The 112,897-nt window shown below is 73.8% G+C and carries 103 protein-coding genes and 4 pseudogenes (1 of these 107 only partly in view); 51 read left to right on the top strand and 56 right to left on the bottom strand.

Features of this window, described 5'->3' with window-relative positions; all coding sequences use genetic code 11:
• From SMD11_RS28090 to glpK, 3 genes are all read left to right on the top strand, one after another.
• A protein-coding gene (locus SMD11_RS28090) for a TIM-barrel domain-containing protein (protein WP_087929106.1) crosses the window boundary here: on the top strand, window positions 1-1,003 show its 3' portion. Its footprint begins 1,379 nt before the window's first position; the window shows 1,003 of its 2,382 coding nt (coding positions 1,380-2,382); the start codon falls outside the window, past its left edge; it ends in the stop codon at window positions 1,001-1,003.
• Between the two features lie 69 nt (window positions 1,004-1,072).
• On the top strand, window positions 1,073-1,861 hold the full coding sequence (locus SMD11_RS28085) for a M15 family metallopeptidase (RefSeq protein ID WP_087929105.1): 789 nt from the start codon (window positions 1,073-1,075) through the stop codon (window positions 1,859-1,861).
• Window positions 1,862-1,955: 94 nt separating this feature from the next.
• Window positions 1,956-3,458: a glycerol kinase GlpK gene (gene glpK, locus SMD11_RS28080; RefSeq protein ID WP_087929104.1), complete on the top strand. Its 1,503-nt coding sequence runs from the start codon at window positions 1,956-1,958 to the stop codon at window positions 3,456-3,458.
• Window positions 3,459-3,549: 91 nt separating this feature from the next.
• On the opposite strand, the gene SMD11_RS28075 is transcribed toward glpK, so the two are convergent.
• The 4 genes from SMD11_RS28075 to SMD11_RS28060 all read right to left on the bottom strand — a co-directional run bounded on the left by SMD11_RS28075 (window position 3,550) and on the right by SMD11_RS28060 (window position 7,748).
• Window positions 3,550-4,152 carry a GTP-binding protein gene (locus SMD11_RS28075; RefSeq protein ID WP_234366189.1) on the bottom strand — a complete coding sequence of 201 codons (603 nt, stop codon included), beginning with the start codon at window positions 4,150-4,152 and terminating at the stop codon, window positions 3,550-3,552.
• A gap of 160 nt (window positions 4,153-4,312) precedes the next feature.
• The gene (locus SMD11_RS28070) at window positions 4,313-4,789 is read right to left on the bottom strand and encodes a DUF742 domain-containing protein (RefSeq protein ID WP_087930771.1); all 477 of its coding nucleotides are present in this window, start codon (window positions 4,787-4,789) and stop codon (window positions 4,313-4,315) included.
• Between the two features lie 8 nt (window positions 4,790-4,797).
• Window positions 4,798-5,265 carry a roadblock/LC7 domain-containing protein gene (locus SMD11_RS28065; protein WP_087929102.1) on the bottom strand — a complete coding sequence of 156 codons (468 nt, stop codon included), beginning with the start codon at window positions 5,263-5,265 and terminating at the stop codon, window positions 4,798-4,800.
• The gene (locus tag SMD11_RS28060) at window positions 5,262-7,748 is read right to left on the bottom strand and encodes a nitrate- and nitrite sensing domain-containing protein (RefSeq protein WP_087929101.1); all 2,487 of its coding nucleotides are present in this window, start codon (window positions 7,746-7,748) and stop codon (window positions 5,262-5,264) included. The genes SMD11_RS28065 and SMD11_RS28060 overlap by 4 nt, the downstream gene beginning before the upstream one ends.
• 239 nt (window positions 7,749-7,987) lie before the next feature.
• Here SMD11_RS28060 and SMD11_RS28055 point away from each other — a divergent pair, with 239 nt between their 5' ends.
• From SMD11_RS28055 to SMD11_RS28045, 3 genes are all read left to right on the top strand, one after another.
• The gene (locus SMD11_RS28055) at window positions 7,988-8,353 is read left to right on the top strand and encodes a hypothetical protein (protein WP_087929100.1); all 366 of its coding nucleotides are present in this window, start codon (window positions 7,988-7,990) and stop codon (window positions 8,351-8,353) included.
• 77 nt (window positions 8,354-8,430) lie between these two features.
• Entirely contained in the window at window positions 8,431-9,576 is a 1,146-nt protein-coding gene (locus SMD11_RS28050; protein ID WP_087929099.1) for an L-histidine N(alpha)-methyltransferase, read from the top strand.
• A 15-nt stretch (window positions 9,577-9,591) separates the two neighbouring features.
• Window positions 9,592-10,248: a hypothetical protein gene (locus tag SMD11_RS28045; protein WP_087929098.1), complete on the top strand. Its 657-nt coding sequence runs from the start codon at window positions 9,592-9,594 to the stop codon at window positions 10,246-10,248.
• Window positions 10,249-10,289: 41 nt separating this feature from the next.
• On the opposite strand, the gene SMD11_RS28040 is transcribed toward SMD11_RS28045, so the two are convergent.
• The 6 genes from SMD11_RS28040 to SMD11_RS28015 form a co-directional block, all read right to left on the bottom strand.
• On the bottom strand, window positions 10,290-14,987 hold the full coding sequence (locus tag SMD11_RS28040; RefSeq protein WP_087929097.1) for a hypothetical protein: 4,698 nt from the start codon (window positions 14,985-14,987) through the stop codon (window positions 10,290-10,292).
• A gap of 31 nt (window positions 14,988-15,018) precedes the next feature.
• Window positions 15,019-15,942 (bottom strand): hypothetical protein, encoded by a 924-nt coding sequence (locus SMD11_RS28035; protein WP_087929096.1) that lies wholly within the window; start codon window positions 15,940-15,942, stop codon window positions 15,019-15,021.
• A gap of 219 nt (window positions 15,943-16,161) precedes the next feature.
• Entirely contained in the window at window positions 16,162-17,685 is a 1,524-nt protein-coding gene (locus SMD11_RS28030) for a hypothetical protein (RefSeq protein WP_087929095.1), read from the bottom strand.
• A 66-nt stretch (window positions 17,686-17,751) separates the two neighbouring features.
• The gene (gene pcp / locus SMD11_RS28025; protein WP_087929094.1) at window positions 17,752-18,396 is read right to left on the bottom strand and encodes a pyroglutamyl-peptidase I; all 645 of its coding nucleotides are present in this window, start codon (window positions 18,394-18,396) and stop codon (window positions 17,752-17,754) included.
• Window positions 18,397-18,426: 30 nt separating this feature from the next.
• The gene (locus SMD11_RS28020; RefSeq protein WP_087929093.1) at window positions 18,427-19,395 is read right to left on the bottom strand and encodes a DUF979 domain-containing protein; all 969 of its coding nucleotides are present in this window, start codon (window positions 19,393-19,395) and stop codon (window positions 18,427-18,429) included.
• The gene (locus tag SMD11_RS28015; RefSeq protein WP_087929092.1) at window positions 19,392-20,084 is read right to left on the bottom strand and encodes a DUF969 domain-containing protein; all 693 of its coding nucleotides are present in this window, start codon (window positions 20,082-20,084) and stop codon (window positions 19,392-19,394) included. The genes SMD11_RS28020 and SMD11_RS28015 overlap by 4 nt, the downstream gene beginning before the upstream one ends.
• A gap of 214 nt (window positions 20,085-20,298) precedes the next feature.
• Between SMD11_RS28015 and SMD11_RS28010 the strand changes: the two genes are divergently transcribed.
• From SMD11_RS28010 to SMD11_RS27995, 4 genes are read left to right on the top strand one after another with little or no spacing between them, the layout of a single operon-like run.
• On the top strand, window positions 20,299-20,943 hold the full coding sequence (locus SMD11_RS28010; RefSeq protein ID WP_087929091.1) for a GntR family transcriptional regulator: 645 nt from the start codon (window positions 20,299-20,301) through the stop codon (window positions 20,941-20,943).
• On the top strand, window positions 20,940-21,794 hold the full coding sequence (locus tag SMD11_RS28005) for a LamB/YcsF family protein (RefSeq protein WP_087929090.1): 855 nt from the start codon (window positions 20,940-20,942) through the stop codon (window positions 21,792-21,794). The genes SMD11_RS28010 and SMD11_RS28005 overlap by 4 nt, the downstream gene beginning before the upstream one ends.
• Entirely contained in the window at window positions 21,791-22,423 is a 633-nt protein-coding gene (locus tag SMD11_RS28000; RefSeq protein ID WP_234366188.1) for a 5-oxoprolinase subunit B family protein, read from the top strand. Before SMD11_RS28005 ends, SMD11_RS28000 begins: the two co-directional genes overlap by 4 nt.
• Complete coding sequence (locus SMD11_RS27995) at window positions 22,420-23,283, top strand: biotin-dependent carboxyltransferase family protein (RefSeq protein WP_087929088.1); 864 nt, start codon at window positions 22,420-22,422, stop codon at window positions 23,281-23,283. The genes SMD11_RS28000 and SMD11_RS27995 overlap by 4 nt, the downstream gene beginning before the upstream one ends.
• 45 nt (window positions 23,284-23,328) lie before the next feature.
• Here SMD11_RS27995 and SMD11_RS35565 read toward each other — a convergent pair whose 3' ends face one another.
• On the bottom strand, window positions 23,329-23,484 hold the full coding sequence (locus SMD11_RS35565) for a hypothetical protein (protein ID WP_159395365.1): 156 nt from the start codon (window positions 23,482-23,484) through the stop codon (window positions 23,329-23,331).
• Window positions 23,485-23,704: 220 nt separating this feature from the next.
• Between SMD11_RS35565 and SMD11_RS27990 the strand changes: the two genes are divergently transcribed.
• The 6 genes from SMD11_RS27990 to SMD11_RS27960 all read left to right on the top strand — a co-directional run bounded on the left by SMD11_RS27990 (window position 23,705) and on the right by SMD11_RS27960 (window position 33,065).
• A complete protein-coding gene (locus SMD11_RS27990; RefSeq protein ID WP_087929087.1) occupies window positions 23,705-24,136 on the top strand; it encodes an SPW repeat protein in 432 nt (143 codons plus the stop codon).
• A 310-nt stretch (window positions 24,137-24,446) separates the two neighbouring features.
• The gene (gene mdlC / locus SMD11_RS27985) at window positions 24,447-26,069 is read left to right on the top strand and encodes a benzoylformate decarboxylase (RefSeq protein WP_087929086.1); all 1,623 of its coding nucleotides are present in this window, start codon (window positions 24,447-24,449) and stop codon (window positions 26,067-26,069) included.
• A 109-nt stretch (window positions 26,070-26,178) separates the two neighbouring features.
• A complete protein-coding gene (locus tag SMD11_RS27980) occupies window positions 26,179-27,582 on the top strand; it encodes an FAD-binding oxidoreductase (RefSeq protein ID WP_087929085.1) in 1,404 nt (467 codons plus the stop codon).
• A complete protein-coding gene (locus SMD11_RS27975) occupies window positions 27,579-29,012 on the top strand; it encodes a cytochrome P450 (protein WP_087929084.1) in 1,434 nt (477 codons plus the stop codon). The genes SMD11_RS27980 and SMD11_RS27975 overlap by 4 nt, the downstream gene beginning before the upstream one ends.
• Window positions 29,013-29,511: 499 nt before the next feature.
• Window positions 29,512-30,906, top strand: coding sequence for a hypothetical protein (locus SMD11_RS27965; protein WP_159395364.1), 1,395 nt, complete (start codon window positions 29,512-29,514; stop codon window positions 30,904-30,906).
• Between the two features lie 44 nt (window positions 30,907-30,950).
• Window positions 30,951-33,065 (top strand): peroxidase family protein, encoded by a 2,115-nt coding sequence (locus SMD11_RS27960; RefSeq protein ID WP_267896868.1) that lies wholly within the window; start codon window positions 30,951-30,953, stop codon window positions 33,063-33,065.
• Here SMD11_RS27960 and SMD11_RS27950 read toward each other — a convergent pair.
• Window positions 33,055-33,405, bottom strand: coding sequence for a hypothetical protein (locus tag SMD11_RS27950; protein WP_087929080.1), 351 nt, complete (start codon window positions 33,403-33,405; stop codon window positions 33,055-33,057). The two genes, SMD11_RS27960 and SMD11_RS27950, sit on opposite strands and share 11 nt — an antisense overlap.
• A 191-nt stretch (window positions 33,406-33,596) precedes the next feature.
• Between SMD11_RS27950 and SMD11_RS27945 the strand changes: the two genes are divergently transcribed.
• The 6 genes from SMD11_RS27945 to SMD11_RS27920 all read left to right on the top strand — a co-directional run bounded on the left by SMD11_RS27945 (window position 33,597) and on the right by SMD11_RS27920 (window position 41,964).
• Complete coding sequence (locus tag SMD11_RS27945; RefSeq protein WP_087929079.1) at window positions 33,597-34,274, top strand: response regulator transcription factor; 678 nt, start codon at window positions 33,597-33,599, stop codon at window positions 34,272-34,274.
• A gap of 2 nt (window positions 34,275-34,276) precedes the next feature.
• On the top strand, window positions 34,277-35,647 hold the full coding sequence (locus SMD11_RS27940) for a sensor histidine kinase (RefSeq protein WP_234366187.1): 1,371 nt from the start codon (window positions 34,277-34,279) through the stop codon (window positions 35,645-35,647).
• A 263-nt stretch (window positions 35,648-35,910) separates the two neighbouring features.
• Entirely contained in the window at window positions 35,911-37,212 is a 1,302-nt protein-coding gene (locus SMD11_RS27935) for an FtsW/RodA/SpoVE family cell cycle protein (RefSeq protein ID WP_087930769.1), read from the top strand.
• Between the two features lie 159 nt (window positions 37,213-37,371).
• The gene (locus tag SMD11_RS27930) at window positions 37,372-38,562 is read left to right on the top strand and encodes a cytochrome P450 (protein ID WP_087929078.1); all 1,191 of its coding nucleotides are present in this window, start codon (window positions 37,372-37,374) and stop codon (window positions 38,560-38,562) included.
• Between the two features lie 109 nt (window positions 38,563-38,671).
• Window positions 38,672-40,339 carry a carboxylesterase/lipase family protein gene (locus SMD11_RS27925; protein WP_087929077.1) on the top strand — a complete coding sequence of 556 codons (1,668 nt, stop codon included), beginning with the start codon at window positions 38,672-38,674 and terminating at the stop codon, window positions 40,337-40,339.
• Between the two features lie 56 nt (window positions 40,340-40,395).
• Window positions 40,396-41,964: an ATP-dependent DNA ligase gene (locus tag SMD11_RS27920; protein WP_087929076.1), complete on the top strand. Its 1,569-nt coding sequence runs from the start codon at window positions 40,396-40,398 to the stop codon at window positions 41,962-41,964.
• A 23-nt stretch (window positions 41,965-41,987) separates the two neighbouring features.
• Here the strand turns inward: SMD11_RS27920 and SMD11_RS27915 are convergent, their stop codons facing one another.
• From SMD11_RS27915 to SMD11_RS27900, 4 genes and pseudogenes are all read right to left on the bottom strand, one after another.
• Window positions 41,988-43,988 (bottom strand): glycoside hydrolase, encoded by a 2,001-nt coding sequence (locus tag SMD11_RS27915; RefSeq protein ID WP_087929075.1) that lies wholly within the window; start codon window positions 43,986-43,988, stop codon window positions 41,988-41,990.
• A 103-nt stretch (window positions 43,989-44,091) separates the two neighbouring features.
• On the bottom strand, window positions 44,092-44,613 hold the full coding sequence (locus SMD11_RS36570; RefSeq protein ID WP_234366476.1) for a glycosyltransferase: 522 nt from the start codon (window positions 44,611-44,613) through the stop codon (window positions 44,092-44,094).
• A 122-nt stretch (window positions 44,614-44,735) separates the two neighbouring features.
• A pseudogene (locus SMD11_RS36565) lies at window positions 44,736-45,125 on the bottom strand (glycosyltransferase); the annotation flags it as partial.
• 206 nt (window positions 45,126-45,331) lie between these two features.
• Complete coding sequence (locus tag SMD11_RS27900) at window positions 45,332-45,745, bottom strand: ankyrin repeat domain-containing protein (RefSeq protein WP_087929072.1); 414 nt, start codon at window positions 45,743-45,745, stop codon at window positions 45,332-45,334.
• A 415-nt stretch (window positions 45,746-46,160) separates the two neighbouring features.
• Between SMD11_RS27900 and SMD11_RS27895 the strand changes: the two genes are divergently transcribed.
• A complete protein-coding gene (locus SMD11_RS27895; protein ID WP_087929071.1) occupies window positions 46,161-46,355 on the top strand; it encodes a hypothetical protein in 195 nt (64 codons plus the stop codon).
• A 52-nt stretch (window positions 46,356-46,407) separates the two neighbouring features.
• A complete protein-coding gene (locus SMD11_RS27890) occupies window positions 46,408-48,072 on the top strand; it encodes a hypothetical protein (protein WP_199843968.1) in 1,665 nt (554 codons plus the stop codon).
• On the opposite strand, the gene SMD11_RS27885 is transcribed toward SMD11_RS27890, so the two are convergent.
• Window positions 48,060-49,568 (bottom strand): PLP-dependent aminotransferase family protein, encoded by a 1,509-nt coding sequence (locus SMD11_RS27885; RefSeq protein WP_087929070.1) that lies wholly within the window; start codon window positions 49,566-49,568, stop codon window positions 48,060-48,062. The genes SMD11_RS27890 and SMD11_RS27885 overlap by 13 nt on opposite strands.
• 252 nt (window positions 49,569-49,820) lie before the next feature.
• Between SMD11_RS27885 and SMD11_RS27880 the strand changes: the two genes are divergently transcribed.
• Together SMD11_RS27880 and SMD11_RS27875 are read left to right on the top strand one after the other, a co-directional pair.
• The gene (locus SMD11_RS27880; protein WP_234366186.1) at window positions 49,821-50,531 is read left to right on the top strand and encodes a YczE/YyaS/YitT family protein; all 711 of its coding nucleotides are present in this window, start codon (window positions 49,821-49,823) and stop codon (window positions 50,529-50,531) included.
• Window positions 50,532-50,788: 257 nt separating this feature from the next.
• Window positions 50,789-51,163, top strand: coding sequence for an RNA polymerase-binding protein RbpA (locus SMD11_RS27875; protein ID WP_087929069.1), 375 nt, complete (start codon window positions 50,789-50,791; stop codon window positions 51,161-51,163).
• A 237-nt stretch (window positions 51,164-51,400) separates the two neighbouring features.
• On the opposite strand, the gene fxsA is transcribed toward SMD11_RS27875, so the two are convergent.
• The 5 genes from fxsA to SMD11_RS27850 all read right to left on the bottom strand — a co-directional run bounded on the left by fxsA (window position 51,401) and on the right by SMD11_RS27850 (window position 57,257).
• Window positions 51,401-51,976: an FxsA family membrane protein gene (gene fxsA / locus SMD11_RS27870; protein ID WP_087929068.1), complete on the bottom strand. Its 576-nt coding sequence runs from the start codon at window positions 51,974-51,976 to the stop codon at window positions 51,401-51,403.
• A 70-nt stretch (window positions 51,977-52,046) separates the two neighbouring features.
• A complete protein-coding gene (locus tag SMD11_RS27865; protein WP_087929067.1) occupies window positions 52,047-52,808 on the bottom strand; it encodes a polyprenol monophosphomannose synthase in 762 nt (253 codons plus the stop codon).
• Window positions 52,805-54,559 carry an apolipoprotein N-acyltransferase gene (gene lnt / locus SMD11_RS27860; protein ID WP_087929066.1) on the bottom strand — a complete coding sequence of 585 codons (1,755 nt, stop codon included), beginning with the start codon at window positions 54,557-54,559 and terminating at the stop codon, window positions 52,805-52,807. The genes SMD11_RS27865 and lnt overlap by 4 nt, the downstream gene beginning before the upstream one ends.
• 501 nt (window positions 54,560-55,060) lie before the next feature.
• Complete coding sequence (locus tag SMD11_RS27855) at window positions 55,061-56,722, bottom strand: amidohydrolase (RefSeq protein ID WP_087929065.1); 1,662 nt, start codon at window positions 56,720-56,722, stop codon at window positions 55,061-55,063.
• A gap of 91 nt (window positions 56,723-56,813) precedes the next feature.
• Window positions 56,814-57,257 (bottom strand): Lrp/AsnC family transcriptional regulator, encoded by a 444-nt coding sequence (locus SMD11_RS27850; protein ID WP_087929064.1) that lies wholly within the window; start codon window positions 57,255-57,257, stop codon window positions 56,814-56,816.
• A 196-nt stretch (window positions 57,258-57,453) separates the two neighbouring features.
• On the opposite strand from SMD11_RS27850, the gene SMD11_RS27845 reads away from it, so the two are divergent.
• Window positions 57,454-57,825 (top strand): hypothetical protein, encoded by a 372-nt coding sequence (locus SMD11_RS27845; protein ID WP_087929063.1) that lies wholly within the window; start codon window positions 57,454-57,456, stop codon window positions 57,823-57,825.
• A gap of 65 nt (window positions 57,826-57,890) precedes the next feature.
• Window positions 57,891-58,073, top strand: coding sequence for a hypothetical protein (locus SMD11_RS35555; RefSeq protein WP_159395362.1), 183 nt, complete (start codon window positions 57,891-57,893; stop codon window positions 58,071-58,073).
• Window positions 58,074-58,221: 148 nt separating this feature from the next.
• Here the strand turns inward: SMD11_RS35555 and SMD11_RS27840 are convergent, their stop codons facing one another.
• Complete coding sequence (locus SMD11_RS27840; protein ID WP_087929062.1) at window positions 58,222-59,394, bottom strand: acyl-CoA dehydrogenase family protein; 1,173 nt, start codon at window positions 59,392-59,394, stop codon at window positions 58,222-58,224.
• 358 nt (window positions 59,395-59,752) lie between these two features.
• Between SMD11_RS27840 and SMD11_RS27835 the strand changes: the two genes are divergently transcribed.
• A complete protein-coding gene (locus SMD11_RS27835) occupies window positions 59,753-61,054 on the top strand; it encodes a glycoside hydrolase family 18 protein (protein WP_199843967.1) in 1,302 nt (433 codons plus the stop codon).
• A 116-nt stretch (window positions 61,055-61,170) separates the two neighbouring features.
• Here the strand turns inward: SMD11_RS27835 and SMD11_RS27830 are convergent, their stop codons facing one another.
• Both SMD11_RS27830 and SMD11_RS27825 read right to left on the bottom strand, forming a co-directional pair.
• Complete coding sequence (locus SMD11_RS27830) at window positions 61,171-61,854, bottom strand: esterase/lipase family protein (RefSeq protein ID WP_087929061.1); 684 nt, start codon at window positions 61,852-61,854, stop codon at window positions 61,171-61,173.
• Window positions 61,855-61,968: 114 nt separating this feature from the next.
• Window positions 61,969-62,613 carry a TetR/AcrR family transcriptional regulator gene (locus SMD11_RS27825; RefSeq protein ID WP_087929060.1) on the bottom strand — a complete coding sequence of 215 codons (645 nt, stop codon included), beginning with the start codon at window positions 62,611-62,613 and terminating at the stop codon, window positions 61,969-61,971.
• An 80-nt stretch (window positions 62,614-62,693) separates the two neighbouring features.
• On the opposite strand from SMD11_RS27825, the gene SMD11_RS27820 reads away from it, so the two are divergent.
• The 5 genes and pseudogenes from SMD11_RS27820 to SMD11_RS27805 all read left to right on the top strand — a co-directional run bounded on the left by SMD11_RS27820 (window position 62,694) and on the right by SMD11_RS27805 (window position 66,739).
• The gene (locus SMD11_RS27820; RefSeq protein WP_087929059.1) at window positions 62,694-63,308 is read left to right on the top strand and encodes a DUF6230 family protein; all 615 of its coding nucleotides are present in this window, start codon (window positions 62,694-62,696) and stop codon (window positions 63,306-63,308) included.
• Entirely contained in the window at window positions 63,299-64,273 is a 975-nt protein-coding gene (locus SMD11_RS27815) for a DUF6114 domain-containing protein (protein WP_087929058.1), read from the top strand. Before SMD11_RS27820 ends, SMD11_RS27815 begins: the two co-directional genes overlap by 10 nt.
• Window positions 64,274-64,361: 88 nt before the next feature.
• Window positions 64,362-64,988, top strand: a pseudogene (gene dhaL / locus SMD11_RS36560) (dihydroxyacetone kinase subunit DhaL); the annotation flags it as partial.
• 30 nt (window positions 64,989-65,018) lie between these two features.
• Window positions 65,019-65,468 (top strand): PTS-dependent dihydroxyacetone kinase phosphotransferase subunit DhaM, encoded by a 450-nt coding sequence (locus SMD11_RS36555; protein ID WP_234366475.1) that lies wholly within the window; start codon window positions 65,019-65,021, stop codon window positions 65,466-65,468.
• Window positions 65,469-65,581: 113 nt separating this feature from the next.
• Window positions 65,582-66,739 carry a PP2C family protein-serine/threonine phosphatase gene (locus SMD11_RS27805; protein ID WP_159395361.1) on the top strand — a complete coding sequence of 386 codons (1,158 nt, stop codon included), beginning with the start codon at window positions 65,582-65,584 and terminating at the stop codon, window positions 66,737-66,739.
• Between the two features lie 31 nt (window positions 66,740-66,770).
• On the opposite strand, the gene SMD11_RS27800 is transcribed toward SMD11_RS27805, so the two are convergent.
• On the bottom strand, window positions 66,771-67,511 hold the full coding sequence (locus SMD11_RS27800) for a PIG-L deacetylase family protein (protein WP_087929055.1): 741 nt from the start codon (window positions 67,509-67,511) through the stop codon (window positions 66,771-66,773).
• A 196-nt stretch (window positions 67,512-67,707) separates the two neighbouring features.
• Here SMD11_RS27800 and SMD11_RS27795 point away from each other — a divergent pair, with 196 nt between their 5' ends.
• Genes SMD11_RS27795 through SMD11_RS27785 form a run of 3 tightly spaced genes read left to right on the top strand, consistent with a single transcriptional unit; the run spans window position 67,708 to window position 70,670 of the window.
• Entirely contained in the window at window positions 67,708-68,769 is a 1,062-nt protein-coding gene (locus tag SMD11_RS27795) for an ABC transporter substrate-binding protein (protein ID WP_087929054.1), read from the top strand.
• Complete coding sequence (locus SMD11_RS27790) at window positions 68,770-69,834, top strand: FecCD family ABC transporter permease (RefSeq protein WP_087929053.1); 1,065 nt, start codon at window positions 68,770-68,772, stop codon at window positions 69,832-69,834.
• Between the two features lie 2 nt (window positions 69,835-69,836).
• Complete coding sequence (locus SMD11_RS27785; RefSeq protein ID WP_087929052.1) at window positions 69,837-70,670, top strand: ABC transporter ATP-binding protein; 834 nt, start codon at window positions 69,837-69,839, stop codon at window positions 70,668-70,670.
• 97 nt (window positions 70,671-70,767) lie between these two features.
• On the opposite strand, the gene SMD11_RS27780 is transcribed toward SMD11_RS27785, so the two are convergent.
• Window positions 70,768-71,787, bottom strand: coding sequence for an L-tyrosine/L-tryptophan isonitrile synthase family protein (locus tag SMD11_RS27780; RefSeq protein WP_087929051.1), 1,020 nt, complete (start codon window positions 71,785-71,787; stop codon window positions 70,768-70,770).
• Window positions 71,788-71,794: 7 nt separating this feature from the next.
• Complete coding sequence (locus SMD11_RS27775; protein ID WP_087929050.1) at window positions 71,795-73,030, bottom strand: cytochrome P450 family protein; 1,236 nt, start codon at window positions 73,028-73,030, stop codon at window positions 71,795-71,797.
• A gap of 263 nt (window positions 73,031-73,293) precedes the next feature.
• Between SMD11_RS27775 and SMD11_RS27770 the strand changes: the two genes are divergently transcribed.
• The 3 genes from SMD11_RS27770 to SMD11_RS27760 all read left to right on the top strand — a co-directional run bounded on the left by SMD11_RS27770 (window position 73,294) and on the right by SMD11_RS27760 (window position 76,804).
• Window positions 73,294-73,575 carry a hypothetical protein gene (locus SMD11_RS27770; protein WP_087929049.1) on the top strand — a complete coding sequence of 94 codons (282 nt, stop codon included), beginning with the start codon at window positions 73,294-73,296 and terminating at the stop codon, window positions 73,573-73,575.
• Window positions 73,572-76,127, top strand: a complete 2,556-nt coding sequence (locus SMD11_RS27765; protein WP_234366185.1) for a heavy metal translocating P-type ATPase — start codon at window positions 73,572-73,574, stop codon at window positions 76,125-76,127. Before SMD11_RS27770 ends, SMD11_RS27765 begins: the two co-directional genes overlap by 4 nt.
• 116 nt (window positions 76,128-76,243) lie before the next feature.
• On the top strand, window positions 76,244-76,804 hold the full coding sequence (locus SMD11_RS27760; RefSeq protein WP_234366184.1) for a copper chaperone PCu(A)C: 561 nt from the start codon (window positions 76,244-76,246) through the stop codon (window positions 76,802-76,804).
• A gap of 110 nt (window positions 76,805-76,914) precedes the next feature.
• Here SMD11_RS27760 and SMD11_RS27755 read toward each other — a convergent pair whose 3' ends face one another.
• Window positions 76,915-77,514: a sigma-70 family RNA polymerase sigma factor gene (locus tag SMD11_RS27755; protein WP_087929048.1), complete on the bottom strand. Its 600-nt coding sequence runs from the start codon at window positions 77,512-77,514 to the stop codon at window positions 76,915-76,917.
• Window positions 77,507-77,629 (bottom strand): hypothetical protein, encoded by a 123-nt coding sequence (locus SMD11_RS36895; RefSeq protein WP_267896867.1) that lies wholly within the window; start codon window positions 77,627-77,629, stop codon window positions 77,507-77,509. The genes SMD11_RS27755 and SMD11_RS36895 overlap by 8 nt, the downstream gene beginning before the upstream one ends.
• On the opposite strand from SMD11_RS36895, the gene SMD11_RS36550 reads away from it, so the two are divergent.
• Window positions 77,624-77,794 (top strand): zf-HC2 domain-containing protein, encoded by a 171-nt coding sequence (locus SMD11_RS36550; RefSeq protein WP_234366183.1) that lies wholly within the window; start codon window positions 77,624-77,626, stop codon window positions 77,792-77,794. The genes SMD11_RS36895 and SMD11_RS36550 overlap by 6 nt on opposite strands.
• A gap of 193 nt (window positions 77,795-77,987) precedes the next feature.
• Here SMD11_RS36550 and SMD11_RS27745 read toward each other — a convergent pair whose 3' ends face one another.
• On the bottom strand, window positions 77,988-78,782 hold the full coding sequence (locus SMD11_RS27745; RefSeq protein WP_087929047.1) for a hypothetical protein: 795 nt from the start codon (window positions 78,780-78,782) through the stop codon (window positions 77,988-77,990).
• A 348-nt stretch (window positions 78,783-79,130) separates the two neighbouring features.
• A complete protein-coding gene (locus SMD11_RS27740) occupies window positions 79,131-79,529 on the bottom strand; it encodes a holin (protein ID WP_087929046.1) in 399 nt (132 codons plus the stop codon).
• Window positions 79,530-79,690: 161 nt separating this feature from the next.
• Between SMD11_RS27740 and SMD11_RS27735 the strand changes: the two genes are divergently transcribed.
• The 3 genes from SMD11_RS27735 (at window position 79,691) to SMD11_RS27725 (ending at window position 83,253) form a co-directional block, all read left to right on the top strand.
• Window positions 79,691-80,995, top strand: a complete 1,305-nt coding sequence (locus SMD11_RS27735; protein WP_087929045.1) for a helix-turn-helix domain-containing protein — start codon at window positions 79,691-79,693, stop codon at window positions 80,993-80,995.
• 64 nt (window positions 80,996-81,059) lie between these two features.
• Window positions 81,060-82,583: an aldehyde dehydrogenase family protein gene (locus SMD11_RS27730; protein ID WP_087929044.1), complete on the top strand. Its 1,524-nt coding sequence runs from the start codon at window positions 81,060-81,062 to the stop codon at window positions 82,581-82,583.
• Window positions 82,584-82,836: 253 nt separating this feature from the next.
• Entirely contained in the window at window positions 82,837-83,253 is a 417-nt protein-coding gene (locus SMD11_RS27725; protein WP_087929043.1) for a hypothetical protein, read from the top strand.
• Between the two features lie 31 nt (window positions 83,254-83,284).
• Here SMD11_RS27725 and SMD11_RS27720 read toward each other — a convergent pair whose 3' ends face one another.
• The 17 genes from SMD11_RS27720 to SMD11_RS27645 form a co-directional block, all read right to left on the bottom strand.
• Window positions 83,285-84,649 (bottom strand): tyrosine-type recombinase/integrase, encoded by a 1,365-nt coding sequence (locus SMD11_RS27720; protein WP_234366182.1) that lies wholly within the window; start codon window positions 84,647-84,649, stop codon window positions 83,285-83,287.
• On the bottom strand, window positions 84,640-84,855 hold the full coding sequence (locus tag SMD11_RS27715) for a helix-turn-helix transcriptional regulator (RefSeq protein ID WP_267896865.1): 216 nt from the start codon (window positions 84,853-84,855) through the stop codon (window positions 84,640-84,642). Before SMD11_RS27715 ends, SMD11_RS27720 begins: the two co-directional genes overlap by 10 nt.
• Window positions 84,830-86,872, bottom strand: a complete 2,043-nt coding sequence (locus SMD11_RS27710) for an ATP-binding protein (RefSeq protein ID WP_199843966.1) — start codon at window positions 86,870-86,872, stop codon at window positions 84,830-84,832. Before SMD11_RS27710 ends, SMD11_RS27715 begins: the two co-directional genes overlap by 26 nt.
• Window positions 86,869-87,786, bottom strand: coding sequence for a bifunctional DNA primase/polymerase (locus tag SMD11_RS27705; RefSeq protein ID WP_087929042.1), 918 nt, complete (start codon window positions 87,784-87,786; stop codon window positions 86,869-86,871). Before SMD11_RS27705 ends, SMD11_RS27710 begins: the two co-directional genes overlap by 4 nt.
• A gap of 156 nt (window positions 87,787-87,942) precedes the next feature.
• Window positions 87,943-90,006 carry a plasmid transfer protein TraB gene (gene traB / locus SMD11_RS27700; protein ID WP_234366181.1) on the bottom strand — a complete coding sequence of 688 codons (2,064 nt, stop codon included), beginning with the start codon at window positions 90,004-90,006 and terminating at the stop codon, window positions 87,943-87,945.
• Between the two features lie 31 nt (window positions 90,007-90,037).
• A complete protein-coding gene (gene traA / locus SMD11_RS27695; RefSeq protein WP_087929041.1) occupies window positions 90,038-90,619 on the bottom strand; it encodes a plasmid transfer protein TraA in 582 nt (193 codons plus the stop codon).
• Complete coding sequence (locus SMD11_RS27690; RefSeq protein WP_159395360.1) at window positions 90,616-91,140, bottom strand: hypothetical protein; 525 nt, start codon at window positions 91,138-91,140, stop codon at window positions 90,616-90,618. The genes traA and SMD11_RS27690 overlap by 4 nt, the downstream gene beginning before the upstream one ends.
• Entirely contained in the window at window positions 91,140-91,799 is a 660-nt protein-coding gene (locus tag SMD11_RS27685) for a GGDEF domain-containing protein (protein ID WP_087929039.1), read from the bottom strand. Before SMD11_RS27685 ends, SMD11_RS27690 begins: the two co-directional genes overlap by 1 nt.
• The gene (locus SMD11_RS27680) at window positions 91,796-92,746 is read right to left on the bottom strand and encodes a DUF2637 domain-containing protein (protein WP_087929038.1); all 951 of its coding nucleotides are present in this window, start codon (window positions 92,744-92,746) and stop codon (window positions 91,796-91,798) included. The genes SMD11_RS27685 and SMD11_RS27680 overlap by 4 nt, the downstream gene beginning before the upstream one ends.
• The gene (locus tag SMD11_RS27675) at window positions 92,743-92,988 is read right to left on the bottom strand and encodes a hypothetical protein (RefSeq protein WP_087929037.1); all 246 of its coding nucleotides are present in this window, start codon (window positions 92,986-92,988) and stop codon (window positions 92,743-92,745) included. Before SMD11_RS27675 ends, SMD11_RS27680 begins: the two co-directional genes overlap by 4 nt.
• A 104-nt stretch (window positions 92,989-93,092) precedes the next feature.
• Complete coding sequence (locus SMD11_RS27670) at window positions 93,093-93,302, bottom strand: hypothetical protein (RefSeq protein ID WP_087929036.1); 210 nt, start codon at window positions 93,300-93,302, stop codon at window positions 93,093-93,095.
• A gap of 5 nt (window positions 93,303-93,307) precedes the next feature.
• Entirely contained in the window at window positions 93,308-94,423 is a 1,116-nt protein-coding gene (locus SMD11_RS27665; RefSeq protein WP_087929035.1) for a hypothetical protein, read from the bottom strand.
• Complete coding sequence (locus SMD11_RS36890) at window positions 94,420-94,545, bottom strand: hypothetical protein (protein WP_267896864.1); 126 nt, start codon at window positions 94,543-94,545, stop codon at window positions 94,420-94,422. The genes SMD11_RS27665 and SMD11_RS36890 overlap by 4 nt, the downstream gene beginning before the upstream one ends.
• The gene (locus SMD11_RS27660; RefSeq protein WP_087929034.1) at window positions 94,542-94,787 is read right to left on the bottom strand and encodes a hypothetical protein; all 246 of its coding nucleotides are present in this window, start codon (window positions 94,785-94,787) and stop codon (window positions 94,542-94,544) included. Before SMD11_RS27660 ends, SMD11_RS36890 begins: the two co-directional genes overlap by 4 nt.
• Window positions 94,788-94,899: 112 nt before the next feature.
• On the bottom strand, window positions 94,900-95,283 hold the full coding sequence (locus SMD11_RS35990; RefSeq protein ID WP_199843965.1) for a hypothetical protein: 384 nt from the start codon (window positions 95,281-95,283) through the stop codon (window positions 94,900-94,902).
• Window positions 95,280-95,621, bottom strand: a complete 342-nt coding sequence (locus SMD11_RS27650; protein WP_234366180.1) for a WhiB family transcriptional regulator — start codon at window positions 95,619-95,621, stop codon at window positions 95,280-95,282. The genes SMD11_RS35990 and SMD11_RS27650 overlap by 4 nt, the downstream gene beginning before the upstream one ends.
• Before the next feature lie 172 nt (window positions 95,622-95,793).
• Complete coding sequence (locus SMD11_RS27645) at window positions 95,794-96,153, bottom strand: hypothetical protein (protein ID WP_087929032.1); 360 nt, start codon at window positions 96,151-96,153, stop codon at window positions 95,794-95,796.
• Window positions 96,154-96,495: 342 nt separating this feature from the next.
• Here SMD11_RS27645 and SMD11_RS27640 point away from each other — a divergent pair, with 342 nt between their 5' ends.
• Entirely contained in the window at window positions 96,496-97,632 is a 1,137-nt protein-coding gene (locus SMD11_RS27640; protein WP_087929031.1) for a helix-turn-helix domain-containing protein, read from the top strand.
• Here SMD11_RS27640 and SMD11_RS27635 read toward each other — a convergent pair.
• The 3 genes and pseudogenes from SMD11_RS27635 to SMD11_RS27625 all read right to left on the bottom strand — a co-directional run.
• Window positions 97,616-98,422, bottom strand: a complete 807-nt coding sequence (locus tag SMD11_RS27635; RefSeq protein ID WP_087929030.1) for an NUDIX domain-containing protein — start codon at window positions 98,420-98,422, stop codon at window positions 97,616-97,618. The genes SMD11_RS27640 and SMD11_RS27635 overlap by 17 nt on opposite strands.
• Before the next feature lie 109 nt (window positions 98,423-98,531).
• Window positions 98,532-99,094: pseudogene (locus SMD11_RS27630) on the bottom strand (HD domain-containing protein).
• A gap of 33 nt (window positions 99,095-99,127) precedes the next feature.
• Window positions 99,128-99,283: pseudogene (locus SMD11_RS27625) on the bottom strand (ADP-ribose pyrophosphatase); the annotation flags it as partial.
• 238 nt (window positions 99,284-99,521) lie between these two features.
• On the opposite strand from SMD11_RS27625, the gene SMD11_RS35550 reads away from it, so the two are divergent.
• Together SMD11_RS35550 and SMD11_RS35545 are read left to right on the top strand one after the other, a co-directional pair.
• On the top strand, window positions 99,522-100,112 hold the full coding sequence (locus SMD11_RS35550) for a hypothetical protein (RefSeq protein WP_159395359.1): 591 nt from the start codon (window positions 99,522-99,524) through the stop codon (window positions 100,110-100,112).
• A 210-nt stretch (window positions 100,113-100,322) separates the two neighbouring features.
• Entirely contained in the window at window positions 100,323-100,709 is a 387-nt protein-coding gene (locus SMD11_RS35545; protein WP_159395358.1) for a hypothetical protein, read from the top strand.
• Between the two features lie 916 nt (window positions 100,710-101,625).
• On the opposite strand, the gene SMD11_RS27615 is transcribed toward SMD11_RS35545, so the two are convergent.
• Window positions 101,626-102,921 carry a PAS domain-containing protein gene (locus tag SMD11_RS27615; protein WP_087929027.1) on the bottom strand — a complete coding sequence of 432 codons (1,296 nt, stop codon included), beginning with the start codon at window positions 102,919-102,921 and terminating at the stop codon, window positions 101,626-101,628.
• A gap of 327 nt (window positions 102,922-103,248) precedes the next feature.
• On the opposite strand from SMD11_RS27615, the gene SMD11_RS27610 reads away from it, so the two are divergent.
• Genes SMD11_RS27610 through SMD11_RS27600 form a run of 3 tightly spaced genes read left to right on the top strand, consistent with a single transcriptional unit; the run spans window position 103,249 to window position 107,965 of the window.
• Window positions 103,249-104,613, top strand: coding sequence for an ATP-grasp domain-containing protein (locus SMD11_RS27610; RefSeq protein WP_418952487.1), 1,365 nt, complete (start codon window positions 103,249-103,251; stop codon window positions 104,611-104,613).
• On the top strand, window positions 104,610-106,619 hold the full coding sequence (locus tag SMD11_RS27605; protein ID WP_087929025.1) for a PEP/pyruvate-binding domain-containing protein: 2,010 nt from the start codon (window positions 104,610-104,612) through the stop codon (window positions 106,617-106,619). The genes SMD11_RS27610 and SMD11_RS27605 overlap by 4 nt, the downstream gene beginning before the upstream one ends.
• Window positions 106,616-107,965 (top strand): MFS transporter, encoded by a 1,350-nt coding sequence (locus SMD11_RS27600; RefSeq protein WP_087929024.1) that lies wholly within the window; start codon window positions 106,616-106,618, stop codon window positions 107,963-107,965. Before SMD11_RS27605 ends, SMD11_RS27600 begins: the two co-directional genes overlap by 4 nt.
• On the opposite strand, the gene SMD11_RS27595 is transcribed toward SMD11_RS27600, so the two are convergent.
• Window positions 107,853-108,485, bottom strand: coding sequence for a hypothetical protein (locus SMD11_RS27595; RefSeq protein WP_087929023.1), 633 nt, complete (start codon window positions 108,483-108,485; stop codon window positions 107,853-107,855). The two genes, SMD11_RS27600 and SMD11_RS27595, sit on opposite strands and share 113 nt — an antisense overlap.
• A 729-nt stretch (window positions 108,486-109,214) precedes the next feature.
• Between SMD11_RS27595 and SMD11_RS27590 the strand changes: the two genes are divergently transcribed.
• Window positions 109,215-109,487 carry an RICIN domain-containing protein gene (locus tag SMD11_RS27590; protein WP_087929022.1) on the top strand — a complete coding sequence of 91 codons (273 nt, stop codon included), beginning with the start codon at window positions 109,215-109,217 and terminating at the stop codon, window positions 109,485-109,487.
• A gap of 39 nt (window positions 109,488-109,526) precedes the next feature.
• Here the strand turns inward: SMD11_RS27590 and SMD11_RS27585 are convergent, their stop codons facing one another.
• Window positions 109,527-111,068, bottom strand: coding sequence for a cytochrome P450 (locus SMD11_RS27585; RefSeq protein WP_087929021.1), 1,542 nt, complete (start codon window positions 111,066-111,068; stop codon window positions 109,527-109,529).
• Between the two features lie 25 nt (window positions 111,069-111,093).
• The gene (locus SMD11_RS27580) at window positions 111,094-112,155 is read right to left on the bottom strand and encodes a terpene synthase family protein (RefSeq protein WP_159395357.1); all 1,062 of its coding nucleotides are present in this window, start codon (window positions 112,153-112,155) and stop codon (window positions 111,094-111,096) included.
• Window positions 112,156-112,897 lie beyond the last annotated feature (742 nt).

Here is a 112,897-nt window from a genome sequence, read left to right as displayed (position 1 = left end):
CGGCGATCCGACGCTCCCCCGGTCGGCCCGGCACGCCCTGGAGGGCCGGGGCGGTGACCACCGCGAGGCACACAACGTCTACGGGCTGGCGATGGCGCGCGCCGGGTTCGAGGGGCTGCGGGATCTGCGGCCCGGGGAGCGGCCGTTCCTGTTCTCCCGGTCGGGCTGGGCGGGCATGCAGCGCTACGGCGGCACGTGGTCGGGCGACGTGGCCACTGGGTGGCCGGGGCTGCGGGCGTCGCTGGCGCTGGTGCTCGGCCTCGGGCTGTGCGGGGTGCCGTATTCCGGTCCGGACGTCGGCGGGTTCACGGGGTCGCCGTCGCCCGAGCTGTACCTGCGCTGGTTCCAGCTGGGCGCGTATCTGCCGCTGTTCCGTACGCACGCCGCGTATTTCGCGGGGCGCCGGGAACCGTGGGAGTTCGGCGCGGAGATCCTGGAGCACGCGGGGGCCGCGCTGCGGGAGCGGGAGCGGTTGCTGCCGTACTTCGTGACGCTGTCGCACCTGGCGCGGCGCACGGGGGCGCCGTACGTCCGGCCGGTGTGGTGGCGGTCGCCGGAGGACCGGGCGCTGCGGGACTGCGAGGACGCGTTCCTGCTGGGTGACTCGCTGCTGGTGGCGCCGGTGCTGGAGCAGGGCACGGACCGGCGCGCGGTGCGGCTGCCGCGCGGGCGGTGGTACGACACGGCGACGGGCCGGGCGCACGAGGGCCCGGGGCAGGTGCTGCTGGACGCTCCGCTGTCGCGGATCCCGGTGCTGGCGCGGGCGGGTTCGGTGGTGCCCGTGGCGGGTGCCGACGGGCGGGTGGAGCTGGACGTGTGGGCGCCCGCCGCCGGGCGGACGGGGGGCGGGGTGCTGATCCCGGACGGCGGCGAGGGCTGGGAGTCGCCGGAGGTCGTGCGGTTCACGACGCGGCTGCGGGACGGGGTGGTGACCGTGGAGCAGGAGGGTGCGCGGGAGGTCGGGTATCCCGTGCGGGTCCGTGGTGGCGAGGGCGCCTCGTGAGGCGGGCCGGCGGTGCGGGAGCCTGGCGGGCCCTTCCGTAGCGGCCGCCCGGCTGGTATCAGGGAGCCCATGTCCAGACTCTCCGCAGCCCTGCGCGCGCTCGCCTTACCGCTGGCCGCGCTCCTCGCCGTGTCCGCCGCGCCCGCCCCCGCCGCGCACGCGGCGCGTGAGCCGCGGCCTCCGAAGGAGTTCGTCGCCCTCTCGGACGTCGATCCGACGATCCTCCAGGAGATGCGCTACGTCACCCGGCACAACTTCACCGGGCACCGGATCGACGGCTACCACCGCCCGGTGTGCCTGCTGACCCGGCCGGCCGCCGAGGCGCTGCACCGGGCGCAGCGCGCGCTTCTCCGTAAGGGCTACACCCTCAAGGTCTACGACTGCTACCGGCCGCAGCGCGCGGTGAACGACTTCGTGGAATGGGCGAAGGACCTCGGCGACGAGCGGATGAAGGCGGAGTTCTATCCGCGGGTGGACAAGTCGCGGCTGTTCCTGGACGGCTACATCGCCGAGAAGTCCGGGCACAGCAGGGGCAGCACCCTGGACGTGACCCTGGTGCGGCTCCCGGCGTGGCCGGCCCGCCCCTCCTTCCCCGGGGAGCCGCTGGTGCCCTGCTACGCGCCGAAGGCGGAGCGCTTCCCCGACAACTCGGTCGACATGGGGACGGGGTTCGACTGCTTCGACACCCTGTCGCACACGCTCGACCCGCGGATCGACGGGCGGCGGCGGGCGAACCGGCTGCTGCTGAAGTCGACGCTGGAGGGCGCGGGCTTCGTCAATCTGAAGGAGGAGTGGTGGCACTACACCCTCCGCGACGAGCCGTTCCGTGACACCTACTTCGACTTCCCCGTGCGCTGAGGCACGCCGGCGCGACCGGCCTTGACGGCCCCCGGGGGCGGCAGAACACTGCCCGGTGCCCCCCGCAGCAGCCGTTCCTAGGTCAGGAGACGCCATGACGGGCTCGTACGTCGCCGCGATCGACCAGGGCACCACCTCCAGCCGCTGCATCGTCTTCGACCGGTACGGGGCGGTCGTCGGGGTGGACCGGCGCGAGCACCGGCAGATCTTCCCCAAGCCGGGCTGGGTGGAGCACGACGCCGCCGAGATCTGGACGAAGGTGCGGGCCGTGGTGGCGGGCGCGCTCGCGGCGGCGGGCGTACGGGCCGACGAGCTGAGCGCGCTCGGCATCACCAACCAGCGGGAGACGGCCGTCCTGTGGGACCGCGCGACGGGCAAGCCGGTGCACAACGCCGTGGTCTGGCAGGACACCCGGACGGACGCGCTCTGCCGGGAGCTGGGCGGGGCGGACGGGCCGGACCGCTTCCGGACGACGACGGGGCTGCCGCTGGCGAGCTATTTCTCCGGCCCGAAGGTGACCTGGCTGCTGGAGCACGTGCCGGGGCTGCGCCGGCGGGCCGAGCAGGGGGAGATCGCGTTCGGCACCGTCGACTCCTGGCTGATCTGGAACCTCACGGGCGGTCCGGACGGCGGGGCGCACGTGACGGACGTGACCAACGCCGCGCGCACCCTGCTGATGGATCTGGAGACCCTCCAGTGGGACCCCGCGGCCTTACGGGCGATGGACATTCCGGAGGCCGTTCTTCCGGAGATACGTTCCTCCGCCGAGGTGTACGGGACGGCGGTGGGTCAGCTCGCCGGGGTGCCGGTGGCCGCCGCGCTCGGCGACCAGCAGGCGGCGGTCTTCGGGCAGACCTGCTACGGGCCGGGCGAGGCCAAGAACACCTACGGCACCGGCAGTTTCCTGCTCCTGAACACCGGCGGCCGGCCGGTGCCGTCCCAGCACGGGCTGCTGACGACGGTCGGCTACCGGCTGGGCGGCGAGCCTCCGGTGTACTGCCTGGAGGGCTCGATCGCGGTCACGGGCGCGCTGGTGCAGTGGTTCCGCGACCAGCTCGGGCTCATCCGCTCCGCCGAGGAGATCGAGGGGCTGGCGGCGAGCGTGCCGGACAACGGCGGCGCCTATGTGGTCCCCGCGTTCTCCGGCCTGTACGCCCCGTACTGGCGTGCCGACGCCCGCGGTGTCATCGCCGGGCTCACCGGCTACGTCACCAAGGCGCATCTGGCCCGGGCGGTGCTGGAGGCGACGAGCTGGCAGACCCGCGAGGTGGTGGACGCGATGTACCAGGACTCCGGCGTGCGGCTCACGTCGCTCAAGGTGGACGGCGGGATGACCGCCAACGGACTGCTGATGCAGCACCAGGCCGATGTGCTGGGCGTACCGGTGATCCGGCCGGTCGTGGCGGAGACGACGTGCCTGGGCGCGGCGTACGCGGCGGGGCTGGCCACGGGGGTGTGGCGGGACCAGGACGAGCTTCGGGCGCAGTGGCGGCGGGACGCCGAGTGGACGCCGCGGATGGGGGTGGCGGAGCGGGCGGCGGGGTACGGGCTGTGGCGCAAGGCGGTGGAGCGGAGTTTCGGGTGGGTGGAGGGGTGACGCGGGGTGGGTGACGCTGCGCGGGGCCTTGTCCCCATCCCGCCCCTTCCCGAATGTCCTCAAACGCCGGACGGGCTGATCTCAGCCCGTCCTACGCTGTCCGGCGGCCCGCCGCTCCCGTGGCGATCGCGTGTTCCACCACCGAGACCAGGACCTTTTTGACGGACTCGCGTTCGCGGGCGTCGCAGAGGACGACCGGCACCCCGGGGTCGAGGTCGAGGGCGTCACGGACGTCGTCCTCGGGGTAGCGGTCGGCGCCGTCGAAGCAGTTGACGGCGAGGGTGAACGCGATGCCGCGCCGCTCGAAGTAGTCGACGGCGGCGAAGCAGTCGGAGAGCCGCCGGGTGTCGGCGAGGACGACCGCGCCGAGGGCACCGCGGGCGAGTTCGTCCCACAGGAACCAGAAGCGGTCCTGGCCGGGGGTGCCGAAGAGGTAGAGGACGAGGTCGTCGCGGAGGGTGATGCGGCCGAAGTCCATGGCGACGGTGGTGGTGCGCTTGGCCTCGACGCCCGAGGTGTCGTCGACCGGGCGGCCCGCCTCGGTGAGCAGCTCCTCGGTGCGCAGTGGCCTGATCTCGCTCACCGCGCCGACCAGGGTGGTCTTGCCGGCCCCGAAACCCCCGGCCACCAGGAGTTTGAGCGCCAGCGGATCGGGCGTGGCCCGTCCGCGTCCGTGGCCCGCACGTCGGAACACCGTGGTGGCCCTCCTTCCCCTTCCGGCGGGCCGGCGTAGCGCCGTCGCCCGCGGTGGTGATCGTTCCGTAAAGACCATGGCCACGACAAGCCCTTCGGGGTGGCCGTCCTGTGCCACCCGGCCCTGCGGACCGGGCGGCACGGGACCGGCCCCCGGCGGCTCAGAGCGCCCGGAGCCCGTCGATCACTTCGCGCAGAATGCTTTCGTCCGGCAGCTCCGCCGGGGGCACCGGACGGGAGACGCGCACGAGCCCGGCGGACAGCAGGTCCCCGACGAGGACGCGCACCACGCCGACCGGGAGGTCCAGGCCGGCGGCCAGCTCGGCGATGGATCGGTGCTCGTCGCGGGTGAGGTCGACGATGTCGAGGTGCTCCGGGGACAGGGCGCGGTCGGCGGCGGCGTGCGCGTCCCCGGTCCGGCCCGTGAACCCCTCGTCGGCGATGACGACGGCGATCAGGTCGAGCGCGCCCTCGGCCGCGCTGCGGGTGCGGCCGCGGGTCATCGCGTACGGGCGGACGACCGGGCCGGCCGCGTCGTCGTACCAGCGCGCCCCGGCCCCGTCGGGCGGCCCGGCCCCGCCCGGCCCGGCGGGCCGCGCCCACGAGGGCGGGGCGGGCCCGGTGCCGTCTCCGGTCATGCCGGCCGTCACCCGTCGGCGGCCACGCCGGTCCGCGGAGCGGTGGCCAGGTGCGCGCCCACCCGCTTGACGAGCAGCGTCATCTCGTAGGCGATCAGCCCGATGTCGGAGTCGGCGTCCGCGAGCACGGCCAGACAGCTGCCGTCGCCGGCGGCGGTGACGAACAGGAAGGCCTCGTCCAGCTCGACGACGGTCTGGCGGACCTGGCCGGCGTCGAAGTGGCGCCCCACGCCCTTGGCGAGGCTGTGGAAGCCGGAGGCGACGGCGGCCAGATGTTCGCCGTCCTCGCGGGAGAGGTCCTTCGAGGTGCCCTTCGGCAGACCGTCGCCGGACAGGACGAGTGCCTTACGGATGCTGCCGACGCGCTCGACGAGTTCGTCGAGGAGCCAGCTGAGCTCGCCCGTGGGCCCCTTCTCGCCCGCTTCGGTCCCGGCGCGTGTGACAACGGTGCGTATAGCGGCCTTCGGTGCGGTCATCGACCGTCCCCCTCAGATGTGGTTCCTGGTGCTGTACTTCTCGGTGGTCTACCCGGTGCGCGCGCCGCGTCCGGCGTCGCGTCCGGTGGTGTCGCCTCATTCTCCTCCCGGCCGCGCTGCCAGCCGCGCTGGAGGGAGGCCATCCTGGCCCGCACCTCGTCGGCGTCGCGTCCGGGGTCCGCGCCGGCGTCCGGCCGGGCGGCGCGGGCGGTCCCCGGCCCGGCCGGGTCGTCCTTCAGCTGCGGTGCGAGGCTCGCCTGCCGTACGCGCCGGGGCAGCCCGCCCGTGGGCGTCCGCTCCTCCCCCGCCTCGGCGGCGTCACCGGGCCGTTCGTGGGTGCCCACCCGGCGCCCGCGGTCGGAGACCAGGACGGGGGGCCGACGGCGCGGCAGGGGCAGCGGGCCGTCGCCCGCCTGGTGGTGCTCGGGCGCGCCGTCCTCGTCCGGCCGGCTCTCGAACGGGCAGGGCTCGGGCTCCCGCGCGGGGAGGCGGGCCGGGTCCAGGAGCGCCGACAGCGGGGAGAGCGGGCCGGGGTGCGCGGCGACGGCCCGCTCGCCGGTGTCCTCGTCCGCGGCCGGGCGGCCGGCGGTCGGGCCGTCGGTGAGCAGCGCCAGGGGGATGAGGACGACGGCCGTGGTGCCGCCGTACGGGGAGGGCTGGAGGGAGACGCGCACGCCGTGCCGCTGGGCGAGCCGGCTGACGACGAAGAGCCCCAGCCGGTCGGTGTCGGAGAGCTCGAACTCCGGGGTCTCGGCGAGCCGGAGGTTGGCCTCCAGCAGGGCTTCGGGGGGCATGCCGAGGCCGCGGTCGTGGATCTCCAGGGTGAAGCCGTTGGGCACGCGCTCGCCGACGACCTGGACGCCGGTGTGCGGCGGGGAGAAGACGGTGGCGTTCTCCAGGAGTTCGGCGAGGAGGTGGGTGAGGTCGCCGACGGCGGGGCCGAGCACGGCCAGCCGGGGCAGCCGGCGCACCTCGATCCGCTCGTACGCCTCGACCTCGGCCACGGCGCCGCGGACGACGTCCATGAGGCGGATCGGCTTGCGCCACTGGCGGGCGGGCGCGGCGCCGGAGAGGATCACGAGCCCCTCGGCGTGGCGGCGCATGCGGGTGGTGAGGTGGTCGATGCGGAAGAGGTCGGCGAGCTCGTCGGTGTCCTCGGTGCGGCGCTCCATGGCGTCGAGGAGGGCCAGCTGACGGTGGAGCAGGACCTGGCTGCGACGGGCGAGGTTGACGAAGACGTCGGAGACACCGCGGCGCATGTCGGCCTGTTTGACGGCGGCCTCGACGGCGGCCCGCTGGAGGGTGTCGAGGGCCTTGCCGACCTGGCCGAGCTCGTCGGCGCCGTGCGGGCGCAGGGGCGCCTCGGCCTCGATGTCGACGCGCTCCCCGGCGGCGAGGCGGCGCATCACCCCGGGCAGCCGTACGCCCGACGCCTCGTGGGCCTCCTTGCGGAGCCCGCGCAGGTCGCGCACCAGGCCGCGGCCGACCCGGAAGGAGATGACGAGCGAGGCGACGAGGGCGACGAGGCCGAGGACGGCGGCGACCGCGGCCTTGGTGAGGACGCCGACGGCGATGGGCTCGACGCGGTCTGCGTAGCGGTCGCCGGCCTCGGTGCCGAGCCGGGCGAGGTCGTCGAGGACGGGGCCGGCCACGGCCTGCCAGCGCCGGGCGTCGACGTCGTGCGGTGCCCGGCCGGGGCCGGCGAGGATCACGGCGTCCTCGGCGGCGCGCAGCGCCCGGGCGGTGGAGCCGCGCCAGTAGTCCTCGAAGGAGTTCTGGTCGGCGAGCGGGAGGAGGGTGGCGTTGGTGCCGTGGAGGATCCGGCGTTCGGCGACGCGGTCGGAGACGGCGCGCAGGTCCTGGCGGCTGAGGGTGCCGCCGACGAGCGCGGCGGCGAGCAGGGCGTCCTCGCGGGAGAGCGCCTCGCGGGCGCGGGCGATGCCGACGAGGGCGCGGCCCTGCTTGTCCATCTCCGCGTCCTGGAGGGCGCTGAGGCTGCCGAGGAAGGCGTAGTAGGGCTCGACGAGCTCGCTGTAGGCCTGGAAGGCGCCGTGCCGGCCGATGGTGTCGTCCTCGACCTTGCGGCGCAGGCCGTCCAGGTCGTCCAGGCTCTTCTCGACGCGGGCGAAGCGGGCGGCGGCCGAGGCGCTCATGTCCTCGCGCACGTGGTCGCCGGCGCGGGACCGGAAGGAGGTCACCATCCGGTCGGTGGCGGCCTGACGGTCGTTCAGCGCGGCCAGGGCGTCGGAGCGGCGGGGGTCGGCGAGGTAGACCAGGGCCTGGCGGCGCTCCTTCTGGAGGGCGCGGACCATGTCCTCGGCGGGGAAGCCGACCTTGCGCCAGACCTCGGCGACGGAGAGCAGCTGGGCGGCCTCGCGGCCGGTGAGCACGGTGGCGAAGGCCCACAGCCCGGTCAGGGACACCATCGGCACGAGAAGCAGCGCCACGATCTTGCGGCGGATCGACTTGCCGCGAACGCGCATGGCCTCCCCAACGTCAGCCCCGGCGCGCGGGGATGGTGTTCCCGACAACAATGCGGCGTGAGCCTACTACTGCGTGGTACGAGACTCGAAGACCAGTACGGCGATCTCCTTGTGCTCCTGCCTCCGTATGGCTGGAATTCCCCATCCGTGGGAACTATCGGAAGGGGTGGCACGCTCATCCAGGAGGGAGCCCGCGGGTGGGGAGGCCGGCGCGGGGGACGAGGGGGAGGTGAGCCGACTTGGACCGGAACCACGGCGCTGTCCCGCCGGACGTCCCGTCGTACCGGACCCGGTCGCTGTGGGTCGAGGAGCCCGCCCGGCGGCACCGGATGCCGGATCCGGTGCGTTCGGCCGCGGTGCGCGCGGTGCTCGTCATCTCGGTGACGCTGGTCCAGGCGATGATCGCGACGCTGTTCGCGTGCGCCGGGTCCTGGCTCGCGCTGCCGGCGCTGCTGAGCACGGTGGCGAGCGTGGTGGCCGCCACCTGGGCGGTGCTGGACGTCTGGGTGACGCGGCAGGTGTGGCGGCAGCGCCACGGTGTGGTCTCGGTGCCCAGCAGCACCGCGCGCGCGGTGCGGCGGGCCCGTCGCCCACGCTTCCCCTGATCCTCGGCTGCCGGGTAGGTTCGGGTCGACGGGCGTACGCCGTCGCACGGGGGTCGGCTGGCGAGGGGGCGGCACGGATGGCGGAGCGTGACCAGGCGGTGCAACGCATTCCGGAGATCCTCCGGGACACCGGCTGGACGGTGGTCCTGGTCGGTGAGGAACAGTCGGGCAAGCTCGCCCAGGTGACCGCGGGGCTGCGGCGCGGGCCGGACCCCTCGGGCTCCGGCAAGCTCATCACCTCCGGCTTCTCCTACTGGGGCCTGGAGTCGACGGTGGCGTGGGCACACGCCTGCAACGACCTGTACTACCCGGTGATGCGGGAGAGCATCGGCTCCTTCAGCCGCCGGCTGCGCGCCGTGGCGGACCGGCTGCCCGCCGGGCCGCTGCACTACGTGAGCCTGGGCCCGGGCACGGGCCAGAAGGACCAGGCGCTGCTGCGCTACCTCGACCGCCAGGGGAGAACGGGGTACTACATCCCGGTGGACGTGAGCGCCGAGATGCTGCGGCTCGGGCAGCGCGAGGCGCTGGAGCACCTGCACGTGCCGCCCGCCGATGTGCTGCCGGTGCAGCTGGACTTCTCGCTGCCCGCCAACCTCGACCGGCTGAGCACGCTGGTCCGGCGGGTGGTGGGCGACGAGCCGGTGGTGTATTCGCTGCTGGGCAACACCCTGGCCAATTTCGACAGCGACACCCAGTTACTGACGCTGCTGGCCGAGAAGCTGCTGCGCCCGCAGGACCGCTTCCTGCTGGAGGTCGCGAGCACGGCCGGGCAGGACGAGCAGGCGGCCCGCGCGGCCGCGCAGGAGTACGAGAACAGCCCGCGCTTCCGCGAGTTCGTCACCAGCGCGCTGATGCAGTACACCGACCTCCAGATCGACCTCAACAGCCTCACCTGCGAGGGGCTGGTGGAGGACGACCGGGCCCTGCTGGTGAGGGTGGTCTACCGCAACCGCACCGGGGGCACCCTGGAGCTGACGCTGCCCGACCGCAGCACGGTGCCCTTCCCCGACCAGGACACCATCCGCCTCTACCTCAGCCGGAAGTACACCCGCGAGGGCCTGGAGAAGATGCTGGTCGACGCCCGGGTGACCAAGGCGGGCGAGACCCACGAGGTGGGGCACACGGCCTTCGACCGGCCGGCGTTCGGGCTGGCGCTGCTGCTGCTCCAGGGCGGCGAGGCGGCGCCGGGCCCGGTCACCGGGCCGAATCCGTTCCGCGACTGACGGCGCGGCCGTCCCGTGTCCCGTCCCGCGGGCCTCCCGGCGAGGCTCCTGAGCCGGCTCAGCCGGCAGTTCTTCGCCGCCCTCACGCTCGCCTGCCTGCTCACCGCGCTCGGGATCTGCGTGTGGTGGGTGGCCGTCGCCGACGACGCCGACAGCCACTTCGAGCCCGCCGCCTCCGGGCTCGCGCTCGTCGCGGCCGTCACGGGCGTCTACGCGGAGCGGCGGGCGGCCGCCCGGGAGCGGCGCGCCCAGGCGCTGCACGCCCTCGCCGACGAGCTGGTGAAGAACACCGAGCTGCTCGGCGCCGGGTTCGCCCCGCTGGACCCCGGGGCGCCCCGGGCCCGGGTGCACCCGCGCCTGGTCCAGTCCGCGACGGACGCCGCGCTGGTCTCCGGGGTGTTCTCCGAGCCGGGCCACGAGGAGCTGCTCACCCTGCTGCACCGGTGGCGGGACGGCGTGCACGACTTCAACCGGCGGCTGGACCTCGCCGAACTCCGTACGTACGTCAGCGAGGTGCCGGCCGCCGAGCTGCTGGCGATCGACGAGGCCATGCACCGCGCGGGCGGCCGGCTCGACGGGCTGCGGCGGCTGCGGGCCGGCCTGGAGGAGCTGCTCCGCCGGCGCTACGCGGAACAGCCGGGCGTCACCGCCCGGCTGGACCGCCTCGGTTGAGCGACGGCGCGGCGGTACGGACGGGCCCGCCCGTACCGCCGCTACGCCTCGGCCGGCACCGGCTCCTCCGCCGGCCGCTTGAACATCCGGGTCGCGGTGATCTGCCCGTGCACCGGCTCCGCGTCCGGGTCCTGCTCCTGGGGCAGGCCCGGGCGCAGGTGCTCCTCGACGCTGATGTACTTCAGGCCCGCCCGCAGGTCCGCGTCGTTGCGCAGGCGGATGACCAGCGGGAACTCCGCGAGGGCCGTGGTGTCGAAGAGGCCGGTGGTGTACAGCAGCTGGACGCCCAGGGCGTCGGCGACGGCGCGCTGGAGCTCCAGCAGGTAGGTGGCGTTCGCGCGGCCGATCGGGTTGTCCAGGAACAGGGTGCCCGCGTGCCGCTGCTTGTCGCGGCCCCGGTCGTTGCTGCGCAGCGCCGCCATGGTGCAGTACAGCGCGATGGCGGCGGTGAGCAGCTGGCCGCCGGAGAACACGTCGCCCATCTGGCGCACCGGGACGCGCTCGGCGCGCAGCACGGCGTCCGGCTTGAGGATCTCGACGGCGACGCCGCGCGGCTGGAGGGCCGCCTGGACACCGCGCAGCAGCAGCGACATGCCGTCGCGGCGCAGGTCGGAGTTCTTCTTGACGGCCGAGCGGGTCGCCTCGTCGATGACCTCGCCGAGCCGCTCGGTGAGGGTGGCCTGGTCCGGGTCCTCGAAGCGGATGCGCAGGAACTCCTGGCCCGACCACTCCCCCAGGCCCTCGGGGAGGCGGGAGAGCCGCTGCGCGGAGCGCAGGGTGGTGAGGGAGGACTCGACCAGGCCGCGCAGCCGGTCGACGATGCTGTCGCGGTTGCGCTCCAGCTGCTCCAGCTCGTCGGTGAGCACCCGCAGGCGCGGGGCGAAGGCCTCGGCCCAGGCGACGGCGTGCTCCGGCAGGGCGACCGCGGGCAGTTCGCGGATCTGCTGGCGGGCCGGGGTGCGGACCTGCTCGTAGCGGGTGGAGTTGGCGTGCCGGACGAGGATGTCGCTCGCCTCGCGGACCGACGCCTCGGCCGCCGACAGCTCACCGGCGCAGCCGCGCAGGGAGCGGCGGGCCTCGGCGGCCGTCTGCCGGGCCTCCTCCAGCGAGCCGGTGTAGGGCTCGGGCCGCTCGCCGTCCTCCTCCGGGGTGTTGTCGCGGAGCAGGTCGCGCAGGAGGGCCGCGGTGTCGTCGAAGCCGGTGGCCGCGTCCTCGGCGGAGCGGTGGGCGCGCAGCAGGTCGGCGTGGGCCCGGCGGGCGGTCTCCAGGGCGTCGTCGCGGGCGGCGAGTTCGGCGGTGGCGGTGCGCAGGAGCTCCTTGGCGCCGTCGGCGTCGGCGGGCGCCATGTCCTCGGGGAGCTCGGTGTGGGCGTCGCCGTCGGTGGGGGCGAGCCGCTCGGCCTCGCCGCGCAGCCGGCCGAGCTGCTCGCTCGCGGTGGAGGCGCGGCTCTCCAGCATCTGGACGAGCGACTCGGCGCGGGACACGGCGGCCTGGCGGGACGGGCCGTCGGAGCCGTCGGTGCCCTCCAGGAGCTGGGCGGCGCGGACCCGGACCTTGTTGGTGAGGCGGTCGAGCTCGGCGAGGGCCGCGCTCTCGTCGCTCTCGGCGCGGGCCTGCTCGGCGCGGAGGTCGGCGCCGACGCCGACCTTCTCGTAGAGCTGCGAGGCGGCGCGGTAGGCCTCGCGCAGGGCGGGCAGGGAGGCACCCGCCGTCTCCATGCTCTCCGGGGCCGGGACGTCGTCGGGGGCGCCGGCGATCTCGGCGCGCTCGGCGCGCAGCGCGCGGGCGGTGCGGCGGGCGTCGTCGGCGGCGCGCTGGGCGGCGCGCCGGTCCTCGTCGGCGGCGCGGGCGCGGTCCACGAGGACGGCGGCGCGCTCCTCGGCCTCGGCGCCCTCCTCGGCGAGCTCCCGGAGCCGGGACTGCCAGGAGGCGCGCTCGCGGAGCCGGTAGGCGAGCCCGGCGAGGGCGTCGGCGACGCGGCGGGCGCGGGCGGCGACCTCCTGGCGCTCGTCGCGGACGCGGGCGGCCTCGGCGGCGGTCTCCTCGGCCTCGGCGAGCGCGGTGCGCAGCGCGGCCAGCTCCTCCTGGGCGGTGTCCGCGGCCGTACGGGCCCGCTCGGCCTCGGCGGCCAGCTCGGCGAGGCGGCCGGCCGGGCAGCCGGCCCGCCAGGACGTGAGCCGGGCGGCGAGCGTCCGGTCGCCGGCCAGGCGTGCCGCTATGGCGCGGATCTCCTCGTCCCGGGCGGTGGCGCGGGCCCGCAGGGCCTGCCGCTCGTCGTCGGCGGCGCGCTCGTCGTGCATCGCGGGGTTCGGCGGCACGAGGAAGACGCCGGACTCGCCGCCGCCCGCCGCCGGGGCGGGCTCCAGGAGGGCCGCGGCGGTGCCGACGGCCACGGCGGAGCGGGGCAGCAGGGAGGCGGCGCCGAGCACCTCGCGGGCGCGGGCGTGCGAGTCGGCGTCGGTGATGACGACGCCGTCGACGAGTTCGGGGCGGGCGGCGAGGACGGTGGCGTGGTCGGCCGGGTCGACGGCCTGGGCGAGGTAGCGCCAGCCGGGCAGGGCGGGGATGCCGTGCTCGCCGAGGTACTCGACGGCGGCCAGGACGTCGGCGCTGGGCGGCAGCAGTCCGCCGTCGCCGAGGGCGCCGAGGATGCGGGAGTCGTCGGCGGCGGCGGTCTGGAGGTCGAACATCTGCCGCTCGGAGGCGGCGACGCTGCGGTCGAGCATCTCGCGCAGCGCGTCGGCGCTGCGGTCGAGCTCCTCGGCGGTGAGCGGGCCTTCGAGGGTGCGGCGGGCGCCGGGGACGCCCGCCGCGGCGGCCTCGTCACCGGCGGGGGCGCCGGCCGGGGCGTCCGGGCCGGAGCGCGGCCCGGGCACCTGCCCGGCGGCCGTCGGCTGGGGCAGGCCCAGGAGTTCGACGAGGCGCTGCTCGGCGCCGATGGACGCGGCGGCCCGGTGCTCGGCGGTGTGGGCCGCCTCGGCGGCCGAGGCGGCGTCGGCGGCGCGGGCGGCGGACAGCTCCGTGCGGGCCAGGGCGGCGGCGGCCTCCTTGGCGCGGGCGGCGCTCTCGCGGGCGCTCTCGCGGGCCGCCTCGTAGGCGGCGACGGCGGGCTTCTCGGCGTCGCTGGCGGCGAGCGCGGCACGGGCCGGGTCGGCGTCGGGCTCGGTGTCGTCGAGCCAGCCGGCGCGGACCGCCTCGGCGGTCTCCTGCTCGACCTCGGTGAGGCGCTGGCGCAGGTGGCCGGCCTCGCTGCGGGCGCGCTGCGCCTCGGTGGCGGCGGCGGTCGCGTCGCGGTGCGCGGCCTCGCCGGCCTCCTGGAGGGCGGCGGAGCGCTCCTCCTCCTCGTTGGCGAGCCGCTCGCCCTCCTCGGCCTTGGTGTTGAGGGCGCGGACGAGCGCGGTGGCGGCCGCGGCGCGGGCGGCGAGCGCGGGGGCGGCGTCGCGCTCGGCCTCGCGGATGGCGGCGGCCACCCGGGCGGAGCGGTCGGCGGCGGCGCGGTGGCGGAGCACGGTCTCGGCCGCCTGCCAGGCGGAGTGCAGCGTACGGGCCTCGATGAGCTCGCGGCGCTGTGCGGCGGCGGCCCGCTCGGCGGCGGTGAGCGCGAGGGAGGCGTGCCGGTAGGCGATCTCGGCGGCGACGAGGGCGCTGCGGCCGCGGGCGGTCTCGGCGTCGGTGACGGCGTGCGCGGCGCCGGCGACCCGCTCGGCGAGCTCGCCGGCCCGGCCGCGCTCCTCGGTGGCGCGGGCGGCGAGGCGGCTCGCGAGGGTGCGGGTGCGGCGCTCGGCGCCGGCGTGCACGCCGCGCGTCCGGTCCCGGGTGACGGCGGCCTCGGCGATGCGGGAGAGCAGGTCGAGGGAGCCGGCGGTGAAGTCCCGCTCGGCGGTGAGCTCGGCGCGGCGGCCGAGCTTGTGGGCGAAGCCGTGGACGAGGTCGGCGAGGCCGTCGGTGTCCCGGGTGTCGGTGACGGCGCGCAGCAGGAGGTCGGTGAAGTCGGAGTCGTTCTTGACGGCGAAGAGGCCGGCGGCCTCGCCCTCGTCGGCGTTCATCTCGCGCTGGTAGCGGAAGAGTTCGGGGTCCAGGCCGAGCTCGCCGAGGTGCTCGTTCCAGCGCTCGTGGATCTCCTCCCACACCACGTCGAGGTTGGGGTAGGCCTTGCCCGCCTCGGTGAGGACGTCGCGGAAGCCCTTCATGGTGCGGCGGCGGCCGCGCGCGCCGGAGGCGCCGTCGGCGGCGGGGCGCATGGCGGTGGACTCGGCGACGGGCAGCGAGTCCAGGCTCATCCCGGGGCCGGGGCGGAAGGAGTACCAGGCCTCGGCGAACTTCCGCGGGTCGTTGGAGACCTGGCGGCCGCGCCACTCGCTGACCTTGCCGACGACGACGGACTCGCCGGTGAGGACGTGCTGCCACTCCAGGGCGACGTGGCCGCAGTCGTCGGCGAGGAGGAACTTGCGGAGCACGCCGGAGCTGGCGCCGCCCAGGGTGTTGCGGTGGCCGGGCAGCATGACCGAGAAGATCAGCTTGAGGAGGACGGACTTGCCGCCGCCGTTCTCCAGGAAGAGCACGCCCGCGGGCGCGGGGCGGCGCGGCGGGCCGGTGGGCTCGTCCTCGAAGAACTCCGCCTGCGCGGGCGCGGGAGTGGGCACGGGTGCGCCGACCCCTCGCAGGTCGAGCACGGTGTCGGCGTAGCGCGCACCGGCGGGCCCGATGGAGTAGAGGCGGACCCGGGACAGCTCGTACATGGCGGACTCTCGTTGTCGTGACGGGCGGTGGTCAGGAGGCGGGGCTGTGCTGGTTTTCGAAGAACGGCAGGCCGGCGTCGGCGACCAGGTCGAGGGCGTCGGCGTCGTCCGGCGGCAGCAGGGTCGCGCCGCCGTCGCCGACGGGCACCACGCCGAGCTCCAGCAGTTCGGTCATGGCGGCGGTGCCGGCCATGTCGCGGACCTGGAGCTGGTAGCGGGCGGTGGTGCGGTAGGAGCCGCCGGCGTCGTCGCCGGTGCGCTGGAGGAAGCCGGAGTCGACGAGGAAGGCGACGGCCTTGGCGATGATGCCGGTGGTGGAGCCGGCGAGGCGGCGGGCGTCCTTGGTGGCGCCGGTGGCGCTGCGGCGGGAGTAGACGCGCCAGGCGGCCTCCAGGCCGGGGGCGTCGGTGGTGGGGTCGGTGTTCTCGCCCTGCTCGGCGGCCCGCTCCTCCAGGCGGCGGCAGGCCTGGCGGACGAACCCGTCGACGCCGTTGACGGTGATGCGGCCGATGTAGCCGTCGTCGGCGAGGTCCTCCGGGCGGGGGAAGGCCAGGGCGGCGACGGCGAGGTGGGCGAGGCCGTGCAGGAAGCGGTCGGCGGAGTCGGCGGTGGCGCGGCGGGCGTAGTCGCCCATGCGGACGGCGAAGACGGAGTCCTCGGCGGCGGTGACGGCCATGCCGGCGCGGGTGGAGACCTCCAGCACGATCAGCCCGAGCCCGGCGGCGACGGCGTCGGCGAGGCGGGCGAACGCGGGGTCGTCGCGGTGGCGGCGCAGCAGCTCGGCGTACTCCGCGTCGCGGGCGGGGAGCAGCTTGGGCTGGAGGCCGAAGGCGATGAGGCGGGCGGCGTCGGCGGCGTCGGCGGGGGTGACGGCGCCGACGGTGCCGGTGGCGGGGGCCGGTTCCGCGTCGGCCGCGTCGGGCTCCGCCGGGTCGTAGGCGTCGTACTCAGTCACGGTCGGTGCTCCTGCTGGGGGTGTGCGTGGCGTGGCGGTCGGGTCGGCACCACCGGTCCGGGCCGCGGGTGGTTACGCGCCGTGGCGGCGGGGGTTCTTCCCGTTGCCCACCCTGTCCCGGGACCGGGGCGAGTCCCCGGGGCCCGGAGGTTCCAGGGGTTCGCCCCCGGAGCCCCGGCGTGATGGGGGCGGCTCGGCCCGGAAGGTCCGTCCGGGTGTTCACACCGCCTCCTGGCGGTCCGCCGCCATGCCCGCCGCGTCCAGCAGGGCCGTGCCGACGATCAGGTCGGCGCCGCCGAACTCCGGGTCGTCGAGGACCGTGCCGTCGTCGACGGCGAACAGCAGGGACTGCTCGCCCTGGCGGTAGGCCGTGCCGACGGCGGGGCTCGCGGCGTGCACGGCCAGCAGGGCGACCAGGTAGGGCAGTTCGGGGTCGCGGAGGCGGGCCTCGGCGAGGAGGCCGGAGAGGCGGCGGGGCGCGTCGGCCGGGAGGTCGAGGAGCTCTATGGCGCTCGCGAGCTGCTCCTCGCTGAACCGGCTGTCGTCGGGGGTGGTGATGAGGTCCGGCTCGGGCATCTCCGCGCCGAGGTGGTCCCGCTCGGCCGGCGGTGTGAGGAGCATGTCGACGAGGTCGGTGACCCGGACGGAGGTGGGCGTGCGCAGGCCCGTGCCGTGGGTGAAGAAGGCGTCCGTGACCCGGCCCGCCCGCTCGACCGGCAGCGGCAGCAGCGGGGCGAGGAGCTGTCCGTAGAGGTCGAGGCCGGAGGAGGCGGCGGTGGGGGCGAAGGCCTGCCGGTCCTGTTCGGCGCGGAAGAGCGGGCCGGCCTCCAGCAGCCGGGACTGGAGCTGGGTGTGGCGGCGGATGCAGTCCTTGACGATGTCGACGAGCTCGGCCGCGCGGCGCTTGTGCTCGGGCTCCTCGGCCTCGTCGCGCGCCTTGCGGATGTTGGTGAGGATCGCGTTCTCGTGGCGGTAGCGGTCGGCGACGTGGTCGAGCGCTTCGGCGATCATGTCGGGGACGGTGCGCAGCCAGTCGACCGCGCGGACGTTGCGGCGGGTGGCGTCGAGGGTCTTGCGGAGGGTCTCCGCGTACTGCACGGTGCGGTAGCGGGCCTGCTCGGCGGCGAGCTGGGCGTCGGCGAGGCGGCCCCGGCTGATGAGGACCTCCAGCTTCACCTCGGCGGCGATCTGGGCGCTGGTGACGTCGGTGTCGAGGGCGCCGACGAGGACGTTGACGGCCTCGTCGGTGGTGCGCAGGAAGACCGTGCCGCCGGGGCCGGGCACCTCCTCGACGAGCTTGAAGTCGTAGTCGCGCCGGACGTAGGCGCCGTCGGCCCCGAAGGTGCCGTAGACGGCGCGGAAGCCGCGGTCGACGCTGCCGACGTTGATGAGGTTCTCCAGGACCCAGCGGGCGACGCGCTCGTGCTCGGCGTGCGGGCGCTCCGGGGCCTGGGCCGCGACGCGCGGCAGCAGCCGGGCCACTATCTGCTCGTGGTCGGCGCCGGTGTCGAAGTCCATGTTGAGCGTGACGAGGTCGATGGCGGCGAGCGCCACCTCGGCCATGGCGTAGACGCCGTACTCCCCCGCGAGGTTGGCCTTGCGGGCGTCCAGGTCGTGCAGCGGCGCGGTGCAGGCCAGCGCGCGCAGCCGCCGGGCCAGGCCCTCGTCGGCGGCCGGCCCCGGGGCAGGCCGCGAGAACCCGTTGAGCTGGGGCGGAACGGCCGCCGGGGCTGGAGAAGTCACGTCGCACAGAGTAGGCGGTCACCCCGACAACGGACGAAACGGCACGGGCGGAATGTCCGTCCCGCCCTAGTGTGTGGCACCGCCGGTCACGCGGAGGTCGTCCGTACGCCCGGCCGCGGTGACCGCGATCACACGCAGCCCCTCGGCGACGGTGGCCACGGGGAGTGACGGCAGGGCCCGGCCGGCGACCTGCCCGGGGGCGTACGGCACGTGCACGAACCCGCCCCGCAGGCCGGGGCGTTCGGTGGCGGCGAGGTGCATCAGCCCGTAGAAGACGTGGTTGCAGACGAAGGTGCCGGCGGTCTGCGAGACGGAGGCGGGCAGGCCCGCCTCCCGGACGGCGGCGACGCAGGCCTTGACCGGCAGGGTGGCGAAGTAGGCGGCGGGGCCGCCGGGGACGACGGGCTCGTCGACGGGCCGGGCGCCGGCGTTGTCGGGGATGACGGCGTCGTCGATGTTGACGGCCACGCGTTCGACGGTGAGGTCGGGGCGGCCGCCGGCCTGGCCGACGCAGAGCACCACGTCGGGGTCGGCGTCCGCGACGGCGGCGCGGAGCGCGTCGAGGGCGCCGCCGAAGACGCAGGGCAGCTGGACGCCGACGACCTCGATGCCGGCCGGCGGCCGGGCCACGACCTCGCGGACGGCCTGCCAGGAGGGGTTGACGCTCTCTCCGCCGAAGGGTTCGAAGCCGGTCAGCAGGACGCGGGTCACGGGCGCTCCCTGGGGTGGTGGGGGAAGGGCTCAGAAGGCGAACAGGGCCATGATCACGATGTTGCAGCCGAGCAGGGCGACGGCGGTGGGCAGTTGCGCCTTGATCGGCCCGTACTGGTCCTTGAGCTCCAGCAGGGCCGCGGGCACGATGTTGTAGTTGGCGGCCATGGGGGTCACCAGGGTGCCGCAGAAGCCGGCCAGCATGCCGATGGCGAGCACGGCCGGCGCGCTGCCGTGCTCCTGCACCACGAGTACGGGCCAGCCGACGGCGGCGGTCATCACGGGGAAGGCGGCGAAGCCGTTGCCCATGATGACGGTGAAGAGGAACATCCCGACGCAGTAGACGGCGACCGCGAGGTAGAGGGAGTGGTCGGGGAGGACCGCCGTGGTGATCCGGCGGACCTGTTCGCCGACGCCGGAGACCGAGAAGATCGTGCCGAGGGTGGCGAGCAGCTGCGGCAGCAGCATGGCCCATCCCATCGACTCCAGCATCGAGCGCCCGGCGTGCATCGGCGCGGAGAGCTTCCTCTCGCGCAGCATCGCCATCCCGACGGCGAGCGCGACGACGGAGCCGATGCCGAGCCCCAGGATGGTCTCGCTGCCCTTCTGGAGGACGGGTTCGCCGCCCACGGAGAGCCGCTTCACGCCGACGGCGCAGAGCAGGGCCACGAACGGGATGGTGAGCGCGGGGACGAAGAGACGGCTGCCCCAGCGGGTGGCGCTCGCCGCACGCTGCTCGGGGGTGGCTGTGGCGCCCCGGCCGCGGCCGGTGAAGCCGAAGCCGGCGAGGCAGACCATGGCGAGGACGGCGGCGCCGAGCGGCTCCGCGGGGGCCGACTTGTCCGCGACCCAGGTGCCGTAGACGAAGCCGAGGCCGAGCAGCCCCCAGAAGGCCGCGGTGCCGTACCGCTTGGGGTTGGTGCGGTCGCGCAGCATCTGGGCGGCCATGACCAGGAAGATGAGGCCGACGAGCCAGTAGAACCACTCCGCCTTGATCACTTGACGGCCTCCTCGCGGCCGGCCGCCACCGCGCGCTCCAGGGTGCGGTCCAGGCGCAGCAGCCGCCAGCCGTGGATCGCGAGGGCGCACAGGGCGGTGGGTATCGCCCACAGCGCGAGGTCCAGCGGTTCGAGGTGGGTCTGGTAGGTGGTGTTGACGAAGCCGGTGATGAGCAGGATGGAGCCGACCGCCAGGAAGACGTCCTCGCCGAAGAAGAGCCCGACGTTGTCGGCGCTGGCGGCGAACGAGCGGACCTTCTCGCGCGCCTTCTCCGGCAGCGGGCCGAGGCGGCGTTCGGCGGCGCCCTCGGCCATGGGCGCGGCCAGCGGCCGTACGGTCTGGGCGTGTCCGAAGACGTTGTTCAGGCCGACCGCGGCGGCGATCTGGCGCAGCAGGAGGTAGAGGGCGAGGAAGCGGCCGGCCGTGAGCCCGGCGAAACGGGTGATGAGCCGGCGGGCCTGTTCCTGGAGGCCGTGGCGCTCCAGGAGGCCGATGACGGGGAGGGTGATGACGAAGATCGTGACGGCCCGGCTGGAGGCGAAGCCGGTGCCGAAGGCGGCCAGGACGCGCTGCGGCGACAGCCCGCCGAGCAGGCCGGTGACGATGCCGGCGCCGCCGACCACCAGCAGAGGATTGCGTCTCGTGGCGAAGCCGAGCACGACCACGAGGACGCCCAGGAGAACGATCATGCGTTCCGCCTTCCGGGATCCCGGACCCCACTCGGACGAGTGAAGCGATTGGCGAGGAGGCTAAGATATTGTTGAACAATCCTCAAGAGGCTTGACTTACGATTCCGTATCGCCCTTGATCACTCGTGATCCGCCTTCCACTTCCCTGACTTGCCCATGACCGCCGGGGAGCTCGGCCCTCCGGCGTCCGTACCGCCGCTCCTGAGGGGATGCCATGGCCCTGTCCACCGCGCAGCGGGTGGCCGACCAGCTCCGCGACCGCATCCAGGGCGGCGGGCTGCCGCCCGGCACCCAGCTGTCGGAGGAGGCGCTCGGCCGCGACCTCGGCGTCTCGCGCAACACCCTGCGCGAGGCGTTCCGGCTGCTGATCCACGAGAGCCTGGTCGTCCACCGGCTCAACCGCGGCGTCTTCGTACGGGTCCTGGAGCCCGCCGACGTCACGGACGTCTACCGGGTGCGCGCGGCCCTGGAGACCGCGGGCGTCCGGGCCGCGGAGCGGGCCGAGCGGCCGCTGCGCGAGGCCGTCACCGAGGCCGTGGACCGGGCCGAGCGGGCCGCAGCCCGGGGCGACTGGCGCGAGGTGGGCTCGGCCGACCTGCGCTTCCACCGGGCACTCGCCGCGCTCAGCGGCAGCCCCCGCATCGACACGGCCATGGACCGGCTGCTGGCCGAACTGCGCCTGGCCTTCCACGCGATGCCCTCGCCACGCCGCTTCCACGAGCCGTTCCTGCCCCGCAACCGCACCCTCGCCGGGCTCCTGGAGCGGGGCGAGTACGGCCGCGCCGAGGCGGAGCTCCTCACCTATCTGGACGATGCCCGACAGCTCATCCTCGACGCCATGCGGGAGGCCTCCTCATGACCGGAACGACCGGACCGACCGGACCGACCGGAACGACGACCGGACCGACGCCGGCCGGGTCCACGCCCGCCGCGGCCGCGGCGGGCGGCACCGCCGCCGTGCTCGACCTCAACGCCGACCTCGGCGAGGGCTTCGGCCGCTGGCGGCTGACCGACGACGAGGCCCTGCTCTCGGTCGTCACGAGCGCGAACGTCGCCTGCGGCTTCCACGCCGGCGACCCCTCCACCATGCGACGGGTGTGCGAGCGCGCCGCCGAGCTCGGCGTCCGCGTCGGCGCCCAGGTCTCCTACCGCGACCTGGCCGGATTCGGCCGGCGCGCGATGGACGTGCCGCCGGAGGAGCTCGCCGACGAGATCACCTATCAGGTGGGCGCGCTCCGGGTGTTCGCGCGGGCGGCCGGTACGGACGTCACGTATGTGAAGCCGCACGGCGCGCTCTACAACCGCACCGTCGACGACGCCGAGCAGGCGGCGGCCGTCGTCGCCGGGGTGCTGCGCTCGGGCGGCGCGCTGCCGGTGCTCGGCCTGCCGGGCTCGCGGCTGCACGAGGAGGCCACGCGGGCCGGACTCCCGGTGGTCACCGAGGCGTTCGCCGACCGCGCGTACACCGCCGCCGGCACGCTCGTCCCCCGCCGCACGCCCGGCGCCGTCGTCCTGGACCCCGAGGAGGTCGTCGCCCGCTCGGTGCGGATGGCCAAGGACGCGGCCGTCACCGCCCTCACCGGCGAGGACGTCACCGTCCGCGCCCGCTCGCTGTGCCTGCACGGCGACACCCCCGGCGCCGCCGGCCTCGCCCGGCGGGTCAGAGCCGCGCTGGAGGCCGCGGGCGTCCGGGTGGAGGCGTTCGCGTGAGCACGCCCGCGGAGCCGCGCACCCTGCCGGTCGGGCGGCACGCCCTGCTGGTGGAGGTCGACACCGCCGAACAGGCCCAGGCCCTCCACGCCGAGCTGCTGCGCCGCCGCGCCGCCGGCGACCTGCCGCCCGTACGCGAGATCGTGCCCGCCGCCCGCACCGTCCTGCTGGACGGGCTGGACGACCCGGGCGCGCTCGCCGCGGACCTCGCCGGCCGGCCCGTGCCGCCGCTCGCCACGGCCGGCGGCGAGCCGGTCGTGCTGCCGGTCCGCTACGACGGCCCCGACCTCGCCGAGGTCGCGGCGCTGTGGGGCGTCGCCCGGGACGAGGTCGCGCGGATCCACTCCGGGCTCGAATTCCGGGTGGCCTTCTGCGGCTTCGCGCCCGGCTTCGGCTATCTGACGGGCCTGCCGGACCGGCTGCGCGTGCCGCGCCGGGCCACCCCGCGCACCGCCGTCCCCGCCGGTTCGGTGGGCCTGGCCGGCCCGTACACCGGCGTCTACCCGCGCTCCTCGCCCGGCGGCTGGCAGCTGATCGGGCGCACGGACGCGGTCCTGTGGGACACCGGGCGGGAGCCTGCGGCGCTGCTCGCCCCGGGGACCCGGGTGCGGTTCGAGGTGGTCGGATGAGCGGGCTCTCGGTCGTCCGGCCCGGGGCCCTGACGACCGTCCAGGACCTGGGGCGGCCCGGCCACGCGCACCTCGGCGTCGGGCGCTCCGGCGCGCTGGACGAGCCCGCGCACCGGCTCGCCAACCGTCTGACCGGCAATCCGGAGGACCTCGCCACGCTGGAGACCACCTTCAACGGCTGTGCCGTGCGCCCCGGCAGGGCGGTGACCGCCGCCGTGACGGGCGCGCCCTGCCCGGTGCGGATCGACGGGCGCCCGGTGGCCTGGGGCGCGGCGGTGCGGGTGCCGGCGGGCTCGGTGCTCGACGTCGGCCCGGCCACCGGCGGGCTGCGCAGCTACGTGGCCTTCGCGGGCGGGGTCGCCGTGCCGCCGGTGCTCGGCAGCCGCTCCCGGGACCTGCTCTCGGGGCTGGGCCCCGAGCCGCTCGCGGCGGGGCACACACTGCCCCTGGGCGCGCCCCGGGGGCCGTCCACCGGCGCCGACGCCTTCCCCTGGCCCGCCCCGCCCGGTGCCGGCCTGGTGCTGCCCCTCGTGCTCGGCCCGCGCGACGACTGGTTCGCGGACGACGCGCCGCGCGTGCTGGCCCGTGGCGGGTTCACGGTGTCGTCGGCGAGCAACCGCATCGGCCTGCGCACGGACGGGCCGTCCCTGACCCGGGTCAAGGACGGCGAACTGCCCAGCGAGGGCATGGTGCTCGGCGCCGTCCAGGTGCCGCCCGACGGCCGCCCCGTCGTCTTCCTCGCCGACCACCCGACGACGGGCGGCTATCCCGTCGTCGGTGTGGTGCCGGAGCCCGCGCTGGCCGCGGCGGCCCAGGCCGTGCCCGGCACACCGGTGCGGTTCGTGCCCGTACGGGCCTGAGCGCGCCGGCCCGCCGCCGCGCCCCTCGGCGGCGGGCCGGTCCGCTCAGTCGACGCCGCGGATGATGTGCGACTCCGGGTCGGCCTCCTCGTTGGTGGTCTCGGGAGTCTCGCGCGGTGCGGCGCGGCGGACCCGTGCGGTCTCCTCCAGGCCCTCACCCCGGCCCTGCTTCCGGTCGCTGTGCCCCTTGAGCTGGTCCACGACGGTTTCCTTTCCTGGTGCTTTCCTGGTCCCCCGACCGCGCGGACGGGTCGTGCGTCCGGAAAACGACGTCCGGGTTTCCTCAGGGTGACGTCTTGAAACCAGCGACCACCACATCGGATATAGCCAGATATGAACTACCTCCATCCGGGTGGCAAAAGAGGGCAAGAAGGATAAAATGCAGGCAGGTCCGAACTGACACTGAAAGAAGGTGGCTGACGTGACCGCCCCGACGTCGCCCCGGATAGACCAGCACCCGGACATCGTGGCGCTGCGCGCCCACTCCGAAGAGACCACGGCGACCCCCGTCGCCCAGGCCGTCGAAGCACTCGCACTCCTCTGTGGCGTCTATCTGGCCGCCTCGGCATGGATCGTGGGCTTCAGCGGCTCGACCACCCTGGCCGTCAACAACCTGATCGTGGGCGTCGCGTTCGCCTGTCTCGTCAGCGGCTTCGGCCCCGCGTACGAGCGCACCCACGCGATGAGCTGGGCCGCTCTGGCCCTCGGCGCGTGGACGATCGTGTCCCCCTGGATCGTCGCCGGCCACGACTTCGCCACCCGTGCCGTCGTCAGCAACGTCGTCGTGGGCGTGGTGGCCTGCCTGGTCGCCCTGGCGCTCGCCGGCATGGGCCGGATGCGGGCGCGACGCTGAGCTGCGGGGCGGCAGCGCCGAGTGAGCGAAAGGAGAGCCTCTCGCCCGCTCCGCCTCCGTACTCGGTGCGCACGCGAGGACCAGGCCGATTCCCGTCGTCCCACGGCCCCGCCACCCCGTTCCCGGGTGGCGGGGCCGCTCCGTGCGCGCCCGCGGACCGCGCCGCCGGAAACCCCGCGCACCGCCTTCACCCCTGGGGATGAAAACTGGGGTGATCTTCGGAATTGATGACTCCGCCGGACGGTAATGGGCAATGCTCCCCTCTCCGCTTCCTTCTCCCTCATCACTCCGACCCCAAGAGGTGCCAGGCATGACGACCGTCCGCGCTGCCGTGTTCGAGCTGCTGCGGGACCGCGGGGTGACCACCGTCTTCGGCAACCCGGGCTCCACGGAACTCCCGTTCCTGCGGGACTTCCCCGACGACTTCCGCTACGTCCTCGGGCTCCAGGAGGCCGTCGTGGTCGGCATGGCGGACGGCCACGCGCAGGCGACCGGGACGACGGCGCTGGTCAACCTGCACACGGCACCGGGCGTCGGCAACGCCATGGGCGCCGTGGTCAACGCGGCGGCGAACCACACCCCGATGGTGATCACGGCGGGCCAGCAGGTGCGGGCCATGATGACCATGGAGGCGCTGCTCACCAACGTGGACGCCACGACCCTGCCGCGCCCCGCCGTCAAGTGGGCCTACGAACCGCCCCGCGCCCAGGACGTGCCCGCCGCCCTCGCCCGCGCCTTCCACCTGGCCGAAACCGCTCCCCGGGGACCGGTGTTCCTCTCGCTGCCCATGGACGACTTCGACGTGGAGCTCGACGAGGCCGAGGCGGCCGCCGCGCGGCACGCGGCCCGGCGCCGGGTGACGGACGCGACGGCGGCCGCCGGACCGGCCGTCGAGGCGCTGGCCGCCCGGCTCGCCGCCGCGGCCAACCCGGTCATGGTGACGGGCGGTTCGGTGGACGCCGAGGGCGCCTGGGACGCGGCCGTGGCACTCGCGGAGCGCCGGGGCCTGCCCGTATGGGCCTCGCCCATCGAGGGGCGCGTCGGCTTCCCGGAGGACCACCGGCTCTACCGCGGCGTGCTCCCGCCCGCGCTGGCCCCGCTGGCCGCCACCCTCCAGGGCCACGACCTGGTCCTCGTCGTCGGGGCGCCCGTCTTCCGCTACTACCCCTACGTGCCCGGCCCCGTCCTGCCCGAGGGCGCCGAACTGGCGCTGCTGACCAGCGATCCCGGCGAGGCCGCGCGCGCCCCGGTCGGCGACGCCCTGGTGGCGGGACTGCGGCCCACGCTGGAACGGCTCACCGAGCTCCTCGACAAGAGGGCGGACCCCGGCGACGACGGACCGGCCGGCGCGGCACCGCCGGCCGCGCCCGCCGAGGAGCCGGAGACCGAGCCCATGTCCGCCCGTACGGCCCTCGCCGCCGTGGCGGCCGGCGCGCCCCCGGAGACCCTCTGGGTCAACGAGTCGCCCTCCAACGTCCAGATCTTCCGCGAGGTCGTGCGGATCGACCGCCCCTGCTCCTTCCTCACCACGGCCGGCGGCGGCCTCGGCTTCGGGCTCGCGGCGGCCGTGGGCGCCCAGTTGGGGCGGCCGGAACGGCCGGTGGTGGCCCTGGTCGGCGATGGCTCCGCGCAGTACGCGATCACGGCGCTGTGGACCGCGGCGGCCTATCGCGCGCCCGTCACCTTCGTCGTCCCGGCGAACGGCGAATACGCGATCCTCAAATGGTTCGGCCGGTTCGAGAACACGCCCGGCGTGCCCGGCCTGGACCTCCCCGGGCTCGACCTGTGCGCGCTCGCCCGCGGCTACGGCGTGCCCGCGCACCGGGCCACGGACGCGGCCCACCTCGCGGAGCTGGTCGCCGGGGCCACTGCCGCGACGGACGGCCCGGTCCTCATCGAGGCGCCGATCACGACCGTCCCCCCTTCGCTCTGAGGCACGCGCCCTCACCCCGGTGACGCGACGGCGCCCCGCCGCGCGCGGTGCCGTCGCGCCTTCCGCTCGTCCCCCGCTCGCCCCCTTGCTGGTGTCTCTGGAGTCGCCCATGACCGTATCCGTCGAGAAGCCGCTGCTCGCGGCCCTGCGGGAGGCGCTGCCCGACGCGGCCGTGCTGACCGCGGACGACCAACTCGACCTGCACAGCCGTGATTCCGCCCCGTTCGGCGAGGCCGGCAGACCCGTGGCGGTGGTCCGCCCCGAGACCGTGGAGCAGGTGCAGCGGGTGATCCGCGCGGCCCGCGCGCACGGCGTGCCCGTCGTGCCCCAGGGCGCGCGGACGGGCCTCGCCGGCGCCGCCGACGCCGTGGACGGCTGCGTGGTGCTCTCCATGGTCCGGATGAACCGGATCCTGGAGATCGACCCGGCGAACCGCCTGGTGCGCTGCGAGCCCGGCGTCGTCACCGCCGACCTCGCCGCGGCCGTCGCCGAGCGGGGTCTGTGCTACCCGCCGGACCCGGCCTCCTGGGGGGTCTGCACGATCGGCGGGAACATCGCCACGGGCGCGGGCGGGCTGTGCTGCGTGAAGTACGGGGTCACCGCCGACTACGTGCTCGGGCTGACCGTCGTCCTGGCCGACGGCGAGGTGCTGCGGGTCGGGCGGCGCACGGTCAAGGGCGTTGCGGGCTACGACCTCACCCGGCTGTTCGTCGGCTCCGAGGGCACCCTGGGCGTCATCGTCGAGGCCACCCTGGCCCTGCGGCCGCCGCGGCCGCCGGCCCGCGCGCTGCTGGCCCGGTTCCCGTCCGCGTCGGACGCGGGCGAGGCCGTGGCGGCGATCGTCCGCGCCGGGCACGTACCGTCCGCCCTGGAACTGCTGGACCGCACGACCACCGAGGCGGTCTCCGCGCTGGGCCACCCGCTGTTCGCCGGCGGCGGCGCGGCGACGCTGATCGTGGCGAGCGACGCGCCCGACGCCGCCGGGGACGTCCTGGCGATGGCGGACCTCTGCCGGGACGCCAAGGCGCTGTCCGTCACCGCCGCGGCCGGCGAGGAGGAGTCCGGCGAGGTCCTGGAGGCGCGGCGGATGGTGCTCCCCGCGCTCAAGGCGCGGGCGGCGGCGCTGCCCGGCGACGTGACGGCGTTCATCGAGGACGTCGCCGTGCCCCGCGACCGGCTGGCCGAACTGATCGACCGGATCGAGCTGATCGCCGACGAGTACGACCTCTACATCTCCACCGTCGGCCACGCCGGGGACGGCAATCTGCACCCCACGGTCGTCTTCGACCGCTCCGACCCGGACGCGGTCCGGCGGGCCAAGGAGGCGTACGACGCCATCATGGCCGCCGGTCTGGAGCTGGGCGGCACGATCACCGGCGAGCACGGCGTCGGCACCCTCAAGCGCGACTGGCTGGCCCGCGAACTGCCGCCCCGCGGCCTGCGGTTGCAGCGCGACCTCAAGCGGCTCTTCGACCCCGAGGGGCTCCTCAACCCCGGGAAGGTGCTGGCATGAGCCTGCTGCGCAGCGCGCCCGGGGGCGCCGGGAGCACCGGGAGCGACGACGCCGGCCGCGGCGCGGAGCTGCCCATGGCGTCGGCGGGCGAGAACCTCCGGCTCACCCTCGCCTACTTCCTGCCCAACTACCTCAAGGGTGTCTTCCGGCTCCGGCCGCGCCTCGGCTCGCTCGTCGCGCGCGCGGACGCCGGGCGGCGCGGCGTGGAGACGCTGCGCCGGATGCGGCGCCGGCACGGGCGCGGCCCGGTCGTGGTGCGCGGCACGTCCGGGCCCACCCTGCTCGTCCTGGACCCGGAGGACGTCCGGCAGGTGCTGGCCGGGCCCGTGGACGTCTACGCCGTCGACACCTGGGAGAAGGTGTCCGGCTTCGCGTCGGTCCAGCCCGACGCGCTGGTCGCCTCGCACGGCCGGCAGCGCGCCGTCCGCCGGGCGTTCAACGACGCCGTGCTGGACGCCGGCTGCCCCGTGCACCGGCTCGCGGACCACTTCCTGCGGGTCGTCGGCGAGGAGGCCGCCGCGCTGCTGGGCCCGCGCTCGGTGGCCGGGCTCGACGCGGACACCCTGCGGGAGTGCTTCGAGCGGGTCGGGCGGCGCTGCTTCCTGGGCGAGGCCGCGGCCGACGACGTGGAGTTCTCCCGGCTGCTGGCCGAACTCCTCACCGAGGCCAACTGGCTGGGCGCCCGCCGCTGGCGCACCGCCGCCACCCGGCGGTCGCGGCGGCGCATGATGCAGCGGCAGGCGCGCTATCTGGGCGAGGCCGACCCGCGGAGCCTGGCCGGACTGTTCTCCGGGGCGCCGAGGGGCCCGGAGACCGCTCCCGAGTGCCAGGTCACGCACTGGTTCATGGCACTGAGCGTGGTCCACTCGGCGACCGTGCAGGCGCTCGCCCTGCTCGCGACGCACCCCCACCACTACCGGCGGGCGCTCGCGGAGACCGAGGCGGCGGACCGCGCCCACGGCGCGCGCACGGTGGCCGGCCATATGCAGATGCCGTACGTCCGGGCCTGCGTGCAGGAGGCGTCCCGGCTGTGGCCCCCCGTCCCCAGCCTGATGCGGCGCACGACCGCGGAGACCCGCTGGCGGGGCGCGGTGGCGCCGGGCGGCGTCAACGTCCTGGTACCGGCGGGCTTCCACGCCCGCGACGGCGAACGGATCGACTACGCGCACCGGTTCGCCCCCGAGAAGTGGCTCGACGGCACCGCGGAGGCCGACTGGGCCATCAGCCCGTTCAGCAGGGGCGAGGCCCAGTGCAGCGGCATGGAGCTGGGGCTCCAGCTGGCCACGGGCTTCGTCGCCGAGCTGCTGCGCGGCGGCGAACTGGCCGCCGCCGGGGTCCGGCTGAGCCCCGAACGGCCGCTTCCGTACGCCTTCGACACGGCGCGGCTGCGCATCGGCATCCGCCCGACCCGGCCCGTGGAGGGGACATGACGACCGACAGCGGCACACCGGCGGAGGCGCCGGAGGCGACACCGGCCGCGGCGGGCCCGGAGGACGGGCCGGACCGGGCGGAGGCGGCGGAGGTCTCGGCGGCCCAGGGGACACCGGAACCCTCGGAGGAGCCGGAAGCCGCGAAGCCGTCAGAGACTCCAGAGGTGCCAGCGGCCCCGGAGACGTCGGAGATCCTGGACGGGCCGGAGCCCCCGGAAGCTTCCGCGGCCCCGGAGGCGTCGGAGGCCCTGGAGCCGCCGGAAGCCCGGGAAGAGCCGGAGGCCCGGAGTCATCCGACGCCCTGGAGGTGTCACCGGCCCTGGCGGCCTCGGAGGCGCCGGGCGCCTCCGAAGTGGCCCGAGTGGCCGCGGCGTCCCCGGCGCCGGCCGGGCCTGTCGGAGAGGCCGAGGCCGTAGAGACCGAGGCCGTGGCGGCCGGGCCTGTGGAAGCCCGGCCCGTAGGTGCCGAGTCCGCGGAGGGCGAGTCCGGCGGAGATCCCGTGCCCGCCGTGCCGGCGCCCCGTGCTGAGCCGGGTGCCCCGGCCGGTGAGGAGCCCGCCGGGCTCGACGGGCTCGCCGCCGTCGCCCGGTCCCTGAGCGGGACCGCCGGGGTGATCCGGGACGCCGGGCGCGTGCTGACCGCCGTGGCCACCGATCCGGCGCTGCTCCGCTCGCTCGGCCGCTCGCCCCGCAGCGGCGCGCGGGCCCTGTTCGCCCTGACCCGTACGCTCGTCGCGCCCACCGGGCTGGGGTACGCGCCGGACGGCGCGGGACCGGGCCGGGTGGCCCGGCTGGGCGGTGTGCTCACCAGCCGTGCGAGCCTGGCCGTGGACGTCGCGGTGACCGCGCTGAAGCTGCGGATCCGGCTGTGCGCCGTGCGGCACCCGGAGTTCGTGGAGGAGGGCCCGGTCCGGCGGATGCTCATCGCCGTCGAGGCGGACAAGCAGCTGCTGGCCCTGCGGATCCTCCGGGAGAACGTACGGGCGCAGGGCGGCGCGCGGACGCTGGCCGCGCTCGCGCCGTGCCTGGCCGAGGTGCTGGCGTGGAACGCGCTGGTGGACGAGAACCCGTTCAACGACGAGGCGGCGTGGCACGTCGTCCAGGGCACCCGGCCCGACAGCGACCCGCTGCTGGGCACCCGGATCAGCACCTGGGCGCGCTGGGACCGCGGGGCCGGCCGGGCCGTGGCCGAGCCGCCGGACCCCGAGCTGCTGGCCGGCTTCGACAACGGCGGGGGCGTCACCGCGCACCTGCGCAACCTCGCGGCCATCGGCAACGACGGCCGGATGATCGTCCAGCGGGTCAAGGGCCCGGACGGCGTCACCCGCTACGTGGCCCTGCTGCCCGGCATGGCCCTCGGGCTGCCGCGCAACCCCACCCCGCAGGACCTGGTGGGCGCGGTCACCGCCGTCGGCCGCAACGACTCGCCGTACACCCGGGCCGTCCGCAAGGCGCTCGCCCTCACCGTCCCGGACGGCGCGGAGATCGCGCTGGTCGGGCACAGCCAGGGCGGCATCGCGGCCATGAACCTGACCGAGCTCGGCGAGGTCAACGACCGGTGGCGGCTGGCACGCGTCGTCGCGGTGGGCTCCCCCATCGACTTCAAGCGCCCGCGCGACCCGCGCACCAAGGTCGTCAGCCTCGTCAACGAGCACGACGTCGTGCCCAACCTGGAGGGCCGCAGCCCGGCCTCGGTCTTCCCCGTGCCCGCCGACTGGCTGGAGTTCACCTGGGTGGACCCCACGCACGACTTCCCGCAGTGCCACAACGTCGACGTGTACGCGCAGAGCCTCGACAAGGTCGTCCCGGAGGCGCGTGACCGGGTGGACGACCTGCTCGCGCCGTTCCGCGGCCATGTCGAGGAGACCGTCGTCCTCCGGCTCCACGACCGCTGACACCGACGCCCCGCCGACCGAGCACCCCCGATGGAGAGCTATCGATGACGCCCGTACCGCGCCCCCGCCGCGAGTGGCACTCCCTGCCCTTCCCGCTCGCGATCCTGGAGATCAGGCGACAGCGGGAGCTGCTGCGCGCGCACAACCTGCACGACACGTACGGCGCCGGCGGTGAGCGCCCGCGCCGGCCGAGCCCCCGGCTGCTGCCCTACCGCAGCTACGACGGCTCCGGCTACGACCCGGACGACGTCGACATGGGCCGCGCCGGCACCCGCTTCGACCGCAACTGCGCCCTGCCGGAGACCTTCCCGGAAGAGGAGGAGAAGGGGCTGTACTCGCCGAGCCCCCGCGAGGTGAGCCGGCGGCTGCTGGCCCGCCGCTCCGGCTTCCGGCCCGCGCCGACCCTCAACATGCTCGCCGCCGCCTGGATCCAGTTCCAGAACCACGGCTGGTTCAGCCATGGCGACAACAGGACCGACGAGCCGCTCGACGTACCGCTCGCGCCGGACGACGACTGGCCGCGCTGCCCGATGACGGTGCGCCGCTCCCGCCCCGACCCGGTCGCCCACACCGACCCCACGCGCCCGCCGACGTACGAGAACACCGTCAGCCACTGGTGGGACGGCTCGCAGATCTACGGGTCGGACGAGGAGCGGTGCCGGGCGCTGCGCACCGGGGAGCGCGGCAGGCTGGCCGTCGAGGGCGGCCGGCTGCCGGACGAGACCCGGCCCGGGCTCTCCGGCATCGACCTCACGGGTTTCAACGACAACTACTGGGTGGGGCTGTCGCTGCTGCACACGCTCTTCGCCAAGGAGCACAACGCGATCTGCGACCGGATCGCCGCGGCCCACCCGACCTGGGACGACGAGCGGCTCTTCCACACCGCCCGGCTGGTCAACGCCGCCGTGATGGCCAAGATCCACACGGTGGAGTGGACGCCCGCGGTGATCGCGCACCCGGTGACGCGGGCGGCCATGCACATCAACTGGTACGGGGTGCTCCCGGCCGGGCTGCGGCGGCGGACGGGCCGGTTCGGCAGGGGGGAGGCACTCTTCGGCATCCTCGGCTCCCCCACCGACCACCACACGGCCCCGTTCTCCATGACGGAGGAGTTCGTCACCTCCTACCGGCTGCACCCGCTGATCCGGGACGAGTACGAGGTCCGCTCGCACCGCACGGGCGCGCTCGTCGACCGTACGGACTTCGAGGCGCTCCAGGCGCTGGCCACCCGGGAGGCGGTGGACCGCTGGGGCTGGTCGGACCTGCTGTACTCGTTCGGCACCATGAACCCCGGTGACATCACCCTGCACAACCATCCCGACTGTCTGCGCGATCTCGCCAGGATCTCCGGGGAGCACATGGACCTCGGGACGGTGGACGTCCTGCGCGACCGGGAGCGCGGTGTGCCGCGCTACACCGCGTTCCGGGCCGCGCTGCACCGCCCGCCGCTGACCGGCTTCGAGGAGCTGACCGGCGGGGACGTGGCACTGGCGGCCGAGCTGAGGGAGGTCTACGACGACCGGCTGGACCGGGTGGACACCATGGTCGGGATGTACGCCGAGCCGCGGCCGCGCGGCTTCGCCTTCAGCGACACGGCGTTCCGGATCTTCGTGCTGATGGCGTCGCGGCGGCTGAAGAGCGACCGCTTCTTCACCACCGACTACCGGCCGGAGGTCTACACCCGGAGGGGCTGGAGTGGATCGACCGCACCGGGATGGTGGAGGTGCTGCGGCGGCACCATCCGGAGCTCGCGCCCTCGCTGGAGGGGGTGCGCAACGCCTTCGCGCCCTGGCGGATGCTGCGGCCCGGGGGGATCGGCTGATGGCGGCGCGGGAGGAGCGGGAGACGCGGGGGACCACGCCCTGGTCCCGGCCCGTACGGGCGCAGGCGGACCGGCTGCGGGCGGAGGCCGGCCGGCTGCGGGCGGACGCCGAGGGGATGACGCTGCCCGGTGCGGAGGGGACCGTCCTGCGGCGGCGGATCGCCTCCCACGCGGAGCGCGCGGAGCGGGCCGCCCGCTCCCTGGAGCACGCGGCCGAGGCGCTGGCCCGGCACGAGGCGCTGCTCGCCGCTCTCGCGCGCGGGCGGCGGGAGAGCGGCGGGGCGACGCAGCGCGACTGAGGCGGCGCGGGGGGCACGGCGGACGGGCTAGCCGGTGAGCGCGTCCGCCGTGTCCCGGGCGTACCAGCGGTCGTCGCGCAGCTCCGCCAGCCCGTGCCCGGCGAGCCCGGTGACGTGCTTGAGGACCGTGCGCGCCTGATAGCCCGCCGCCGCGGCCAGCTCGTCGAGGGAGGCTCCGGCCGCGCCGAGCTCCCGCAGGCTCTCCCAGGTGCGGGCGGCGTGGCGGCCGAGGTCGGGGGCGGCGGACTGCGGGGCGGTGGGATGCGGCGCGCTCGCGGGCCGTGCGGCGGACTGCGGGGCGGCCGGGAGGGCCCGGCCGACGGGCCGCGGGGTGCGGTTGACCCTGCGGTGGCGGCGGCCCTTCTGGCGTTTGCTCATGGATGTACCACTGCTCCGTCCTGTGGCGTGGCGGCCGGGTGGTCGCGGCCTTCGTCCTCAGGTCAACTCGGGGCGATGTCGGGCGGTTACGGCCATTCCACCGTGTGTGCGAGGCGGCACGCCCGGTACGGGGCGGTGTGGGCCGTCGGGGCGTGAGAGGTCCGGCACGTGAGGTATGTGACGCTTGGGGCGTGCGCATACTGATTGTCGAGGACGAGCCGGGGCTCGCCGACTCGCTCCGCCGGGGTCTGGCCGCCGAGGGACACTGGGCCGAGGCCGTCCACGACGGCCACCGCGGCCTGGAGGCGGCGCTGACCGGCGCGTACGACGTGATCGTGCTGGACGTGATGCTGCCGGGGCTGAGCGGCCACGAGATCTGCCGGCGGCTGCGCCGCCTGGACCCGTGGACGCCGGTGCTGATGCTGACCGCCAAGGACGGCGAGTACGACGAGGCGGAGGGGCTCGACGCGGGCGCGGACGACTATCTGTCCAAGCCGTTCTCGTTCGTGGTGCTGACCGCGCGGCTGCGGGCGCTGGGCCGCCGCCGGAGCCCCGGGGGCGCGCGTCCGCTCGTTGCCGGCGATCTGGTCCTGGACCCGGCGGCGCGGGTGTGCCGGCGGGGCGGGCGGGAGATCGAGCTGACCGCGCGGGAGCTCTCGGTGCTGCGGTACCTGATGGAGAACGCGGGCCGGGCGGTGGCCAAGCGGGACATCCTCGACGAGGTCTGGGACTCCCCCGCCGACACGGACCCGAACATCGTCGAGGTCTATGTCTCCTCACTGCGCCGGAAGATCGACGTCCCCTTCGGCCGCCGGGCCCTCGTGACCGTCCACGGCACGGGCTACCGCGTCGCGCCGGACGGCGGCTGACGGTGGCCGGCCCGCTGCGGCTGCCCCGTTCGGTCCGCGGCCGGAGCGCCGCCGCGGCCGCGCTCGCGATGGCCCTGGTCCTCGGGGTCGGCGGTACCTGGCTGTACAGCGTGCTGCGCGCCAATCTGCTGGACAACGCCCACGGGCGCACCGAGCTGGCGGCCCGCGAGGTGGCGGCGCGGGCGGACGCCGGACCGCTGCCGGAGCTGCTGCCCGCGCCCCGGGACGGCGTCGACGTCGTCCTCGTCCTCGGCGCGCGCGGCGAGGTGGTCGCCACCACGCGCCCGTCGGCCGGGCCGCTCGCCCGGGAGTTCGCCGGGCTGCGCCCGGCGCCCGGCGGCGACACGGCCTCGGCGCTGGCCCGGTACGCGGGCCAGCGGGGCGACCTGGTCGTGGTGCGCTCCTCGGCGCCCGGCGGGGGCGGGGAGCGCTACGTCTACGCGCTGACCGTCCTCAACGACGTGGACGACGCGACGCACGCCGTGGCCCTGGGCATGCTGGCCGCGGCGCCCCCGCTGGTCGCCCTGGCCGCCGCCATCGCCTGGGCGGTGACGGGTCTGGCGCTGCGCCCGGTGACCACGATCCGTACGGAGCTGGCCGCCGTGACCGCGAGCGAGCTGGACCGGCGGGTGCCGGAGCCCGCGGGCGGTGACGAGGTGGCGCTGCTGGCGCGCACGGTCAACGGGACGCTGGACCGGCTGGAGCAGGCCGTGGGGCGGCAGCGGCAGTTCGTCGCCGACGCCTCGCACGAGCTGCGCAACCCCGTGGCGGCGGTCCGCTCGCAGCTGGAGGTCGCGCTGGCGGCGCCCCGCGGCCCGGCGCCGGAGGCGGTGCGGGCCGCGCTGGAGGACACCGTGCGGTTGCAGCGGGTCGCCGCCGACCTGCTGCTCCTGGCCCGGCTGGACGCGCGGGTGCCGACCACGCCCGGGGAGCCGGTGGACCTGGCGCTGCTGGCCGCCGAGGAGGCCGCGCGGCGGCCCGGCGCCCGGGTGCCGGTGACGGTCGAGGCGGACGCGCCGGTGCCGCTGCGGGGCCGGGCGGGCCAGCTGGAGCGGCTGGCGGCCAACCTCGTCGACAACGCGGTGCGGCACGCCGCGTCCCGGGTGACCGTGCGCGCGTACGCCCGGGACGGGTCCGCCGTACTGGAGGTGGCCGACGACGGGCCGGGGATCCCGGCGGACGAGCGGGAGCGGGTCTTCGAGCGGTTCGTCCGGCTGGACGCCGCGCGGGACCGGGAGCGCGGCGGCAGCGGGCTGGGGCTCGCCATCGCCCGGGAGATCGCGCACGCGCACGGCGGGACGCTGACCGCGTCGGCGGCGCCCGGCGGGGGCGCGCTCCTGGTGGCGCGGCTGCCGGCCGGCCCGGCGGGCTGACGCGGCGTCCGGCCTCTCGCTTCCCCTGTCCGCCGCTTGCCTGCCCGCTTCCCCTGCCCGCCGCTTCGTCGTCCACCACGTCCGGAACACCCCATTCCTGAAGATCCCTTCAGGAAGTTCAGGTTTTCTTCAGCCGGGGTTGCCCAACATTGACCGGTGTGACCGTGGATTCCGTGCAACTCGAAGGCAGTGACCGGAGCGCGGCGAGCACGGGGCGCCCCCTGGCCTCCCGGCGGCGCGGCCGGGAGGCGCTGCTGCTCGGCATGGCCGTCCTGATCAGCTGTTTCGGCTACGCGTACACCGGGCTGTCCGTGGAAGGCCGCTTCCCGGCCGGTTTCGCCGGGTTCGCGGCGGCTATGACGTGCCTGGCGCTGGTCCCGCACCTCGCGGTCCGCCGCTACGCCCCCTACGCCGATCCGCTGATCCTCCCGCTGGCCGTCCTGCTGTCCGGGCTCGGCCTGGTGCTGCTGTTCCGGCTGGACTCCGCGTACGCCCAGCGCTTCAAGGGTGCCGAGACCACCGCGCCCAGCCAGCTGCTGTGGACGGTGATCGGGGTGGGCGTGTGCGTCGGCGTGCTCGTCGTGCTGCGCGACCACCGGCGGCTCCAGCGCTGCATCTACGTGCTGATGGCGGTGGCGCTGGTGCTGCTGATGGCGCCGGCCTTCTTCCCCGGCGACACCTACGGCGCCAAGCGGTGGATCTTCGTGGGACCGCTGTCCTTCCAGCCCGGCGAGTTCGTCAAGACCATGATCGCCGTGTTCTTCGCGGGCTACCTGGTCACCCACCGGGACGCGCTGGCCCTGACCGGGCGCAAGGTGTTCGGCGTCCGGCTGCCGCCGGGCCGGCAGCTGGGGCCCCTCCTCGGGGTGTGGGTGCTGAGCCTGCTGGTGCTGGTCCTGGAGCGGGACCTGGGCACCTCGCTGATCTTCTTCGGGCTGTTCGTGGTGATGCTTTACACGGCCACCGAGCGCACCAGCTGGGTGCTGGTCGGCGTGGTGATGGCCGCCGCCGGGGCGACCGTGGTGGGTTCCGTCGAGCCGCACGTCAAGGGCCGGATCGCCGCCTGGCTGCACCCGTTCGCGGTCTATCTGCCCAAGGACCGGCAGCCCCCGGGCACCGGCTCCGAGCAGCTCGCCAACGCCCTCTTCGGCTTCGGCAGCGGCGGCGTCACGGGCACCGGCCTGGGCCAGGGCCACCCCGAGCTGATCGGGTTCGCGGGCCGCAGCGACTTCATCCTCACCACCGTCGGGGAGGAGATGGGGCTGGCGGGCACGATGGTCGTACTGCTCCTCTACGGGCTGCTGGTGCAGCGCGGGATGAGCGCGGCGCTGCACTCGCGCGACCCCTTCGGGAAGCTGCTGGCCGTCGGGCTCTCGGCGGCGCTGGCGCTCCAGGTGTTCGTGGTGGGCGGCGGCGTCATGGGGCTCATCCCGCTGACCGGCAAGGCCCTGCCCTTCCTGGCCAAGGGCGGCTCGTCCCTGGTCGCCAACTGGCTGCTGGTGGCGGTGCTGGTCAGGATCAGCGACAGCGCGGGACGGGCCCGGGAGGCGGAGGCGGACGCGTAGTCCCCGATTCCGGAAAGTCCGTGGCCTCTCCACCCAAGTGCGCCTACGGTGAGTGCGCGGACGCTCACACCGGCGTCAAGGGGTGTGAGGGACGCGGAGGGAGCTACAACGCAGAAGGACGAAGAGGGACGTAGGAGAACGTAAAAGGAAGGGGCACGGATGACCACCACCCATGTCGAACCCGCCGCCTACCCGTTCAACGAGCCCACCGGGCTGGCCCTGTCCGAGCTGTACGAGCGGGCGCGCGACGCCGAAGGCCTGCTGCGCGTCCGGATGGCGTACGGCGAGCCCGCCTGGCTCGTCACGCGCTACGCCGACGCCCGCCTCGTCCTCGGCGACCGGCGTTTCAGCCGCGCCGCGGAGGCCGACCACGACGCCCCGCGCCAGTCCCCCGGCCGTCGTGAGGGCGGTCTGCTGAGCATGGACCCGCCCGACCACGCCCGGCTGCGGACGCTGGCGACCAAGGCGTTCACCGTGCACCGGGTCGAGCGGCTGCGGCCGGGCATCCGGTCGCTGGCCGAGGGGCTGCTGGACGAGCTGCTGGCGGCGGGGCCGCCGGCGGACCTGGTGGAGGACTTCGCGCTGCCGGTGCCGGTCGCCGTGATCTGCCGGCTGCTCGGCGTGCCGGCCGCGGACCAGCACCTCTTCCGGGAGTGGAGCGATGCCTCGCTGTCGACGAGCTCCATGACCACGGAGGAGTTCACGGCCAATCAGGACGAGCTGCGCGCCTATATGGCGACGCTCGTCGAGGAGCACCGGCGGCGCCCGGCGGAGGACCTGATGACCGCGCTGATCGAGGCGCGCGACGTCGACGACCGGCTCTCCGAGAAGGAGCTGGTCGATCTGTGCGTCGGCATCCTCGTCGCCGGGCACGAGACGACCGCGACCCAGATCCCCAACTTCCTCTGCACGCTGCTGGACCACCCGGACCAGCTCGACCGGCTGCGCGCCGACCCGGGTCTGATCGCCGGCGCGGTCGAGGAGCTGCTGCGCTTCGTGCCGTTCGGCGCGGGCGCGGCCTTCCCGCGCTACGCGACGGAGGACGTCGAGGTCGGCGGCACGCTGGTGCGGGCGGGCGAACCCGTCCTGGTGGCCGTCGGCGCCGCCAACCGCGACGCGCTGCGGTTCGACGCGCCGGACCGCCTGGACGTCACGCGGGAGGGCAATCAGCACCTGGGGTTCGGGCACGGCGTGCACCACTGCCTGGGCGCCCAGCTGGCCCGGGTGGAGCTCCAGGAGGCCCTGCGGGCGCTCGTGCGGAAGATGCCCGGGCTCCGGCCCTCCGGCGACATCGTCTGGAAGACGCAGATGCTGGTCCGCGGGCCGCGGTCGATGCCGGTGACCTGGTGACACCGGATCCGTACGGACGTTCAGCGAACAGGTGACCACAAGGGGTCCGGGGTACGTACCCGGTCGCTCGGGCCCACCCGTGGGCCCCCGGCCGCCGAAGGACGTCATCATGCCGGAACCCCGTCCCCCACGACGCCGGGGCGGCGCGCTGTGCGCGCTGGCCCTCGCGCTGTCCGCCCTCCTCACCGCCACCGTCGCCGCGCCGGCGGCGGGCGCCCCCGCGCACGGCCGGCCGGCCGTGCGCGGGCCGGGTGAGGACAGACCGGTCGTCACCACCGACCACGGGCCGGTGCGCGGCCGGTCCCACGGCGCGTACGACACCTTCGAGGGGATCCCCTTCGCCGCGCCGCCGACCGGCCAGCTGCGCTGGCGCGACCCGCGGCCGGCGCCGCCCTGGCGCGAGGTGCGCGACGCGGGCGCGCCCGGCCCGCAGTGTCTCCAGTTCCCGGCGCTCGGGTCCGGTCCGGCGACCGGCTCGGAGGACTGCCTCACCCTGAACGTGACCGCGCCGTCCGCGCCGTCCGGCCGGGCGAAGGGCCGGGGCCGGCCGGTCATGGTGTGGCTGCACGGCGGCGGCTTCATGTTCGGCGCGGGCTCCCCGTACCGGGCCGAGCGGCTCGCCGTCCAGGGCGACACCGTGGTCGTCACGCTCAACTACCGGCTCGGCGTCCTCGGCTTCTTCGGCCACCCGGAGCTGCGCGGCGCGACCAACTTCGGAATCGCCGACCAGCGGGCGGCGCTGCGCTGGGTGAAGGCCAACGCGGCCCGCTTCGGCGGCGACCCCGGCCGGGTGACGCTGTTCGGCGAGTCCGCGGGCGCGCTGAGCACCTGCGCGCACCTCACCTCGCCGGAGTCCGCCGGCCTCTTCCACCGGGCGGTGCTCCAGAGCGGGTCCTGCATGACCGGGTTCCCGCGCGGCGCCATCCTCCCCTCGATGCCCCGCTACGAGCCGTTCGTGCCCCGGAGCCGGACGGAGGCGTCGGGCACGGCGGCGGCCGCCACGCTCGGCTGCGGGCGGCCGGGCGGGACGCTCGGCTGTCTGCGCCGGCTGGGCACCGACAAGCTGGTGACGCCCGAGCTGATGCAGACGTTCTCCCTCGTCTCCTACGGTGGCGGCGGACTGCCCCTGCGCCCCGACCGGGCCCTGGAGAAGGGGCGTTTCCCCCGCGTCCCGGTGGTGCAGGGCACCACGAGGGACGAGATGCGGCTCTTCCTCGCCCTGACGCAGTCGACGAGCCCGATCCGTGACGCGCGCGAGTACCGGGCCCGGATCGCCTACTCCTTCGGCACGTCGGCCGCGGCCGTCGAGGCGCGGTACCCGCTCGCGTCGTACCCCTCGCCGGGGCTGGCCTGGGCCGCCCTGCTGTCCGACGCCTCGTTCACCTGCGGCGCGCTGCGGGCGGACCGCGCACTGGCCGCGCGCGTGCCCACGTACGCCTATCTGTTCGCCGACGCGGACGCGCCGCGGCTGCCGGACCTGCCGGCGGTGGAGGGCTATCCCTACGGGGCGGCGCACGGCTTCGAGCTGCCGTACCTGTTCCCGATGGACACGGTGCCGGGGTTCTCCCCGGAGCAGCGCGCGCTGGCGGACCGCATGACCGGCTACTGGACCCGGTTCGCGGCCACCGGTGACCCGAACTCCCCGGGCGCGCCCGGCTGGCCCCGGTTCGGCGGCGGGGCGAGCGTGCTGTCGCTGGCGCCGGGCGCGGGCGGCATCAAGCCGGTGGACGCGGGTGCCGCGCACCACTGCGCGCTGTGGGACCGGCTGGCCCGCTGAGCGCGGGCGGCCCCGCCCGGTCTGCGCGCCGGGCGGGGCCGTAGCACGATGAGGTCATGCTGCTGGCCGAGGTCGCCCGTGTGTCCGACGAGGTCGCCGCGACGCGTTCGCGGTCGGAGAAGACCGGCCTGCTGGCCGGTCTCTTCCGGGCGGCCGGTCCCGAGGAGGCGCCGCTCGCCCTCACCTATCTGGCCGGACGGCTGCCGCAGGGCCGGGTGGGCGTCGGCTGGAGCGTGCTGCGCGAGGCCCCGGAGCCCGCCGCCACGCCGACACTGACCGTCCGCGAGGTGGACCGGGCGCTGGACGCCATCGCCGCCGTGGCCGGCAAGGGCGCGCAGACGGAGCGCAAGCGGCGGGTGGCCGCGCTGCTGGGCGCGGCCACCGCGGCGGAGCAGCGGTTCCTGCGGGCGCTGCTCGGCGGGGAGCTGCGGCAGGGCGCGCTGGACGCCCTGGCCGTCGAGGGGCTCGCGCGGGCGTCGGGCGCGGATCCCGCCGCCGTGCGGCGGGCGGTGATGCTCAGCGGGTCGCCGGGGGCCGTGGCGCGGGAGCTGCTGGCGCGCGGCCCGGCGGCGCTGGCGGCCTTCCGGCTGGAGGTGGGGCGGCCGGTGCTGCCGATGCTGGCGCACACCGCCGCGGACGTCGAGGAGGCCCTCGACCGGCTCGGACCCTGCGCGGTGGAGGAGAAGCTCGACGGCATCCGGGTGCAGGTGCACCGGCACGGCGACGTGGTGCGGATCTGGACCCGCACCCTGGAGGAGATCACCGAGCGGCTGCCCGAGCTCGCCCGGGTGGCGCGGGAGCTGCCGGTGACGTCCGCGGTGCTGGACGGCGAGGTGATCGCGCTGGACGGGGCGGGCAGGCCCCGCCCGTTCCAGGAGACGGCGGGCCGGGTCGGTTCCCGGCGGGACGTGGCGGCGGCGGCCGTGACGGTGCCGCTGTCGCCGGTCTTCTTCGACCTGCTGGCGGTGGACGGCCGCGACCTCCTGGAGCTGCCGGTCACGGAGCGGCACGCGGAGCTGGCGCGCGCGGTGCCGGAACCGCTGCGCGTACGGCGGCTGGTGGTGGCCGACGCGGCGGACGCGGGCGCCCGCGCGGCGGCCCGGGGGTTCGCGGAGGAGGTGCTGCGGCGCGGCCACGAGGGCGTGGTGGTGAAGGCGCTGGACTCGCCGTACAGCGCGGGCCGGCGGGGCGCGTCCTGGCTGAAGGTGAAGCCGGTGCACACCCTGGACCTGGTGGTGCTGGCGGCGGAGTGGGGACACGGGCGGCGGACCGGGAAGCTGTCCAACCTGCACCTGGGGGCGCGGTGCGAGGACGGCTCGTTCGCGATGCTCGGCAAGACGTTCAAGGGGCTGACGGACGCGCTGCTGGAGTGGCAGACCGCGCGGCTGCGGGAGCTGGCGGTCGAGGACGACGGGTTCGTGGTGCGGGTGCGGCCGGAGCTGGTCGTGGAGATCGCCTACGACGGGGTGCAGCGGTCCTCCCGGTACCCGGCGGGGGTCACGCTGCGGTTCGCGCGCGTGCTGCGGTACCGGGAGGACAAGGCGGCGGCGGAGGCGGACACGGTGGCCGCGGTGGAGGCCGCACTGGCCGCGCGGTCCGCACCGCCGCCGGACGGGCCGGGCTGAGCCCGCCCGGCCGGCGGAGGGCGTCAGCCGTCGGTGTTCACGGTGTCGGGGCAGAGGCGGCGCGGTGCCTCGTCCCCGCGGAGCGTGGCGTCGACGCAGCCGGCCGGCAGCCCGTCGTGGGTGGTGGTGCCGAAGTTCGCGGTCACCGTCAGGGTGCCGTCGCCGAACACGGTCCGCTGGACGGTGCGGTCGGCGTTCAGGGTGCGGAAGCCGGTCATCGGCTCGGTGCCCGCGGCCTCGTGCAGGGGCTTGAAGTACTTCTGGAGCGCGGCGAGCTCGCCGCCCCGCCGGTCGAGGGAGTCGCCGTCGAGGACGAAGTTGAGCGGGGTGTTGTAGAGCATCGCCAGCAGGGCGCGGGTGGTCTTCTGGCGGGGCAGCTTGTCGTAGGACAGTTCCCAGCGCTCGGTGTTGACGACGGAGTCGTGCAGCGCGGTCTCGTAGAGCGGGACGCGGTACGCGGGGTCGTACATCGCCTTGGCCACGGCCTCGGGGAGCTCGGCGGGCTTGAAGAAGACGCCGGGGGCCTTGGCGGGGGCGTAGCCGCCCCACTTGTCCTTGTCCTTCTGGGCCTTCCACAGGCCGTCGGCGACCGGGGTACCGGAGCCGTGGTCGAAGGCGAGCACCTGGTTGGACCAGGCGCCCGCGGACTCGGAGCCGACCACGAGGTGCCGGGCGTTCAGGCGCTGCATGCGGGCGAGCCGGTTGGCGCGGTCGCGGGCCTTGTCCATGGGGTGGGCGGTGCTGTGGTCGCGGAAGAGCTCGCCGGCGGCGTCGACGTCGAGGAAGTAGCTGTCGGCGCCGTTGGCGGTCATCTTCCGGGTGCGGTCGGCGAGGTAGTGGCGGGTCGGTTCGGCCTTCTCGAACGCCTCGGAGCTGAGGTAGCAGCCGCGGTCGTGGAAGCCGGGTTCGGGCTTGCCGTCGGCGCCCTGGACGCAGAAGTCGGGGTAGACGGTGCCGGGCCAGACGGAGGTGGGGGCGTCGGAGGTCTTCGGGTCCTGCCCGTTGGCGAAGGAGTCGTACGGGCCGACGAGGTAGCCGGCCTTCTTGGCGGCGGTGACGGCGGCGGCGTCCATGGGCTTGTCGTCGGCGTCGTAGCCGAGCCACATGCGGTCCACGCCGAGCGCGCGCAGCTTGCGGACGCCGTCGGCGGTGCGGGCGTCGCCCCACAGGTAGGCGTGGAAGGCGCCGAGCAGCTTCTTGGTGGCCGGGGTGGCCTCGGCCTTGCGGCGGAGGCTGCCGAGCTCTCCGTTCTCCTTGAGCCAGGCGCGGTAGTCGACGGCGGGGGCGACGGGTGAGCCGTCGGTGAGGCCGAGGGCGACGGTGTACTCCGTGGTGCCCTCGGCGCGGGAGAAGTGGTGGGTGGCGGTGGTGCGCAGCCGTCCGCCGTCGGAGGTCAGCCGCAGCGAGGTGCCGATGTCGGTGGGCACGAGGTAGCTCGCGCCGGTGCCGCCGCCGAGGGTGTATCCCCACAGCGGCATGGACAGGGCGGACTCCATGGGCAGGTCGGCGTCGGTGAGCTGGGCGTCGGCGGAGTTCCAGAAGGGGTCGGCGACGGGCAGGGAGAGCCCTTCGCCGCGCGGGAGCTGCACGGCGGACGCGGCGCGGTCGGTGCCGGTGACGGGCCAGGCCAGGGTGCGGTCGGCGGCGCCGGTCGCCTTGACGGAGACCAGCAGGCGGCCGTGGTCGGCGCGGGCGGTGACGGTCAGCCCCCCGGCCGGGTACGACCAGCGGGCACCGTCCCGGGTGGTGGTCACCGGCCCGGGGGTGCCGGGCGCCCCGGCGGCGGGGGCGGACAGCTCCACCACGGTCCCGGAACCGGTGCGGGCGGTCACGCGCAGGGTCGCGGTGTCGACGGTGGCGGTGCCGCCGCGGACCGGGATGTCCACCAGGTGGCCGTGCACGCGGGCGGTCTGCGCGGGGCGGGGCGCGGCGTGGGCGGACGTGGTGAGGGTGACGCACGGGATGGTGACCGCGAGCGCCACGGCGGCGGCCCGGACGGTGCGGCGGGAAGTGAAGGAGTCCATGGGGAGTTGATAGCGGGCTGTTCTAAGAAGAACTTAATAGCCGGCGGGTACGGGCCTCACGGGCCGGCGCGTACAAGGCACTTGGGCGCCCGGCCGGCTCACGTCACGACGGGCGGCCGACCCCGGCGAGGACCCGGTCGGCGCGGACCCGCCAGGTGTGATGCTCCATCACATGACGGTGCGCCGCCGCCCCGAGGGCGGCGCGGGCCGCCGGGTCCGCCGCCAGCCGCCCGACGGCGTCGGCCCAGGCGGCGACGTCGTCGGGCGGCCGGAGCAGGCAGTCGACGCCGTCGGCCAGCACCTCCCGGAGCGCGGGCAGGTCGGAGGCGACGATGGCCTTGCCGTGCGCCATGTACGCGAAGAGGGTCACGGGCGAGGCGGCCCCGGTCGCGTCTCCGGCCGGTGGCTGGTACGGCGCGAGGGCGATGTCGAAGGCCCGGTGGTAGGGGTCCGGCCGGGAGGGCGGCCGGTGGTCGTGGAAGTGGACGTTGGCGCCGTGCGCCCGGTGTTCCCGGGGCGCGCGGTCCTGTCCGGTGCCGCCGACGAGGTGGAAGTCGAGGCGGGGAGGCGGGCGGCGAGCCCGAGGACGACGTCGGTGCCCCGGCCCGGGAGGCGGCCGACGCAGCCGGCCTTGAGGGCGCCGGGCCGGCCCGGCAGCGCGGCCACCGGGCCGGCGGGCGGCGGGTCGGCGCAGTCGGGGACGGTGACCAGCTCCGCCGCCGAGCGGGCGAGTTCCGGGAAGGCCCGGCGGTAGTCGTCGGCGAGGGCTTCGGTGGCGAGGACGACGCGGGTGAGGCCCGGGGCGCGGAACAGCAGCCGCTCGGCGGCCCGTACGGCGCGGCTCCGCCGCAGCGCGTGGGTCTCGTAGACCACGGGCGCCGTACCGGAGGCGGCGAGCAGGGCGTACGGGTCACGCCCGTAGAGCAGGTCGGGTGCGCCCCCGCGCGGGAGCTCCTCCCGTATGCGCCAGGCGCGCAGCAGGGGCCCGAGCGCCCCGGCCGAGGGCATCGGGACGGCGCGGACGGCGAAGCGGTTGCGGGTGCCGTGGTAGGCGTGGACGTCGGCGCGCGCCGCGCCCCGGAGGGCGTAGAGGGTGACCTCGTGCCCGGCGTCGGCGAAGGCGTCGCACATGCGCATGACGTGTACCTCGTCGGCGCGGACCGACGGGACGCCGCCGTGGTGCAGGTAGGCGATCCGCATGGGGGGACCTCCCTGTCGGGGTGCCGGTGGCGGACGTTCCATTCGCCCAGGGGAGCGCCCCCGGGCGAAAGACGGCGAACGAGCCACCGGCGCCGCCCTTCCCGTCCCGGGTTCCGGCCGCGGGAAGGGCGGGCCGCGAGGGGTCACTCGCCCCGGAAGAGCTCCAGGAGGTCCTGGCGGCCGAAGACCCCGGCGGCCTCGACCGCCGAGGGGCTGCCGGCCGCCGGGTCGGCGCCGTGCGCGAGCAGGGTGCGGACGATCTCGTCCTCGCCCTTGAAGACGGCGCCGGCCAGCGGCGTCTGGCCCCGGTCGTTGGGGCGGTTGGCGTCGGCACCGCGCTGGAGCAGGGACAGGACGGCGTCGAGGTGGCCGTGGTAGGCGGCCAGCATGATGAGCGAATCGCCCCTGTCGTTGGTGAGGTTCACCGGGACGCCCGCGTCCACGTAGGCGGCGAGGGTGTCGGTGTCGCCGTGTCGCGCCAGGTCGAAGACCTTGGCCGCGAGCTGGAGCACCTCGGGGTCGTGTGCGGGCTCGGTCTCGGGGGTCTGCTCGGTCATGGTCTGCGGTCCTCCGGGTTCAGCGCCTGGCTGCGGTCGTCACGTGAGTGCTGCCCTACCCTACGTACGCCCGGCCACACGGGGATCATGGGCACCACGGGTGCGCGTCGCCCGCCCGGCCGGGGCACGGGCCCGGGGCCGCGGGGGCCGGACGCGGCCGTCCGGGTGAATCCCGGGCCCGCCCGCCGGGGCGTGTCGGGGCCGGGGGCGCGGCCGGCGGTGATCACCACGGAGCGCGTTTCGCGCCGTGTTCCCGGGCTTCGCCCGCCCCTCCCCCCGGCGCCCACGCCGTCGGCGATCAAGCAAGGCGGGACAGGGATCAACCTAAGTCCGCTTTTGCCGAATTAGTACTTTCTGTGAGGCTTGAGGAACTCGCGGTGACCGTCCCGACCACCCCGACCCCCAGGAGAACGTCATGATCCTGTCCATCTCCGGCGTCATGCTGTTCGGTGTCGTCGCCTTCCTGTTCTTCCGCAAGGACGGTCTGAAGGCCTCCCACGGCATCGTGTGCGCCCTCTTCGGCTTCTACCTCTCGACCACGGCCATCGCCCCCAGCATCAAGGCGGGCAGCGCGAGCCTCGCGGGCCTCCTGGGCGGCCTCAAGTTCTGACCGCCGCCCCGGACACCGCCACCGCCCTCCGCACCGACACCAGGAGACCGACGTGGGCCGGCGAGCTCTCCCCAGCGGCCTGACCGGCGGCACCTCCCTCGCGCGCGGGCGGGAGTTCGCCCGCACGGCGGCCGACAGCACGGCGGACATGCTCCACCCGCTGCTCACCATCGGCCGCGGGCTGCACGCCCTCGGCACCGGCGGGCTGCGGCGCTGGGCCCGGACGCCCAGGGACCGGCGCGGTCCCACACTGCTGCTGGTGGCCTCGTGCGTGGTCATCGTGGCCCTGGTGCCCTACGGGCCGACGCTGTCCGCGGTCGTCCTGATGGCGGCGGCCGCCTGGGCCGGCCGCGAGCGCGGACCCGCGGCCACGGCGGACGCCGTCGACGAGGAGAGCTGCCACGCGCGCCTCCAGACGGTCTACGAATCCCTGGTGCCGTACCTCACCGCGGCGGAGGATCCGGATCCGCTCTACGCCCACGGGGGCGGCTGGCAGCGGGCGTTCACGGAGTACGAGTTCGACCACCTCGGCCGGCTGGTCTCCCTCCAGCTGCGCTACCCCGCCTACTTCACCGACGGCGAGCCCGAATCCCGGGCCAAGGTGGAGCAGTTGCTCCGGCTCAAGGCGGGGCGCGGGCGGGAGTACCGCTTCGACTGGGAGGAAGAGGACAACCACCTCACGCTGAGCGCGCTGTCCCCGCTGCCGACCGACATCCGCGCGCAGCGGTTCGTGACCGTGCCCGGCGAGGCCGTGCTCGGCTTCACCGACCCGAACTCCGTCCAGCGCACCCTGCCGGTGACCGACGACACCGGGACCCGGGACGTCCCGCCCGTCGTCTGGCGCACCGGGCAGCGCTCCACGGAGCCGCACCTGCTGGCCCTCGGCCGGCCCGCCGCCGGCACCACGACCCTGCTGCGCTCGGTGGCCCTCCAGGCCCTGCACCACGGGGACGTGCTGATCGTCGACGGCAGCGGCACGGGCGAGTTCTCCTGCCTGCTCGGCCGGGAGGGCGTGCTGGCCGTGGAGACCGCGCCGGCCGGCGCCCTGGCCGCCCTGGAGTGGGCCTGCCACGAGACCGAGCGGCGGATCCTCACCGCCCACCACGCCCGGCAGCAGGGCCGCCCGGTCCCGGAGGACGTCCGGCGACCGCTGTGGATCCTCGTCGACCGGCCCACCTCGCTCAGCCACCTGGCCGCCGGCGAGGGCCGGCCCGACCCCCAGGAACTGCTCCAGGTGCCGCTGCGCCACGGGAGGGTCGCGAACGTCACGGTCGCCGTCGCCGAACACCTCGACAACGCCGCCCTGATCATCGAGCCGGTCCTCGCCCACACCCGGGCCCGGGTGGTGCTGGGCGCGGTCACGCCCGGGCAGGTGCGCACCGCGCTCGGCGCGCCGCCGCCCACCACGCCGCCCCCGGACGTGCCGCCGGGCCGCGGCTACGCCCGGCTGGGCTCGGGCCCCGTCCTGCGCGTCCAGGTGCCGGCGACCCCGGACCCGTACGCCCAGGACACGGCCGAGCACGAGCGCCGGGCGGTCCTGGACCTGCTGCCGGAGCCGTGCGTCCCGGTGCCGTACGCCACGGAGCCGCAGGCACCGCCCACCGAAGCCGGGTACCCGGAAGACGCGCACGCGACGGACGGACACCTCATGGACGGACATCCGGACGGGGAGCGTCCAGGCGGTACGGGCGGTCCCGTGCGGCTTCAGGCCACGTAGGTGCGCGGCGCCTCGACGGCGGCGGTCGCACCGCTCGCCACCAGGTGGGCGGCCTCGGCCAGCCGGCTCGCGGCCTGTTCCGCCACCGCCCCGGAGACCGTGAACGGCAGCCGGACGTAGCCCTCGAAGGCCCCGTCCACCCCGAACCTCGGCCCGGACGGCACCCGCACGCCGAGCCGCTCCCCCGCCTCGGCGATCCGCGACCCCGACAGGCCGCCGGTGCGCACCCACAGGGTCAGGCCGCCGTGCGGCACGGTGAACTCCCAGTCGGGCAGGTGGCGCCGGACCGCGCCGACGACCGCGGCCCGGTTCTCCCGCGACGTGGCACGCCTTATGTCGACGGCCGCGTCCCAGCCGTCGGTGGTCAGCAGCCAGGTCACGGCGAGCTGCTCCACGACGGGCGTGCCCAGGTCGGCGTAGGCGCGGGCGGCGACGAGGCTGCGGATGATGTCGGGCGCGGCCCGCACCCAGCCGATCCGCAGCCCCGCCCAGAACGACTTGCTGGCCGAGCCGACCGTGACGACGGCGTTGCCCGCCGGGTCGAAGGCGCAGACCGGGCGGGGCATGTCGATGTCGTCGTCGAGCAGGAGGTCGGTCATCGTCTCGTCGGCGATGAGCACGGTGCCCGCCGCGCGGGCCGCCTCGACCAGGTCCCGGCGCTGTTCCTCGGTGGCCAGCGCGCCGGTCGGGTTGTGGAAGTCGGCGATCACATAGGCCATGCGGGGCGCGGCGTCGCGCAGCACCTGGCGCCAGGCGGGCAGGTCCCAGCCGGTGAGCCGGTCGCCCATCGCGACGGGCACCAGCCGGGTGCCCGCCTCGCGCATGAGCTGGAGGACGTTGGCGTACGAGGGGGACTCGACGGCGACCCGCTCGCCGCGCCCGGCCATCAGCCGGCAGACGGCGGCGACGCCGCCCATGGCGCCGGTGGTGACCATGATCTGCTCGGGCATCGTCGGGATGCCCCGGGCGGTGTAGCGGTCGGCGAGGGCCTGGCGCAGGGCGGGCAGGCCGGCCGGGTAGTCGCCGTGGGTGTGGGCGTAGGGCGGCAGCTCTTCGAGGGCGCCCTGGAAGGCGCGGGTCAGCCAGGGCTCGGGGGCGGGCAGGGCCGCGCACCCGAGGTCGATGACGGAGCCGACGGCCTCCGGGGGCAGCGGGTCGAGGCCGCGGGTGGGCAGCGGGTTCCCGGCGGGCACCGAGGTCCAGCTGCCGGAGCCGCGCCGGGACTCCAGGAAGCCCTCGCCGCGCAGCGCCTCGTAGGCCGCGGCGACGGTGGTGCGGCTGACGGCCAGGGCGGCGGCGAGCTCGCGCTCGGCGGGCAGCCGCGCCGCGACGGGGACGCGGCCCTCCAGGACGAGCACCCGGATGCCGTCCGCGAGGGAGCGGTAGGCGGGTGACCTGCGGCCGCCGAACGGGGTGACGACGCCGTGCCCGCCGCCCTGGGAACCGAGGAGGCGTGCGAGCTTCTGCGCCCCCACCGAAGAAGTCCACTGAGTCATGCTTCCGGTCCACCTTCCCGGGATTGGCCATGGATCATTACCCGATCCAGTCCACAGACTGTCATGGAGCAGGCCACTTGCACCACTGGCCTGCTCCATGACGTTCGCCCGTGCCACTCGTCATGGAGCAGGCCGGTCGCACGTCCGTGCCGTTCGCGGCCCCCTGGGGGCGGCGGGCGGCACTCCTTTGCCCCATCCGTCACGACCGGACCGCCCGCGCGGCCGGCACGCACGACCAGCAAGGAGATTCCGTTGACCACATCAGGGGGACCGGGCCTGGCCCGGCGGCTGCTTCAGCTCTACGTCGGACTGGGGCTGTACGGGGTGAGCGCGGCGCTCCAGCTGCGGGCGGGGCTCGGGCTGGCGCCGTGGGACGTCCTGAACCAGGGTGTGGCGCGCCACACCGGGCTGTCGATCGGCACCGCCTCCATCGTCATCGGCGCGGCGGTGCTGCTGCTGTGGATCCCGCTGCGGCAGCGGCCGGGGCTGGGCACGGTCTCCAACGTGCTGGTGATCGGCCTGGCCATGGACGCGACCCTGGCCCTGGTGCCCGCGCCGGGCTCGCTGTGGGCGCGGATCCCCCTGCTGGCCTTCGCGGTCGCGCTGTGCGCGGTGGCGACGGGGCTCTACATCTCGGCGCGGTTCGGCCCGGGGCCGCGCGACGGCCTGATGACCGGCCTGCACCGGCGGACGGGGCGCTCGGTGCGGCTGGTCCGGACGTGCATCGAGGTGGCGGTGCTGGCGACCGGGTTCGCCCTCGGCGGCACGGTGGGCGCCGGCACGGTGCTGTACGCGCTGGCCATCGGCCCGCTGTCGCAGTTCTTCCTGCGCGCCTTCGCGCCGCCGGAGCCCTCGGCCGCGCCCGCCGCGGCGCCCTCGGCGACCCCCGCGGCGGCTCCCTCGGGGACCGCCGGCGGCACGCCCCCGGCGGTCACGGCGCGCGAAGTACCGGACCTGGTTTAGGCACCCGGGTGGCGGGCCGGTAGTGTACGCCTTCGACCCACCGGATGGACCGTTACTGCGCGCTAAACGGACAGAAACGCAGGGTGACATCCGTTGCCAGATGTGACAAAACGGGCGCTGGTGGGTACAACAAGGGGCGGCACGACGGGCGACGCATGTCCCTGAAACGGGAATCTTCACCGCCGACCGGACGTTGACCGGATGACGACGACAGCGACACCTGTCCTGTGGGCGACCAAGCCCGGGAGGCACGATTCATGAGTGAGCGAGCTCTCCGCGGCACGCGACTTGTGGTTACCAGCTACGAGACCGACCGCGGCATCGATCTGGCCCCGCGCCAGGCGGTGGAGTACGCATGCCCGAACGGGCATCGATTTGAGATGCCGTTCTCGGTAGAGGCGGAGATTCCGCCGGAGTGGGAGTGCAAGGCGTGCGGCGCCGTCGCACTCCTGGTGGACGGCGATGGTCCTGAGGAGAAGAAGGGCAAGCCCGCGCGTACGCACTGGGACATGCTCATGGAGCGGCGTACCCGCGAGGAGCTGGAGGAGGTGCTGGCCGAGCGGCTGGCCGTCCTGCGCTCCGGTGCCATGAACATCGCTGTGCATCCGCGGGACAACCGCAAGTCCGCCTGAGAGCGGCACTGAGAAGCACGATCAAGGGCCCGGGGCCGCTGCGCTGAGCAGTGGCCCCGGGCCCTTTGTGCTTGCTTCGGGATCTCGTGCGGCCACGGGTGCGCCCGCTCGGCCGGATCCGGACGGAAGGCTTCGCGGCGGGAAGGAGCCCCACCGGCGCCGCATGCCCTGTATGCCCCTTCCGCGCCCCGCGGGCCCCCGCCGGGCCCCGAACCTCCCCGACCCGCCCGGACGGCCTCAGCGGGGCAGCTGGGGCCCGTCCTGACGCGGCGCCGGCGGCTGGTCGTCCCGGATGACCTCGCCCGGGACGACCTTGCCGTCCGGCCGGCTCATCCGCGCCTGCTGGAAGGCGTCCCCGAGGGTGCCGGGAGCGGCCGGACGGCCCAGGCGCCGCTCCAGGCCCTTGCGCAGCAGCGCGCGGGTCGGCGGGAAGAGGCAGAGCAGACCGGCGGCGTCGGAGAGCAGGCCCGGCAGGATGATCAGCAGACCGCCGAGCATCGTCAGGCCGTTGCCCCCGCTCCCCGGCGCGGACTCGGTCACGGCGCCGCCGGGCTGGAGCGAGACGGTCAGCCGCTTCCAGGCGCGCCGGCCGGCCCGCTTGATCACATAGGACCCGGCGACCACGCCGCCGACCAGCAGGGCGAGGACGGTCAGTCCGCCCGCCGCGTCGGCGACCAGGGTCAGCAGCCAGATCTCCAGCACGGCCCAGACCGCCACGCCCAGCGGGACGAGCTTGCGGGCCCGTCCGCCGCGCCGGGGCGGCCGGCCGTCCGTGGGCTGGGGCGAGGGCTGCTGGGGTACTCCGAACGTCATGCCTCAAGTGTGCCTGGACCACGGCGCGACCCGGGTCCGGCACTTATGGGCCGCTTACGGCCCCTGGTGGCTACTTGTTGCCGAGGACCTTGCCGACCCGCGAGCCGACGCCCCAGGACGTGACCCGCCACAGCGCCTCCGCGACGATGTCCCGGCTCATCTTGCTGTCGCCCAGCTCCCGCTCGACGAAGGTGATGGGCACCTCCACCACGTGGAAGCCGGCCTTGACCGCGCGCCAGGCGAGGTCGACCTGGAAGCAGTAGCCCTGCGAGGCGACCTCCTCCATGCCCAGGCCCTCCAGGGTCTCCCGGCGGAACGCCCGGAAACCGCCGGTGACATCACGGATCGGCACGTCCAGGAGCAGCCGGGAGTAGGTCGAGCCGCCCCGGGAGAGGATCTCGCGGGACTTCGGCCAGTTCACCACCCGGCCGCCGGGCACCCAGCGGGAGCCCAGCACCAGGTCCGCGCCCTTGAGGGCGGTGAGCAGCCGCGGCAGCTCCTCGGGCTGGTGGGAACCGTCGGCGTCCATCTCCACGAGGACGCCGTAGTCGTTGTCGAGGCCCCAGCGGAAGCCCGCCAGATAGGCGGCGCCGAGCCCCTCCTTGCCCTTACGGTGCAGCACCTTCACGTGGTCGTCGTCGCCCGCCAGCTCGTCGGCCAGCTTGCCGGTACCGTCGGGGCTGTTGTCGTCCGCGACGAGGACGTGCGCCTCCGGTACCGCCGACCGCACCCGGGCGACGATGGACTTGATGTTCTCCGCCTCGTTGTAGGTCGGAATGATCACCAAGGTCCTGCCGAGCGGACCGTATCTCCGCTGACCACCGTCGTTCACTGCTGCCCCTTCTTCTTCGGCTCGTCCCTACGTGCCCGACGGCCGGTCAGAGACGCGGCCGCGCAGGACAGAAGGCCCACCATAGCGAGCGCCCATTCGGGTCCCGCACCCACGCGGTCGGCGACGGTGGTCCCGTCCCGCAGCGGGACGCGCGCCTCGATGACGTCCCGGGTGAATTCCTCGCTCCGCCGGAGCACCTCGCCGTCGGGCGCGACCACCGCGCTGATGCCGCTGGTGGCCACCGTGACGACCGACCGGCCGTGCTCGACGGCCCGCAGCCGGGACATCGCGAGCTGCTGCTCGGGCTGGCCGGTGCGGCCGTACGTGGCGTTGTTCGTCTGGACGACCAGGGCGCGCGCGCCGGCCTTCACGGTGTCGCGGACGATCTCGTCGTAGGCCACCTCGAAGCAGATCACGTCGCCGAGCCGGGCCGGGCCGACCTGGAGCACCCCGGTGTGGTCGCCGGGGTAGAAGTCGCGCTGGACGCGCTGGAGGCGGGTGACGACCTTGCTGAGCTGGTCCCGGAAGGGCACGTACTCGCCGAAGGGCACCGGGTGCTGCTTGGTGTACGAGGCGCCGGGTCCCGTCCGCGGGTCCCAGACGATGCCGTTGTTGTCGACGTAGCCGCTCTTGCCGGGGTGGTCGACGAGGGCGCCGACCAGGACCGGCACGCCGACCGCCTTGACGGCCTCCTCGATGCGGGCGTACGCCTGCCCGTACCGGAAGGGGTCCAGGTCGGAGGAGTTCTCCGGCCAGATCACCAGGTCGGGCTTGCGGGCGCGGCCCTCCTTGATGTCCTTGGCCAGCGCGAGGGTGGCGTCGACGTGGTTGTCGAGGATCATCATCGGGCGGCCCAGGAAGTCCATCCCCGGGTTCTGGACGTTGCCCTGGACCAGCGCGACGTCGACCGTGTCGTCCGCCGCGGTGGGGACGGGCACGGCGTAGCCGGCGAGCACCACGGCGGCGGCCAGCGCGAGGGCCTCCACGCCGGGCAGCGCCGCCCGGACGACGCCGGGGCCGCGGCCGGCGGCGCCGGAGGACCCGGGTTCGCCGGAGGCATCGGGGACGTCGGGGGCGTCGGGGGCGTCGGGGGTCCCGGAGGCCCCGGCGGCGCGCGCCTTCGTCAGCGCGGCCACCGCGAAGGCCAGCAGCCCGCCCGCGAGGGCGACGGCGAAGGTGACCAGCGGGGCGCCGCCGAGGGCGGCGAGCGGGGTGAAGGGCGAGGCGGTGTTGGCGAAGGCCAGCCGGCCCCAGGGGAAGCCGCCGAACGGCAGCCGGTCCCGGGCCAGCTCCTCGGCCACCCACAGGCACGCGCCCCACAGCGGCCACGCGGGCAGCCGGGAGACGAGTGCCAGGCCCGCGCCGAGCACGGCGAGGAACAGCGCCTCGATCGCGGAGAGACCGACCACGGCGTCGTAGCCGACCACCCGCAGCCAGCGCAGCAGGACGAAGAAGAACGGCAGCCCGAGCGCGAAGCCCGTCCAGGCCCCCTGCCGGAGGGTGCGCCCGCGCGTGAGCAGGGCCAGGGCCGCGACGGCGGCGAACGACAGCGGCCACAGGTCGTACGGCGGGAAGGACAGCGCGAGCGCGAGGCCCGCGAGCACCGCGAGCCCGGTGCGGGGCGCCTCCCGGCGTACGAGCCGGCCGAGCCGGGCGGTACGGGAGGGGCGCGGTGGCCGCGGGGCGTCGGGCGCGGCCTCGCCGACGGGCGCGGACGTGTCGTCGGCGGTGGTTTCGGGACCCGGGGGCACGGTCGCGCCTTCCTGAAGCTGAGCGGTGATGAGCCGACCGTACAACGCTCCGGGGACCCCCCGGAGGCTGGGCTCGGGTAACGGCGCCCCCGCGCGCGAGGCGGCGAATGGGGGCCCGGCGTCCTTCGGGCCGACCTGGGACCCGCTGGCTGCGGGTCGACCTAGAGCCGTTGTCTACTGAACGTCCGGGCCCCACCCGGGTCGCACCTGCCGGCCTGGCGGAACCTTCCCTCGCCCCCGTGCGCTGGACCTGGCTGCCAGTGGCTGCGCGCCTCTCCGGCGCACCGCCCCATGGCCCAGCGGCGTTCGACGACTGTGTGGAGGTTCCCCGGCCGGACGTCCTGTGGTGGACGACGCCGAACCTACCCGCCGTCGACCGCACCCTGTCAACACTGCCACGACCTGGGCATATGCCCTAAATCAGCAGGTCAGTACGGCGAGTGATCACGCGCGGCGACAGGCCGACGGCACGTCGTTCGGCGGTACGCGGCACACGCCGTCTCACTCGTTCGGACGCCCGTGCGCCGAGTACACCGTGCGGCCGCCCACGACGGTGCTCAGGCACACCGGGAGCGGGGTGCCGGGCGTGAGGTCGGGCAGGCCGGGCGTGCCGGAGCGCGGGTCCGTGGACCAGCTGGCGACACGGTGGTCCGGCACCTGCACGACGAGGTCGCCGGACTCCCAGACCGCGTAGTCGGCGGGGGCGCCGGGCACCAGGACGCCCGCGTCGTCCCTGCCGACGGCCCGCCAGCCGCCGCGGGTGTGGGCGGTGAAGGCGGCCCGCACCGAGATCCGGTGCTCGGGGGTGCGGTGGAAGGCGGCGGCGCGGACGGTGCCCCACGGGTCGAGCGGGGTGACCGGGCTGTCCGAGCCGAGGGCGAGCGGCACGCCGGCCCGCAGCAGGGCCGCGTACGGATTGAGGGTGCGGGCCCGGTCGACGCCCAGGCGCTGGGCGTAGAGGGCGTCGTCGCCGCCCCAGGCGGCGTCGAAGGCGGGCTGGACGGAGGCGGTGAGGGCGAGCTCGGCGAAGGCGGCGATGTGCTCGGGGGTGAGCATCTCGGCGTGCTCGACGCGGTGCCGGGCGGCGCGGACGCGGGCGAGCCCGAGCCGGTCCGCGGCGGCCCGTACGCCCTCGACGACGGCGGTGAGCGCGGCGTCCCCGATGGCGTGGAAGCCGGCCTGGAGGCCCGCCTCGGTGCAGGCGGTGACATGTGCGGCGACGGCCGCGGCGTCGAGGTGGGCGGTGCCGGTGTGGCCGGCGTGCGGGCCGTCGGCGTAGGGCTCGTGGAGGCAGGCCGTGTGCGAGCCGAGGGAGCCGTCGACGAAGAGGTCGCCGGCCGCGCCGATCGCGCCGAGCCCGCGGATCCGCTCCGCGTCGTTCGCGGACGCGACGGCCTCGGCCCAGTAGCCGACGACGCGGGGGCCGGGCCGGCCGGCCGCCAGGGCCAGCAGCGCGGTGAAGTCGTCGGTGCCGGAGATCTGCGGGCCGGCGCACTCGTGGAGGGAGCCGATGCCGAGCGAGGCGGCGCGGTCGAGGGCCGCGGTCTGCGCCTCGGCGCGCTGGCCGGGGGTGAGCCCGGCGTACGCGGCGGCGCGCACGGCGTGGTGGGCGTCGCCGGTCAGCGGGGCGTCCAGGACGTGCCCGGGCAGCCCGGAGACCGCGGGGACCAGGTCGATCAGGGCGGTGGTGACGACGGCGGAGTGGACGTCGGCGCGCGTGAGGTAGAGCGGGCGGCCGCCGGTGGCCTCGTCGAGCTCGCGGCGGGACGGGGGCCGGCGCTCGGGCCAGGCGCTGGCGTCCCAGCCGTGGCCGAGCAGCACCCGGTCGGCGGGCCGGGCGGCCGCGTGGGCCCGCACCCGCGCCAGGGCGTCGGCGAGGGTCGGGACGCCGGTGAGGTCCAGGCCGGTGAGGGCGAGGCCGGTGGCGGTGGTGTGCACATGTGCGTCGGTGAACGCCGGGGTGACGAGCGCGCCGTCGAGGTCGACGACCTCGTCCACGCCGTCGGCGAAGGAGTCCGCCGCCCCCTCGGAGCCGACCCAGGCCACGCCGCCGCGCTCGACGACCATCGCGGTGGCGAAGGGGTCGGCGGGGCTGTGGACGGTGCCGTTGCGCAGCAGGACGGTTCGGGCTTCGTCGCGGGGCATGTCAGGGCGCTCACTCATAGGTTCAGTCTGACCCCCGGGCGGCCGTTGCCCGTCACCGGGGCGGGCGGGAACCGGGCCCGGCCCGGGATCCCGTGGCGGCCGGGCCGCGTCACCCCACCCGCGGCGGGCGCGCCTCGTACGGCGTGGACAGGACGATCGTCGTGCGCGTCGACACCCCGGCCAGCGACCGGATGTGCGCCAGCAGGTGCTCCAGCTCCAGCGGCGTGGCCACCCGGACCTTGAGGATGTAGTTCTCGTCGCCCGCGACGCTGTGGCAGGCCTCGATCTCGGGGATCTCGGCGAGCCGGTCCGCGATGTCGTCGGGGGCGCTGGGGTCGAAGGGCTTCACCGAGATGAACGCGGTCAGGGGCAGCCCGACGGCCTCGGGGTCGACCACGGCCGCGTAGCCGCGGATGACACCGCGCTGTTCGAGCCGGCGCACGCGCTGGTGCACCGCCGAGGTGGACAGGCCCGTGGCCTTCCCCAGGTCGGTGTAACTCATCCGCCCGTCCTTGACGAGCAGTTCCACGATTTCTCTGTCCAGCTCCTCCACGCGGATCAACCTACTGGGTCGGGGGCCGCCCGGCACAGTCGACGGCCCGGACGCCCGCGCGGACCATGTGATGAACAACACGCCTATGCACCCGTGTCCTACCGGGTCGGGCGATTACCCGACACGCGACGAGGGAAGTGCTTGCTGTGGCCGAGGCCGAGGTGCCTGGCCGGCCCATCCGAGGGGGAGAAAGAATATGCCCAGCCTGGAACGCCTCAATGAGGGCGACGGCAGCCTGTACGAGCCTTATGACATCACCGCGATGTTCCGGGTGACGTGCCCGGACTGCGCGCGCCCGATCGCGCTGCTCGCGGACGAGGACGTGCTTCCCGAGCACGCGCAGTGCCCATCGCCGTGGAACCCCTTCGGGCTCACGGTCTGCGCCGGATCCGGCCGCGCCGCGGAGGAGGCCACCCCGGTGGCGGAGTCGCTGGACTCCCAGGAGCTCGACACGGCCCTGCTGCTGACGCTGCCGGAGAGCCTCGACTGGCGCACCCAGCCCTTCTCGCACATCGGCGGCCCCGGCTCCCGCCCGCTCCGCGTCCCCGGGATGCGGCGCCGCGCCTGACGCCGCGCCCGGCCCCTGACGGGCGGGCGCCCGCCCGGCCCCCGGTCCGCCCGGCGGCCCCTCATTTGCGGTGGCAGACGAACTGCCTGCTGCCGTCGTCACCGGTCTGGATCACGGCACTCGCGCACCCCTCAGGGCAGCGGGGCGGCGCGGCGTACGCGCTGCGCCGCCGCTCCGGGGGGTGGACACAGGCCGGGCAGTACCACAGCGGGGCGTACGGATATGTGACGTCCCACCACATCGGCTGACGGCAGTGGGGGCACCTGACCAGAGGGGGCGTGCTCCGACCGGCGTTCATACGGGCATCGTCCCGCGCGGACGCCACCGGCGCCCCGGTGCGGGACGCCCGTCACCCGATCGGGTGGAACGCCCCGCTCCGGCCTTGCGTACCGCCGCTCAGCGGGACTCGGGCCCCGCGAGGTGGCGGGCGACGACCATCCGCTGGATCTGGTTGGTGCCCTCGACGATCTGGAGCACCTTGGCCTCGCGCATGTAGCGCTCGACGGGGAAGTCCGCGGTGTAGCCGTAGCCGCCGAGCAGCTGGACGGCGTCGGTGGTCACGCGCATCGCGGCGTCGGTGCAGAAGAGCTTGGCCATGGCGGCCTGCTTGGCGAAGGGCAGGCCCGCGTCGCGCAGCCGGGCGGCGGCGAGGTAGAGGGAGCGGCCCGCCTCGATCTGCGTCGCCATGTCCGCGACCATGAAGCGGAGCCCCTGGAAGTCCGCGAGCGGGCGGCCGAACTGCCGGCGCCCGGCGAGGAAGGCCAGCGCCTCGTCCAGGGCGGCCTGGGCGATGCCGATGGCACAGGCGGAGATCCCGAGCCGGCCGGAGTCCAGGGCGGACAGCGCGATCGCGAAGCCCTGCCCCTCCTCGCCGATGCGGCGCGCGTCGGGCACCAGCACGCCGTCGAAGTGCAGCTGGGCCGTGGGCGAGCCCTTCATCCCCATCTTCCGCTCCGGCGGGGCCGCCGTGAGGCCCGGCGCGTCGCCGGGGACGAGGAAGGCGGTGATGCCGTGGGCGCCCTCGCCGCCGGTGCGGGCGAGGACGGTGTAGAAGTCCGCGATGCCGCCATGGGTGATCCACGCCTTGGTGCCCTCGAGGGTCCAGGTGTCGCCGTCCCGGGTGGCGCGGGTGCGCAGCGAGGCGGCGTCGGAGCCGGCGGACGGCTCGGAGAGGCAGTAGGCGCCGAGCAGGCCGCCGCCGAGCATCGCCGGGAGGTGCTCGGCCTGCTGTTCCTTGGTGCCGTAGCCGGCGAGGGCGTGGCAGGCCAGGGTGTGCACGCTGACGCCCAGGCCGACGGTGAGCCGGACCGCCGCGAGCTCCTCCAGGACCTGGAGGTAGACCTCGTACGGCTGCTCGCCGCCGCCGAACTCCTCGCTGTACGGAAGGGCGAGCAGCCCCGCGGTGGAGAGCAGCCGGAAGACCTCGCGGGGGAAGTGGCCGGCGTCCTCCTCCTCGGCGGCGCGCGGCTCGATCTCGCGCCGCACCAGGTCGCGCACGAGCGCGATCAGGTCGCGGGCCTCCTCGGTGGGCAGCTGACGCTCCACCGGCTGCGGGCCGTGGTCTGTCATGGCGGCGCTCTCCTCCCTGTCGGGCGCTGCGACGACGGGCGCGCAAGGGTGTGGCGCCGCCGACGTGGGTGCCGCAGCCATGATCGCTCGCCGGGTCACGGCACCGGATCACCTGCGGCTGTGGCGGGTTGGAGTATGCCTGATCGGCGGCCCCGCGTCACGGGTTGACAACTGCCCCCAAGCCCCTGACGAGGACGTTTCGGTCTTCTGACGGATCCGTGAACGGGATTGGTCCGAACCATTGACCGCACTGGTCTAGTCCTTCTACGGTTTCCCCACCGTTAAGCGCGTTCATGCCAAGCATGAGTTCCGGTCACCCCCCAGCTCTCTCCAACTCCCCACCCGGCGAGGAGAAACCATGCACCGACCGCACCTCGACGCCCCCCACGGCCACGCCGCCCGGCGCTCCCCCAGGCGCCCCCGCACCCTCCTCGCGGCCTTCGCCGCCGGCACCGCGATGCTCGCCACGACCCTCCTCACGGGCGCCGCCTCGGCCGGCCCCGCGAGCGCGGCCCCCGCACCGGCGCCCTCGGCGGCCGCCGACGAGACCGCCGCCGGCCACCGCGTCGTCGGCTACTTCACCAACTGGGGCGTCTACAGCCGCAATTACCACGTCAAGAACATCGAGACCTCCGGCTCGGCCGCCAAGCTCACGCACATCAACTACGCCTTCGGGAACGTGACCGGCGGCAAGTGCGCCATAGGCGACTCCTACGCCGACTACGACAAGGCCTACGACGCGGCCGGCAGCGTCGACGGCAAGGCCGACACCTGGGACAACGGCGCCCTGCGCGGCAACTTCAACCAGCTGCGGAAGCTGAAGAAGCTGCACCCCGGCCTCAAGGTCGTCTGGTCCTTCGGCGGCTGGACCTGGTCCGGCGGCTTCGGCGAGGCCGCCAAGAACCCCGCCGCGTTCGCCGAGTCCTGTTACAAGCTGGTGGAGGACCCGCGCTGGGCCGATGTCTTCGACGGCATCGACATCGACTGGGAGTACCCCAACGCCTGCGGCCTGACCTGCGACACCAGCGGCCGCACCGCCTTCCGGGACATGATGGCCGCGCTGCGGTCGAAGTTCGGCTCCAAGAACCTCGTCACCGCCGCGATCACCGCGGACGCCTCGGCCGGCGGCAAGATCGACGCCGTGGACTACGCGGGCGCCGCGCGCTACGTCGACTGGTACAACCCCATGACCTACGACTACTTCGGCGCCTGGGACGCGAAGGGCCCCACCGCTCCGCACTCCCCGCTCACCTCGTACAGCGGCATCCCCAAGGCCGGCTACAACAGCGATGCCACCATCCAGAAGCTCAAGTCCCTCGGCGTCCCGTCGTCCAAGCTGCTGCTGGGCATCGGCTTCTACGGCCGCGGCTGGACCGGGGTGACGCAGTCCGCCCCGGGCGGTACGGCGACCGGCCCCGCCGACGGCTCCGCCGAGAAGGGCTTCGAGGACTACCGGATCCTCAAGTCGAAGTGCCCGGCCAACGGCACGGTGGGCGGGACGGCCTACGCCAAGTGCGGCAGTGACTGGTGGAGCTACGACACCCCGTCGACGATCGCGGGGAAGATGGCGTACAAGAACCAGCAGGGGCTGGGCGGGACGTTCTTCTGGGAGCTGGGCGGTGACACCGCCGACGGCGAGCTGATCAAGTCCATCAACTGACCCACGCCCGCCGGTGTCCCGGAGGGACACGGCACCCGCGCACCCCGGAGCGTCCGCCGGGGTACACCGGGCGGCGGCCACCGTGACACCTCCCGGTGGCCGCCGCCCGCCATTCCCTAACTCCCCACGAACGCGCGCACTTCCCGCGAGACCCCCGCGTCACTCAGCAGCTCGTTGTGCTTCAGGCACCCCTCCACCCGGGTGTTGCGCGCCCCTTCCAGCCGAGTGCTCTCCACCGGCGCGATCTGCTCGTCGCAGGACGACCACCACGTCGCGTACCGCACGGCCCCCGGCGTCTCGTCCCCGGAGTTGAGGTGGCGCAGGACGTACGAGCCGGGGGTCATGTCCTTGCAGCCCTGGTCCCACAGGGCGCAGAGGTACGCCAGGTCCGTGCCGTGGTTGGGGCCGGCCAGCGAGACCCAGTGCGACACCTTCCCCTCGCCGCCGCCGGACTTCACGTACCAGCGGGTCGGCAGGGCGCCCAGGCTGTGGGTGACGACGTCGACGCGCCGGGCGCCCGTACGGGAGAGGATCTCCGCGACGCGGGCGGCGAAGAGGTCCGAGAGGGTCTCGTTCGTCGACCGGGTCGTGTCGTACGCCCAGGCGTAGAGCCGGTCGGACGGGTACCCGGCCGCGAGGAAGTCGTCCACCATCCGGTCCCAGACCCCGGGGTCGGCGTTGCGGCCGTGCACGAAGACCACCGGGATCGGCGGCGGCACGGCGGCGGCCGGGGGTGGTGCCGCGCCGAGGGCGGCGGCGGTCAGAGCGAGGGCTGAACCGGCCATGAGGATGCGGCGCATTGAGGCGGCCTCCCGGGTCCCGTGGGGCGTGACGGTCCGACTGGGTCCAGAGCGGTTCGACTATGCCAGCGCCCGCCCCTCACGGGAACCTCAAGGACCCCTGTTCACGCCCTGTCACGGCGCTCGCGACGGCGCCGGGCACGTCGGCTCGTAGTCCTCGATCAGCCGCAAGGTGTCGCCCAGCCCGCGCACCAGCAGCGCGCGCACCGTCTCCCGCGGGAGCCCCTCGCGGCCCTCGTGATCCTTGTGGCCCAGCCAGTCGAGGGTCACCCCCTCCACGCTCGACAGCCAGCCGATCAGCGCCGTGCGGGCGATCGGCGGGAGGTCCGGGCGGCTCCACGCGCCCCGGGCGATCGTGACCAGGAGCTGCTCGCGGACGCCCTCGCGGATCGCCATGACCTCGGCGTCGAAGCCGACGCCGCCCGTGACGATCGCCCGGTAGGCGGCCTGGTGGTGCTGGGCGTAGCGCAGATAACCGTCGATGGTGTGCTCGACGCGGGCGGCGGGCGGCAGGTCGTGGGTGGCGCTCGCGCGCAGGACGAGCTCGGCCACGGAGTCCTCGATGATCGCGAGGTAGTAGCCGCGCTTGTTCCTGAAGTAGTAGTAGATCAGGCCCTTGGCGACGCCCGCGTGCCGGGCGATGTCGTCCATGGACAGGGCGTCGTAGGACGTGTCGGCGAACAACTTCCGCCCGATGGCGATGAGTTCGGCGCGACGCGACCGGGAGCGCTCCGTTCCGCGCTGTTGACTATTGTTCAAATTCGGCCCTAGCCTCAACCTCACCGGACGTCCGCAGTATGGCAGAAGCCACACCACTCACTTCCCTGCGGGAGGACGCAGTGAGCGGATCGGAAAGACGCCTTCCGGAAGGCCGGACCGCCTGGCGGCGGTCGGCCCTGGTCGCCGTCCCCGCCGTGCTCACGGTGGGCGCGATGGCGGCGGTGATGGCCCAGGGCGCGCTGGCCGCCTCCTTCGCGGTGTCGGGCACCAACTTCCAGGTCTCCTCCGGAAAGCTGACGAGCAAGGGCCTGTCCTCGTACGTGCACACGGACCGGTCCGTGGACGGCAAGGGTCACCCCGTCGCCCTGCTGGGCATCGGGGACGCGACGCTCAGCGACATCTGCCAGGCGGCGAGCGTGCGGACGCCGCTGGGGAGCGTCACGTTCAAGCTCACGGCCGGCGGCGACGCCGGTGACGTCACCGCGAGCAATCTGATCATCGACGGCGAGGACCTGGTCGGTGACGCGCGCTTCGGCACCGCGCAGATCGGACGGGACGCCTCCACGCTCGACCAGGTGGCGGGCGTGCACGGCGAGCCGGGCGCGTTCGGGCTCCAGGCCGGGGACATCACGGTCGCCGGGGTGCGCTCGCACGCCTGGTCGGCGACCGGCGGCAACTTCCGGCTCCGGGGGCTGCGCCTGGATGTGAACCTGGACGGCAAGAAGTGCTTCTGACCCGCCGGTCGCTCCCGGGCCCCCGGGTCCCGTCGTGGCCGGACGCGCGGCGGGCGTTCCGGGGCTGGCGGCGCACCCGGCCCTTCTGGGCCGGGCTGCTGCTCGTGCTCGGCGGCGCGGAACTGCTCGTCGTGCCCCTGTCGCCGGTGACCGTACTGGTGAGCCTGGGGCTTGGCGGCCTGGCGGCGATCGGGATCGGGCTGGCGCTGATCGTCGCCGGGCTGTTCCTCTGGTACGCGCCCGCCGCCCGGCGGTACGTGAGCCTCAACGCCCTGATCCTGTCCGTGCTGTCCTTCGCCGCGACGAACCTCGGCGGGTTCCTCGCCGGGATGGCGCTGGGCATCGCGGGCAGCGCGATGGGGTTCGGCTGGACGCCCTCGGCGCGCCCTTCCGGCGGGCCGGCCGGGGAGGGCTCCGGAGCGCCGTCCCGCGAGTCCGGGGGCGGCGGCCCGAAGGCGCTCGCCGCCGTCCTGCCCGTCGTCCTGCTGGCCACGGTCGGCACGCCGGCCGCGCACCGCGCCGAGGCCGCGCCGCGCGACGACGGCGTCCGGGCGGCGGCGGTCCCGCCGACCGTGCGGACGACGCTGTTCGCCCCGCACGGCTTCGCGTTCGCCGGGGTCACCCGGGTGCCCACGGCGCACGGGCCGCTGAAGGTCATGGTCCTCACCATGCGGGCGGCGTCCCTGGCCGACTACCGGATGACGACGCGCGACGGCGGCGGGGCCGAACTGGCGCTCGGCGCCGACACGCTGGAGCTGAGCGGGCGGGTCACGCTCTACCTCACCCGGTTCAGCGGCTGCCTGGAAGGGCTGCTCTGCGTGACCTTCTCCCCCGACGGGCTGCCGGTGCCGCCGGTCGTACCGCCCTTCGTCTTCATGACGGACGTCACCGCCGAACAGGCCCTGGTCACCTCGGACCTCATCGTCGCCGACCGCCTGACGCTGGACGCCCGGGAGCGCTCCTGAGGCCGCCGGGGCGCCCCGGGGCACCCCGGGGTGACAGCACTACGCTGAGCCGGGCCGAGCCCGTACCAGCGACAGGGAGCCACCGCACATGACCGTCCCGCTCGATCTGGCCTTCTTCCTCCGCTTCCTCGACCGCGCCACGCGCGTGATCGTCGCGGAGGCGGCCCGGCTGACCGACCTCGACGCCGCCATCGGCGACGCCGACCACGGCGCCAACCTCAAGCGCGGCTTCACCTCGGCCGAGGCCGTCACCACCGCCGCCGCCGAGGGCGGGACCACGCCGGGCGCGCTGCTGACGGCCGTCGGCGCGCACCTCACCAACACCGTCGGCGGTGCGTCCGGGCCGCTCTACGGCACGGTGCTGCGGCGCATGGGCAAGATCCTGGGCGACGACCCCGTGGTCGCGCCGGAGACCCTGGGCCGGGCGCTGGCCGCGGCCGTCGCGAGCGTACGGCGGCTCGGGGACTCCGCTCCCGGGGACAAGACGATGGTCGACGCCCTCCAGCCGGCCGCCGACGCCTACGCCGCCGCCCTGGAGCGGGGCGAGGTGACGGAGGCCCTGGACGCGGCGGCGCGGGCCGCCCGGGAGGGCGCGGCGGCCACGGTGCCGATGCGGGCGCGGCGCGGCCGGGCCAGCTATCTCGGCGAGCGCAGCGTCGGCCACCAGGACCCCGGTGCCACCTCCTCCGCGCTGCTGGTCACGGCGCTGTACGAGGCCACGGACCCGGAGTTGTGCGCGGCGCCGGTGGCCGCGGCGGCCGGGCCGGAGGCCGAGGCCGTGCCGGAGCCGCCGGCCGGGCGGGTCGGCGTGGTGCTCGTCTCGCACAGCCGTGAGGTGGCCGCCGCCACGGCCGCGCTCGCCCGGGCGCTGGTCGGCACGGGCGACCCGGCGCCGGCCGCGGCGGCGGGCGGGCTGCCGGACGGCGGCGTCGGCACCAGCGCCGAGCTGGTGCGCAGGGCGGTCGCGGAGGCGGACCAGGGGAAAGGCGTGGTGGTGCTGTGCGACATGGGAAGCGCGGTGCTGACCGTCAAGGCGCTGCTCACGGACGGCACCCTCGGGGCCGCCGATGTGCGCGTCGCTGACGCCCCGTTCGTCGAGGGAGCGGTGACCGCGCTGGTCACAGCGTCGGCGGGGGGTGACATGGCGGCGGTGCTCGCGGCGACGGACGACGCCCGGACGTACCGGAAGGTCTGAGACACACCGGGCCTGCAAGATCGCGGGGTTGGACGGGGCGGACCTGTCATGGAAGTCTGTGATCGGCGAAATGCCCTATGCAGCCCCATTTCCGGCGTGGAGGTCCCGCCACGGTGTCGTCGCGCAGACTGCCCTTCGCGCTCGTCCTTGCCTATCTCACGGTCGTGGTGATCATCGACCTGATCACACCGGCCAACCTCCGGCTGAACGTCTTCGCGGCCCTCGCGCCGCTGACGGCCGCCATGGTGTGCACCTTCCCGCAGACGGTGTTCATCGGCGTCCTCGACTTCTGTCTGATGGTCGCCCACCACGGCATCCTCGCCGACGAGGTGCCCCTCAACCGCGTCAGCTCGTTCGTGGGCAACGCCCTGATGGTGACCGCCAGCATCGCGGTGGCGCGGCTGCGGCGGGACGCGGAGGCCCTGCTGGAGCGGGTGCGGGCGACGGGCGAGGCGGCGCAGCGGGCCCTGCTGCGGCCGCTGCCGCTGCGCACGGGCGGGGTGGTCGTGGACGGCTTCTACGTCTCCTCGCAGCGGGAGGCGCTGATCGGCGGCGACATCTACGAGGTGGTGGACACCCCGTACGGGACGCGCGTGCTGATCGGTGACGTACGGGGCAAGGGGCTCGGCACGCTGGGGGCGGGCGCCGCGGTGCTGACGGCGTTCCGGGAGGCGGCGTACCACCGGCGGGACCTGGAGAGCGGGGTGGAGGCGATGGAGCAGGGGCTGCACCGCTACCACCGGTCGACGGCCTACCAGAGCAGCGCGCACCCGGACGGCGGGCCGGGGCCCTGCCCGGAGAGCCTGGTGATGCGCGCCTCGGAGGAGTTCGTGACGGCGCTGGTGTTCGGCACCGAGGAAGGGGGGCCGGGCGCGCCGGGCGACGACGGCAAGGTGCCGGTGGTCTTCGTGGACTGCGGGCACCTGGCGCCGTTCCTGATCGGCCCGGACGGCGACGTACGGGAGCTGGAGGCGGCCGACCCCGGGCTGCCGCTGGGCCTCGGGGACCTGGCGCCCGCGCGGCGGACCGGGCGGCGGCTGACGCTGCCGGCCGAGTGCCGGGTGCTGGCCTGCACGGACGGGGTGACCGAGGCCCGTGCCCCGGACGGCGGCTTCTACCCGCTGGCGGAGCGGCTCGGCGCCTGGGCCGGCCTGTCGACACCGGAGCTGCTGGAGCGGCTGCGCGCCGATCTCGACGCGCACACCGGCGGGCGGTTGCAGGACGACGCGGCGGTGCTGGTGATGGAGCGGGCCGCCGCCGGCGCCGGCTGAGCGGCCCGGACCGGCCGCGGAGCGCCCCCGGTCAGCGGGTGAACAGCTCGAAGGCGACGCCCCGCCGGCCGCCGAACCGCTCCGACACGGAGCTCATGGCCCCCTCCAGGAAGTTCCGGCAGTAGGCCTCCGGCTCCTCCTTGGTCAGCGCCTCGATGTAGGTGCGGTGACAGAGCAGGGACGCGACGGCCCGCTCCAGGCCCGCGCCCGCGTCGACGGCGTGGGTGGGGTTCGGGGACCCGGCGACCGCCACGTACCGCACCCCGTCCCAGGGCACCAGGCCGTCCTCGACCAGCTCGGGGAAGATCCAGCGGTTGCCGGCGTCGCCGACCGCGTCGAGGGTGGCGCGGCCGACGTTGCGGTGGTCGGGGGTGTTCCAGAAGACGTTGTCGCCCCAGGACCAGGTGTCGTGGTGGTTGAGGGTCAGCACCAGTTCGGGGCGGTGGCGGCGGATGGCGGCCGCGAAGTCGCGGCGCAGGGCGGTCCCGTACTCGATGACGCCGTCGGGGTGGCCGAGGAACTCCACGGTCCGGACGCCCACGGCGGCGGCGCTCGCCCGCTGCTCCCGCTCGCGCAGCGGCCCGGCCTCGGCGGGCGCGAGGGTGTCGATGCCCGCCTCGCCGAGGCTGGCCAGCAGGTACACGCACTCTCGGCCGCCGTCGAGCCAGGTCGCGACGGCGGCGGAGGCCCCGTACTCGAGGTCGTCGGGGTGGGCGACGATCGCGAGGGCGCGCCGCCAGTCGGTGGGCATCTCCCGGAGCTGGTCCGCCATGCCGGTCTCCTTCGTCCGTCGCGCGGCCCGGGTCCACGGCCCGGTCCACGGCAGGGTCTCTCGGTGGGGCGTTCGAGGCAGCGTACGCCGGGCTTCTTCGCGACACGCGGGAACCCGGCGGCGACGCGGTCCGACTACCTGATCCGGACCCGCACGGGCGGGCCCGTGCGGATCACGATTTTCTGGAGAGTTCCTGATGCGCCCTCGTGCGTGGTGCGGTGTGCTGGCCGCTGTGGCCCTGTCGACGACGGCCTGCGGTGGCGGTGGCGGCAAGGCGGAGAGGACCGACGACGGCGCGGGGGCCGCGCGGGCCGGCTTCCCGGTGAGCGTCGCCGACTGCATGGGCGCGAAGACCACCTTCGACGCGCCGCCGAAGAAGATCGTCACCAGCAACGCCGCCGCCCTGGAGCTGCTGATGTGGCTGGGCGCGGGCGACAAGGTCATCGGCACGGGCTTCCCGCCCGGCAAGGGCACCCTGCCTCAGGACATGTCGGACCGGGCGGCGAAGGTGCCGGTGCTGGGCAGGATGGTCATCCCCAAGGAGAAGCTGCTCGGCTCGGGCGCCGACCTCTACATCGACTCGTTCTCCTCGATGAAGAACATGGGCAAGGCGGGCGACGCCCCGACGCCCAAGGAGTTCGAGACCGCCGGCATCAAGCACGTCTACCTCAAGTCGACGGCGTGCGCCGCGATGACCAAGTCCGCCCGGACGGACCTGTCGGGCGTCGAGGCGGACATCGAGGAGCTCGGCAAGGTGACCGGCACCTCCGCCCGCGCGCGGGAGCTGGTCCAGGAGATGCGGAAGAAGACGGGCGCGGTCCGCGACGCCCTCAAGGACGTCCCCGCGGACAAGCGGCCCTCCTACTTCCTCTTCGACTACGACGCGAGCACCAAGCAGCCGATGGCCGTGTGCAACCGGCAGGTCGCCAACGGGATCCTCACCCAGGCCGGCGCGCGGAACGTCTTCGCGGACTGCGACGGCGACTTCAAGCCCGTGGGCTGGGAGGACGTGGTCGCCAAGAACCCGGACTGGATCCAGCTGGCCGTCCGCGGCCGGGGCAGCGAGGAGGCGGACCGCAAGGCGTTCGACGACGCCGCGGAGTTCCTCAGGTCCTTCCCCGCGACCAAGGACCTCAAGGCCGTCCAGGAGGGCCGCTTCCTGCGCATCACCTCGCAGCGGACCACGATCGGCGGGGTGCGCAGCGCCGACACCGTGCGGGAGATCGCGCACACGCTGTACCCGGACCGGGTCAAGTAGATGGCGGCGCTCACTGCGGCCGCCGAGGGGCGGGAGCGGGAGCCGGGCGTACGGGCGGGCTGGGCCGGCGCGGTGCTGGGCGTGGCCCTGGTGGCCGCGCTGGTCGCCTCCGTGTGCCTGGGCTCGTCGGACGTGCCGCTGGGCGAGGTGTGGTCCGCGGTGGCCCGGGGCGTCTCGGGGCAGGACCCCGTGCCGGGCACCCAGGACCTGATCGTCTGGCAGTTGCGGGTGCCGCGGGCGCTGCTGGCGGCCGTGGTGGGCGCGGGCCTGGGCCTGGTCGGCACGGCCGTCCAGGCCCTGGTCCGCAACCCGCTGGCGGACCCCTACCTGCTGGGCATCTCCAGCGGGGCGTCGCTGGGCGCGGTCGCGGCGATCGTGCTGGGCGCCGGGGCGGGCGGCGCGCTGGGGCTGGGCCTGTCCTCGGCGGCGTTCGCCGGGGCGCTGGCCTCGTTCGCGCTGGTGTGGGCGATGGCGCGGCGCGGTGGCGGCTTCTCGCCGCTGCGGCTGGTGCTGTCGGGGGTGGGCATCGGGCAGTTCCTGTCCGGCTTCACCCACTATCTGGTGCTCCAGGCCGGGGACGACCAGCAGACGCACGGGGTGCTGTTCTGGCTGATGGGCTCGCTCGGCGGGGCCCAGTGGGCGACCCTGACGCTGCCCGTGGTGGCGGTGGCGCTCGGCCTGGTGGCGCTGCTGGCCCGCGCCCGCGCCCTGGACGCGCTGCTGATGGGTGACGAGACCGCGGCCGGGCTGGGCATCGACGTGGTGCGCCTGCGGCGTGAGCTGTTCGTCGTGACGAGCGTGCTGACCGGTGTCCTGGTGTCGGTGTCGGGGGCGATCGGCTTCGTGGGGCTGATGGTGCCGCACGTCTGCCGGATGGTGGTGGGCGGCGACCACCGCCGGCTGCTGCCGGTGGCCGCGCTGTTCGGCGCCGTGCTGCTCGTGGTCGTCGACCTCGTGGCCCGTACGGCCCTGCCGGACCAGGAGCTCCCGGTGGGCGTGGTCACGGCGCTGATCGGCGCGCCGACCCTGTTGTACCTGCTGGACCGCCGCCTGGAGAGGGGATAGCGATGCGGATCGCCGTCGAGGGGCTCGACGTCGAGCTGTCCGGCCGGACCGTGGTGTCCGGCGTCCACCTGGTCGCCGAGGACGGCGAGATCGCCGGGCTGATCGGGCCGAACGGCAGCGGCAAGTCGACCGTGCTGCGGACCGTCTACCGCTATCTGCGCCCGCACGCGGGGCGGGTGCTGCTCGGGGACACCGACATCCGGTCGCTGACCGCGGCCGAGACGGCCCGGCGGGTGGCGGCGCTGCCGCAGGAGCGCGGCAGCGACTTCGAGCTGTCGGTCCGGGCGGTCGTCGCGATGGGCCGCACGCCGTACAAGCGGGCGTTCGCGGGAGAGGACCGCGCGGACGCGGACATCGTGGCGACGGCCCTGGACCGGGTCGGCATGGCCGGTGCCGGGGCGCGCCGCTTCTCCACCCTGTCGGGCGGCGAGCGGCAGCGGGTGCTGCTGGCACGGGCCCTGGCCCAGGACCCGAAGGTCCTGGTGCTCGACGAGCCGACGAACCACCTGGACGTACGGCACCAGGTGGAGCTGCTGGCCCTGCTGCGGGAGCAGCGCCGTACGACCCTGCTCTCGCTGCACGACCTCAACGCGGCGGCGTCGCTGTGCGACCGGCTGCACGTGCTGCACGAGGGGTCGGTGGTGGCGTCGGGCACGCCGCGGGAGGTGCTGACGCCGGAGCTGCTGGCGGAGGTGTTCGGGGTGCGGGCGGCGGTGGTGGAGCATCCGCTGACGGGGGATCCGCTGATCGCGTTCGATCACCGGGGGGTCGCGGGGGCGGATGCGGGGGCGGCGGCCGACTCCCCGGCCCCGCCCCTCCCCGTGCCCGGGGGCTGACACTCCCGGCTCCCCTTCCGCGCTCCGCGCGGTGACCTCAAAGCGCCGGACAGGCTGGAATCAGCCCGTCCGGCGCCTTTTCCGGGGGCGGGGCCCCTCAGTTCTCCTCGTAGTGGCTGGGGCGCCCGTCGCGCAGCACGAGCCGCCCGACGCGCTCCGCGTCCTCGCGCCGCATCAGCCGCGCCGCTCCCCCTCGTCCCCGCAGCACCACCGTGTGCCACGGCGTGGCCCACGCGTCGGCGGCGTCCAGCAGGCGGATGCCGAACTTCTCGGAGCCCGGGCGCTGCGGGTGGATCGACAGGCGTACGGACCTGGGGTGGTGGTGGGCGATGAGGTCGCCCCAGGCGCGGCTGCGGGCGATGACGCCGTAGGCGCGGGTGCGGCACTCGCGCTGGAGGGCGGAGCGGGTGCCGGTGAAGTCCGCGGTGTCCTCGACGAGGAAGCGGGTGATGCCGCGGTAGAGGCGGGCGGTCTCCTCGTCGGTGCGGGCCAGTTCGCGCAGGCTGGGCACGGAGGGCGCGTAGGCGTCGGTGACCAGGTGCCGCTTGGTGTCGTGGTCGAGGTCGCCGTGGACGTCGCGCAGGTCGAACGTGTCGAGGCGGGTCAGCCCCTCGTCGCGGATGAGGGCGCGCAGGGCGTCCCCGTAGGCGTCGATCCGCGCGTCGGGCACCCGGATGAGGTCGCCGAAGATGTGCCCGTCGGAGCAGATGAGCATGCGCGCCCCGGGCTCGTACACCTCGCCGACGCGCGCGCAGAGACGGTCGAGGAAGCCCAGGGAGAGCCGCTCGCCCTCGTCGGGGAGGTGGCCGAGCACCTTGGCCGGGTTCGGCGACTTGCAGGGGAAGCCGGGCAGGGTGAGGACGACGGGCTCGCCGGCCTGTGTGAACTGCCGTATCTGGCGCAACTGCTCCGGGTGGTCGGCGGGGTCCGGGGAGGCCTGACCGCTCGTGCGGTGGTACGGCAGGAGGAGGCTGAGCACCCGGGCCTCGACCGTGGTCGCCGCGGGCGAGGGGGTGCCTATGGGGCGGGCCGTCTTCAGGGGCGGGACGGGTGCCGCGACGGCCCCGGGGAGGGCGGTGTCCACGGCGGGGGCGAGGTCTGCGGAAAGGGTCGGCATGGTGCACTCATCCACGGGGGCGGGGGCAGACGGGCCGGTCGAAGGCGACGGGCAGCTCGCCCACGCCCCGGCCGAGGACGGCGGGGATCCAGGGCAGTTCCGCGTCGGGGACCGCGAGGCGGAGCCCCGGGAGGCGGCGGATCAGGGTGCCGAGGGCGACCTGGAGTTCGATGCGGGCGAGGGCGGCGCCGGGGCAGAAATGGACGCCGTGCCCGAAGGACAGGTGCGGGCCCTGGGCCCGGTCGAGGTCGAGGGTGTCGGGGTCGGGGAACCGCTCGGGGTCGCGGTTGGCGGCGCACAGCGAGACGATCACGGAGTCGCCGGCGGGCACCCGGGTGCCGTGCAGGTCGGCGTCCTCGGCGAGGAAGCGCCAGGTCGTCAGCTCGAAGGCACCGTCGAGGCGCATCAGTTCCTCGACCGCGGCGGGCATCAGGTCCGGCTCGGCGCGCAGCCGGTCCAGCACCCCGGGGTGGCGGAGCAGGGCGACCATGGCGGTGGTGATCTGGTTGGTGACGGGCTCCTGGCCGGCCACCAGCAGCTGGAAGATCATGGAGTCCAGCTCCTCCCGGGTCAGCTCGCCCGCGTCACGGGCGGCGACCAGGCCGCCGAGGAGGCCCTCGCCGGGGTCGGCCACCACCTCGGCGATGTACGCCTGGAGTTCCCGCAGCAGCGCCTCGTAGGCGGGGCGGCCGGGGTCGGTGGGGCCGACGGGGGCCACGACCTTGCCCCACTCGCGCCGGAAGCGGGCGGCGAGGCGCGGGGACAGCCCGATGACCTCGGCGAGGACCTGGAAGGGGAAGCGGGCGGCGAAGCAGGCGACGAGGTCCGCCGTGTCCGCGTCCTCGGGCACGGCGTCGACGAGCGCGTCCGCCATCTCCTGGAAGCGCGGCCGCATCGCCTCGGCCCGGCGCGGCGCGAAGGCGTCCGTGACCAGGCGGCGCATGGCCGTGTGCTTGGGCGGGTCCTGGTGGAGGAGGTGCACCTGGAGCTGGGAGTGCTGCGGCTCGGGCATGATCGAGGCGCGCTCGCGCCAGCGGTCGTTGCCCCGCGAGTGGTTCTTGCCGAGCCGGGGGTCGGCGAGGGTCCGCTGGGCGGCGGCGTGGCCGGTGACCAGCCACGCGGTGACCCCGCTGGGGAAGAGCACCCGGTGGATCGGGCCGGCGGCGCGCAGGCGCTCGTACAGCGGATAGGGATCCCGCTTGTACTCGGGTCCGTACAGGGGGATCGGGTCGGGCAGCGACACGGTGGGTGCTCCTCGCGAAGTCGTGGACCCCTGATAAGTCGGACGGCGGGCGTGGCGAGTTCCCGGCTGTTCACGGCGGCGCGGTGGCGGTGCCCGGCCGGCCCGCGGGAAGGGGCGCCGGCGGCGGTGCGCGGGGCCGCCTCATCCCTGGGTAGTCGGCCCGGAGGGGCCGCTGGTTCCCGGGGACGAAAGGGATGATCCTCACGCGCCGGGAGCCCGTCGCATGCGGGCCGCCGCGGTCCGCGACGTGTCACGATGCGGCGATGACCGCTCGTCACGTCCTCAGTCCGGCCCGCCTCGGGCCGTCCCGCGCGTACGGAACCCTGCTCGGCTTCGTCCTGTTGCTGGCCGCCCTCTTCGGTGTCGCGTACGCGGCCGGGGCGGCGGCCGGGCCCGCCTTCCCCGGCATACACCGCACCGGCGGCTCCGGCGGGGGCGCGGGTTCCGGCGGCGGTCCGGGAGACATGGGCGGCATGGACGGGATGGGCGGGATGCGCGGCATGCACGGCATGGGCGCCCCGGGCGCCGTGGAGGTGACCCGATGACGACCTCGGCGAGCGGGCCCGGCGGGGCCACCGTGGCGGACGCCGCGACGACGGAGCTGATCGTCGGCGGGATGACCTGCGCGGCGTGCGTGAACCGGGTGGAGAAGAAGCTCGGCCGGCTGGACGGCGTGAGCGCGAGCGTCAACCTCGCCACGGGCCGGGCCAGGGTGAGCCACCCGGCCGCGGTGACCGCGGCGGAGCTGATGGCCGTGGTGGAGGGCGCGGGATTCACCGCGTCGCTGCCCGAACCGCCGGCCGCCGCCGCGCATCCGGAGGGTGGGGCGGACGGGCCGGCGGAGCCGTCGGCCATGACCCGGCTGCTGGTCACAGCCCTGCTGTCGGTACCTGTGCTGGTCCTTTCCATGGTCCCCGGCCTCCAGTTCCGCAACTGGCAGTGGCTGTGCTTCGCCCTGGCCACGCCGGTGGCCGTGTGGGGCGCGTGGCCGTTCCACGCCAAGGCGCTGCGCGGCCTGCGGCACGCGGCCGCGACCATGGACACGCTGGTCTCGCTGGGCGTGCTGGCCTCCTACTCGTGGTCGGCGTACGCCCTGTTCCTCGGCGGCGCCGGGGACCCGGACATGCGGATGCCGTTCACTCTGGTCCCGGCCGTGGGCTCGATGGGCGGCGGCACGGCGGACGTGTACCTCGAAGCGGTCGTCGGCGTGCCGCTGTTCGTACTGATCGGCCGGTCGCTGGAGGCGCGGGCGCGGCACAGCACGGGGTCGGCGCTGCGGGCGCTCGCCTCGCTCGCCGCGAAGGACGTCGTCGTGCGGCGGGACGGCGCCGAGCACCGGGTGCCGATCGAGCGGCTGCGGGTCGGCGACCACTTCGTCGTACGCCCCGGTGAGCGGGTCGCGACCGACGGCACGGTCGTCGCGGGCAGCTCGGCACTGGACATGTCCCTGGTGACGGGCGAGAGCGCGCCCGTCGAGACGGGCCCCGGCTCGGCCGTGGTGGGCGGTGCCGTCAACTCCGGCGGCCTGCTGGAGGTGCGGGCGGAGGCCGTCGGCGCCGACACGCGGCTCGCCCGGATCGCTCGGCTGGTGGAGGACGCGCAGGCGGGCAAGGCGAAGGCGCAGCGGGTCGCCGACGCGGTGGCCGGGGTGTTCGTCCCGGCGGTGCTGGCCGTGGCCGTCACGGTCCTCGGCTTCTGGCTCGGCGCGGGTGCCGCCCCGCAGGCGGCGGTCACGGCCGCCGTCGCGGTGCTCGTGGTCGCCTGCCCGTGCGCGCTCGGCCTCGCGACCCCCACGGCCCTGCTGGCCGCGACGGGCCGGGGCGCGGGCCTCGGCATCCTGGTCAAGGGCCCGCAGGCGCTGGAGGGGCTGCGCCGGGTGGACACCGTCGTCCTGGACAAGACCGGCACGCTGACGACGGGTTCGATGACGGTGACGGGCGTGAGCGTCCGCGCCGGCGGGCCGGGCGCGGACGAGGTCCTGCGGCTGGCCGCGGCGGTCGAGCGGGGTTCGGAGCACCCGGTCGGCCGGGCGGTCCGCGTGTACGCGGAGGAGTCCGGCACGGGCGCCCCGCCGGAGGTCGCGGACTTCGTGGCGACGCCGGGCAAGGGCGTCGCCGGACGGGTCGGGGACCGGCTGGTGGAGGTCGTACGGCCGGAGGGCGGGCCGGGCCGTACGCACACGAGGAAGCAGAAGGGGAAGCGCCCCGCCGGGCAGCGGCCCCGGCCGGTCGGCCTGCCGGCCGAGCTCGACGACGCGGTGCGCGAGGCCGAGCGGGACGGGCGGACCGCGGTGGTGGTCCGGGTGGCGGGCGCGCCGGAGGCGGTGATCACCCTGGGCGACACCGTGCGCCCCGGCTCGTACCGCGCGGTCGACCACCTGAAGCGGCTCGGGCTGCGCCCGGTGCTCGCCACGGGCGACAGCGAGGGCGCGGCGCGGGCCGTCGCGGCGGAGCTCGGCATCGAGGAGGTGCATGCGCGGGCCACGCCCGAGGACAAGGCTGAGCTCGTCCGCGGGCTGCGCGCGGCGGGCCGCCGGGTCGCGGTCATCGGCGACGGCGTCAACGACACGGCGGCGCTGGCCGGCGCGGACCTGGGCATCGCGATGGGCGGCGGCACGGACGCGGCCATCGGCGCGGCGGACGTGACGCTGGTCCGCGAGGACATGGGCGCCCTGGCGGACGCGGTCCGCCTGGCCCGGCGGACGTCGGGGACGGTCCGCGCCAATCTGGCCTGGGCCTTCGGCTACAACCTGGTCACCCTGCCGCTGGCGGCGGTGGGCCTGCTGAGCCCGATGGTGGCCGCGGCCGCGATGTCGGTGAGCTCGGTCCTGGTCGTGGCGAACAGCCTGCGGCTGAGGGGCTGGCAGCCGAGGCGGTCGGGGCTGGGCGGCACCGGCGGCGGCCGGGGCGGCGGCCGACGGCCCGGGGCGCGGGGGCCGCGTGCGGGCGTCGCGCCCGTGGCGGCGGCGGGCACGACGCCCGGGCCGCGCCGGGGCGAGGAGGGAACGGACGGCGGGGCCCGGCCCGTACGGCTGCCCGCGGGCGGCGCCGCGGAGAAGAACCTGAGGAACGACGACGACACCCGGGGTGACGCGTGAAGAAGGACCACTCGCCCGGCGGCGGGACGGACGGGCGGACGGGTGCGGGGGCTCGTAGAGGTAAGGACGCTCGTACGGGCACGGGCACGAACGGAGGCCCGTCCACGGGTACGGGCGTGAGCACCGCCACCCGTACCGCCACGGACTCCCCCGCCGCCGCGGGGCTCCGCGCCGGCGGCCGGACCGCCCTCCTGGCCGGGGCCGCCCGCGCCGCCCTCGTCCCGCTGCTCGCCTCCGCCGTCACGCTCGGCGGCCTGGGCGCCTGGACGCTGTCCGGGGCGGCGGCCCGCCCGGCGGCCGTGACGGTCGACGACGCGCGCATCCTGCTCCCGTTCGGCGCGGACGACACGGCGGCGTTCTTCCGGATCCGCAACACGGGCGACGTGGCCGACGAGCTCGTGGACGTCGAGGTCCCGGACGCCGGCGGCACGATGCTGAGCCGCACCGTGGTCGAGCGGGGCGCGGGTTCCATGCGCATGGTCCCGTCCGTGCCCGTGCCCGCGGGCCGCGCGGTGGAGATGTCGCCGCACGGCCTGGACGTGATGGTGGTGCGCCCGCCCCGGCTCCGGCTGGGCGAGCGGCTGCCGGTGACGCTGCGGTTCCGCGAGAGCGGCGCGGTCCGGGTGGAGGCGCTGGTCGTACGGCCGGGCAGTGACGGAACCGCCGCCGGGAGGTAGCGGGCGGACGGCCGGGGCCGCATTCCCCTGTGACGTGGAACGCCGGGCGGACCGCTTCCGCGGCCCGCCCGGCGTTCCGGTGTCCGGGGCCCGGGAGCCCCGTCGGACGGTCAGGCCGCGGCCCGCGCCATCACGGGCATCCCCGTGACACCGCCCGCGGCGGCCCGCTCCGCCGTCTCCAGCTGCACGATCAGCGCCTCACGCGCCCGCGCCACCCGCGACCGGACGGTGCCGACCGGGCACCCCGCGACGACCGCGGCCTCCGCGTAGGGCAGGCCCAGGAGCTGGGTGAGGACGAAGGCCTCGCGCCTCTCGTAGGGCAGCCGGTCGAGCAGCTGGGACAGGGCCACGCCCTCGTCGAAGCCGGGCAGCTCGGCGGACTGGGTCCGTTCGGCGGCCGACTGCCAGTCGTCCGTGTCGGAGAGCCGGGGCCGGGCCGCGTTGAAGCGGAGCCGGTCCACGACCGTGCGGCGGGCGATGGTCAGCAGCCAGGTACGGGCCGACGAGCGGCCCTCGAAGCGCGGCAGCGAGCGCAGCGCGCGCAGATACGTCTCCTGCACGAGGTCGTCCGCGCCCTGCGGGTCGTTGCTGAGCCGCGCCACGTAGCGCCGTACGTCGTGCTGGGTGGCGCGGATGAAGCGCTCCACGGCGTCGGCGTCACCGCCGCGGGCGGCGAGCGCCCAGGCGGTCACCGTCTCGTCGTCACGCACGGCGGCCTCCCGCGAGGACGGTCAGGCGGGGTGCCGTGCGGGCGGTCGCGAAGGGCTTCGCGAGGGGGGTGGTGCGCGGGGCGCGGGTGGCGCCGGGGACGATGGCGGGGTGCATTGCCGTGAGTTCCGTACCGCCCTGTCCGCCCGCCTCGACGGGGAGGAGCCGCCGCCGGACGTGTCCGGTCCGGTGCTCGACGCCCATCTGCTGGGCTGCGTCGAGTGCCGTGGCTGGGGTGAGCGGGCGCGCCGGCTCAAGCTGCTGACGGCGGGTCTCGGCTGAGGCGGTCGGGGCGGGGATCGCTGCTGCGGCGGTCGGCGGCTCGTGCCGTCGTGGCGCGGCCTGCGTGCGGGCAGGGGTCATCGCCGTGGGTCCTTCCTGGAATCCGGGCGGCCGGCCCTGGGTGCGGGCGGGCGGCGTCCCGGTGACGTGGTTCGGCCAGGTCGGTCGCCGTCAGCCGGCGGACGGGGTTCCGTCAGACGGCGGCGGCGACGGGGCGGGCCGGTGGACCACGGGTGGCGAGGACATGGGCGTAGAGCAGCTGTCGCAGCCGCTGGGCCGCGCGCGTGCGGTCGGCGCGGATGCGCGGCGGGCCCTGGCGCGTGGGGACGTCCTGGAAGAGGACGAGCAGGGGCGCGAAGAGCCGGGTGCGCAGGGTGCGGCCGAGCCGGAAGGCGGCCTGTTCGCCGCCGGCGAGCCAGATGCCGCAGATCAGGGCGACGACGACGTGGGCGGACCACATGGCGAGGGCGCCGTGGCCGGCGTGCATGGACATGTCGTGGCCCATGCCGGCCATGCCGCCCATGCCCATGGAGTGGTCCATGGGGATGGCGGGCATGTCGGAGGGCATGGGCAAGGACGGCATGGCGGGCATGCCCTGCCCACCGCCCGCCATGTCCCCCATCCCGCCCATATCCCCCATGCCACTCATACCGCTCATGCCGCCGGGGAGGGGGAAGTCGCCGTCCAGGCCCAGCCGCGCCGCGCGCGCCGCGTTGGCGGCGACGTTCTGCGCGAGGGCGAAGAAGTGGTGCAGGGCGGTCTGGGCGCCGACCGTGGCGAGCGTGATGAGCAGCGGGCCGCGTTCGCGCCCGGCGAGGAACCACGCCGCGCTGCCCGTGCCGGACAGCGCCACGACGACGGCCCACCAGGGGACGGTCGTCCCTGACATGACCGCGTGGCCCAGGGCAGCGAGCAGCACACAGACCACTGCGAACATCGCGGCTCGCAGCGTCCGGGGTCCCTGGTACGGCGACTGCCCTGCGCTCATGACGGGGACATCGTTGCACCCGCCTCGCGCGGAGCGACGGCGGGGGGCGTACTGACGCCCGTACGTCCGCCCGCTCGGGCGCACGGAACCGCCCCGTACCGTCCGCCCGGCGGTACGAGGCGGTGGGCCGCCGGCTCGGGGGAAGGACCGACGGCCCGGGTCCCGTCGCTCCATTGGGACTCGCGTAGCCGAGTCAACCGCGCGGCGGCCCGGCGCGGGAACGTGTGCGCGGGGGTCCGCGTGGGTGCGTTCCGCACACCCCGTGTGAACGCGCGTCCTCCACTCAGGGGGCATGGGGTCCGGGGGCACGGTCCGCGCTTCCGTTTCCGGGCGGCCGGGCGGGGACTGTCAGGGCGTCTCCTTCGTGGGAGCCGGGGAGGAGGTCTTCTTGGCGGCGGTCTTGGCGGCGGTCTTCGCGGCGGGGGCCTTCTTCGCGGGGGACCTCTTGGCGGCCGTCTTCTTCGCGGGCGTGTTCGCCCCGGCCCGTTTCCCGGTCCGCTTCGCCCCCGTCCCCTTCCTCCCGGACGACTTCTTCCCGGGCAGCCAGGCGGCGCTCGTCCTGTCGCCGAAGCGGGTGCCTATCGCGCCCTTGATCACGGAGAGCGCGGCGGGGACGGCGGCGATGGCGGCGGCCTTGAGCGCGGACACGTCGGTCAGGTCGAAGCCGTCGGCGAGGAGGAGGCCGAGGAAGGTGGTGAGGTAGGCGGCGAGGGTGCGTTCGAGTACGTCGATGAGAACTTTCGGCATGTTTTTTCTTCCGGTCTTCCGTTCGTGTCCGATGGGTAAAGGAAGAGTCGTGGCGGGGAGGGCGTGGCCGCAAGCCCTGGCGCCCTTACCGCAAGTACGGCCGCGCGGACCGCCCTTGGGCGGGCGACCGGCGGCGGACCAGGGGTGGGGAGGGGTGCGCGGTGGTCAACCCGTGGCTGGCGATGGCGTGCGGGGAGGGTCCCGCCGAGCGGTGCCGTACGGTCCGGGGCGCGCACGCGGCGTTCGTGACGGGAGGGACGGGCGGTGGGGCCGGCGGGGTGGTGGACCCGCGGGTGCGCGCGGTCGTGGCCGACTCGTGGCGGCGTTCGGCGGCGGCGCTGCCGGGGCCGGAGTTCGTCGCGCCGGTGGAGCTGGCGGACGCGGAGCTGGAGAGCCACCGCCGGGACCACCCGCTGGCGGCGGTGCTGCCGCTCTTCCGCGAGCTGCTCGGTTCCGTGGCCGAGGACGGGGCGCACCTGCTGGCGGTCTGCGACGCGGCGGGGAGGATGCTGTGGGTGGAGGGGCCCGCGGGGATGCGCAGGGGCGCGGAGCGGATGAACTTCGTCGCGGGGGCGCGCTGGGACGAGCGGCACGCGGGGACGAACGCGCCGGGCACGGCACTGGCGCTGGGCCACCCCGTGCAGATCTTCGCCACGGAGCACTACAACCGCCTGGTGCAGTCATGGACGTGCGCGGCCGCCCCGGTGCGCGATCCGCGGACCGGGCGGCTGCTGGGCGCGGTGGACATCACCGGCGGCGACCACCTGGCGGGGCCGCACAGCCTGGCGCTGGTCAGGGCGACGGCGCGGGCGGCGGAGGCGGAGCTGGCGGCCGCCGGGGAGCCGGTGCGCGACGGGCTGTCGGCGCTGGGGCGCGACGAGGCGCTGCTGACCCTGGGCGGCCGGCGCCTGCGGCTGGGGCGCCGCCACAGCGAGATCCTGGTCCTGCTGGCGGACCACCCGGCGGGCCTGACGGGCGACCAGCTGACGGCGGGCCTGTACGGGGACCGGCCGGTGCCGCCGGTGACGCTGCGGGCGGAGCTGTCACGGCTGAGACGGCTGGTGGGCCCGCTGCTGGGCTCGCGCCCGTACCGGCTGTGCGCGCCGGTGGAGACGGACTTCGCCGCGGTGGGGCGCGGGCTGGCGGAGGACGGCCCGCGTGGGGCGGTACGGGCGTACGGGGGCCCGCTGCTGCCGTCGTCGGAGGCGCCGGGGGTGTGCCGGATGCGGCGGAGGCTGGAGGGTCTGCTGCGGCGGGCGGTCCTGGGCTCCGGCGACGCGGGGGCGCTCCAGCTGTGGGCGGACACCCCGTGGGGCGGGGAGGACCTGGAGGTGTGGGAGCGGCTGCTGGCGGCGCTGCCGATGAGCGCGCCGCAGCGGGGCGCGGTGGCGGCGGAGGCGGCACGGCTGCGCCGGGCGTACGGGCCGGGCGCGCGGGCAACGTCCGCGCAACCTCGCGGGGGCTAGCTTCCTCCCGGTCGCCGCCCGCGCCGAGGCGGGCGGCAGTGAACGGGAAGAAGGGCGGTCCCCCATGACCCGCTATGCCGACCCCGGCTCCTCCGACGCGGTCGTCTCGTACCGGCCGCGGTACGACCACTGGATCGGCGGCGCGTACGTGCCGCCGGCCAAGGGCCGGTACTTCGAGAATCCGACGCCGGTGAACGGGCAGCCGTTCACGGAGGTCGCGCGGGGCACGGCGGAGGACGTCGAGCGCGCGCTGGACGCGGCGCACGCGGCGGCGCCGGCGTGGGGCCGCACGTCGCCGGCGGACCGGGCGGCGGTCCTGAACCGCGTCGCCGACCGGATGGAGGAGAACCTGACGGCGCTGGCCGTGGCGGAGTCCTGGGAGAACGGCAAACCGGTCCGCGAGACGCTGGCCGCCGACATCCCGCTGGCCATCGACCACTTCCGCTACTTCGCGGGGGCGCTCCGGGCCCAGGAGGGCAGCCTGTCCGAGCTGGACGAGGACACGGTGGCGTACCACTTCCACGAGCCGCTGGGCGTGGTCGCCCAGATCATCCCCTGGAACTTCCCCCTCCTGATGGCCGCGTGGAAGCTGGCCCCGGCCCTCGCGGCGGGGAACGCGGTGGTCCTCAAGCCCGCCGAGCAGACCCCGGCGTCCATCCACGTGTGGATGGAGATGGTGGCGGACCTGCTGCCGCCCGGCGTGGTGAACATCGTCAACGGCTTCGGCGTGGAGGCCGGCAAGCCGCTGGCCTCCAGCCCGCGCGTGGCCAAGATCGCCTTCACGGGCGAGACCACGACGGGCCGCCTGATCATGCAGTACGCGTCCGAGAACCTGAAGCCGGTCACCCTGGAACTGGGCGGCAAGAGCCCGAACATCTTCTTCGACGACGTCTCGGCGGCCGACGACGACTTCCTGGACAAGGCGCTCGAAGGCTTCACGATGTTCGCCCTCAACCAGGGCGAGGTCTGCACCTGCCCGTCCCGCGCCCTGATCCAGCGGGGCCACTACACCCCGTTCCTGGAGGCGGCCAAGGCCCGCACGGAGGCGATCGTCCCGGGGCACCCCCTGGACACCACCACGATGATCGGCGCCCAGGCCTCCAACGACCAGCTGGAGAAGATCCTCTCCTACCTCGACCTGGGCAGGCAGGAGGGCGCCCGCATCCTCACCGGCGGCGCCCGGGCCGACCTCGGCGGCGACCTCAAGGGCGGCTACTACGTCCAGCCCACGATCTTCGAGGGCGACAACCGCATGCGCGTCTTCCAGGAAGAGATCTTCGGCCCCGTCGTCGCCGTCACCTCCTTCAAGGACTTCGACGACGCGATGACCCTGGCCAACGACACCCTCTACGGCCTGGGCGCCGGCGTCTGGACCCGCAACGGCACCACGGCCTACCGAGCCGGCCGCACCATCCAGGCCGGCCGCGTCTGGACGAACTGCTACCACGCCTACCCGGCCCATGCCGCATTCGGCGGCTATAAGCAGTCGGGCATAGGGCGGGAGAACCACCGGATGATGCTGGACCACTACCAGCAGACGAAGAATCTGCTGGTGAGCTACTCCCCGAAGAAGCTGGGCTTCTTCTAGAGCGTGCAGAAGGGGCCTCCGACCTGCAGCGAACCTAGTCGGAGGCCCCTGGCAGTGTGCGCAGAAGGGACGGGAGAGCGGCGCCAAGCTTGCGGCCTATGCACCACCTTGTCTCACCTCAGCCCCAGGGTTGACCAGGCATTCCGGGCCAGTCACGGGCCAGCGCCAGCCGACCCGTGAGGAGAAGCGATTCACCCCTAGCTTTTTGAGATGTTCCACCTCCCGATGGGCAGACAGTGGCTAGCGTGAGGCCATGTCATCAACGGACGAGAGTTGGCGCGCCACTTACTCGGCGCTGGACACTTCGACACTGCTTGCCCTACTGCCGGTCCTCCGTGAAGGCATGAATAAGGCATTTGCGTGGTTGAAGCACGAGGACGAGATGAACGAGGAGTCGGAGGAGGCCGACACCTACTCCGCGAAGCTGTGGGGTGAGGCACTCGCCCTCTGGGACGCACGCGTCACAGAGGGAGACACGGAAGCGCGCGAAAAGCTCAAGGAGCTCCGAGACATGGTGCAGGAGACCCTGGGCAGCCAATTCGCCAGGACGGCTAGGGCTAAGTCCGACAGCCGTATGCAGGCATTCCTCTGGGCTCATCAGCAGCGCGAGCTGTGGATCAAGGAAGAGCTGACCCGCCGAGGGCTTCTGCCTGCATTCCCGCCTGAATGATGGACGTAGGGTAGTGGCGGTGTGACGTCGATCACCGCCACTCCCGCATAGCCGCCGCGATCCGGCGGTTCGCGCGCTCCTGGCCTGCCGCGAGAACCTTGGCGTAGACGCGGAACATCACCTCGATGCTCTGGCCAGCCCGACGGGCGCACTCGGCCGGGTCGACGCCGGAGTGGAGCCAGAAGGAAATGCCCGCGTGCCGTAGGTCGTACGGGCGCTTGGCAACGAGGGAGGCTTGTTCCTCCTTCGAAAGAGCGGTCACCCGGGCCTTCTTCCAGGTCTTGTTATAGGCAGCGCTCTGAACGTAGAGATCGCGGCCACTGCGAAAGAGACGTCCGTCAGAGGCGGTCCCGAAGCGATCGACGTGTTCCCGCAGCATCGCGACGAGCTCCGGCGGGATGGGGACTGGTCTCGTTTCCCTCAGCGCTCGCTTCTTCAGGGCGTGGACCTCGTGCGCCTCGCCGTCATCCGTCCATTCCTTGCCCGAGAGGACGACACCGCCCCGCAGGGTGAGCAGGCCCCATCCCTCCTCAGGAAGACGACACTGCGAACGCTCCAGCCGGATCACCTCAGCCGGCCTCATCGCGGCGAAGTACATGCAGCCGAAGAACGCTTCGAGATGCGGTCCTCGGCCGCCCAAGCCCCGCACTGCTCCGAGCAGCCGCTTAACCTGAGCCGGGTTTGGCACGCACTCCGGATCGACTTCCTCCGGCGGCTGCGGAGCCCGCCACTTCACGCCCGCGAGCGGATTGGCGGTGAAGTACCCCTTCTCGACGGCGAGGCCGAGGCTGTCGCTGAAGGCTCCCTTCTTCCGCAAGGCGGTCTTCGCGGCAGCCGGCGTGCCGTCGAGCTTGAGCTTCAGCGCATCCAGGGCCTGCCGCACAACCGCAGCATCCTCCAGCGCGCCGATTGGCAGGGATCGCTGCTCGATCCACCCGATGGCCGGACGCCATTCTTCCGGCGGCTCATTCTCCCAAGCTTTCTTGTTGAACGCCCAGCTGTACAGGGCGCGCCGCAAGACCCGGTGATCGGGGTATCTGGATCCGGGTTTCACCAGCGCGGGCGTGATGGTCGCCATGGCGTCCGCCAGCGTGCGGCGGGTGTTGCCGGGGGTGTGATCCCATTTTTGCTCGATGTAGTCGTGTGCGTGCTGGTACCAGGTGACTTTCTGTTTGATGGCGCGCAGTTCAGAGATAGGCAGGCCCGACTGCACGTCGAATGCTTCGCCCTCCCGCGCGAGGGTCATGAGCTTCGACCACCGGCTCTCGGCGAGGCCAATGGTGCTGTAGGACTCGGACTTCTCACGGCCGTTGACCGTCCAGCGCACCTCGAAGGGGCTCCGGCGGCCGGGCCGCTCACGTATGTCCCAGAAGCGGACGCGGTAGCTCAGTCCCACGCGCCGCTCCCGTCCTCCGCGCAGTCGGCCCACCAGGCGTCGAGGTCGGAGCGGAGGAAGCGGAGCTGTCCGTTGGGGAGCTTGCTGCACTTGGGGCCCTTGCCGCGGGCGCGCATGCGGTAGAAGGCCGAGCGGGACATGCCGAGTTCGTCGAGGACATCGGCAAGTTTGAGGCGGGGGTCAATGACGCGTCCCAGGGTGATCACTTCTCCTTCGTCGAGTCGGCGGTGGGCAGCGCGGTGGTGAGGTACATGCGGGCGAGGCGGCTCGGGGGCCGGTCGCGGTAAGGCCGGCTGATGTCGAGGACGTCGAGCACCTGGGCGAGGAATTCAGCGGTGCGAGTGCACTCGTCTTCGCTGCCGTGGAGGCGGATGCGCATGGGTCAGCTCCTGGGCGTGAGGGTGGGGTCGCAGCCGGGGTGGGTGGTCTCGCCGATGGCGATGAGGAAGTCGGCGAGTGGGGTGCCGCACTCGGTGCACCGCGGGGTTGAGGTGGGGTCACCAGAGAGAAGGTGCGAAATAGCGTTCCCAGCGTTCCCAGCGTCCCCCCTCTCGCGTTTGTGCAGGTCAGAGGTGGTGGCGTGGGGGGACGCTGTGCGGGGGTCAGCGTCCCCTCGGCGGGGTGGGGGGACGCTGAGGGCCCATCGCTAGCGTCCCCCCTGTTTCCGCAGGTCACGGATGGTTTGGGGGCTTGGGGGGACGCTGGGGACGCTGTTTCGCACCTTCTCTCTGCTGATGCGGTGAGGGAGTAGAGGCGCTGCTTCTTCGGCTTGGGTCCGCGCTGGGAGTCGTCAACCTCGATGCCGATCGTCCGCAGTGCGGGGGCGAGGCGTTTGAGCTGGCCGCCGGCGCGGGTGGAGTCCTTGGGCCACTTCTTGGGGAGCTTGTCGGGGATCTCGACCGCTGCGAGGAGTTGGCTGGCCGTGAGGGTCAGGCCGTCGGGGCCGGCTTTATCGACAAGCTCGACGACGGCCTGGGCGAAGGGTTCGCCATCGAGGACGTCGGCAACGGCATCGGCTGCGGTGGCGCGGTAGGAGTCGAGGGTGTGCCAGCCGGTGACGCGGTCGACGGCCGCCAAGACGCGGGCGAAGTCGGCCATCCGGGGCCGCTCGGTGAGCGTGACGTCCGGCAGGGCTTTCAAAACCCGGGCGAGGAGGTCGAACAGGCTGGCCAGGATGGCGGGGTGGGCGTCGGTATAGGCGCGGTCGAGTTCAGCTTCCTCGCGGCGCTTGTGGTCGGGGATGAGCTGCAGCTCGATGGTCAGCAGGCGCTCGGCGAGGTCGCCGGCGAGCGCGCCAGCGTCGATGGTGGTCATGGCCAGGACGCGGCGGAATTCGAGGACGACCACGTCGTCGTCGGTGTACAGGGCGCGGTCGACGATGCCGTCGCCGGTGACGGCCCGGCACAGGGCGTCGGAGAGCCAGTCCGGGACGATCGAGACGTTGTCGAGGCAGATGGCCCAGGAGTTGAACGCCTGCACCGCCCAGGACTTCAGGTCGCGGGGTGCGGTGCGCTTGGGGGCGCCGGAGGGGTCGACGATGCCGATGACCATGGCGGCGCCCTTGGACTTGCCGGTGCCCTGTTCGCCGCGGAAGGCGAGGATCGGGTGGGGCAGGTCGGGGATGAACGCGGCGACGAGCCAGGCGGCCAGGAGTTGAAAGCCTTCGTCGTTGGTGTTGAGCAGGGAGCGGAGCCGGGCGAGGCCGTCGCCGTCGCGGACGGGTTCGGGCAGGGGCTTCATGGCGCCGGAGCGGCGGAAGACGACTGGGGACGCGCCCAGGCGCTGCCAGCCGTCGGGGCCGATGGCGACGCAGCGGCCATCGGTGGTGCCGAGGTCGACGATGATGCGGTCGTCGTGGCGGGCGACGCGTAATTGGGGTGTGCGGGGGTTGGCCATGGAGGCGACTCCTTCGAGGACGGTCATGGCGTCAGCGAGAGCTGACTGCGAGGGGACGGTGCCGTGGTGGGTGTCGGCGAAGATGCGGGCGAGCTGCGAGCGCAAACCGGCCTTGCCACGCAGAGGCAGGGCGATGTTCGGGCCGGTGACGGGGATGCCGTAGGGGCGGCCGTCGTCGGACATGAACAGCTCGTAGCGGTCCCGGGCCAGGGCGGCCAGGAGTGAGGCCTGGGAAGGTCCCTTCTTGTCGGGGTCGACGCCCTGGCCCTGGAGCAGGCGGCGGGCGAGGTCGGAGGTGTCGGTGCTGTGGTCGTGCTCCGTGCTCACGCAGGGCTCCGGCGGGCGTTGCGGGCGGCGGAGGTGACGGTGGCGCGGGCTTCGAGCTCGGGCAGTCCGGTGTGTACGGCGGCCTCGATGAGGGCGGCGGCGATGCCGTCGGCGTCGCGGTCGGCGGTTTCGTAGGCGCGGCAGGCGGCCCAGTAGAGGCGGTCGTTGCGGCCGGTGCCGTTCTTGCCTCCGGGGGTGGCGTCGAGGACGAAACGGACCAGGCCGACGGCCTGTTTCCCGGACGCCGGTACCGGGTGGCGCCCGGAGGGCGCGGGCCGGCTGGTGGTGGGTTGCATCAGGGCGAGCAGTGGCGCCGGGACGGTGGGTGCGGGCAGTTGCGGTGTGTCCGGGGCGAAGGAGTAGGTGCCGGCGGTGGTGCGGGAGCCGGGGCCGACGAGGTAGCCGCCGGTGCCGCGGACGTCGATGCCGGGGGCCAGGCGGCCGACGGAGTTCGGGACCGTCGTACCGGTGGGGGTGGTGAGCCACAGGTGGCGGCCGCCGCTCGGGGTGAGCACGGTGGGCGCCGGAGGGAGCTGGAAGCCGTGGGTGTCGGCGAGGTGTTGCAGGGCGGCGGGGCCGTCCTGGTCGTGTTTGACGTCCAGGTCCAGGCCGACGAGGTGGTGGGGCGGGCGTCCGCAGGCGATGCCGTAGCCGGTGGCCCACGGGGCGGCGGCGAAGAGCTCGCGAATCGTCCCGGGGTCGGTGGTGGCGTCGTGGACGCCGTGGCCGATGCGGCCGCACTCGCCGCGACAGCGGCGGGCGGGCCGCGGCTCGTCGCGGTGCGGGGAGCGGATGGCGGGGAGTTTGGTGCGGGAGAGCGGGAGGACGGCCAGCCCTCGGGAGGCGGCGGCCAGGGCGAGCCCGAGGGCTGCGGTGGGCGCGGCCGACGGTCGGTCAGGGGCGGTCGGGGGCATGCGGGCGCTCTCCTGTCGTGCGGATTCCGAGGGTGTCAGGGGTGTCAGGCCGGGGGTGTCAGACGCGTCTGAGGGGGGTCGCGCGCACGCGTCACCCGCGCGTTAGGGGCCGCGGTGCCGTCAGGGGGGTCAGACGCGTCTGACGCGTCAGGGCCGTCAGGCGGCCTCGTCGTCGCGGACGATGCGGTACTCGCCGGGCTCCCCGGTCTCGGCGAGGCGTCCGGCCAGGATGAAGTCGGCGACCTGGCCGGAGACCCACGAGCGGCCGCGGCCGTGGCGGTCGCAGTGCTCCATGAAGTCCCTGGGGCCCACGATCGTGCGGCCTTCGGCCTCGAACTCGCCGAGGATCTCTTCCATCACCTGGCGGGCCCTGGCGGGCGAGATGCGCTCACGGCGCCGGCCCTGCGGGGGTTCGGCGAACCGTACGACATGGGTGGCTTCGGGGAGTTCCCGTTCGGGGTCGACGTCGTCCTCGTCGTACGGGGCGGCAACGGTCGTGTGTGCTTCGTGCTGCTCGTACTCGTCGGCGTAATCGCCTTCGTCGGCCTGGTCGTAGGGCTCGTGGTCGTGGTCGGTCACGGCGGTCTCCCTGGGCTGGGCATCGGTGGTGCCGGGCAGGGGGTAGCGGGTGCGCTGGGTGAAGTGCCGTCCGGCGGCCTTCGCGGCGGCTTCAGCAGTGACGGGGTCGAGTGCGGCTCGGGTCTCGGCAAAGGTCAGGACGACCCAGTCGAAGTACTCGCGGGGTGTGAGGTAGGAGCGGGCGGGCGTGGGCCAGAAGGTCTCGGGGATGCCGTTGGCGACGAGGTAGCAGTAGCCGGGCTTCTTGTCCTTCCACAGGTGCGGGGCGGCGCCGGCATCGAGGACCTCGTCGTCAAGCGCGAAGCCTGCGTCGCGGTCGTTGCGGACGCCGTAGCACCAGGACGAGCCGAGGGAAGCGCGGGTATCGGTGGCGACTTGGGTGTGGGAGGCGCGCTGCATGGAGACGACGAGGGAGACGCCAGCGGAGCGGGCTTCCTGGGCGATGCCGGTGAAGACGTCCTCGTCGGTCTCGCGGATGGTCTTGGCAGCCTCTTCGAACCAGCCGATGAGGTAGGGCATGCCCGGTGAGCCGTCGGCCTGAGTCCCGGCGCAGGCCGGTACCCACTGCTTGTAGCCGTACTTGGCCAGCCACGCCGTGCGCGCAGGGATGGCGGCTTTGAGCGCCTCGATCATGGCTTTGGTGGACTTGATGTCCAGCGCGGCCCAGTCGAGGGCGGGCAGGAGCGGGCCGAGGGTCTGTTCGGCCTTGGACGGGTCGGAGGCCCAGACCACGGCATCACGCCGCGAGAGGATCTCGGCCAGGGCCGTCATGCCGCCCTCGGACTTGCCCGAGCCGGTCATCCCCATGATCAGCAGGTGCATGGCGTTGCGGGCGGTGGCCGGGTCGCCGGGGAAATAGAGGACGGCGACGGTGCCGTCCTCGTAGATGCCGACGGCGACGGGGTCGGCGATGCTGCCGCCGGGGTACGAGGGGCCGGGGTAGGGGACGGTGTTCTTCAGCAGGTCGAGGGGGACGACCGTCAGCTGAGCGCGCGAGGCGCTGTCGGGGTCGGGGGTGACGCGGATGGCGTTCTTGGGCACATCCAGGGCGCTGGCCAGCAGCGGGGCAGCCTTCGTGACGTCCTCAGTGGTCAACTCACCGCGAGGGAGCTGCATGTCGAAGGTGGCCTTGTTGGGGGCGACGTCGGAGTGGGTGATCTGGGTCTTGGCCAGACCGACCTTCTCCAGCAGCCCGCCGTCGCCGCCCGCGCTCGTGGCGTCGGGGTTGCGGCGCAGGACCTGGCGAATGTTCCAGGACAGGGCCACGGCGGGGGCGCCCATGAAGTACAGGCCGCCCAGGGGCCCGGCGCCGGGGCCGGCGATGGCGGCTGCGGTGAACCAGCTCGTCCCGGCGGCAACCGTGATGGCGGAGTGGAGACGGCGCTGGGCGGTGGTGCTCCTGCCCGTCCACCACGTGACGCCGGTCAGGGCGACCGAGGCGAGGGTCAGGCCGGCGGTGGCAGCGGCGCTGTCGGCCCAGTAGTGGTGGGCGGGCAGGGAGACCAGGCCGGCCCCGGCCCCCACCAGCCACGGGGGCAGATGTGGCTTGACCCGGTGGAGCAGGTACTCGATCACTCCCCCGCTGCCGTGCGCGGAGCGCAGGTGCTCCTCGTGGAGTTGCTCGGGTGGGGACTGGGGCACGGCTCAATGCCTCCTTCCGGTGGAGTGCGGGTCAGGCGTTGAAGTCGAAGCGGCGTGCGGTGGGGCGCTGGCGGGTGTGGTAGGGGGCGAGTTCGGGGTCGAATTCGCGCTGGAAGGCGGCGTAGGTGGCCGCCATGTTCTTGGCGGTGTCGCGGGCGTCCTCGGCGGCCTTCTTCATCCGCTTGGCGACCCGGCGGGCCCGCATCCGCGACCCGAACGCCCGCCCCTCCGGGTCCGGCACCTCCTTCAGGACCGCCTCCAAGACCTCGGAGGCGGAGGCGAGCTCGAAGGAGAGCTGGAGGAAGAGGCCGCGGCCGCCCTCGCAGTAGTTGCGTATGTCGACATTGGAGAAGAACTCCGGGTCGGCGAGCGGGCTGTGCATGCCGCCGCCCTGGCCGCGGGCGCCGTTGCGGAAGAACCCGGCGCCACCTCCCCCGCGCCCGCCTCCGCTGCCGTTGGTGTTCTGGCCGCCGACGTTGAAGTTGTACGTGCGGTGCGTGGTGCGGTGACGGGACCTGCCGCCACCGGCACCGTTCGCCGAACGACTGCCCGTGCTGCCGGTGTTACCGGGGCCTCCGGGCCGGGGGCCGTATCCGTAGGGCGGGGTGGTCATACGCCGGGCTCCTTCTCGAACGACTCAGCAGCAGGGGCGGGGGTGGGGCGGCGCAGGGTGCGCCAGGTGACATGTGCGGCAATGGTCAGCAGCAGCCACAACAGCGGGAGCAGGCCGGCGGTCGGCCCGTAGGCGACGGAGGCCGCGGCCCACGCTCCGGCCGTCATGACGAGCGCGGCGAGTCCGTACCGCCACATCCGCACGCGGCGTCCCGCGGAAGGGCGACGGCGCTCGATCCAGACCAGCCAGCCCGGTCCCGCTACCGCGACGAAGGCCAGCACGGCCCACAGCCACGGCGCGAGGTGATGGGCAACAACGGTCGCCAGGAAACAGGTCAGGGACGTGAGGGCGGGGAGGAGCGCGCGGCGGCGCTTCCACATTGCGCGGCCGATCGCGTAGGCGGCGCGTTGCTTCCAGGTCAGTTCCTGGGGAAGGACGACCACGACCGGCGCCTGGCGGGAGAAGCGGCGCTGCCTGGGGATGCGGACGGTGGTCGTATCGCGCTCGAACAACGGGGCCATCACGGGGCCACCTTCCGGGCGGTGTCAGGGAGAACGCCGGTGCCGGGGCGCCCGATGCGGCGGCCGTTGACCGTGCGGTAGACGTCGTGACGGCATGCAGGCTGCCAGCGGTGGCCCAGGCGCTTGGCGCGGTACATCGCCTCATCCGCGCCGCGCAGCAGTCCGGGCAGTCCGGCGCCGGGGCGGTCGCTGGTACGGCAGATTCCGATGGCGGCGCTCGGATGGACGAGCGCGGTGCCGGTGTCGACCGCCGCCGACAGCTGCATCCACAGCCCGTAGAGCAGCTCGGCATGGAGGTCGGCGTCGGGCGCGAGCCGGACGACGGCGGCGAACTCGTCGCCGCCGAGGCGGCCGGCGAAGCCGCGCCGTTCTGCGCACCAGTCGGCCAGACGGCCCCCGACGGTGGCGAGCGTCTGATCACCTGCGTGGTGTCCGTAGGTGTCGTTGACGTTCTTGAAGTCGTCCAGGTCGAGCAGGAGCACGGCGGCGTACGGGTGGCCGATGGCGCGCAGGGCGCGGGCGGTGAAGGTGTCCCTGCCCATCAGCCCGGTGAGCGGGTCGGTGCGGGCGGTGCGCAGGCGGCGGGCCAGGAACAGGGCGTGTGCGGCCCAGCCTGCCACCGGGGCGGCTAACGGCAGGACTTGCAGGAGGGACGTCATAAGGCCTTCTCCTCTTCGCGTTCGTCGGCGACCTGCTCGTGGCTGTCGGCAGGGGGCGTGAGCGGCAGGGGTGCGTCAGAGTCGGTGGTCATGGGCGAGGGCTCCGGGTCAGGGCCGACGGGAGGGGGCGCGGGCGTGTCGGAGAGCGGTGGCTCGCCGACGTCGGGGACGACGGTCAGCGGGGGTGTGTGGCGGGGGACGCGCTGGGCGGCGGCGTCGCGGATGCGGGCGGCGCGACCGGTGCCGATGCCGTAGGTCTTCATCAGCCAGGTCGCCGATGCCTCTCCCCCGTCGGCCATGTGCTGCCGTGCCGCGCTGATCAGTTCGTCGTCGGACTTGCCCGGCGGCAGGGTCCGCCGCCGCTTTCCCGCGGCCGGGGAGCGGCGGGGCCGTTGCTGCTTCGGTGCGTCGGGCGCGGCAGGGGGCTGACCGGGTACGGGCGGCAGGGGTACCGGGCCGTCCTCGGCCTGAGGCTGCTGGTCCGTGGCAGCAGGGGTGCTGTTGGCGGGGGCATCGGTAGTGGGCTGGTGACGGAGGTGGGCCATGTGCACGAGCAGGCCCAGGACGACCGGCGGGATGGCGGACACGGCGACGATCAGCGGCCAGGACACCGGGATCACCCCGGCTGCGGCGGCGTGGTCGACGGCGTTGCCGGCGACCGACAGCGCGATGCCGCCGATCGCGTTGGCCTTGGCCCAGGCACGGGCGGTGCGGCTGCGGGTCGAACGGCCGAGCCACACACGCACCGCGGTCAGCGCGTACGCATCGACCGTCACCGGCAGCAGCCACGACAACCACGGCCACCAACTCGTCCGCAGAGCGAGATCCTGCAGGGCGGCATACGAGGATGCGGCGGCGGCCAGACCGACCGCGCTCATCCCCACGGCGAGCGGCCAGTCCGTCCGCACGGCAGCACCCCTGTCGCCGGAGGTGGTCGGGGCGGTCACTGGACAGCCTCCGACAGGGCGCTGAGCGTGGTGGTGGCGACGGTGGTCACGGCCTTCTTGGCGCCTTCGGCGAAGCCGGTACCGGTCAGGAACAGGCCGATCAGCAGCCCGACGACGAGGGTCGACCAGCGGTGACCGACCCACACGCACAGGGCGATGCCGATCGCGACCAGCAGCACGGTGATCGACACCGTCACCGCGGGCGCCGCCGCGGCGGCGGGCACGGTGGCCAGGGTGGGCATCACAGCAGGGGCCTCCATTCGGATGAGGGGGGAGAGGGAGAGGGGGCTGGTGCCCGCCCGGCGCGGGCTCGGCGGCCGGCGCGCCGGGCGGGAAGCAGCAGGGCCTACGGGGTGTGGCCGTTCTCGTACCGGGCGATGACCAGGGAGATCAGGCCGGGGTCGGTGGCGTAGCCGATGTAGGCGCCGTCGGTGCTCCACACGTGCCAGCAGCCGCGCAGGTGCAGGTGGCTGGTCGTGCCGACCGCGAGGTAGCGGCCGCTGCGGATCACGGGGTCCATCACGGTGTTTCCGGTGGGCGGCGGCAGGATGGCCATGGTGATCAGTCCTCTCCCTGGTCGCCCGAGGGAGTGCAGGTACCCACGCATGTGATGACGGGCTGGGCGTCGCCGAGGGTGGCCAGAGCGAGGCTGTAGTCGCTGTCAACGGTGATCTCGACGTAGTTACCGCACGAGCACGGCCGCAGCAGGACCACGACGTCGAACGTGCTGCCCCACGGATCGTCTGAGGCTGCGTGCCGGCACTCATAGGCCAAGAACATCCCGTCGCCCAGGTGGGCGACGGCCACCGGCCCCGGGCCCTCCTGCCCACCCGGATACCCGTGCCAGGCCTCCGGCGCCAGGATCAGGCCGAGGGTCTCGGGAAAGAGACAGTCCATACAGCTGACCGCCCGCTCCCGGATGTCGGCCCGCTCGCGTCGCTCACGCTCCTGGCGTTCCCTCGCCCGCGACTCATCGGCCCTGGCGCGGAAGGTGGCTGCCAGGTCCCGCAGTTCAGCAGCCAAGCCGTTGATCTCGGGCATGTCCGTTTCCTTCCGGGTGTCGGTGATCGCCTGGCGCCATTGGTCCAGGGCAGGTGTGGGCGCTGTGCGTGTGCGGCAGGGCATGTGGAGGCCGAGGAAGTCGTCGGCGGTCACGACCACGGCCCTGTGGGCGCCTCGGTGACTGAAGCTCGCCCTCTCCCCCACGGCGGCCCAGCGCTGCAGCATGTGCAGCGTGAAGCACACCGGCTCCTTGGACGGGGGCTCCTCCAAGGCCTTGGCGGCGATCTGACGCCAATCGGGAAAGTGGTCGCTTCCGGTGAGTGGGACCGCGAGGGTTGCGTGGCGGCTGCGCAGGTGCAGTACGGGTCCGCCGTCTTCCCCGTACTCGTCATGGGTCAGGGTGACGGCGTCCCGCGGGTCGGTGTCGTCCAGGAAGCGGCCCATCGAGACGGCATCGGTCGCCTCGATGTGTGCGCGCCACGGCTGTGTGGGGTGGCAGGCCTCGGCGCGGCCGATAGCCAAGGTGTGCCGTTCGGTAGCCACGGCGTACAGGTGGATGCGGTCAGCTTCGAGCACCAGGCCGCCCCAAGGCCAGTCGGTTGCCATGTGCGGCAGCACCCTGGCCACGGCCGTGCGCAGACCCGTGAACCCGGCGCCAGTCAGTTCGATGGTCATCGCGCTAATCCCTTCGTCAGGATGGGCAGGCAGGTGTGGGTCCGGGCGGCGCGGCGCCCGGCGTACTGGTTGCGGTAGGTGCGGCTCCAGCCGCAGACCCGGCAGCGGGTACGGGCGCTCACGCGAGCCGCCTCCCCACCACGCGGCCGCCGCCGGCGGTCGGCAGGTCGAGGGCCTGGTCGGTCAGTTGCGGCGTGTACTCCGGCAGCGCGCCGAGGGCGTCGAGGGTGTCGATGAGCGCGGCCATGGGCTGCTCGTCGCCGTCCCAGTACGCCGCAACGGCCGTGCGGGCGGCGGCCAGGAGCTCGTCGTGGGCGTGTTGCAGCGCGGTGAACCGGCGGGTGAGGTCGTCGAGTTTGGACATGAGGACACAGCCTCCGGAGGAATCGGGAGTGCTGCCGGGCCCGCGCGGACAGCGCGAACCAAGCCCTCCGGGCAGAACCCGGCAGCACAGGAAGGACAAGGAGGGGAGTGCGTCAGCGGCGGCGGGTGTGCCGCGGGTCCTGCGTGCTGTTCAGGAGCGAGCGCAGGACGACGGTCACGACCGCCAGCGACAGCGCGGCCACCGCGACGGACGCGGCCACGACGGCGACCGACAGCAGGAGCGCGACCAGGACGACGCCGGTCACCAGTACACCACCGGCGCCCAGGGCCACCGCCGCACCCGGCGACAGCCGCGACATCTCGCGGGAGCGGCCCGCGGTGTGATCGCAGCGACAGACCGCGCAGTGATGCCCGGCGCTGGCCTGCGGCATCGAAGCCGGGGACGGGAAGACTTGGTTCCCGAACGCGTCGAAGACGGCCGGGACCTGCGCGCGGTCGCCGGGCAGCGGCTCGCGGGGCGGGAAAGGCGTACTCATGCCGCCGCCCTCCTGCCCTTGAGGGCCTGGCGCTCGTCCACGGTCAGACCGCCGAACACGCCGTACCTCTCGTCATTGGCGATCGCACGGGCCAGGCAGGCCTCACGAACCAGGCACCTGCCGCAGATGCGCTTCGCCAGCGCAACGGCACCAGGGGCCCCGTCGAAGAACAGCTCGGGCTCTTCTCCAGCGCACGCTGCGCGGTCAACGACCCCGAGGTCCACGCCGGGAACGGTTCGCCCACCCGGCGGCAGGATGTGCGGCGACACCCACGGCCCTTTGGCGAGCCGCAGATGCGGCCGGGACGAACCGCGGACGGTCGTGCTGGTGCGCCTCACCGCAGCACCCCCGACCGCTCGGCACGCGACCGCGGCAAGAACTCGCACCCGCAGGCCCCGCACAGCTCCCGCGCCGCCGTCCGGCACCGCGAGACCTGCACCAACCGGGCACAGCGGGGGCACGGCATCGTCCGGCACACCGGACGCCGGTCGTATCCGGGCACGGCGGGCATCACGCCACCGCCTCGTCGACACGGACCTCGTCGGTCGCCAGGGACACGGATGCGAAGACGGTGACGTCGAGCCCCTGCCGGTGGCCGCGGGCCGTGAAGTGCCAGTGCCCGTCGGACATCTGCTTGAGGAGCGGCTCGGTGCCGAGCGCCCTGGCCACGCGCGCCACGGACGGGAACAGCACGTCGGACGGCAGGAACGAGAACTGCACGTGGAAGCTGTCCGAGTCCACCGTCAACGACGGTGCCGGCAGCCCCGGGAACATCTCCAGGAAGCTGGCCACCTTGCCTAAGACCACCGGGAGATCGGCGGCCGCCGGGGCGGACTTGCACCGGGGCAGGGACGTACGCTGGTCAAGCACTGTGAACTCCTCTTCACAGGAAGCGGGAGCGGCGATCTACTTGGCGGTGGGCGCCGCTCCCGGCATCGATTCCGGGCCCCTGACGGCACAGCTGTGCAGGGGCTTTTTGCGCCCCATCTGGTGCGCACCAGTAGCGTCCTCCTGGTGCGCACCAGATGCAAGAGGTTCGGCGAAGGTCCGCTGAACTCATCCCGGCGGCACACTCCCAGGGAATCGCATGACCCAACTCCCTGCCAGCCAACAAGTCTTAACAAGTTGACGGTTAACCCCTCCCCACCTGCAGCAACGTGAGGCATGCTGCTTCCCAGAACCCAACAGGTCTCTGCAATAGGGGCGTTGAATGTGAACGAGGGACTCCGACAGGCCAGGTTGGCGAAGGGCTGGTCGCAGGAACGGCTAGTCCGAGAGATCGAACGGTACGCGAAGCAGCACCTCTCGAACGTAGCCTCAACAGCCAGCCTGCGGGTCTACGTCTCCGAGTGGGAGAACAGCCGGCGCTCCATCTCCCCGAGGTACGCAGCCGTGCTGCGGAGCCTGCTCGGGATCACTGACAACGAGCTGATGAGCCAGCCAAATGCCGAAACAGAGTCTCTCTCTGTCGTCGGCGGATACGACGACCTGGTAAGCCGCATCGAGTCTGCTCGCAGCGTGAGCTTGACCATGGTCGATATCTTCATGAGCCAGACAGAGTTACTGCGTACGGTCGACAGGCAGATGGGAGCCAGTGGCCTCGTCGACCAGATGACCGGGCACCTCTCGACGCTCGAAGACGCGCTCACGTTCGCCGTCCTCCCCGAGACTCGGCGACCGGTTGCACGAGCCTTGGCCGGCGCTGCGACTCTTGCCGCGTGGCAGGCACTCGACGTTGGTTCGGTGGAGCGCGCATGGCGACACTACGAGTTAGGTAAACGGGCAGCTCAAGAGGCGAACGAGCCGATGTACCTCGCCCATGCCATAGCGGAGCAGGCTTACGTGCTGTGTGATGCGGGACGCCCTGAGCTGGCCGTCGACCTTGTCCGGGACGCTTGGCGCGCAGGTGCCGACCGGCTGTCGCCCCGCCTGCAGGCCTGGCTCCATGCAGCAGAGGCCGAGATCTGTGCGCGTGCCGGCCTGGCCGACGACTGCCGCCGGTCGCTGGACCTGGCCGTCGACGCCCTACCCGGCGGGGTTGAGGACCGCGACCCAGACATGCTGAGCATCTTCCTCAACAGCGCGCACTTGACGCGCTGGCGCGGCAATGCACTCGCGATTCTCGGCGACGATCAAGCCGTGAGCAGCCTCTACACGGCCTTGGAGAGGCGTGATCCGTCGTTCATTCGGGCCACAGCTGGCCTGCGGTGCGACCTCGCTCAGGCACATCTCGCTCGCGAGGAGTACGACCAGGCGCAAGAGCACCTGCGACAGGCTCGATTGCTGGCGAGCCGCACCGGGTCGGTACGGCATCGCCGGCGAATCGAGCAGCTCACGAAGCGGCTGTAACGGAACCCGTCCGGCGATTGGCCAGCAGGTGGAGCAGCGCGACTAGCGTTCCGGAGCCCATGAGCTCGTCACGCGCCATGAGGCCTGGGATGTCCGACAAGGGCACCCAGGCCACGTGGCCAGCCTCTTCCACGTCCGTGGGATCCCCAACGTGTTCGGCCCCGCGCCCCACGAAGATCTCATGAGGCGAATCAACCATGCCGACCATGGGCTGATAGGTGACCACGTGCTCCAGCCGAGCCGGACGCCAGCCCGTCTCTTCTTCCGTCTCACGCATGGCCGTCGCAAGAGCTTCTTCCCCCGCGTCCACAATGCCGCCGGGGAGCTCCCACCCCCACTTATCCGGCACGAACCGGTACCGCCAGAGCATCAAGACTCGGTCCTGATCATCCACCACGGCGGCGATGGCAACATGATGCAGCCGCACAACATGGTGCTCGAACCGCTCCACCCCTGGTGGCTCGACGTCGACGAGCGCGAGCTGCACCCAGCGGTTGTCATAGATGGTCCGCTCCCCATGGATCTGCCACGGCTCAAGCGGACCTGGCGAGCTCGTACTGACTCTTGCGGTCACAGCAGGGCGGGGCGACACGAGGTATGAGCTGCGATTTCGCACCTCCACAACTCCTTCAGCCACAAGCCGCGCAAGTACCTGACGCAGGGCCGTGCGCCCGATGTCAAGTTGCTCCGACAGCGTGCGTTCCGACGGCAACTTGTCCCCGGGCGAGAGCTTCCCTGCCGTGATCCACTCCCGGATCGTCTTGTCGACCCGCTCGGTCTTCGGCCCCATCCTCTGAGCACACCCCCGACTCGTATACGACACAGCCACTGCTGTGACCTAGAACGTTCCTAGGCTGATCCTGGCATGTACGGAGGGCTGGCCGAAGGGCCCGGTGGGGTCAGACCCCTGAACCGCCAACCTCGCTCACCCGTCGGTTGACTCGCCCGCAGGGAGCATGAATCTCCGGCTCTGCCCGACGAATGAACCTCCCAACAACGCTGTCCGGCCCGTAGCGGCTGACGATCTCCGTGATGCGGTCACCGGGGGTGGTGCAAGCACCATCCGGCGTCGTGGTCATATCGCAGAACATCAGGGCGTCAACCAGGCGGGCTTCTTCGACCTCGAACTCCGACGCGAGCGCGTCACGCAGACCACGTTCCTCCGCCTCAAGCAGCGCACACGAATGGTGGGCGACCAACCTCACAATGCGCTCGTCGGCCCCGACGACGTGGCGCAGGAACCGGGCGCCGTCTAAGGGGTGGAAGCCCGTATGCCCAGCCGAGGCGAGTACCCGATGTCGTGCAGCACGGCTGCAGCTTCCAGCAGTTCAGCATCGCTGCCCAGGATCGAGGCCAGGTTCCTGGCCCGCTCCTGTACGCCGCAGGAGTGCACCCAACGGCGCGGAAGCGGTTCGGCCAGCAAAGACTCCGCAAGCTCGTACGCCCAAGAAATCAGCCCCACGAGATGGGGACTACGGGCTCGCGAGGGCTGAGATCAGAGGCTTCTCAAGGGTGACGGTCGACCGCACTCGCCGACCGGGTTGGCGAGCAGGTGGAGCAAGGCGAAGAGCGTGCCCGAGCCCATCGGCTCGTCCCGAGCCATCAGCCCGGGGGTGTCGTTGAGCGTCACCCAGGCAACGTGGCCAAGCTGGCCCTCGGCAATCCGGCCAATGGGCTGAATGACCCATCTTTCACCTGATGGGTAACCATTCACCAATTTACACAAGCTTCAGAAGAACGCATCAAAGCGCCCTCCGCTCGAACTGGTAAGCGCTCCACTTAGACCAGGCCCGGAGTTTCACGAAACCGCCCCCGCGGAAAACCCAACCCTGCCATACTAGGCCCTAGAAATCCCGACGGCTAAGGTTTGGTACGCCAGGAGAATATTGATGCGCTTACGATTCAGGCCACCACTCCCCAAGTGGCACGAAAGCATCAAATCTCACTTTCCAGAATGCGATCAAATCGTCTACCGCCTCCTCTCCGCAGAACAAAGACGAGCCAGATTCTACGGAAATGCTTCTGTATTCTGGTTCCGCCTGATCGGCGGCATCGAAGTAATCTTAGGCGTCTTACTGCCCCTACTCTTTATCTACCAGGAAACGCGAGACAATACACCACTGCTTGCAACTGTCAGCGTTTCAATCTCAGCTTCTGCTGCACTAATGGCATTCTTCGGATGGAGGCAGACTTGGGGCACCTACAAGGCGCAAAGCATTCTCCTCACTTCGGTGATCGGAAAATGGGAACTGACTCTGATTGAAATCATCCACAGTGACGTAGCGGATAAGAACAAACAGGCACTCACAGCAACTCGCGAAGCCGTAGAAAGCCTCTGTAGCAGCCTTAGCCAACAGCACGAATTTTACTTCTCGTCGATCCAATCACCCGACAGCATTATCAACGTGATCAACAAAAGAAACGAGAACCGAGGACACTCAGCCCCAGAAGCAGGAACTCCACACGCCGACCGAAAATGACCTGACAGAGACCGTTCCGGAGCGAGCACCTGAGTGTCGCAGTTCATAAACACCGCTATCGGAGCCGTAGGCGTGCTTGCCGGCGTCAGCATCACAGGCGGGTTCACCCTATTAAAGGGCCGACAGGAGAACCGCGCTAAGGCTCTCGACCTACAGGAACAGAGAAGCGCTCGCCACCGAGAGACTCGCCGGGAAGCCTACGTTCGCTTCTTGACTCAGCTATCCATGGTGGAACAATCATCAAAGGCCATCTGGAAACGCCCCTTCAGGGACATGGCCACGACAGAAGGACCAGAGGCCGAGCTACTCGAATACAGTTCACTGGTAGACGCCTTACACAAGGATTTCGATATCGTTTGCCTGGAAGGGCCAGGCAACGTCGCAAATTCCGCAAGAAGATTGCTCGAAGACACTCTCGAAGAGCGATCCGTCTTAACGCGCACGGTAATCGAGGCCCTAATGAACATCACCCCGGAGAACCAGGGATTCACCCTAAGCCGGTCACCTGCGAGCACTTCCGAGGATTTCCAAGAAATCATGACCCGCCGACTAGAAAAGCGCTACGACTTCTTGCTCGAAGCGCGTAACGCACTTTAGTTCTTATCACTAGCGAGTCCGGAAGCATAGGAGACATGGTCTGGGCCATGCGCGGGCCACCGGCCTCCACAACGTGCTTCACCTCTGCTCCGGCGCAACTCAACCGTACTCTCGGACGGCCGCCACCGACAGACGAAGTCTGCTGGCCATCGAACCCAGCAACGTCTACTGCGGCACCCTCGTCGCACCCCGGCCCGCTCGGATGCCCCCACTTCGCCCTATGTGCGCCCTACCCATCGTCCGACCCTCGATGAAGAGTCAGCGCTGTGCCCGGACTGGAGGGCGGTGGCCGAACACGTAGGGGAGGCGGATGACAGTGGCGAATGTTTCGCAGAAGTGTGGGGCTCGGACCAAGGCCGGCAAGCGGTGCCAGCGGGCGGTCTCGCCCGGGACATCACGCTGTTGGGAGCATCCTGGCGAGTGGACCAAGCGCGGTCAGATCAACCGGAAGCTGAAGGAGCTCAAGGAGGCCAGGGCGCAGTTGAACAAGTCTCGGAAGAGGTGATCTGATGCCCGCCTCGGGGAGCCAGGGAGGGAGCCACCCGGGGTGGTGTCGGCGGGCTGTCCGCGGACGTCCGTGGACGGTTTCGCCCGCCGGTCCGGCAGCAACGCCGCCCCCGCCAGCAGCCCGGACGAGCACTTCTTACACATGACGTAGCCTGCGCGCCGAGCATGATCCGGACCAACGCCGGGCCAACAGCACGGTGTCAGTGCTCAGAACTCGGCATCTGTGCTGGTCAACACCCCGGCCTCCGCCGCTCCCCCAGCAGACGAAGAACCTGCTGGTGTCGTACTCCCCGAAGAAGCTGGGCTTCTTCTAGAAGCGCGACAGCCCCCGACAGTCGCGGCCGCAGGGCCCGGCCCGCTCAGCGCCGCGCGGCCCCGCACCGCGGCAGGCTCGCCGCCGCCCTGCCCCTCAGACAGCGCTGAGTGGATGGGCGGCCGTGGCGGAGCGCGGAGGCCAGGCGCACGGGGCCAGGATGCCGAGGACGTAGGCGCGGGCGACGAGGGCCGGGCGGGTCGCCGCCCCCAGGACGTGCCGCAGGCGGCTGAGGTGGTAGTCGACCGTCTGCCGGGACAACTGGAGCGAAGTGGCGATGTCGCCGTTGCTGCTGCCCTCCGCCAGGAGGGAGAGGATGCGGACCTGCGCGGCGGTGAGCGGCGCGTGCGCCTCGTGGGCGAGGCTCTGGTGGGTGACGACGGCCCAGACGTGCCGGGCCCGGGTGGCGGAGTGGCCGATCGTCGTCAGGTGGAGCCGCGCGCGGCGCCGCAGCCCCTGGGCGTCCACGAGCACCGCGGACGTCTCGACCCTTCTGGTGCGGCGCGCTATCAGGCCGTTCCAGCGCCGGTGCAGCCGGTCGAGACCGGGTTCCGGGGCGAGCAGGGTGTGCGCGCGGCGGCCGACCAGATCGTGCGGGCTGATCCGGAACAGTTCGGCCGCCGCCGCGCTCGCCTCGACCACGCGCCCGTTCGCCGAGAGCAGCGCGCAGGGCAGGCCGCTGTGGTCGCGCAGGGCCTCCAGGTTCTCCTCGGCCTCCTGCCACTGGACCGTGGCGCGCAGGTGGTCCGTGACGTCCACGTAGATTCCGGCGACGCAGGTCTGCGCGTTCTCCCGTACGGGGAAGCGGTGGCCCACCGCCCGGCCCGCGCTGCCGTCCTGGCGCCGGTAGCCGAGGGTGTGCCGTACCGGCGTGCCCCGGCTGAGGACCTCCTGGTCGAGGGTGCGGAACCGGTCGGCCTCGGCGGGCTCGTCGAGGTCCTCTATGTACTTGCCGACGACCTGTTCCGGGACCGTGCCGTAGAGGTGCCCGTAGGCGTGGTTGGCCCACAGGTAGCGTCCGTCCTTGTCGCGGATGAAGGCGGCGGCCGGGGCGAGGTCCACCAGGTCCGCGAAGGCCGCGTGTCCGCGCGGGGCCTCGGTGCGGGTGCCGGCCTCCACCGCGAGGCCGCGCGCACGGCCGTGGGTCCGGCCCTCGCCCGGGAGCCGGCTGACGTCGAAGGCGCGGCCGTCGAACCGGATCCGCCGGCGGCCCTCCCGCGGCGAGTGCCCCGGGTCGGGGAGTTCCCGGCGCAGCCGGTCCAGGAAGCGCCGCGCCGTGCCGGTGTCGGTGAAGGCGCCGCCTCCCTGTTCCAGTACCTGCCACGCCTCGTCGGCTTCCCACCAGAACACGGGAAGGTGCTCGAGCAGTGCCTTGAGACCGGAATCGTCCACAGCGCTCTCCGTCCGTATACGACTGGCTGACGCTCAGTCATACGGCGTTGGATATCCCTCCCCCACTCCGCACATGCCCGGATCCCGGCCGGGTGCCGCCGCGCCGGGAGCCGCCGTGGAGGCGGAGGATCCCCGGGACTCAGGCAAATGCCTGAGTCCCGGGGGTTCACGGAGGCGTCGCGGGCGGTCGCGGCCTGGTCTCCTGGAGTGAGCGGGTGAACACGCCCCGCCACGCGGGCCGGAGAGCCACCGGACTCACCGCACGTTCCCCCGCATACGGCGATCCGTCGAAAACCGGACGATTGGAGACGAACTTCAGTGAGCAAGGTGCTGTTAGTGCATGCCAAGGGTGGTCCGCCGCTCGGTCACGTCCTGTCCCGGACGGCCGCGAAGGCGGAAGTGCACCTGCTGGCGCTCAGCGCTCTTCCTCCCGCCGTGGCGGGCTCCGCCCGCAGACTGTGCGCCTCGGTCATGACGCCTGCCGGCGCGCACCGCTCCGACCTGGTGTCCCTGATCGTCGCGCGAGCCGAGGCGGTGGGCGCGGACGCGGTGCTCACCTTCTCCGAGTACGCGGTCGTGGCCGTCGCCGAGGCGTGCGAGGCGCTCGGGCTCGCGGGGGCGGGCGGTGCCTCCGCGCTCGCCCGCGACAAGCGGCTGATGCGCCGCACCTGGCAGCGACACGGGCTGCCGCAGCCCGAGTTCCGTCCCGTGGACACCGAGGCCGACCTGCACGCGGCGGCTCGCTCCCTGCCCGGCCCGCTGCTCCTCAAGGCGGCCTGGAGCGCCGGCTCCACCGCGCACCAGATCATCCGCTCCCCGCACGAGGTGCCGGCCGCCTGGGCCCGCTCCTGTGACGTGATGGCCGAATCGGCCCGGCTGGGCTACGCGGAGCTGCATGTGGCCGAGGCCGACGCGGACTACGTGGTCGAGCAGATCGTCACCGGCACCGCGTCGGACTGGTTCGACGAGCCCGGCTGGGGCGACTACGTCAGTGTCGAGGGCGTCGTGGCGAACGGCACCTTCCACCCGGTGTGCCTCAGCGGGCGGATGCCCACGGTAGAGCCCTTCACCGAACGCGCGAGCATCACCCCCGCCCCGCTGGCCCGGGACGCCCAGGACCGGATCGTGGACCTCGCCCGCCGCGCGGTCGACGCCCTCGGCCTGCGCGACTGCGGGACCCACACCGAGATCAAGCTCGGCGCCGGCGGCAGCATGTGGCTGATCGAGACGGCCGCCCGGTTCGGCGGCGCGATGACCGTGCCGCAGATCGAGGAGGTCTTCGGGCTCGACCTCGTCGGCATGCTCGTCGACCACCTCCTCGGACACCCGGTCGCATGGCCCGAGCGGGCCCTCACCCCGGCGCGGGCGCGCGGCGCGGCGGGCTCCCTCGTCGTCCTCGCGGTCGACGGCCGCGGCCGGGCCTGGCAGGACCGCAAGGTCTGGGACTTCCCCGCCGTATCGGCGGACATCCCCCTCAGCCGGGGCAGCCGCCTGTCGGTGGTCGAGGAGAGTTCGCTCGCCGACGGCAGGGTGGTGCCCGTGTACGACCCGGCCGCCGGTGCCAACACCATGGCGGCCCTGTGCCTGCTCTCCGCCGCCGACGCGCGGACCGTGCTCCGCGACTTCGAGACCCTGGTGGACGCCCTGCCCCGGGTCCTGCCCGCCGCTCAGCCCGAGGAGGTTTCGGCATGACCGCCCAGCTGCTCACCGGTGCCGCCGAACCGGTCACGGACCGCACGGTCGTCGGCGAGAACCTCTCCCTGCCGCTCTTCCGCACCCTCTCCGGGGTCCTGGCGGGACACCCGTACCTCAAGGTCGTCGTCGACCGTGCCGAGAACACCTGGCACCTGCTCGACACCGCCGCGCACCCCTTCCACGTCGACTACATCGCCACCCGCGTTCTGGGCATGGACCTGACCACGCTCGACGCGGACCTCGACGCCTTCAACGCCTCCGTCTACATGGACCCCGGGCGTCGCTTCCTGCTCGGTGTGCTGTCCCTGCACACCGAGCAGGACACGGACGACCGCGAACGCACGTTCCTCGTCCTGGAGACGACCGAGGCCGACACCATGCACGGCGAACTCCTCACGTTCTTCTACGCGTTCGTACGAGCACGGGTCGACGGCCGGCTGCCGCTGCTCCTCAAGCCCGCCAACCACGGGCAGGAGGAGGAACTGGCGTCGATCAGCGAACGGTGCGTGCCGCGCATCCTCAGCCACGAGCTCTTCGGTTCCCGGACCCGCGCCCCGCTCAATCCCGGCGAGGCCACCGGGCGGCTGCGGTTCTTCCGTACGCGCGAGGAGTACGCGGCGGCGGAGGCCGGGCTCGGCTGGGCGGACATCGTGGCCATGCCGTGCCTGCCGGACGACGTCCCCCGGGTCGCCGGATTCCTCAACACCGCGCCGATCACCCCGCTCTCGCACACCAACGTCCTCGCCTCCGGCTGGGGCATACCCAACGCGATCGTGCGCGACCTGGAACAGCTCGTCGACAAGGACGGCCTGGACGGCGCGTGGGTCCGCTACCGGGTCCGCGAGGACGGGATATCCCTCGAACGGCTCGACCACGAACCCGACCTGCGGGCTCCGGCCTGGCACCAGCAGCGCATACGCCTCGACCCGCCGCTGCTCGAAGACGTCCCCGTGCTGGCCCTGCACCGGCTGCGCGGCGCCGACCGCGACCGCTACGGCACCAAGGCGGCCAACCTCGGCGAGCTGCACCACGTACTCGACAGCCGCACGGCCGACCTGACCGCCTTCTACGGGCGGCCCCGCCCGCCGCGCGAGGACCTCTACGGGCATCTCGCGGCCCGCCTCGGCCTGAACGCGCCCTCCCTCGCCGAACTGCGCTCCGCTGCCGCCGCCTTCGTGGCCACGACGGTCGGCGCCCCCGAAGGCGTCGCGCTGCCCTTCGCGCTCCAGCAGCACTTCCTGGCCTCCTCCCCCGCCCTCCAGCAGGGCATCGGCAAGCTCAAGATGGCACTCGAACTCGACGCCACCGACGTCCTGGACTCGCTCTGCCTCCAGCTCCAGCACCTGATCCGGCACACACCCGTCCCCGAGTCGGTCACCCGGCAGATCAGCCAGGCCCTTCCCGCCCCCGCCGACCCGCGCGGCCGCCTGGTGGTGCGCTCCTCGTCCAACGCCGAGGACCTTCCGGGGTTCTCCGCGGCGGGCGTCTACGACTCCGTCACCACCGCCCGCGGAGCCGGCGAACTCCTGGACGCCGTACGCCAGGTGTGGGCCTCGCTGCTCTCGCCCCGCAGCGTGCGCCTTCGCCACCAGGTCGGCATCTCCCTGGACGACACCTACATGGGCGTCATCGTCCAGGAGTACGTCCCCGCCTCGCTCGGCGGCGTTCTGGTGACCTGCGACCCGACCCGTCGCGAGGACTTCCGCAACGTCTACCTCAACTGTTCCCCCGGCTCCCCGGAGCGGGTGGTCGAGGGTTCGGTCCTGCCGCAGCAGTACCTGTACAACACCGTGGAGGGCGGCGGCCGTACCGTCGCCCTGGGTTCCTCGGGCGACGGGCTCTCCGCCGCCACCCGTGCCCGGCTCGCCGACCTGTGCCTGACCGGGCGGCTCCTCCAGTCCCACTTCAGCGGGTCCGACGTGGACCGGCCGCTGGACATCGAGTGGCTGATGACCGACCGGGGCGGCTTCCGGCTGGTCCAGGTCCGCCCGTACGCGCTGTGAGGGCGCGCACCGGCCGGCGGGGGGCGGGCACCGGCCCGACCGTCACCGCCCGCCGGATCATCCGGCTCAACTACGGCTTCCAGCTGCTGTTCAACCTGCTGTGGTGGATGCCGGTGTTCTACGCCTACCAGAAGGCGGCCGGGCTCTCGGACGGGCAGATCTTCGGCATCCAGAGCATCTACTACGTGGCCTTCTGCCTGTTCGAGATCCCGACGGGCCTGATCGCCGACCGGATCGGCACCCGCAACTGCCTGCTCGCCGGCGCGGTGGTCATGACCGCGGCGAACCTGGCTCCGGTGGTCAGCGCCTCCTACACCGGCTTCCTCGTCCACTTCCTGGCCATCGCCGCGGGCCGTTCCCTCACCTCGGGAGCGGCCAGCGCCTACCTGTACGACGGTCTGCGCGCCGAGAAGTGCGACGAGCACTACCTGAGGGCGGAGGGCACCGCTCGGGCGCTGGGGCTCGTCGCGAAGGTCGTGTGCTGGCCGCTGGTCGGGCCCCTGATGGCCGTGGCGCATCCGGCCCCGTACGTGCTCAGCGCCGCCAGCGCGGCGGGCTCCCTCGCCTGCGCCGTCGCGCTGCCCCGCCTCGCGGGTGCGGGCGGCGGTACGGGGAAGACGGACGGAGGGCACGGGGGCGGTGCGTTCCTGCGGGACGCGGGCGCCGCGCTGCGCTGTGTCGCCTCCTCGCGATGGCTGACCCTGGTGATGGTGCAGGGCGTGGCGGTCTTCACCCTCTCCCGGATCTGCCAGGTCAACCTCTTCCAGCCGATCCTGCTGGACCACGGCATCGCGGAAGCCTCGCACGGCAGTGTGATGGCGGCGATGACGGTGGCGGAGGCGGTGGCATCGGCCCGTCCGCAGTGGCTGAGCCGCCGCCTGCCACCGGTCGCCTGGGTCTCGCTCCTCAGCCTCGCGCTGGCGGGCAGCCTGGCGGCCATGACATTCGGCGGGCCGTGGGCCGTCGTCGCGCTGCTCTGCCTGTTCGCCGCCGCGACCGGCTTCGCGTACCCGATCCAACGCAAGCTGGTGAACGACGCGGTGCCCACGCACGCCCCGCGCGCCACGCTGCTCTCGGTCGAGAGCATCGTGGACCGCGCGGTGTGCGCACTGGCCGCGATCGCCGCGGGCGCCTATCTCGCCGCCGGGCGCCTGGACGCCTTGCTGTGGCACAGCGCGGTCGCCACGGCGGTGCTGCTCGGGATCTTCCAACTGCTTTTGCGCAGCGGGGTGGTCAGGCGGGAGAGCCCCGGCCGAGGAGTTCGACCAGGCGGACCGGGAGAAACGCGGGCCGGTGCGGCCGACCGACCTGGTACGGCACGAAACCGAGCGAGGAAGCCGCTCTGACCTCCTCGGCCGTCTCCGCCTGATAGACCACTCGGCAGCGGCCCGAGCCGGCCTTCGCCCGCTGCCAGAGGGCGGGGGCCGGTTTGCGTTCCGCCTCGGTACGCGGGGTGAGGACGCGGTCGCCGAAGTCCTTCCAGGCGAAGGGCGCGGGCCCCCGCCAGGTGGCGTCGACCTCCTGCCGCAGCCTGGCGGCGCGCTCGGCGTCGGTCGTGCCCCAGGAGGGCGGCACATTGGTGATCAGGCCGACGGGAATGCGGCGCAGGCGCAGGGCAGCCAGATAAGAGGCCGCGCCGGGTTGATAGCCGGTGCTGCCGTCGTCGGCGGTGTGCACGAGGGTCTCGCCCAGGTCGAAGTACACGATGGGGCAGGCCCATTCACGCGCGGCGGCAGCCGTTCTCGTGACTCCGCTCACGTCTTCGGGCAGCGCCGCGCTCACCGTGGCGCTGAGCACGACCCACACCAGAGCCGCGCTCAGCGCGAGGCTTGTCCGCACGGAGCCCTTGGAGGCGGATCTGTTCATACGTCGTCGCCCTTTCCTCGTGCACACCGGTCCACCACGCCTTACCCGCGCACACCGCGTGTCACCCGGTTCTCGCGGGGCCGTCCTCGGAGATCACCGCACCGGCGGCCCCGGGAACCCGCACTCGGTCGCCGACGGGACGGGCTCCACGAGTCCGGACCGTTCCCGGCGCGCCAGGTGGGAGCGGATTCAGTCAGGTAGAGGGCTCTTGAATTCACCTCTGTCACGACTGCCTTCAAGGGCAGTTTGCGACCCACTGGTGGCACTCACTCACCCCACGGCGCACAAGTGCACAATTTTCACTCCAGCCGCACGCCACTGGGGCAAATACTTGTATCCAGCAAGGCCAAGTCAGGAGTTTTTTCGCAACTACGGCAGCGATACGGCATGAGTTTTCCGCACCCGGCGTCATCGGTGTCCGATTTTTCACTCCCTTGTCCTCCACGACGCTGGAAGCGGGTGGACGGCAACACGGCCGGAAAGCGGCCGGCAGAGCGGGAATCCCCTCGACGACGGGAGCTTGACGATGACCACCGTGTCCTCGAACGAGTCGCCCCCCGGGGGGGACGGCGCACGTCACCATCCCGCCGACCTCACCCCGTCCCGCACCCCGCCTGTACTCCCCCGCAGGCCGCCGCTAACCTACGCGCTGCGCTCGAGCGAACAGCACGACTCGGTGGGCCCCAGGTCAACGGCCTGGTCCCACGTCGGTCCACGGAATGAGGACACATGAGGTCGAGCTTCCGCGTGTTCGGAGTACTTGCTTCCGCTACGGCACTGCTGCTCGGGGTCACCGAAATGACCGGCGCGTCCGCCGCCGACGCCGGCGCCGGCGGCCCTGCCGTCGAGGTCACGCCCGGGGCGGAGCGCCACTGGATGCGCAACTTCAACAGTGCTCAGTGCCTGGCCGTGCCGGGTGGGAGCACACAGCAGGGCACCGGGCTGATCCAGTGGCCCTGCGGGAACTGGCACGATCAGTCCTGGAGCTACTACAACGAATGAACACCGGCGCCGGGCCCCCTTCGTCACACCGCGCGCGGGTCATCGTGTCGCCGGCTCGCGGGGTTCCACGGTCATCGGCAGGTGGTCCGGGTGGACGTCTATCGTGGCCGTCTTGCGGACGCGGGTGCCGGGGATCGGGCACAGGCGCCAGCGCTGGCAGATGACGGCCGCCGCCACCAGGGCCTCCGTGAAGGCGTAGGTGTTGCCGATGCACTTGTGGGCGCCGGCGCCGAAGGGGATGAAGGCGCCCTTCGGCAGGGCGGCCGACCTGGCCGTGAGCCAGCGGTCCGGGTCGAAGGTGTCGGGGGCGGGGAACCAGCGGGCGTCGTGGTGGAGGGCGTACGGGCTGTAGAGGACCTCCCCGCCCGCGGGGATCACGACGTCCCCCAGCCGGACCGGCGCGAGCGTACGCCGCGTGAACATCCACACCGCGTACAGGCGCAGCACCTCCATGACGACCCTGCCGGTGAACTTCAGGGCCGGCAGGTCCTCGTGGCGGGGCGGGCGGCCGCCCAGGACGGTGTCCAGTTCCTCGTGCACCCGGGCTTCCGCCTCCGGGTCGCGGCCCAGTTCGTGGAAGAGCCACGCCAGGGTCGCGCCGGTCGTCTCGATGCCCGCTATCGCGAAATTGATCACCTGGTCGTGGATCTGTCGGTCCGTCAGCCCCGCGCCGTTCTCGTCGCGCAGGGCCAGCAGCATCGACAGCAGGTCCCCGTGGTCCTTGCCCTCCCCCCGGTACGCCGCGATCGCCCCGTCCACGGCCTCGCCCATGTCGTCGATCGCCCGCGTGAAGCGGCGGTTCCCCGGGGTGGGCAGCCTGGTCCACCACTCGGGCAGGATCGTACGGACCATCGCGCCGCGCAGCAGGACCGGGACGCTGCGCTGGACCGCCGCGGCGGCCTCGCGCGTGAACCCCACCGTGAAGAGGGTGTTGGTCAGCATCGCGAACGAGAGGTCGTTCATCACGTCCGTCACCGGGAGCACCTGGCCCGGCCGCCACCGCGCCACCGCCTCCTCCACGGCCTCGCGCACCAACGGGGTGTAGTCCGCCACCTTCCCCCGCTGGAAGGCCGGCTGGAGCGTGCGGCGCTGCTTGACGTGCGCCGCGCCCGACACCGTCCCCACGCCCCCGCCGAAGAACAGCGCCGCCTTCTCGAAGAGCCGGCCCCGTTCGAAGTGCCGGGCGTCGTCGACGAGGACGCGCTGCACCAGCTCCGGGTGGGTGACCGCGTGCACGGGCAGCGGACCCAGCCGGAGCCGTACGACGTCGCCGTGCGCGGCCAGCGAGGTGACGAAGTCGAGCGGGCTCCTCATCATCGACAGCGCGTGCCCCGCCACCGGCCACGCGCCCGGCACCGGCGGGGCGGCGCGCGGCGCGGGAGGCGGCGCGCCGGCCGGGCCGCCCGACCTGCCGCTCTCCGGCCCGGTCCCGCGCTCGGACTCCCGGCCGGTCCGGAGGCCGGCCTCGCGCCCCGAACCGTGGTCCTCGCCCGGCCGGCCCTCGGGCTCGCCCCCTCGCCCCCTCGCCCCCGGGTCCTCCCTCGAGCCGTCCTTGCCGTTCCCTTCCTGGCATGTCCCCACCGGGTTCCCCCCTCGTCGGCCGGCGTCATAGGACGCCGTGCTCCATATGCGCGAATTCCTTCTCCCGCGGCTCCCCCGCACAGCTCGGCCGCCATGCCACGCGCACCCGCACCGCGCTGCCGTCCTCCGTCACCTGCACCGGCGCATAGCGCGGCGACAGCTCGTGCGCGCGCGTGATGCCCACGAGCAGATGCTGGTACGCCTCGAACCACCACGCCAGGGCCGGCACGCGCGCGCAGACGCGGTGACCCAGGGCGCAGACGTCCCCCAGGGTCCCGGCGTGCATGCGGGCGACCTCCCGGCACGCCTCGATCTCGCTGACGCCCTGCTCGCGCGCGAGCAGGGGGACGAGGTTCGGCATGCCGTCGTTCGCGTCCTTCTCCACCCCGTACAGGTCGTTGAAGTAGACGTACAGCTCCTCCGCCAGGTGGTACGCGGTCCGGATCTCCCTGCCGTGTTCCGCCGCGGACAGCTCCCTGCCGTACGCGTACTGGAGGAGGTCGAGCCAGACCTGCTGGCCGGCGGTGCGGTGCCGGACGGCGAGGTACACGTCGCTGCCGGGGTACCGGCCCCGCGACCTCACCATCGCGGCCTCGTCGTTCGTGGAGCGGTACCACGCGGTGAGGTTGGCCCCGAACCTCCGGAGCCACCGCTCGCTCATGCCCGCCCGCCGGAACTCCTGGCCCAGGTCCCACCAGGCGTGGGCGTAGCGGTCCGCTCCCGGCCCGCCGGGCGGGGCCACGACGCCGCGGACCGCCCGCCCCATCCGCTCGGCCTCCCCGTCGGCCGTGCCGCGCCCTTCTATCCGGTCGTCGTGGAAGGCCCACAGCGCCAGGAGCCTGGCGATGGTGGTCTGGCGGTCCGGCGGGGCGAGCGGGTAACTGTGCCGGGCGAAGAGGTCGGACCTCAGGATCGTGCCGTACTTCAGGTGTTCCCCGGCCGAGGTGACCAGCGAGAGCCGGTCGAGCCAGCGGTGCACCTCCAGCTGGGGGTCGGGTACCGGATACGGGTCGGGCGGGCGGTTCCAGGACTCGGGGTAGGACAGGAATATGTCGTGCAGGTCGGCCATGGTCATTGGGGGGTTCATGGTCTTGGTTCCTCGTCGATCGCCGGCATTGCGCAGAAACAGGGATACGAGCTGCCGTGCGGCGTTGCCCTGTTCAAAAGCTCTCCCGTGGGGAAGCGATACGAAGCTGTCGTCCCGCGGGCGCCGCCGAGGAACCGGACGCCCGCGCCTCGGCCCGGCGGTCGCGCGTCAGCACGGCCACCGCACGGACGGCGGTCTTCCGCGGCCGGGGACGTACGGGCGGGCCACGGCCGCGCCCCACCTCCCCGAGCCCTTCTCGAACACACCGCTCGTCCGCACCGCCGCTCAGCCACCCGCGTCGTGATCCGGAGCGAACGGGCCGGGCCGGACGGGCCGGACCGGACGAGCGGGCCCGCCGACGGGGCCGACCGGGCCGACCGGGAACAGCCCCCGCCTCGCGCCCATAGCGGCTCGCCCCTCTCCCGTCTCCGACGGCTCTCCCGGGCCCTCCCGGATCCCCGGCGGCGGCCGGGTCTGCCGGGAGCATCCCCACTCCACGTCGGACGCATCACGGCTGCATGCGTTCGGATGAAGCACTGGGGAGCGCACGGAGCATTCGTCGCTTTCGCATAGGCCAGTTGCCCATGACGCGCGCTCTCGCGCCCCCTGCCTGCGGATACTACAAAGGGCTACCGGTGTGCTACGCACAGGAGCGAACGGCGTGACGGGCGGGGGACGGGAACGGGAACCGGACCCGCGCGCCCTCCTCCGCCGGGACGGGGGCACGGGCCCGGTGCGTCCG

Source organism: Streptomyces albireticuli (assembly GCF_002192455.1).
In the GTDB taxonomy this organism is placed as follows: Bacteria; Actinomycetota; Actinomycetes; order Streptomycetales; family Streptomycetaceae; genus Streptomyces; species Streptomyces albireticuli_B.
Note: the sequence above shows the minus strand (reverse complement) of the source record. Positions and strands in the feature narration are given on the sequence as shown.

What these genes read in the sequence shown, in the direction of transcription:
- SMD11_RS28085 (WP_087929105.1), top strand. Translation starts at nt 1,073, where the DNA reads ATGTCCAGACTCTCCGCAGCCCTGCGCGCGCTCGCCTTACCGCTGGCC.
- glpK (WP_087929104.1), top strand. Translation starts at nt 1,956, where the DNA reads ATGACGGGCTCGTACGTCGCCGCGATCGACCAGGGCACCACCTCCAGC.
- SMD11_RS28070 (WP_087930771.1), bottom strand. Translation starts at nt 4,789, where the DNA reads ATGACCGGAGACGGCACCGGGCCCGCCCCGCCCTCGTGGGCGCGGCCC.
- SMD11_RS28065 (WP_087929102.1), bottom strand. Translation starts at nt 5,265, where the DNA reads ATGACCGCACCGAAGGCCGCTATACGCACCGTTGTCACACGCGCCGGG.
- SMD11_RS28060 (WP_087929101.1), bottom strand. Translation starts at nt 7,748, where the DNA reads ATGCGCGTTCGCGGCAAGTCGATCCGCCGCAAGATCGTGGCGCTGCTT.
- SMD11_RS28050 (WP_087929099.1), top strand. Translation starts at nt 8,431, where the DNA reads ATGGCGGAGCGTGACCAGGCGGTGCAACGCATTCCGGAGATCCTCCGG.
- SMD11_RS28040 (WP_087929097.1), bottom strand. Translation starts at nt 14,987, where the DNA reads ATGTACGAGCTGTCCCGGGTCCGCCTCTACTCCATCGGGCCCGCCGGT.
- SMD11_RS28015 (WP_087929092.1), bottom strand. Translation starts at nt 20,084, where the DNA reads ATGATCGTTCTCCTGGGCGTCCTCGTGGTCGTGCTCGGCTTCGCCACG.
- SMD11_RS28010 (WP_087929091.1), top strand. Translation starts at nt 20,299, where the DNA reads ATGGCCCTGTCCACCGCGCAGCGGGTGGCCGACCAGCTCCGCGACCGC.
- SMD11_RS28005 (WP_087929090.1), top strand. Translation starts at nt 20,940, where the DNA reads ATGACCGGAACGACCGGACCGACCGGACCGACCGGAACGACGACCGGA.
- SMD11_RS27995 (WP_087929088.1), top strand. Translation starts at nt 22,420, where the DNA reads ATGAGCGGGCTCTCGGTCGTCCGGCCCGGGGCCCTGACGACCGTCCAG.
- mdlC (WP_087929086.1), top strand. Translation starts at nt 24,447, where the DNA reads ATGACGACCGTCCGCGCTGCCGTGTTCGAGCTGCTGCGGGACCGCGGG.
- SMD11_RS27980 (WP_087929085.1), top strand. Translation starts at nt 26,179, where the DNA reads ATGACCGTATCCGTCGAGAAGCCGCTGCTCGCGGCCCTGCGGGAGGCG.
- SMD11_RS27975 (WP_087929084.1), top strand. Translation starts at nt 27,579, where the DNA reads ATGAGCCTGCTGCGCAGCGCGCCCGGGGGCGCCGGGAGCACCGGGAGC.
- SMD11_RS27960 (WP_267896868.1), top strand. Translation starts at nt 30,951, where the DNA reads ATGACGCCCGTACCGCGCCCCCGCCGCGAGTGGCACTCCCTGCCCTTC.
- SMD11_RS27950 (WP_087929080.1), bottom strand. Translation starts at nt 33,405, where the DNA reads ATGAGCAAACGCCAGAAGGGCCGCCGCCACCGCAGGGTCAACCGCACC.
- SMD11_RS27935 (WP_087930769.1), top strand. Translation starts at nt 35,911, where the DNA reads ATGGCCGTCCTGATCAGCTGTTTCGGCTACGCGTACACCGGGCTGTCC.
- SMD11_RS27930 (WP_087929078.1), top strand. Translation starts at nt 37,372, where the DNA reads ATGACCACCACCCATGTCGAACCCGCCGCCTACCCGTTCAACGAGCCC.
- SMD11_RS27925 (WP_087929077.1), top strand. Translation starts at nt 38,672, where the DNA reads ATGCCGGAACCCCGTCCCCCACGACGCCGGGGCGGCGCGCTGTGCGCG.
- SMD11_RS27920 (WP_087929076.1), top strand. Translation starts at nt 40,396, where the DNA reads ATGCTGCTGGCCGAGGTCGCCCGTGTGTCCGACGAGGTCGCCGCGACG.
- SMD11_RS27915 (WP_087929075.1), bottom strand. Translation starts at nt 43,988, where the DNA reads ATGGACTCCTTCACTTCCCGCCGCACCGTCCGGGCCGCCGCCGTGGCG.
- SMD11_RS27900 (WP_087929072.1), bottom strand. Translation starts at nt 45,745, where the DNA reads ATGACCGAGCAGACCCCCGAGACCGAGCCCGCACACGACCCCGAGGTG.
- SMD11_RS27895 (WP_087929071.1), top strand. Translation starts at nt 46,161, where the DNA reads ATGATCCTGTCCATCTCCGGCGTCATGCTGTTCGGTGTCGTCGCCTTC.
- SMD11_RS27885 (WP_087929070.1), bottom strand. Translation starts at nt 49,568, where the DNA reads ATGACTCAGTGGACTTCTTCGGTGGGGGCGCAGAAGCTCGCACGCCTC.
- SMD11_RS27875 (WP_087929069.1), top strand. Translation starts at nt 50,789, where the DNA reads ATGAGTGAGCGAGCTCTCCGCGGCACGCGACTTGTGGTTACCAGCTAC.
- fxsA (WP_087929068.1), bottom strand. Translation starts at nt 51,976, where the DNA reads ATGACGTTCGGAGTACCCCAGCAGCCCTCGCCCCAGCCCACGGACGGC.
- SMD11_RS27855 (WP_087929065.1), bottom strand. Translation starts at nt 56,722, where the DNA reads ATGAGTGAGCGCCCTGACATGCCCCGCGACGAAGCCCGAACCGTCCTG.
- SMD11_RS27845 (WP_087929063.1), top strand. Translation starts at nt 57,454, where the DNA reads ATGCCCAGCCTGGAACGCCTCAATGAGGGCGACGGCAGCCTGTACGAG.
- SMD11_RS27840 (WP_087929062.1), bottom strand. Translation starts at nt 59,394, where the DNA reads ATGACAGACCACGGCCCGCAGCCGGTGGAGCGTCAGCTGCCCACCGAG.
- SMD11_RS27835 (WP_199843967.1), top strand. Translation starts at nt 59,753, where the DNA reads ATGCACCGACCGCACCTCGACGCCCCCCACGGCCACGCCGCCCGGCGC.
- SMD11_RS27830 (WP_087929061.1), bottom strand. Translation starts at nt 61,854, where the DNA reads ATGCGCCGCATCCTCATGGCCGGTTCAGCCCTCGCTCTGACCGCCGCC.
- SMD11_RS27800 (WP_087929055.1), bottom strand. Translation starts at nt 67,511, where the DNA reads ATGGCGGACCAGCTCCGGGAGATGCCCACCGACTGGCGGCGCGCCCTC.
- SMD11_RS27795 (WP_087929054.1), top strand. Translation starts at nt 67,708, where the DNA reads ATGCGCCCTCGTGCGTGGTGCGGTGTGCTGGCCGCTGTGGCCCTGTCG.
- SMD11_RS27790 (WP_087929053.1), top strand. Translation starts at nt 68,770, where the DNA reads ATGGCGGCGCTCACTGCGGCCGCCGAGGGGCGGGAGCGGGAGCCGGGC.
- SMD11_RS27785 (WP_087929052.1), top strand. Translation starts at nt 69,837, where the DNA reads ATGCGGATCGCCGTCGAGGGGCTCGACGTCGAGCTGTCCGGCCGGACC.
- SMD11_RS27780 (WP_087929051.1), bottom strand. Translation starts at nt 71,787, where the DNA reads ATGCCGACCCTTTCCGCAGACCTCGCCCCCGCCGTGGACACCGCCCTC.
- SMD11_RS27770 (WP_087929049.1), top strand. Translation starts at nt 73,294, where the DNA reads ATGACCGCTCGTCACGTCCTCAGTCCGGCCCGCCTCGGGCCGTCCCGC.
- SMD11_RS27765 (WP_234366185.1), top strand. Translation starts at nt 73,572, where the DNA reads ATGACGACCTCGGCGAGCGGGCCCGGCGGGGCCACCGTGGCGGACGCC.
- SMD11_RS36895 (WP_267896867.1), bottom strand. Translation starts at nt 77,629, where the DNA reads ATGCACCCCGCCATCGTCCCCGGCGCCACCCGCGCCCCGCGCACCACC.
- SMD11_RS27745 (WP_087929047.1), bottom strand. Translation starts at nt 78,782, where the DNA reads ATGAGCGCAGGGCAGTCGCCGTACCAGGGACCCCGGACGCTGCGAGCC.
- SMD11_RS27740 (WP_087929046.1), bottom strand. Translation starts at nt 79,529, where the DNA reads ATGCCGAAAGTTCTCATCGACGTACTCGAACGCACCCTCGCCGCCTAC.
- SMD11_RS27730 (WP_087929044.1), top strand. Translation starts at nt 81,060, where the DNA reads ATGACCCGCTATGCCGACCCCGGCTCCTCCGACGCGGTCGTCTCGTAC.
- SMD11_RS27725 (WP_087929043.1), top strand. Translation starts at nt 82,837, where the DNA reads ATGTCATCAACGGACGAGAGTTGGCGCGCCACTTACTCGGCGCTGGAC.
- SMD11_RS27705 (WP_087929042.1), bottom strand. Translation starts at nt 87,786, where the DNA reads ATGCCCCCGACCGCCCCTGACCGACCGTCGGCCGCGCCCACCGCAGCC.
- traA (WP_087929041.1), bottom strand. Translation starts at nt 90,619, where the DNA reads ATGACCACCCCGCCCTACGGATACGGCCCCCGGCCCGGAGGCCCCGGT.
- SMD11_RS27690 (WP_159395360.1), bottom strand. Translation starts at nt 91,140, where the DNA reads ATGGCCCCGTTGTTCGAGCGCGATACGACCACCGTCCGCATCCCCAGG.
- SMD11_RS27685 (WP_087929039.1), bottom strand. Translation starts at nt 91,799, where the DNA reads ATGACGTCCCTCCTGCAAGTCCTGCCGTTAGCCGCCCCGGTGGCAGGC.
- SMD11_RS27675 (WP_087929037.1), bottom strand. Translation starts at nt 92,988, where the DNA reads ATGCCCACCCTGGCCACCGTGCCCGCCGCCGCGGCGGCGCCCGCGGTG.
- SMD11_RS27670 (WP_087929036.1), bottom strand. Translation starts at nt 93,302, where the DNA reads ATGGCCATCCTGCCGCCGCCCACCGGAAACACCGTGATGGACCCCGTG.
- SMD11_RS27665 (WP_087929035.1), bottom strand. Translation starts at nt 94,423, where the DNA reads ATGACCATCGAACTGACTGGCGCCGGGTTCACGGGTCTGCGCACGGCC.
- SMD11_RS27660 (WP_087929034.1), bottom strand. Translation starts at nt 94,787, where the DNA reads ATGTCCAAACTCGACGACCTCACCCGCCGGTTCACCGCGCTGCAACAC.
- SMD11_RS35990 (WP_199843965.1), bottom strand. Translation starts at nt 95,283, where the DNA reads ATGAGTACGCCTTTCCCGCCCCGCGAGCCGCTGCCCGGCGACCGCGCG.
- SMD11_RS27635 (WP_087929030.1), bottom strand. Translation starts at nt 98,422, where the DNA reads ATGGGGCCGAAGACCGAGCGGGTCGACAAGACGATCCGGGAGTGGATC.
- SMD11_RS35550 (WP_159395359.1), top strand. Translation starts at nt 99,522, where the DNA reads ATGCGCTTACGATTCAGGCCACCACTCCCCAAGTGGCACGAAAGCATC.
- SMD11_RS27605 (WP_087929025.1), top strand. Translation starts at nt 104,610, where the DNA reads ATGACCGCCCAGCTGCTCACCGGTGCCGCCGAACCGGTCACGGACCGC.
- SMD11_RS27595 (WP_087929023.1), bottom strand. Translation starts at nt 108,485, where the DNA reads ATGAACAGATCCGCCTCCAAGGGCTCCGTGCGGACAAGCCTCGCGCTG.
- SMD11_RS27590 (WP_087929022.1), top strand. Translation starts at nt 109,215, where the DNA reads ATGAGGTCGAGCTTCCGCGTGTTCGGAGTACTTGCTTCCGCTACGGCA.
- SMD11_RS27580 (WP_159395357.1), bottom strand. Translation starts at nt 112,155, where the DNA reads ATGAACCCCCCAATGACCATGGCCGACCTGCACGACATATTCCTGTCC.